The sequence below is a fragment of the [Actinomadura] parvosata subsp. kistnae genome (assembly GCF_900323885.1).
Classification (GTDB): Bacteria; Actinomycetota; Actinomycetes; order Streptosporangiales; family Streptosporangiaceae; genus Nonomuraea; species Nonomuraea composti.
Window position 1 is genome coordinate 1 of the sequence record NZ_OOHJ01000005.1, and the last position, 114108, is coordinate 114108.

The 114108-nt window shown below is 72.6% G+C and carries 102 protein-coding genes and 4 pseudogenes (1 of these 106 only partly in view); 65 read left to right on the forward strand and 41 right to left on the reverse strand.

Annotation, left to right across the window (positions count from 1 at the left end):
• Positions 1 to 1412, forward strand: a 1412-nt coding sequence (locus KIS93_RS01360; RefSeq protein ID WP_186403523.1) for a SulP family inorganic anion transporter, incomplete at its 5' end; no start/stop codon positions are given.
• A gap of 61 nt (positions 1413 to 1473) precedes the next feature.
• Here the strand turns inward: KIS93_RS01360 and KIS93_RS01365 are convergent.
• A complete protein-coding gene (locus tag KIS93_RS01365; RefSeq protein WP_080046595.1) occupies positions 1474 to 2445 on the reverse strand; it encodes a tyrosine-type recombinase/integrase in 972 nt (323 codons plus the stop codon).
• A gap of 162 nt (positions 2446 to 2607) precedes the next feature.
• Between KIS93_RS01365 and KIS93_RS01370 the strand changes: the two genes are divergently transcribed.
• The 4 genes from KIS93_RS01370 to KIS93_RS01385 are packed head-to-tail and all read left to right on the forward strand — an operon-like array spanning position 2608 to position 6138.
• A complete protein-coding gene (locus KIS93_RS01370) occupies positions 2608 to 3372 on the forward strand; it encodes an SDR family oxidoreductase (RefSeq protein ID WP_080037682.1) in 765 nt (254 codons plus the stop codon).
• Positions 3373 to 3423: 51 nt separating this feature from the next.
• Positions 3424 to 3651 carry a hypothetical protein gene (locus KIS93_RS01375; protein WP_080037683.1) on the forward strand — a complete coding sequence of 76 codons (228 nt, stop codon included), beginning with the start codon at positions 3424 to 3426 and terminating at the stop codon, positions 3649 to 3651.
• Positions 3652 to 3661: 10 nt separating this feature from the next.
• Positions 3662 to 5419: a ferritin-like domain-containing protein gene (locus tag KIS93_RS01380; protein WP_155126745.1), complete on the forward strand. Its 1758-nt coding sequence runs from the start codon at positions 3662 to 3664 to the stop codon at positions 5417 to 5419.
• Positions 5416 to 6138, forward strand: a complete 723-nt coding sequence (locus KIS93_RS01385; RefSeq protein WP_080037685.1) for an alpha/beta fold hydrolase — start codon at positions 5416 to 5418, stop codon at positions 6136 to 6138. The genes KIS93_RS01380 and KIS93_RS01385 overlap by 4 nt, the downstream gene beginning before the upstream one ends.
• A 608-nt stretch (positions 6139 to 6746) precedes the next feature.
• Here KIS93_RS01385 and KIS93_RS01390 read toward each other — a convergent pair.
• Together KIS93_RS01390 and KIS93_RS62910 are read right to left on the reverse strand one after the other, a co-directional pair.
• Positions 6747 to 7445 (reverse strand): sigma-70 family RNA polymerase sigma factor, encoded by a 699-nt coding sequence (locus KIS93_RS01390; RefSeq protein ID WP_230466063.1) that lies wholly within the window; start codon positions 7443 to 7445, stop codon positions 6747 to 6749.
• A gap of 554 nt (positions 7446 to 7999) precedes the next feature.
• Complete coding sequence (locus KIS93_RS62910) at positions 8000 to 8461, reverse strand: hypothetical protein (RefSeq protein ID WP_222107165.1); 462 nt, start codon at positions 8459 to 8461, stop codon at positions 8000 to 8002.
• On the opposite strand from KIS93_RS62910, the gene KIS93_RS62915 reads away from it, so the two are divergent.
• The 7 genes from KIS93_RS62915 to KIS93_RS01425 all read left to right on the forward strand — a co-directional run bounded on the left by KIS93_RS62915 (position 8429) and on the right by KIS93_RS01425 (position 13921).
• Positions 8429 to 8869, forward strand: a complete 441-nt coding sequence (locus tag KIS93_RS62915) for a helix-turn-helix domain-containing protein (protein ID WP_222107166.1) — start codon at positions 8429 to 8431, stop codon at positions 8867 to 8869. The two genes, KIS93_RS62910 and KIS93_RS62915, sit on opposite strands and share 33 nt — an antisense overlap.
• Positions 8866 to 9825: an alpha/beta hydrolase gene (locus KIS93_RS01400; protein ID WP_080037688.1), complete on the forward strand. Its 960-nt coding sequence runs from the start codon at positions 8866 to 8868 to the stop codon at positions 9823 to 9825. Before KIS93_RS62915 ends, KIS93_RS01400 begins: the two co-directional genes overlap by 4 nt.
• Positions 9826 to 9831: 6 nt before the next feature.
• The gene (locus tag KIS93_RS01405; RefSeq protein WP_080037689.1) at positions 9832 to 10599 is read left to right on the forward strand and encodes an alpha/beta fold hydrolase; all 768 of its coding nucleotides are present in this window, start codon (positions 9832 to 9834) and stop codon (positions 10597 to 10599) included.
• Positions 10600 to 10612: 13 nt separating this feature from the next.
• Positions 10613 to 10855 (forward strand): WhiB family transcriptional regulator, encoded by a 243-nt coding sequence (locus tag KIS93_RS01410; protein WP_080037690.1) that lies wholly within the window; start codon positions 10613 to 10615, stop codon positions 10853 to 10855.
• 33 nt (positions 10856 to 10888) lie between these two features.
• Complete coding sequence (locus KIS93_RS01415) at positions 10889 to 11953, forward strand: ferritin-like domain-containing protein (protein ID WP_155126749.1); 1065 nt, start codon at positions 10889 to 10891, stop codon at positions 11951 to 11953.
• Positions 11954 to 12014: 61 nt separating this feature from the next.
• Entirely contained in the window at positions 12015 to 13673 is a 1659-nt protein-coding gene (locus tag KIS93_RS01420; protein ID WP_186403524.1) for a sodium:solute symporter family protein, read from the forward strand.
• Positions 13674 to 13693: 20 nt separating this feature from the next.
• Entirely contained in the window at positions 13694 to 13921 is a 228-nt protein-coding gene (locus KIS93_RS01425; protein WP_080046597.1) for a hypothetical protein, read from the forward strand.
• Positions 13922 to 13991: 70 nt separating this feature from the next.
• Here KIS93_RS01425 and KIS93_RS01430 read toward each other — a convergent pair whose 3' ends face one another.
• Complete coding sequence (locus KIS93_RS01430; protein WP_080037693.1) at positions 13992 to 14432, reverse strand: cupin domain-containing protein; 441 nt, start codon at positions 14430 to 14432, stop codon at positions 13992 to 13994.
• 312 nt (positions 14433 to 14744) lie between these two features.
• On the opposite strand from KIS93_RS01430, the gene KIS93_RS01435 reads away from it, so the two are divergent.
• Positions 14745 to 15428, forward strand: coding sequence for a TetR/AcrR family transcriptional regulator (locus KIS93_RS01435; protein WP_080046598.1), 684 nt, complete (start codon positions 14745 to 14747; stop codon positions 15426 to 15428).
• Here KIS93_RS01435 and KIS93_RS01440 read toward each other — a convergent pair.
• Positions 15357 to 16907 (reverse strand): amino acid permease, encoded by a 1551-nt coding sequence (locus tag KIS93_RS01440; protein WP_080037694.1) that lies wholly within the window; start codon positions 16905 to 16907, stop codon positions 15357 to 15359. The two genes, KIS93_RS01435 and KIS93_RS01440, sit on opposite strands and share 72 nt — an antisense overlap.
• Before the next feature lie 235 nt (positions 16908 to 17142).
• Here KIS93_RS01440 and KIS93_RS01445 point away from each other — a divergent pair, with 235 nt between their 5' ends.
• The 9 genes from KIS93_RS01445 to KIS93_RS01480 all read left to right on the forward strand — a co-directional run bounded on the left by KIS93_RS01445 (position 17143) and on the right by KIS93_RS01480 (position 27697).
• On the forward strand, positions 17143 to 17985 hold the full coding sequence (locus KIS93_RS01445; RefSeq protein WP_080037695.1) for an urea amidolyase associated protein UAAP1: 843 nt from the start codon (positions 17143 to 17145) through the stop codon (positions 17983 to 17985).
• On the forward strand, positions 17985 to 18608 hold the full coding sequence (locus KIS93_RS01450; RefSeq protein WP_222107167.1) for an urea amidolyase associated protein UAAP2: 624 nt from the start codon (positions 17985 to 17987) through the stop codon (positions 18606 to 18608). Before KIS93_RS01445 ends, KIS93_RS01450 begins: the two co-directional genes overlap by 1 nt.
• A complete protein-coding gene (locus KIS93_RS62920; protein WP_222107168.1) occupies positions 18601 to 19677 on the forward strand; it encodes an ATP-binding protein in 1077 nt (358 codons plus the stop codon). The genes KIS93_RS01450 and KIS93_RS62920 overlap by 8 nt, the downstream gene beginning before the upstream one ends.
• Complete coding sequence (locus tag KIS93_RS01455) at positions 19671 to 22157, forward strand: 5-oxoprolinase/urea amidolyase family protein (RefSeq protein ID WP_222107169.1); 2487 nt, start codon at positions 19671 to 19673, stop codon at positions 22155 to 22157. Before KIS93_RS62920 ends, KIS93_RS01455 begins: the two co-directional genes overlap by 7 nt.
• A complete protein-coding gene (locus tag KIS93_RS01460; RefSeq protein ID WP_080037697.1) occupies positions 22154 to 24088 on the forward strand; it encodes an allophanate hydrolase in 1935 nt (644 codons plus the stop codon). The genes KIS93_RS01455 and KIS93_RS01460 overlap by 4 nt, the downstream gene beginning before the upstream one ends.
• A 3-nt stretch (positions 24089 to 24091) precedes the next feature.
• Entirely contained in the window at positions 24092 to 25279 is a 1188-nt protein-coding gene (locus KIS93_RS01465; RefSeq protein ID WP_080037698.1) for a molybdopterin molybdotransferase MoeA, read from the forward strand.
• A 99-nt stretch (positions 25280 to 25378) separates the two neighbouring features.
• Complete coding sequence (locus KIS93_RS01470; RefSeq protein WP_155126752.1) at positions 25379 to 25765, forward strand: hypothetical protein; 387 nt, start codon at positions 25379 to 25381, stop codon at positions 25763 to 25765.
• Positions 25766 to 25902: 137 nt separating this feature from the next.
• A complete protein-coding gene (locus tag KIS93_RS01475; RefSeq protein ID WP_080037700.1) occupies positions 25903 to 26301 on the forward strand; it encodes a VOC family protein in 399 nt (132 codons plus the stop codon).
• Between the two features lie 169 nt (positions 26302 to 26470).
• Complete coding sequence (locus KIS93_RS01480; protein WP_080037701.1) at positions 26471 to 27697, forward strand: SUKH-4 family immunity protein; 1227 nt, start codon at positions 26471 to 26473, stop codon at positions 27695 to 27697.
• A 191-nt stretch (positions 27698 to 27888) separates the two neighbouring features.
• Here the strand turns inward: KIS93_RS01480 and KIS93_RS01485 are convergent, their stop codons facing one another.
• The 5 genes from KIS93_RS01485 to KIS93_RS01500 all read right to left on the reverse strand — a co-directional run bounded on the left by KIS93_RS01485 (position 27889) and on the right by KIS93_RS01500 (position 32602).
• On the reverse strand, positions 27889 to 28974 hold the full coding sequence (locus tag KIS93_RS01485) for a carotenoid oxygenase family protein (protein ID WP_281261933.1): 1086 nt from the start codon (positions 28972 to 28974) through the stop codon (positions 27889 to 27891).
• On the reverse strand, positions 28971 to 29237 hold the full coding sequence (locus tag KIS93_RS67205; RefSeq protein ID WP_281261934.1) for a carotenoid oxygenase family protein: 267 nt from the start codon (positions 29235 to 29237) through the stop codon (positions 28971 to 28973). The genes KIS93_RS01485 and KIS93_RS67205 overlap by 4 nt, the downstream gene beginning before the upstream one ends.
• A 44-nt stretch (positions 29238 to 29281) precedes the next feature.
• Complete coding sequence (locus tag KIS93_RS01490; RefSeq protein ID WP_080037702.1) at positions 29282 to 31114, reverse strand: MFS transporter; 1833 nt, start codon at positions 31112 to 31114, stop codon at positions 29282 to 29284.
• A gap of 104 nt (positions 31115 to 31218) precedes the next feature.
• Positions 31219 to 31785 (reverse strand): TetR/AcrR family transcriptional regulator, encoded by a 567-nt coding sequence (locus tag KIS93_RS01495; RefSeq protein ID WP_080037703.1) that lies wholly within the window; start codon positions 31783 to 31785, stop codon positions 31219 to 31221.
• Positions 31786 to 31924: 139 nt separating this feature from the next.
• Entirely contained in the window at positions 31925 to 32602 is a 678-nt protein-coding gene (locus KIS93_RS01500; protein ID WP_080037704.1) for a winged helix-turn-helix transcriptional regulator, read from the reverse strand.
• A 172-nt stretch (positions 32603 to 32774) separates the two neighbouring features.
• On the opposite strand from KIS93_RS01500, the gene KIS93_RS01505 reads away from it, so the two are divergent.
• The 6 genes from KIS93_RS01505 (at position 32775) to KIS93_RS64390 (ending at position 39013) form a co-directional block, all read left to right on the forward strand.
• Positions 32775 to 34088: a purine-cytosine permease family protein gene (locus tag KIS93_RS01505; protein ID WP_168006878.1), complete on the forward strand. Its 1314-nt coding sequence runs from the start codon at positions 32775 to 32777 to the stop codon at positions 34086 to 34088.
• Between the two features lie 23 nt (positions 34089 to 34111).
• Complete coding sequence (locus KIS93_RS01510; protein WP_080037705.1) at positions 34112 to 35662, forward strand: hydantoinase/oxoprolinase N-terminal domain-containing protein; 1551 nt, start codon at positions 34112 to 34114, stop codon at positions 35660 to 35662.
• Positions 35663 to 35668: 6 nt separating this feature from the next.
• The gene (locus tag KIS93_RS01515; RefSeq protein WP_222107170.1) at positions 35669 to 36976 is read left to right on the forward strand and encodes a DUF917 domain-containing protein; all 1308 of its coding nucleotides are present in this window, start codon (positions 35669 to 35671) and stop codon (positions 36974 to 36976) included.
• Positions 36973 to 37554, forward strand: a complete 582-nt coding sequence (locus KIS93_RS68240; protein WP_329607697.1) for a DUF917 domain-containing protein — start codon at positions 36973 to 36975, stop codon at positions 37552 to 37554. Before KIS93_RS01515 ends, KIS93_RS68240 begins: the two co-directional genes overlap by 4 nt.
• Complete coding sequence (locus tag KIS93_RS68245; protein ID WP_329607763.1) at positions 37485 to 38066, forward strand: DUF917 domain-containing protein; 582 nt, start codon at positions 37485 to 37487, stop codon at positions 38064 to 38066. The genes KIS93_RS68240 and KIS93_RS68245 overlap by 70 nt, the downstream gene beginning before the upstream one ends.
• Positions 38067 to 38452: 386 nt before the next feature.
• Positions 38453 to 39013 carry an SDR family oxidoreductase gene (locus tag KIS93_RS64390; RefSeq protein WP_230466467.1) on the forward strand — a complete coding sequence of 187 codons (561 nt, stop codon included), beginning with the start codon at positions 38453 to 38455 and terminating at the stop codon, positions 39011 to 39013.
• A 606-nt stretch (positions 39014 to 39619) separates the two neighbouring features.
• On the opposite strand, the gene KIS93_RS01535 is transcribed toward KIS93_RS64390, so the two are convergent.
• The 3 genes from KIS93_RS01535 to KIS93_RS01545 all read right to left on the reverse strand — a co-directional run bounded on the left by KIS93_RS01535 (position 39620) and on the right by KIS93_RS01545 (position 44291).
• Positions 39620 to 40642, reverse strand: coding sequence for a LacI family DNA-binding transcriptional regulator (locus KIS93_RS01535; RefSeq protein ID WP_230466066.1), 1023 nt, complete (start codon positions 40640 to 40642; stop codon positions 39620 to 39622).
• 414 nt (positions 40643 to 41056) lie between these two features.
• A complete protein-coding gene (locus KIS93_RS01540) occupies positions 41057 to 41869 on the reverse strand; it encodes a hypothetical protein (RefSeq protein ID WP_080037708.1) in 813 nt (270 codons plus the stop codon).
• 1117 nt (positions 41870 to 42986) lie between these two features.
• On the reverse strand, positions 42987 to 44291 hold the full coding sequence (locus tag KIS93_RS01545) for an MFS transporter (protein WP_080037709.1): 1305 nt from the start codon (positions 44289 to 44291) through the stop codon (positions 42987 to 42989).
• Positions 44292 to 44381: 90 nt separating this feature from the next.
• Here KIS93_RS01545 and KIS93_RS01550 point away from each other — a divergent pair, with 90 nt between their 5' ends.
• Positions 44382 to 45071, forward strand: coding sequence for a GntR family transcriptional regulator (locus KIS93_RS01550; RefSeq protein WP_222107172.1), 690 nt, complete (start codon positions 44382 to 44384; stop codon positions 45069 to 45071).
• The gene (locus tag KIS93_RS01555; protein ID WP_080037711.1) at positions 45068 to 46156 is read left to right on the forward strand and encodes a mandelate racemase/muconate lactonizing enzyme family protein; all 1089 of its coding nucleotides are present in this window, start codon (positions 45068 to 45070) and stop codon (positions 46154 to 46156) included. The genes KIS93_RS01550 and KIS93_RS01555 overlap by 4 nt, the downstream gene beginning before the upstream one ends.
• 37 nt (positions 46157 to 46193) lie before the next feature.
• Here KIS93_RS01555 and KIS93_RS01560 read toward each other — a convergent pair whose 3' ends face one another.
• The 3 genes from KIS93_RS01560 to KIS93_RS01570 form a co-directional block, all read right to left on the reverse strand.
• Complete coding sequence (locus KIS93_RS01560) at positions 46194 to 47594, reverse strand: sensor histidine kinase (protein ID WP_186403525.1); 1401 nt, start codon at positions 47592 to 47594, stop codon at positions 46194 to 46196.
• 103 nt (positions 47595 to 47697) lie between these two features.
• Positions 47698 to 49059, reverse strand: a complete 1362-nt coding sequence (locus tag KIS93_RS64395) for a sensor histidine kinase (RefSeq protein ID WP_080037713.1) — start codon at positions 49057 to 49059, stop codon at positions 47698 to 47700.
• A gap of 72 nt (positions 49060 to 49131) precedes the next feature.
• Positions 49132 to 49302 (reverse strand): hypothetical protein, encoded by a 171-nt coding sequence (locus KIS93_RS01570; RefSeq protein ID WP_155126755.1) that lies wholly within the window; start codon positions 49300 to 49302, stop codon positions 49132 to 49134.
• A gap of 114 nt (positions 49303 to 49416) precedes the next feature.
• Between KIS93_RS01570 and KIS93_RS01575 the strand changes: the two genes are divergently transcribed.
• The 5 genes from KIS93_RS01575 to KIS93_RS01595 are packed head-to-tail and all read left to right on the forward strand — an operon-like array spanning position 49417 to position 54576.
• Positions 49417 to 50268 (forward strand): alpha/beta fold hydrolase, encoded by an 852-nt coding sequence (locus tag KIS93_RS01575; protein WP_230466067.1) that lies wholly within the window; start codon positions 49417 to 49419, stop codon positions 50266 to 50268.
• Complete coding sequence (locus tag KIS93_RS01580) at positions 50261 to 50839, forward strand: TetR/AcrR family transcriptional regulator (protein WP_080037715.1); 579 nt, start codon at positions 50261 to 50263, stop codon at positions 50837 to 50839. The genes KIS93_RS01575 and KIS93_RS01580 overlap by 8 nt, the downstream gene beginning before the upstream one ends.
• Complete coding sequence (locus KIS93_RS01585) at positions 50836 to 51816, forward strand: DUF1838 family protein (RefSeq protein WP_080037716.1); 981 nt, start codon at positions 50836 to 50838, stop codon at positions 51814 to 51816. Before KIS93_RS01580 ends, KIS93_RS01585 begins: the two co-directional genes overlap by 4 nt.
• A 52-nt stretch (positions 51817 to 51868) precedes the next feature.
• A complete protein-coding gene (locus tag KIS93_RS01590; protein ID WP_222107173.1) occupies positions 51869 to 52972 on the forward strand; it encodes a DUF917 domain-containing protein in 1104 nt (367 codons plus the stop codon).
• Positions 52969 to 54576, forward strand: coding sequence for a helix-turn-helix domain-containing protein (locus KIS93_RS01595; protein WP_186403526.1), 1608 nt, complete (start codon positions 52969 to 52971; stop codon positions 54574 to 54576). The genes KIS93_RS01590 and KIS93_RS01595 overlap by 4 nt, the downstream gene beginning before the upstream one ends.
• On the opposite strand, the gene KIS93_RS01600 is transcribed toward KIS93_RS01595, so the two are convergent.
• The 4 genes and pseudogenes from KIS93_RS01600 to KIS93_RS01610 form a co-directional block, all read right to left on the reverse strand.
• Entirely contained in the window at positions 54573 to 55745 is a 1173-nt protein-coding gene (locus KIS93_RS01600) for a LacI family DNA-binding transcriptional regulator (RefSeq protein ID WP_080037717.1), read from the reverse strand. The genes KIS93_RS01595 and KIS93_RS01600 overlap by 4 nt on opposite strands.
• A gap of 32 nt (positions 55746 to 55777) precedes the next feature.
• Complete coding sequence (locus tag KIS93_RS68725; RefSeq protein WP_420895843.1) at positions 55778 to 56152, reverse strand: PfkB family carbohydrate kinase; 375 nt, start codon at positions 56150 to 56152, stop codon at positions 55778 to 55780.
• A gap of 257 nt (positions 56153 to 56409) precedes the next feature.
• Positions 56410 to 56634, reverse strand: a pseudogene (locus KIS93_RS68730) (PfkB family carbohydrate kinase); the annotation flags it as partial.
• Positions 56635 to 56638: 4 nt separating this feature from the next.
• A complete protein-coding gene (locus KIS93_RS01610; RefSeq protein ID WP_080037719.1) occupies positions 56639 to 57640 on the reverse strand; it encodes an SIS domain-containing protein in 1002 nt (333 codons plus the stop codon).
• A gap of 259 nt (positions 57641 to 57899) precedes the next feature.
• Here KIS93_RS01610 and KIS93_RS01615 point away from each other — a divergent pair, with 259 nt between their 5' ends.
• Genes KIS93_RS01615 through KIS93_RS01630 form a run of 4 tightly spaced genes read left to right on the forward strand, consistent with a single transcriptional unit; the run spans position 57900 to position 61762 of the window.
• Positions 57900 to 59213: an ABC transporter substrate-binding protein gene (locus KIS93_RS01615; protein WP_080037720.1), complete on the forward strand. Its 1314-nt coding sequence runs from the start codon at positions 57900 to 57902 to the stop codon at positions 59211 to 59213.
• Between the two features lie 10 nt (positions 59214 to 59223).
• Positions 59224 to 60111: a carbohydrate ABC transporter permease gene (locus KIS93_RS01620; RefSeq protein WP_155126758.1), complete on the forward strand. Its 888-nt coding sequence runs from the start codon at positions 59224 to 59226 to the stop codon at positions 60109 to 60111.
• Entirely contained in the window at positions 60105 to 60941 is an 837-nt protein-coding gene (locus KIS93_RS01625) for a carbohydrate ABC transporter permease (protein WP_080037722.1), read from the forward strand. The genes KIS93_RS01620 and KIS93_RS01625 overlap by 7 nt, the downstream gene beginning before the upstream one ends.
• Positions 60938 to 61762 (forward strand): sugar phosphate isomerase/epimerase family protein, encoded by an 825-nt coding sequence (locus KIS93_RS01630; protein WP_080037723.1) that lies wholly within the window; start codon positions 60938 to 60940, stop codon positions 61760 to 61762. The genes KIS93_RS01625 and KIS93_RS01630 overlap by 4 nt, the downstream gene beginning before the upstream one ends.
• Here KIS93_RS01630 and KIS93_RS01635 read toward each other — a convergent pair whose 3' ends face one another.
• Entirely contained in the window at positions 61763 to 62941 is a 1179-nt protein-coding gene (locus KIS93_RS01635) for a cysteine desulfurase-like protein (RefSeq protein ID WP_080037724.1), read from the reverse strand. It abuts the gene before it with no gap.
• Between the two features lie 9 nt (positions 62942 to 62950).
• Here KIS93_RS01635 and KIS93_RS01640 point away from each other — a divergent pair, with 9 nt between their 5' ends.
• From KIS93_RS01640 to KIS93_RS01650, 3 genes and pseudogenes are all read left to right on the forward strand, one after another.
• Complete coding sequence (locus KIS93_RS01640) at positions 62951 to 64033, forward strand: winged helix DNA-binding domain-containing protein (protein ID WP_080037725.1); 1083 nt, start codon at positions 62951 to 62953, stop codon at positions 64031 to 64033.
• A 75-nt stretch (positions 64034 to 64108) separates the two neighbouring features.
• Complete coding sequence (locus tag KIS93_RS01645; protein ID WP_080046603.1) at positions 64109 to 65539, forward strand: WS/DGAT/MGAT family O-acyltransferase; 1431 nt, start codon at positions 64109 to 64111, stop codon at positions 65537 to 65539.
• A 301-nt stretch (positions 65540 to 65840) separates the two neighbouring features.
• A pseudogene (locus KIS93_RS01650) lies at positions 65841 to 66883 on the forward strand (winged helix DNA-binding domain-containing protein).
• 280 nt (positions 66884 to 67163) lie between these two features.
• Here the strand turns inward: KIS93_RS01650 and KIS93_RS64405 are convergent.
• Positions 67164 to 67925, reverse strand: coding sequence for a TetR/AcrR family transcriptional regulator (locus tag KIS93_RS64405; protein ID WP_080037728.1), 762 nt, complete (start codon positions 67923 to 67925; stop codon positions 67164 to 67166).
• Between the two features lie 143 nt (positions 67926 to 68068).
• Between KIS93_RS64405 and KIS93_RS01660 the strand changes: the two are divergent.
• The 3 genes and pseudogenes from KIS93_RS01660 to KIS93_RS01670 all read left to right on the forward strand — a co-directional run.
• A pseudogene (locus KIS93_RS01660) lies at positions 68069 to 69037 on the forward strand (RNA polymerase sigma factor); the annotation flags it as partial.
• Between the two features lie 76 nt (positions 69038 to 69113).
• Positions 69114 to 69254: a hypothetical protein gene (locus tag KIS93_RS01665; RefSeq protein WP_155126764.1), complete on the forward strand. Its 141-nt coding sequence runs from the start codon at positions 69114 to 69116 to the stop codon at positions 69252 to 69254.
• A gap of 142 nt (positions 69255 to 69396) precedes the next feature.
• The gene (locus KIS93_RS01670; protein WP_168006926.1) at positions 69397 to 70164 is read left to right on the forward strand and encodes a class I SAM-dependent methyltransferase; all 768 of its coding nucleotides are present in this window, start codon (positions 69397 to 69399) and stop codon (positions 70162 to 70164) included.
• Between the two features lie 129 nt (positions 70165 to 70293).
• Here the strand turns inward: KIS93_RS01670 and KIS93_RS01675 are convergent, their stop codons facing one another.
• Positions 70294 to 71037, reverse strand: coding sequence for an alpha/beta fold hydrolase (locus KIS93_RS01675; RefSeq protein ID WP_080037730.1), 744 nt, complete (start codon positions 71035 to 71037; stop codon positions 70294 to 70296).
• Positions 71038 to 71129: 92 nt separating this feature from the next.
• Here KIS93_RS01675 and KIS93_RS01680 point away from each other — a divergent pair, with 92 nt between their 5' ends.
• On the forward strand, positions 71130 to 71978 hold the full coding sequence (locus KIS93_RS01680) for a phosphotransferase (RefSeq protein WP_155126767.1): 849 nt from the start codon (positions 71130 to 71132) through the stop codon (positions 71976 to 71978).
• Positions 71979 to 72072: 94 nt separating this feature from the next.
• On the opposite strand, the gene KIS93_RS01685 is transcribed toward KIS93_RS01680, so the two are convergent.
• From KIS93_RS01685 to KIS93_RS01695, 3 genes are all read right to left on the reverse strand, one after another.
• Positions 72073 to 73299, reverse strand: a complete 1227-nt coding sequence (locus tag KIS93_RS01685) for an MFS transporter (protein WP_080037732.1) — start codon at positions 73297 to 73299, stop codon at positions 72073 to 72075.
• 117 nt (positions 73300 to 73416) lie between these two features.
• The gene (locus KIS93_RS01690; protein WP_080037733.1) at positions 73417 to 75429 is read right to left on the reverse strand and encodes a beta-galactosidase; all 2013 of its coding nucleotides are present in this window, start codon (positions 75427 to 75429) and stop codon (positions 73417 to 73419) included.
• Positions 75430 to 75452: 23 nt separating this feature from the next.
• Positions 75453 to 77771: a beta-xylosidase/alpha-l-arabinosidase gene (locus tag KIS93_RS01695; RefSeq protein WP_080037734.1), complete on the reverse strand. Its 2319-nt coding sequence runs from the start codon at positions 77769 to 77771 to the stop codon at positions 75453 to 75455.
• Between the two features lie 258 nt (positions 77772 to 78029).
• Between KIS93_RS01695 and KIS93_RS01700 the strand changes: the two genes are divergently transcribed.
• The gene (locus tag KIS93_RS01700; protein ID WP_246005154.1) at positions 78030 to 79277 is read left to right on the forward strand and encodes a LacI family DNA-binding transcriptional regulator; all 1248 of its coding nucleotides are present in this window, start codon (positions 78030 to 78032) and stop codon (positions 79275 to 79277) included.
• 676 nt (positions 79278 to 79953) lie between these two features.
• Here the strand turns inward: KIS93_RS01700 and KIS93_RS01705 are convergent.
• The 3 genes from KIS93_RS01705 to KIS93_RS01715 are packed head-to-tail and all read right to left on the reverse strand — an operon-like array spanning position 79954 to position 81825.
• Entirely contained in the window at positions 79954 to 80601 is a 648-nt protein-coding gene (locus KIS93_RS01705) for a response regulator (RefSeq protein WP_155126770.1), read from the reverse strand.
• A gap of 4 nt (positions 80602 to 80605) precedes the next feature.
• Complete coding sequence (locus KIS93_RS01710) at positions 80606 to 80761, reverse strand: hypothetical protein (RefSeq protein WP_186403527.1); 156 nt, start codon at positions 80759 to 80761, stop codon at positions 80606 to 80608.
• Positions 80758 to 81825 (reverse strand): sensor histidine kinase, encoded by a 1068-nt coding sequence (locus KIS93_RS01715; RefSeq protein WP_186403528.1) that lies wholly within the window; start codon positions 81823 to 81825, stop codon positions 80758 to 80760. The genes KIS93_RS01710 and KIS93_RS01715 overlap by 4 nt, the downstream gene beginning before the upstream one ends.
• Before the next feature lie 183 nt (positions 81826 to 82008).
• On the opposite strand from KIS93_RS01715, the gene KIS93_RS01720 reads away from it, so the two are divergent.
• The 4 genes from KIS93_RS01720 (at position 82009) to KIS93_RS01735 (ending at position 86621) form a co-directional block, all read left to right on the forward strand.
• A complete protein-coding gene (locus tag KIS93_RS01720) occupies positions 82009 to 82722 on the forward strand; it encodes an ABC transporter ATP-binding protein (RefSeq protein WP_155126776.1) in 714 nt (237 codons plus the stop codon).
• Between the two features lie 641 nt (positions 82723 to 83363).
• On the forward strand, positions 83364 to 84122 hold the full coding sequence (locus tag KIS93_RS01725) for a hypothetical protein (protein WP_080037737.1): 759 nt from the start codon (positions 83364 to 83366) through the stop codon (positions 84120 to 84122).
• A gap of 263 nt (positions 84123 to 84385) precedes the next feature.
• Positions 84386 to 84955: a hypothetical protein gene (locus tag KIS93_RS01730; RefSeq protein WP_080037738.1), complete on the forward strand. Its 570-nt coding sequence runs from the start codon at positions 84386 to 84388 to the stop codon at positions 84953 to 84955.
• 715 nt (positions 84956 to 85670) lie between these two features.
• On the forward strand, positions 85671 to 86621 hold the full coding sequence (locus tag KIS93_RS01735; protein ID WP_080037739.1) for a phosphotransferase: 951 nt from the start codon (positions 85671 to 85673) through the stop codon (positions 86619 to 86621).
• Positions 86622 to 86678: 57 nt separating this feature from the next.
• On the opposite strand, the gene KIS93_RS01740 is transcribed toward KIS93_RS01735, so the two are convergent.
• Both KIS93_RS01740 and KIS93_RS01745 read right to left on the reverse strand, forming a co-directional pair.
• Positions 86679 to 87326, reverse strand: a complete 648-nt coding sequence (locus tag KIS93_RS01740) for a nitroreductase family protein (RefSeq protein WP_080037740.1) — start codon at positions 87324 to 87326, stop codon at positions 86679 to 86681.
• Positions 87327 to 87505: 179 nt separating this feature from the next.
• Positions 87506 to 88840 (reverse strand): MFS transporter, encoded by a 1335-nt coding sequence (locus KIS93_RS01745; protein ID WP_155126780.1) that lies wholly within the window; start codon positions 88838 to 88840, stop codon positions 87506 to 87508.
• Positions 88841 to 88976: 136 nt separating this feature from the next.
• Between KIS93_RS01745 and KIS93_RS01750 the strand changes: the two genes are divergently transcribed.
• A complete protein-coding gene (locus KIS93_RS01750) occupies positions 88977 to 89453 on the forward strand; it encodes a MarR family winged helix-turn-helix transcriptional regulator (protein ID WP_080037742.1) in 477 nt (158 codons plus the stop codon).
• Here KIS93_RS01750 and KIS93_RS01755 read toward each other — a convergent pair whose 3' ends face one another.
• Positions 89454 to 90374, reverse strand: coding sequence for a helix-turn-helix transcriptional regulator (locus KIS93_RS01755; RefSeq protein WP_080037743.1), 921 nt, complete (start codon positions 90372 to 90374; stop codon positions 89454 to 89456).
• A 139-nt stretch (positions 90375 to 90513) separates the two neighbouring features.
• Between KIS93_RS01755 and KIS93_RS01760 the strand changes: the two genes are divergently transcribed.
• Positions 90514 to 91293, forward strand: coding sequence for an NAD(P)H-dependent oxidoreductase (locus KIS93_RS01760; RefSeq protein WP_080046606.1), 780 nt, complete (start codon positions 90514 to 90516; stop codon positions 91291 to 91293).
• A gap of 32 nt (positions 91294 to 91325) precedes the next feature.
• On the opposite strand, the gene KIS93_RS01765 is transcribed toward KIS93_RS01760, so the two are convergent.
• Both KIS93_RS01765 and KIS93_RS01770 read right to left on the reverse strand, forming a co-directional pair.
• The gene (locus tag KIS93_RS01765) at positions 91326 to 93638 is read right to left on the reverse strand and encodes a rhamnogalacturonan lyase (protein ID WP_080037744.1); all 2313 of its coding nucleotides are present in this window, start codon (positions 93636 to 93638) and stop codon (positions 91326 to 91328) included.
• A 177-nt stretch (positions 93639 to 93815) separates the two neighbouring features.
• Positions 93816 to 94577 (reverse strand): DeoR/GlpR family DNA-binding transcription regulator, encoded by a 762-nt coding sequence (locus tag KIS93_RS01770; RefSeq protein WP_080037745.1) that lies wholly within the window; start codon positions 94575 to 94577, stop codon positions 93816 to 93818.
• Between the two features lie 247 nt (positions 94578 to 94824).
• Between KIS93_RS01770 and KIS93_RS01775 the strand changes: the two genes are divergently transcribed.
• The 3 genes from KIS93_RS01775 (at position 94825) to KIS93_RS01785 (ending at position 98163) form a co-directional block, all read left to right on the forward strand.
• Positions 94825 to 96258, forward strand: coding sequence for an FGGY-family carbohydrate kinase (locus tag KIS93_RS01775; RefSeq protein ID WP_080037746.1), 1434 nt, complete (start codon positions 94825 to 94827; stop codon positions 96256 to 96258).
• Entirely contained in the window at positions 96255 to 97256 is a 1002-nt protein-coding gene (locus KIS93_RS01780; protein WP_222107175.1) for a hypothetical protein, read from the forward strand. The genes KIS93_RS01775 and KIS93_RS01780 overlap by 4 nt, the downstream gene beginning before the upstream one ends.
• A 217-nt stretch (positions 97257 to 97473) precedes the next feature.
• A complete protein-coding gene (locus tag KIS93_RS01785; protein ID WP_222107176.1) occupies positions 97474 to 98163 on the forward strand; it encodes an aspartate/glutamate racemase family protein in 690 nt (229 codons plus the stop codon).
• Between the two features lie 81 nt (positions 98164 to 98244).
• Here the strand turns inward: KIS93_RS01785 and KIS93_RS01790 are convergent, their stop codons facing one another.
• Complete coding sequence (locus KIS93_RS01790; protein ID WP_080037748.1) at positions 98245 to 98715, reverse strand: hypothetical protein; 471 nt, start codon at positions 98713 to 98715, stop codon at positions 98245 to 98247.
• A 77-nt stretch (positions 98716 to 98792) separates the two neighbouring features.
• On the reverse strand, positions 98793 to 98984 hold the full coding sequence (locus KIS93_RS01795; RefSeq protein ID WP_155126783.1) for a hypothetical protein: 192 nt from the start codon (positions 98982 to 98984) through the stop codon (positions 98793 to 98795).
• Positions 98985 to 99218: 234 nt separating this feature from the next.
• Here KIS93_RS01795 and KIS93_RS01800 point away from each other — a divergent pair, with 234 nt between their 5' ends.
• Positions 99219 to 101405: a tetratricopeptide repeat protein gene (locus tag KIS93_RS01800; RefSeq protein WP_080037750.1), complete on the forward strand. Its 2187-nt coding sequence runs from the start codon at positions 99219 to 99221 to the stop codon at positions 101403 to 101405.
• Positions 101406 to 101457: 52 nt separating this feature from the next.
• Here the strand turns inward: KIS93_RS01800 and KIS93_RS01805 are convergent, their stop codons facing one another.
• The 5 genes and pseudogenes from KIS93_RS01805 to KIS93_RS67210 form a co-directional block, all read right to left on the reverse strand.
• Positions 101458 to 101817: a hypothetical protein gene (locus KIS93_RS01805; RefSeq protein WP_080037751.1), complete on the reverse strand. Its 360-nt coding sequence runs from the start codon at positions 101815 to 101817 to the stop codon at positions 101458 to 101460.
• Positions 101814 to 102680 (reverse strand): DODA-type extradiol aromatic ring-opening family dioxygenase, encoded by an 867-nt coding sequence (locus KIS93_RS01810; protein WP_080046608.1) that lies wholly within the window; start codon positions 102678 to 102680, stop codon positions 101814 to 101816. The genes KIS93_RS01805 and KIS93_RS01810 overlap by 4 nt, the downstream gene beginning before the upstream one ends.
• A gap of 20 nt (positions 102681 to 102700) precedes the next feature.
• Positions 102701 to 103618, reverse strand: coding sequence for a citryl-CoA lyase (locus KIS93_RS01815; RefSeq protein WP_080037752.1), 918 nt, complete (start codon positions 103616 to 103618; stop codon positions 102701 to 102703).
• Positions 103611 to 104165, reverse strand: coding sequence for a CoA transferase (locus KIS93_RS64410; RefSeq protein WP_246005155.1), 555 nt, complete (start codon positions 104163 to 104165; stop codon positions 103611 to 103613). The genes KIS93_RS01815 and KIS93_RS64410 overlap by 8 nt, the downstream gene beginning before the upstream one ends.
• 94 nt (positions 104166 to 104259) lie before the next feature.
• Positions 104260 to 104867 (reverse strand): annotated as a pseudogene (locus KIS93_RS67210) (CaiB/BaiF CoA transferase family protein); the annotation flags it as partial.
• Positions 104868 to 104920: 53 nt separating this feature from the next.
• On the opposite strand from KIS93_RS67210, the gene KIS93_RS01825 reads away from it, so the two are divergent.
• From KIS93_RS01825 to KIS93_RS67215, 8 genes are all read left to right on the forward strand, one after another.
• On the forward strand, positions 104921 to 106366 hold the full coding sequence (locus KIS93_RS01825) for an amidohydrolase family protein (RefSeq protein ID WP_080037754.1): 1446 nt from the start codon (positions 104921 to 104923) through the stop codon (positions 106364 to 106366).
• Positions 106367 to 106415: 49 nt separating this feature from the next.
• On the forward strand, positions 106416 to 107219 hold the full coding sequence (locus tag KIS93_RS01830; protein ID WP_080037755.1) for an IclR family transcriptional regulator domain-containing protein: 804 nt from the start codon (positions 106416 to 106418) through the stop codon (positions 107217 to 107219).
• A 72-nt stretch (positions 107220 to 107291) separates the two neighbouring features.
• Positions 107292 to 109325: a M14 family zinc carboxypeptidase gene (locus tag KIS93_RS01835; protein ID WP_080037756.1), complete on the forward strand. Its 2034-nt coding sequence runs from the start codon at positions 107292 to 107294 to the stop codon at positions 109323 to 109325.
• Positions 109325 to 111880: a M14 family zinc carboxypeptidase gene (locus KIS93_RS01840; protein WP_080037757.1), complete on the forward strand. Its 2556-nt coding sequence runs from the start codon at positions 109325 to 109327 to the stop codon at positions 111878 to 111880. The genes KIS93_RS01835 and KIS93_RS01840 overlap by 1 nt, the downstream gene beginning before the upstream one ends.
• Before the next feature lie 58 nt (positions 111881 to 111938).
• Positions 111939 to 112457 (forward strand): GNAT family N-acetyltransferase, encoded by a 519-nt coding sequence (locus tag KIS93_RS01845; protein WP_080037758.1) that lies wholly within the window; start codon positions 111939 to 111941, stop codon positions 112455 to 112457.
• 311 nt (positions 112458 to 112768) lie between these two features.
• On the forward strand, positions 112769 to 113608 hold the full coding sequence (locus tag KIS93_RS01850) for a universal stress protein (RefSeq protein WP_080037760.1): 840 nt from the start codon (positions 112769 to 112771) through the stop codon (positions 113606 to 113608).
• Positions 113605 to 114087, forward strand: a complete 483-nt coding sequence (locus KIS93_RS01855) for a CBS domain-containing protein (RefSeq protein ID WP_080037761.1) — start codon at positions 113605 to 113607, stop codon at positions 114085 to 114087. The genes KIS93_RS01850 and KIS93_RS01855 overlap by 4 nt, the downstream gene beginning before the upstream one ends.
• Positions 114087 to 114108, forward strand: partial view of a flavodoxin family protein gene (locus tag KIS93_RS67215; RefSeq protein ID WP_080037762.1) — the start only. 497 nt of this gene lie beyond the right edge of the window; the window shows 22 of its 519 coding nt (coding positions 1-22); the start codon lies at positions 114087 to 114089; the stop codon falls past the right edge of the window. The genes KIS93_RS01855 and KIS93_RS67215 overlap by 1 nt, the downstream gene beginning before the upstream one ends.

The window sequence follows — 114108 nt, forward strand, 5'->3', positions numbered from 1 at the left end:
CCATCATGAGCAAGCACGGCGCCACCGGCGTCCTCACCGTCGGGCTGATGGCGGGCCTGCTGCTCGTCGCGATCGCCCTCGCGCGGGCCGGACGGTACATGTCGCTCGTCCCCGCACCCGTCGTCGCCGGATTCACCGTCGGCATGGCCGGCGTCATCGGCCTCCAGCAGGTCCCCCAAGCGCTCGGCGTGCCCGCCCGCGACAGCGACAAGGTCGCGGTCGTCGCCTGGCACGCCGTCATCGACTTCCTCGCCAGGCCGCACTGGTGGGCCATGTCGATCACCCTCCTCGTGGCGGCGGCGCTGCTCGTGGGCGCGAGCCTGCGGCCCAACGTGCCGTTCTCGCTGCTCGCCGTCGCCCTCGTCACCGTCGTCGCCGAGCTGGCCGAGCTGCCGCTGGCCAGGATCGGGCACCTTCCCCAGGGGCTGCCCGCGCCGTCGCTGTCCTTCCTCGACCTCCAGGCGGTGCCCTCCCTCATCGCCCCCGCCATCGCCGTCGCGGCGCTGGCGTCACTGGAGTCGCTGCTGTCGGCCGCCGTCGCCGACAACATGACCGGACGGCACCGGCACGACCCCGACAAAGAGCTGTTCGGCCAGGGCATCGCCAACCTCGTCACCCCGCTGTTCGGCGGCATGCCCGGCACCGGCGCCATCGTCAGGACCGCCGTCAACGTCCGCTCCGGGGCGACCTCCCGGCTCGCGGCGCTGTCCCACGCGCTGATCCTCGGCGCCATCGTCTACACCGCCGCCGGGCTCGTCTCCAAGATCCCGCTCGCCGCCCTCGCGGGAGTGCTGCTGGCGACCTCCGTACGCATGGTCGAGCGCGACTCCGTACGCGCCATGTGGCGCTCCACCAGGAGCGACGCGGCCGTGCTCGTCCTGACCGCCGTGGCCACGCTCACCCTCGACACCGTGGTGGCCGTCATCCTCGGCCTGGTCGTCGCCGGCGCGCTCGCGCTGCGGGCCATCGCCAGGAACGTGCGCTTCTACCAGGAGCCGCTGCGCCACGACCTGCAGCCGCACCACACCGAGGACGAGCACGCCCTGCTCGCCGAGCACATCGTCACCTACCGGCTCGACGGGCCGCTGTTCTTCGCCGCCGCCCACCGGTTCCTGCTGGAGCTGTCGGAGGTCACCGACGTGTCCGTGGTGGTGCTGCGCATGCGGCTGGTCACCACCATCGACGCCAGCGGCGCGATGGTGCTGGCCGACACCATCGAACGGCTCGAAAGGCGCGGGATCATGGTGTACGTGTCCGGCATCCGCGACGGGCACCACCAGCCTCTCGAAGCGCTCGGCGTGATCGCCCGGCTCAGCCAGGCCGGGCAGGTGTTCGCCACGACCGACGAGGCCATCGCGGCGGCCCGCGAGCGGCTGCACACCTCCGGCATCGTGCCCCGCCTGGCGGGCTGACCGGCCCCTGCGGCCCGCCCCTTTCCGCCGCACGTACCGGGAATGCGGTGGAAGGGGGCGGTCAGGCGAGGGGGCGGGCGGGAGGGAGGCGGAGGCGGTCGACCGCCTCGCGGCGGGTGCGCTCGGGGCGGCGGTCGTAGCGGGCCGTGGTGGCCGGTGAGGCGTGCCCCACCAGGGCCTGCGCCGTGGCCAGGTCCACCCCGGCGTCCAGCAGCTCGCCGATGAACGTCCGGCGGAAGTCGTGCGCCGTGCGCCGCGCCGCACCCGCCGCCCCGAACCGCCGGGTCAGGATGTCGGCGATGCCCTGCCCGGTCAGCCCCACCGGCCGCCCGTCGCGCGTCCGCAGCCGCCCCGCCTTGCTGATCGGGCTGAACAGCGCCCCCGGCACGTTCCCGCGCACCGCCAGCCACCGCTCCACCAGCCCGATCGCGTCGGTCGTCAGGTAGACCAGGCGCTCCTTGTCGCGCTTGCCGCGCACCCGCAGCGACCGCGACCCCGGATCGTAGTCGGCCAGCGTCAGCCCGCCGAGCTCGGCGCGGCGGCACCCGGTCGAGTACAGCACGGCGATCAGCGCCGCGTCGCGCACCCCGGCCGGCGAGTCGTCGCACGCCGACAGCGCCGCACCGACCACCTCGGGCGGCACGTGGTGCCCGGCGGGCAGGCGGCTCTGACGTACCGGGGCCAGGTCGGAGGCGCGGGCGAGGTCTTCGGCGCTGGTCTGCCCCAGCCGCCACGCCTCCTTCAGCACCCGCCGCAGCGCCACCAGGTGCTTGTTCACGTACGCCGCCGACCAGCCCTGGTCGGTGAGCATCGTCCTGATCCGCACGGTGTGCTCGTAACGCAGCAGATGCCACGGCTGCCCCGCGCCGGTCGCGCTCTCGTCGCCGGTCAGCAGCCGGGCCAGCCGGTCAAGGCAGCCGCGCATCGTGCGCCGCGACTCGGGGCTGGTCAGGGAGTCGAGATAGACGTGGTACGGGTCGCGCGCCGGCTCGACCGGCAGCGCCCCCGGCTCGGACACGGCAGGCAGGCTCACGCCGACGATATTGCCACGACCCGCCGGCAGCCCGACGTCACGGAGGAGCACACGGAAGAAATTTCGCCCAGGCTGTCACGAGCCGGAGGGGCTGTCCGGTCTCAGGTGGGAACCGGGCGCCGCAGGAGGCGGCCCGGCGGACAGCAGAGAGGAACCCTCCCCATGAAGATCGTGGTGATCGGCGGCACCGGCCTGATCGGGTCGAAGCTGGTGACGAAGCTGGGCGAGCACGGCCACGAGGCCGTCGCGGCGGCACCGAACACCGGCGTGAACACCCTCACCGGCGAGGGGCTGGCCGAGGTGCTGAAGGGCGCCCAGGTCGTGGTCGACGTGTCGAACTCGCCGTCGTTCGAGCGGGACGCGGTGATGACGTTCTTCCAGACCTCCACCGGGAACGTGCTGGCGGCCGAGAAGGAGGCGGGCGTGGGGCACCACGTCGCCGTGTCGATCGTGGGCACCGAGCGGATGCCGGACAACGGCTACTTCGCCGCCAAGATCGCTCAGGAGCGGCTCATCGAGGAGTCCGGGATCCCGTACTCGCTCGTGCACTCCACCCAGTTCTTCGAGTTCGCCCGCGGCATCGCCGACGAGGCCACCCGGGACGGCAAGGTGCACATCGCGCCCGTCCTGTTCCAGCCGATCGCGGGCGACGACGTGGCGCAGGCCGTCGGCCGCACCGCCGTGGGCGCGCCGCTGAACGGCAGGGTCGAAATCGCCGGGCCGCGCCAGTACCGGATGGACGAGTTCTTCCGCCAGGCGCTGGCCGCCTGGGGCGACCCGCGCGAGGTGGTCACCGACCCGCACGCCCGCTACTTCGGCAGCGAGCTGGGCGAGCGGTCCCTGGTGCCGCTGGACGACACGCGGGCCGTGCTGGGCTCGATCACGTACCGCGACTGGCTCGACCGCGCCGCCGCCGACGGCAAGTAGGCCCATGACCGGGCCGGCCGGACATTCGTACACGCCACGTTTGGAGGAAAGATGAGCACCGGCGAGGACGGGTTCCTGCACGAGCTCGAGATCGAGGTCGAGGCGGAGGTGACCCTGGTCGAGGCCAGCCGCCCCGAGGAGGCCGCCGAGCTGCCGGTCGGCGACTGGCTGTTCGACCCCACGGACGCCGAGCGCGAGGAGATCGGCCTGCGCGGCCTGCTCGACGCGGTCGAGGTGCTGGAGGACGGCTCGCGGCGGCCGGACGACCATGTCGCGTGAGGTGCCGCTGATGACCGGCTCCGGCGTGTCAGGAATACGGGGGGCGCGGATCGACACGATCGACAGCCTGCGGGAGCACCTGCAGTGGGCGATCGAGCTGGAGCACGCGACGCTGCCGCCGTACCTCTGCGCCCTCTACTCCCTGGACCCGCGGCGCAACCCGGAGGCCGCCGAGATCGTCGGCAGCGTGTTCGCCGAGGAGATGCTGCACCTGGCGCTGGCCGCGAACCTGCTCAACGCCGTCGGCGGCCGGCCCGTCCTGGACACGCCGCGGATGCTCCCGCCCCATCCCCGGCGGCTGCCCCACGGCGACCGCTCCCTGGAGCTGTCGCTGGTCCCGTTCGGCGCGGAGGCGCTGGAGATGTTCCTGCGCCTCGAACGCCCGGCACCGCCCGGCGCCGCGCCGGAGGGCGACGAGTACGAGACGATCGGGCAGTTCTACGCCGCGATCGAGGAGGGGCTGCGCCACCTGTGCGAGCGGCTCGGCGAGCGGGCGGTCTTCTCCGGCGACCCGGCCCGCCAGGTGCACGCCGGCCACTTCCTGCACACCGGCGGGCGGCTCGTCGCCGTCCACGACCTGAAGACCGCGCTGGCCGCGCTGGCGGAGATCGTCGAGCAGGGCGAGGGCAACTCCCACGGCGAGGTCTGGGACGGCGACAAGGACGTCTTCCACCCCGAACGGGACGAGGTCGCCCACTACTACCGCTTGCAGGAGCTCAAGCTCGGCCGCCGCTACCGGCGCGGCGACACGCCGCGGTCCGGCCCCACCGGCGAGCCCGTCCACGTGGATCCGGACGGCGTCCGCCCGATGCCGCGCAACCCGCGCCCGGCCGAGCCCGGCAGCGCCGCCCGCCAGGCGCAGGAGGAGTTCAACCACACCTACTGCGCCGTCCTGCACCTGCTGGAGCGGGCCTTCGACGGCAGCCCCCGGCTGGTCGCGGTCGCCACCGGCATGATGTACGCGCTCAAGGCCCAGGCCCTGGCCCTCATGGGGGAGGCCGGCCCGACGTTCGAGTACGTCACGCCCGAGGAGCGGCGGTGGAGCACCGGCGACGAGCGGCGCGTCGTCGTCCTGCGCGACGGCCCCTACCTCGTGTACGGCCGCGTCCCGCTCCGGCGCAAACGCAAGATCGTCTCCGCCGGGAACGACGCGCTGACCTGGAAGACCGGCGAACCCCTAGAAACCGAGGATACCTACGCGCTGTGCCGCTGCGGCCACTCCGGCTCCAAGCCGTTCTGCGACGGGACACACGCCGTCATCGGGTTCGACGGCACCGAGGCGCCGCCGATGCGGCCGTACGAGGAGCTGCAGCACGTCCACGACGGGGTCGGCATCTCCGCGCGGCGGGTGGGGGAGCTGTGCGTCCACGCCGCGTTCTGCATCGGCCGCACCAGGCCCATCGCCGCGATGCTCGCCGACACCGCCGACAGCGACGTGCGCGCCGCCGTCATGGGCCGCATCGACCACTGCCCGTCCGGCTCCTACAGCTACGCGCTCGAACGCGGCGGCGCGCCGATCGAGCCCGACCTGCCGCAGGCCGTCTCCGTCCTGGAGGAGGAGGACGGGCTGGCCGGCGCGCTCTGGGTCACCGGCGGCGTGCCCGTCATCCGGTCGGACGGGCGGCCGCTGGAGATCCGCAACCGGGTCACGCTCTGCCGCTGCGGCCACTCCGGCAACAAACCCCTCTGCGACGGCACCCACCGGGCCATCGGCTTCCGCGAGGAACCGGCCCCACCACCACCTACAGACAAGGAACCGACGTCATGAACGAGCAGCCCGTCGTCGTGCTGGTGCACGGCGCCTTCGCCGAATCCGCGTCCTGGAACCGGGTCATCAGACGCCTGCAGCACGGGCACGGGCTGCGGGCGGTCGCCGTGGCCAACCCGCTGCGCGGCGTGGACAGCGACGCCGCCTACGTACGGGACGCCATCGCCGGCCTCCGGCAACCGGTCGTCCTCGTCGGCCACTCCTACGGCGGCATGGTGATCACCCAGGCGGCCGCCGGGCTGCCCGCCGTGCGGGCGCTCGTCTACGTCGGCGCCTTCGCCCCCGAGCCCGGGGAGAGCGCCTTCCTGCTGTCGGCGAAGTTCGAGGGCAGCACGCTGGGCGACGCGCTGCTCGCCTATCCGGTGGCGTCCGGCGGGAACGAGTTCCGCATCGACCCCGCCAAGTTCCACCACCAGTTCTGCGCCGACGTGGACGCCGAGGAGGCCGCGCTCATGGCCACGACCCAGCGGCCGGTGACCGAGCAGGCGCTGCGGGACGGGCTCTCCGCCGAGGAGCCCGCCTGGCGGGGCATTCCGTCCTGGTTCGTGCACGGGGAGCGGGACCGCAACATCCCGGCCGAGGCGCTGCGCTTCATGGCGGCGCGGGCCGGGTCGCGCGGCACCCAGGAGGTGCCCGGGGCCTCCCACGCGGTCGCCGTCTCCGAACCCGACGCCGTCACCGCCACCATCATCGAGGCGGTCCGCAGCACCGACGGCTGATCCGGCCAGGACGCGGCCCGCAGCTTTCGTGCTGCGGGCCGCGTTTCGTCGTGCCTGCTTCGCGCGTGGCACGGGCGCGGCGGCCAAGCCGTCATGGGTGCTGCGTGGCGAGCCTGCGGCGAGGGCGCGCCGGAGCCCCGCGCCGGGGAGGGCGAGGCGGCGTGTGCCGACCGCCGGGCGCTGACGGGCCAGTGACTTGGCGGGAGGGAAGCGCTGGCGGGGCCGCCGGCCGGTGGACGGGCTTCCGGCGACGGCCGAGCCCGGCCCGGGCCGGCTGGGTGTGCGCCGGACCGCCCGAGCGCGTGATGGGCGGGCGCTGACGGCGCGAGCGGCCGGCGAAGGGCGGGGCTGACGGGCTGGCACGCGTGCACGTGGCGGTGGCTGACGGCTCGCGTGGCGACGTGCCGGTGGCGACGCGCGTCGCGGCACGTGGGTGGCGGAGCGCGCGGCGGCGCATGGGTGGTGGAGCGTGGGGGACGACGCTTGAGCGGCGGCGTGCGGGCGGCGCAGCGCGAGGGGCGGCGTGCGGGGGCGGTGCGTGGTGGCGCGCGGGTGGCGCGCGAGCGGTGGTGCCCGGCGCGCCGGTCGAGGTGGGGATGGGCCGGGGGTCAGTGGGTGGGGGTGGCCGAGGCGGGGGTGGGCCGGCGGGTGACGGAGGTGGCGAGCAGGGCTTCCAGGTCGGCGAGGTCGCCGGTCCGGGCCGCCGACAGGAACGCGCGCACGAGGCGCCGGTGCGTCAGCGCGTCCACCGGGTGGAGCCGCCCGCCCGACAGGTGGTGGCGGGCGCGGCGCAGGAGCTGGCGGGTGTGGTCCTCGCCCAGGCGGAGGATCTCGCCGATCTGCCGGTACGGGTAGTCGAAGGCGATGCGCAGCAGGTAGACGGCCCGCTCCGCCGGCGTGAGCCGCTCCAGCAACATCCGGATCGCCTCGTCGACCGCCTCGTGCCGCTCGGCCGCCGTCTCCGGGCCGGCGGCGTGGTCGGGCGTCTCGGGCAGCCAAGGGCCGGCGGAGGTCTCGCGGCGCTTGCGGGCGGACTGGGTCACGTTGATGGCCAGCCTCGTGGTCGTCAGCGCGAGGAACGCGGCCGGGCTGAGCACCACGGAGCGGTTCGCGCGGGCCCAGCGCAGCCACGTCTCCTGCACCACGTCCTCGGCCTCGCCCACGTCCTGAAGCACGCGCAACCCGATCGCGTAGAGCCGCGGCGCGGCGCTGACGAACGTCGCGGCGGCGCCGTCCCATCCGTTGATCGACCGGTCGTCGATCGGCTCCATGTGGCCTCTGCGCGACTCCAGCAGGTTGATGGTCACGATCTCAACTCCGTTCACAGCCGGCATCCGGCGGATGCCACTGGCTTCACGGTCGTTGCTCGGACCCCTCCGTCGCGCCCTGGGGAGGCCGTAGTCCATACCCTGGTCCGGGTACCCGGGTGCCCCCTAGGGCCCTGGGGTGAGTACCCGGGTGCCGGCCCGTGATCGCGTGGTGCCGGGCCCGTCGCAGGACGTCAGGGTGCCTGCCGATCGAGGACGGAGGCTCGGTGCCCATGGCGAACACAGGGCTCCGCGGGCGACGGGCGGAGTGCGAGACGCTGGATCGGCTTGTGGCGACCGTACAGGGCGGGCGCAGCTCGGTCCAGATTCTGCGCGCCCTTCCTCGATCGTCTCGGACGCCTGCCGCAGCCGCAGCGCGAGGCGCTCGCCACGGCGTTCGGCCTGAGCGAGGGGACACCGCCGGATCGGTTCCTGGTGGGGCTGGCGGTGCTCAGCCTGCTCGCGGACACGCGTGACGTGGCGTTGCGGGGCGAGGGCAAGGTGGCCAGCGCGACCCAGTGGGCGAGGGCCGTCCTGCACAACGGGCACGGCCGCTACGAGGAGGCGTACGAGGCGGCCGAGCGCGGCGCTGAGAACCCGCTGGAGCTGGGGCTGTCCACCTGGTCCACGATCGAGCTGGTCGAGGCCGCCGCCAGGAGCGGGCGGCCGGCCCGCGCCGCCGAGGCCGCCCGCAGGCTCGACGAGATGGCCAGGGCGAGCGGCACCGACTGGGCGCGCGGCACGTCGGCGAACGCGCGCCCCAGGTCAGCGAGGGGCCGGCGGCCGACGCCCTGTACCGGGAGGCGATCGAGCGGCTGGGCCGGGCCGGGGTCCGGACGGCGCTCGCCCGCGCCCGCCTGCTCTACGGTGAGTGGCTGCGCAGGGAGGGGCGCCGGGTCGACGCCCGCGAGCAGCTGGGCCTGGCGTACGAGCTGCTCGGCGCGATGGGCGCGGACGCGTTCGCCGAACGTGCGCGGCGGGAGTTGCAGGCCACCGGCGAGACGATCCGCAGGCATCCCGCCGAGGCGGGCCCCGCGCTCACGGCCCAGGAGGCGCAGATCGCCCGCCTGGCCGCCGAGGGCCTGACCAACCCGGAGATCGGCGCCCAGCTCTCCATCAGCCCGAACACCGTCGAATGGCACCTGCGCAAGGTCTTCACCAAGCTCGGCATCACGTCCCGCAAGCACCTGCGCACCACCCTCCCCGCCCGCCCCACCGCCCCGCCCGCGGACGTGCCGCGCGCCCCAGGAGGGACGCGGCGGCCGGGGAGGCGGCGGCCACCGCCTGACGGCGGCGTCCCGCTCGCGCCGCGCGACCACCTTTCCCCGCCCTCTGTCACGAACCGCGGGCGCCGTCCGGTCCAAGGGGGCGAGGGCCGGCCGGGAAGGCCGGCCGCCAGTGAGGGAAACGGAGACCGCCCATGAACGACCCCATCCTGGAGCCGGCGGCGCAGGCGTTCGCCGAGGCCGCGGCCCGGCCCCCGTTCGTGTACGAGCTGGGCCCGGCCGGCGCCCGCAAGCTGCTGGACGACGTACAGGCGGGCCCCGTGCCCATGCCGGACGTCGACGAGAAGTGGATCATCGTGCCGGCCGGGGCCGGCGACGTGCGGGTGCGCATCGTCAAGCCGCTGGGCGCGGCGGGCACGCTGCCGACGGTGCTGTACGTGCACGGCGGCGGCTGGGTGCTGGGCAACGCGGGCACCCACGACCGCCTCGTCCGCGAGCTGGCCGTGGGGACGGGCGCGGCGGTGGTGTTCGTCGAGTACGACCGCTCGCCGGAGGCGCGTTACCCGGTGGCGATCGAGCAGGCGTACGCGACCGCCCAGTGGATCGTCAAGGAAGGCGCGGCGGAGGGCCTGGACGCGTCCAGGCTGGCGGTGGCGGGCGACTCGGTCGGCGGGAACATGACCGCGGCCCTGACGATCATGGCGAAGCGGCGCGGCGACGTGCGTTTCGTGCACCAGTCGCTGTACTACCCGGTCACGGACGCGGGCCAGGACACCGGCAGCTACCGCGAGTTCGCGAACGGCCCGCACCTGACGGCGAGGGCGATGGCCTGGTTCTGGGACGCGTACATCGCCGACCCCGCCCAGCGCGCCGAGATCACCGCCTCCCCGCTGCGCGCGAGCCTGGAGGACCTGGCGGGCCTGCCGCCCGCGTTCGTCGTCGTGGACGAGAACGACGTGCTGCGCGACGAGGGCGAGGCGTACGCCCGCAAGCTGACGCAGGCCGGCGTCCCGACGACCAGCGTCCGCTACAACGGCACGCTGCACGACTTCATGATGCTCAACCCCGTGCGCGAGACCCGCGCCGCGCGGGCCGCGACCGCCCAGGCCGTCGAGGTGCTCAAGGCCGCGCTGCGCGGCGACGCGGGGAAGTGACGGCCGGTGCCCGCGATCCTCATTCACGGCGTTCCCGACACGCACCGCGTCTGGGCGGGCGTGCGCCGGCACCTGACGCGTACGGACGTGGAGGCGTGGGACCTGCCGGGTTTCGGCGCCCCGCGCCCGGCCGGTTTCGGCAGCACCAAGGAGGAGTACGCCGCCTGGCTGATCGACCGGCTGGAGCAGGTCGGCGAGCCGGTCGACCTGGTCGGCCACGACTGGGGCTGCATCCTGACCGCCCGGGTCGCGTCCCTGCGGCCCGACCTGGTACGCACCTGGGCGGGCGGGAACGGCCCGGTCAGCGCCCGCTACGCGTGGCACCCCCTGGCGCGGATCTGGCAGGACCAGGCCGAGGGTGACCGGTTCATGGCCGGCCTCGACCCGGACCGGTTCGCCGACGACGTGGCCGCCGGCTTCGAGGTGCCCGCCGACCTGGCCCGCGAGATGATGCGGCACGTCGACGAGCCGATGAAGGACAGCATTCTCCGGCTCTACCGATCGGCGCTGACGATGGGCGCCGAGTGGGAGCCGGAGCTGGCGAAGGTGAGCGCGCCCTGCCTCGTCATCTGGGGCTCGCGCGACCCGGCGTGCCCGGTGGAGTTCGCCGACGAGCTGGGCCGGGCCGTGCGGGCGGAGCGGGTGGTCAAGCTCGACTGCAACCACTGGCCGCCGCTGCAGCGGCCCGAGCAGGTGGCCGCCGCCCTTGAGGAGCACTGGCGGCGCCACCCGGCGCCGGAAGGCGGAGACCGTGGCCGCTCAGCCGGGTCGTGAGCCCCGTTCGCCCTTGCGCTGGACCGCCCGCGCCGCCTGCCAGGACGCGGATCCCGCGCTGTTCTTCCCCATCACCTGGGCCGACCATCCCGGCCACCGCGAGGAGCAGGCCCGGCGCATCTGTCGGGGCTGCCCCGTGCGGGCGATCTGCCTCGACTGGGCTCTGAGCACCGGCGAGCCGGACGGCATGTGGGGCGGCACCACCCCTGAGGAGCGGCGCCGCCTGCGCGGCCGCCGGGGCCTGGCCACGGCCTGACCCGTCCCTACCACTCCCATCGAAGAGGACCTGATGAACGACCTGGAACCGGGACGCGACAGCACGGCTCCCGGCCCGGCACCGATCGACACTCTCGACAGCCTGCGGGAGCACCTGCAGTGGGCGATCGAGCTGGAGCACGCGACGCTGCCGCCGTACCTGTGCGCCCTGTACTCGCTGGACGCGGAGCGCAACCCCGACGCCGTGGAGGTGGTCGGCAGCGTGTTCGCCGAGGAGATGCTGCACCTGGCGCTGGCGGCGAACCTGCTCAACGCCGTCGGCGGCCGGCCGCGCCTCGACACGCCCGGGATGTTGCCGCCCTACCCGCGGCGGCTGCCGCACAGCGCGCTGGAGCTGTCGCTGCTGCCGTTCGGGCCGCAGGCGCTGGAGATGTTCCTGCGGCTGGAGCAGCCGGCGCCGCCCGGTGCGCCGCCGGAGAGCGAGGGGTACGAGACGATCGGGCAGTTCTACGACGCCATCGAGCGAGGGCTGCGCCACCTGTGCGAGCGGCTGGGCGAGCGGGAGGTGTTCAGCGGCGACCCCGCCCGCCAGGTGAGCGGCACCCACTTCCGGCACACGGCGGGCATGCTGTTCGCGGTGGAGGACCTGGAGTCGGCGCTCGGGGCGCTGGAGGAGATCGTCGAGCAGGGCGAGGGCACCTCCAGGGGCCAGGTCTGGGACGGCGACCACGACGTCTTCCACCCCGACCGGGACGAGGTCGCCCACTACTTCCGCTTCGAGGAGCTGAAGCTCGGCCGCCGCTACCGGCGCGGCGACTCCCCGAAGTCCGGCCCCACCGGCGAGCCGATCGCGGTGAACCTGGCCGCCGTCCGCCCGATGCGGCCCGACCCGCGGCTGTCGGACCACGCGCCGGGCAGCGACGTGCGCACGGCGCAGGAGGAGTTCAACCGCACCTACCGCACGCTGCTGAACCAGCTGGAGCAGGCGTTCAACGGCGACCCGAAGCTGCTCGGCACCGCCGTCGGCACCATGTACGGCCTCAAGGGGCAGGCCGCCGCCCTGATGCTGCTGCCCGACGGCGGGGGCACCGTCGCCGGCCCGACCTTCGAGTACGTGCCGCTCGATTCGCGCCCGTAAGCGGCGTCGTCGCCCGGCCCGCCTCCGTGCGGCCGGAAGGACATCCCAGGAGGACCTTGTCGTGGACAACCCCTTGAGGATCGGCGCGGAACCCGTCGACTACGTGCTGATCCTCATCTACTTCGCCGTCGTCCTGCTCGTCGGGGTGGCCGCGCGCCGGCGGATCTCCAGCAGCCTCGACTTCCTGCTGTCGGGGCGCTCGCTGCCGGCCTGGATCACCGGGCTGGCGTTCATCTCGGCCAACCTCGGCGCCGTCGAGGTGATCGGCATGTCGGCCAACGGCGCCGAGTACGGCATGCCGACCATGCACTACTACTGGATCGGCGCCGTCCCCGCCATGCTGTTCCTCGGCGTCGTCATGATGCCGTTCTACTACGGCTCCAAGGTGCGCAGCGTGCCGGAGTTCATGCGCCGCCGCTTCGGCCCCGGCGCGCACCTGGTGAACGCGATCACCTTCGCGCTCGCCCAGGTGCTGATCGCGGGCATCAACCTGTTCCTGCTGGCCACCGTCGTCAACGGCCTGCTGGGCTGGCCGCTGTGGGTGGCGCTGATCCTGGCCGCCGCGATCGTGCTCAGCTACATCACGCTCGGCGGGCTGTCGGCGGCCATCTACAACGAGGTGCTGCAGTTCTTCGTCATCGTCGCCGCGCTGCTGCCGCTCACCCTCATCGGGCTCAACCGCGTCGGCGGCGTCGGCGGCCTGATCGACCACATCCAGGACAGCGAGGAGCTGCGCTCGTGGCCGGGCACCGCGCTGGCCGGGTTCGACAGCCCGGTCCTGTCGGTGGCCGGGATCGTGTTCGGGCTGGGCTTCGTGCTCTCCTTCGGCTACTGGACGACGAACTTCGTCGAGGTGCAGCGAGCCATGGCGACCAGCTCGACGACCGCCGCGCGCAACACGCCGATCATCGCCTCGTTCCCGAAGATGTTCATCCCGTTCGTCGTCGTGATCCCCGGCATGATCGCCGGGGTGCTGGTGCCCGAGGTGGCCCGGCTCAAGGCCGGCGACCCGGCCGCCGGGGTCACCTACAACGACGCCATCTTGCTGCTCATCCGCGACACGCTGCCCACCGGCCTGCTCGGCGTCGCCCTGACCGGGCTGCTGGCGGCGTTCATGGCGGGCATGGCCGCCAACATCTCCGCCTTCAACACCGTCTTCAGCTACGACCTGTGGCAGACGTACGTGAAGAAGGGCCGCTCCGACGGCTACTACCTGAAGGTCGGCCGGTGGGCCACGGTCGGCGCGACGCTGCTGGCGATCGGCACCGCGTTCATCGCCGCCGGCTACGGCAACCTGATGACCTATCTGCAGACGCTGTTCGGGTTCTTCAACGCGCCGCTGTTCGCCACGTTCATCCTCGGCATCCTCTGGAAACGCATGACCGCGACCGCCGGGTGGGCGGGGCTGGTGTCCGGGACGCTCGGCGCGATCGCCGTGTGGCTGGCCAACGAGCTCGGGGCCATCTCCCTGCCCGGCCAGGGCGCGGCGTTCGTGTCGGCCGGCGTGGCGTTCGTCGTGGACCTCGTGGTGAGCGTGCTGGTCAGCCTGGTCACCGCGCCGAAACCGGCGGCGGAACTGGGCGGGCTCGTCTTCTCCGGGACGCCCGCCAGGCTCCGCACGGACCCGGCCGCGACCCGGCTGCCGTGGTACCGGACGCCGGTCAAGCTCGCGGGCCTGTCCCTGCTGCTCGTCACCACCCTGAACGTGATCTTCCGATGACCACCCGCAAGGAGCCGGACATGACCACACCGCGCAAGGCGAGCGCGTTCGACATCCGCGTCGTCATCGCCGCCCTGATCGGCTGCTACGGCGCCGTACTGATCATCCTCGGGCTCGTCGCGGACACGGCGGCGGCCCGGGCCAAGACCGGCGACGTCAACGCCAACCTGTGGGCCGGCCTCGGCATGCTGGCCGTCGCCGCCGTCTTCGCGATCTCCGCCCGCCTGCGGCCGGTCCGCATCGAATGACGACGGCAAAAGCAGAGGTCACCGAGCAGGGGATGCTGCTCGGTGACCTCTGCTCAGCTCCGGGCCGCGGTCACGACCGCGGTGCGCGCCGGTCCTTGCGGGCCTCCAGCTCCTCCTGGCTCACCGGGATCAGCATCGGCTGCCCCGGCGCGCAGAACATCGTCACCACGAACGCCGACTCCTCATCGGACAGGTGGTTGCCGTCCTGGTAGTGGATCACGTCCCCGCCGGGCTCCCAGAACGCCTCGCCGGCCCGGACCACTCGCACGGGGTCGCCTTCGAGCTCGAAGTTGACGGCACCCTTGACCACGTACCCGTACGCGGGCCCGGAGTGCCGGTGCGGCGGCGCGCCGGGGCTGTTCGGCGGCAGCGTGACCAGGATCGTCATCGCCTCGGCCCCCTCCGGCGCGGGCGGCGCGCCCGGCACGGTGGCGACCACGTCGATCCTCGGCGGCGGGCCGCTCTTGTCGGGGTTGTCCAGGTGGTGGGCGTGAGCGTGATCGGTGCTCATCGGATGTCCTTCTCTATGGAGGGGCCGGTTCGATCCGGCCCTGTACAGCTCAGACCGGGCAGCGCCCCCGATGCGTGACAGGGCGCGGCGGGTTTCCTACCCGGCGGGACGCGGGCGCACGGGGAGCCGCTGGTGACCGTTGCTGATGAGAGTGGGAATCGTGGGCAGCTCTTCATCCGGCGCCGCGAGCGACAGCGGGTACGCCAGCCGCTCCTGTCGTCTCCCCCGACGGGCTCGGGAAGGAGACGACCGGGTGGCCCCGGCCGGGTGTGACAGGATCGGCCCTGCCCGGTGGTGTGCGAGGATCATGAGGTGAGTGCCGTTTCCCCCGTTCGCAAGGTAGGCAGGCCGCGCGCCGTGGCGCGCCCGCGCAGCGGGCTGAGCCCGCGTGAGGAGATCCTGGCCGCGGCGGCGGAGCTGTTCACCACCCACGGGTACGCCGCCACCACCACGAGGGCGCTGGCCGAGCGGGCCGGGATCCGGCAGGCGTCGCTCTACCACTACTTCGGCGGCAAGGAGGACCTGCTCGCCGAGCTGCTGGAGAGCACGGTGCGGCCCTCGCTGGAGGCGGTGGGCGCCCTGGCCGGCGCTACACCGGAGGAGCGGCTGTGGGAGTTGTGCCATCGTGACGCCAGGTTGTTGTGCTCGGGGCCGTACAACCTGGGGGCGCTCTACCTGCTGCCGGAGGTGCGCACGGAGCGGTTCGCCGGGTTCCGGGGGATGCGGGAGGAGCTGAAGGGCGTCTACGGGCGGCTGCTGGCCGAGACCCCGGCCGGGGCGGCGCTGGAGCCCGCCGACAGGGAGCTGCGCACGGATCTGCTGTTCGCGCTGATCGAGGGCGTGATCCTGATCCGCAGGGATACCCCGGGCGAGCTGGCCGCCGGCGTCATCGAGACGCTGGCGGCCGCCACCGCCGACGCGGCGCTACGCCTGGCCGGCGTTGGCGACCGGCAGGGGCTCGGCGGCAGCGGCGGCGACGCTGCCGGTCCGGCGTAGCCGGCGGTAGAGCAGGCCGAGGGCGACGACCGCCGCGAGGAAGAGCAGCGTGAACCACTGGAAGAACCAGTGGCCGGTGAGCGGCGCGTACACCTCGGCCCTGGGCCAGGCCAGGTTGACGGTCATGGCCAGGCCGTAGCAGAAGGCCAGCGCGTTCACCGGCAGGCCCCAGCGGCCCATGCTGAACAGCGGCGTCCCGTCCTCCGCGGTGCCGGCCGGCGCGCCGCCGCGCCAGGGGCCGCGCAGGCGCTGTGCCAGCAGCGGGCCCGTCACCATCGCGTACGCGAGGTAGAGCAGCACGATGCAGGTGGTGCCGATGGCCAGGAACGCCTCGGGCGAGGCGAAGTTGAGCAGCAGGATCGCGGCCGCGAGCAGGCCGGTGACCAGCGCGGGCCCGGTCGGCATGCCGGTGCGGGGGGAGACCCTGGACAGCGCGCCGGAGAAGGGGACGACGCCGTCGCGGGCCATGGAGAACAGCATGCGGGTGGCGGCGGTCTGGATCGCCATGGTGGCCACGGCGATGGCCACGGTCACGTCGGCCAGCAGCAGCTTGCCGACCCAGTCGCCGAGGCTGCTGGTCAGCACGTACGACAGGCCCTCGGTGGCCAGGCGCCCGTCGGTGAGGCTGGGGGCGGCGAGCAGGCCGGCGAAGATGATGAGGCCGCCGAGCAGCCCGGCCGCCGTGAGCGCGGTCAGGATGGTGCGGGGCGCGACCCGCCGCGGGTTGCGGGTCTCCTCGCTCAGCTCGCCCGCGCTGTCGAAGCCGATGAGCACGTACGCGGCGGTGAACGAGCCGACCAGCAGCGCCCCGATGGCCCCGCCCTGCCCGCCGGTGCTGAAGGTGACGCCGGGCGCGTTCTCGGCGTGGGTGAGCAGCAGGACGACGATGAGCACGGCCCCGATGATCTCCGTGGTGACGCCGATGCTGTTGACCCTGGCGAGGACGCGGTTGTCGATGACGTTCACGGCGGTGGTGAGCGCGAGCAGGATCAGGCCGAGGATGGCGGCGTTGGCCGCGCCGGTGGCGGTGGTCGGGGCGGGGTCGCCGCCGACGAGCTGGAAGCCGGACCAGATGGAGGGCAGCACCACCTGGAGGGCGAGCGCGGCGGCGGCGATGACGACGATCTGCCCGAGGATCATGATCCAGCCGGCGAACCAGCCGAACGCGGGCGTGCTGAGCCGGGTCGACCACTGGTAGATGGAGCCGGAGATGGGGTAGCGGGCGGCCAGCTCGGCGAAGCAGAGCGCGACCAGGAGCTGCCCGGCCAGCACGACCGGCCAGGTCCAGAAGAAGGCGGCGCCGCCGAAGGAGTATCCGATGGCGAAGAACTGGAAGACCGTGGTGAGCACGGAGATGAAGGAGAAGCCCGCGGCGAAGGAGGCGTACCTGCCCATGCTGCGGTGCAGCTCCTGGCGGTAGCCGAAGGTGCGCAGCGCGGCCTCGTCGGTGGGGGGCGGGGGAGTGGCGGTGACGTCCATCGGGGCTCCGGGCGGTCGAATTTCTGTCGGTTGACCGATATGTACGGGCCCGTGGTTTCCGCCTCGTGACGCCGGCGTTCATCTGCCGTAACGCAAAGCTCACCGCCCATCCTGCTCACGGCGGGGGTGTTGCCCGGGTGAGCCCCGCTTAACGCCGGATTTACCGCGGCGACCCATACGCGTTCGCTCCGCCGGAGACAGTTTCTGTCAAGCGACAGAAATTACGAGGAGCGTCGTGACCACACTCCAGAACGGGACCGCCACCACCGCCGGTGCGCGCGCCCACGCCCGCGCCCAGGAGGGCACCGCGGTCCACACCGCGCCGACCGTGCCCGCCGCGCGCTGGGAGAACCCGCCCGAAGGCGTCGCCGCCGCCGACCTCGTCTGGGCGGACCGCGTCCCCGCCGGCGGCTACGCCCACCGCGTGCTCGCGCCCGGCACCGCGATCCGCCTCACCGACCCCGAGGGCGACGCCTGCGCGTCGCTGCTGCTCTTCCACGCCGGCATGCCCTGGGAGCGGCTCAACGTCGCCGACACGGTCAAGGTGCAGTGGCAGGTGTACGCCGGAGCGTCGTACCTGCTGCTCAGCGACCAGGCCCGGGTCCTGGCCACCATCCTCCACGACGGCTCCGGCCGGCACGACACCCTCTACGGCACCTCCACCAGGGCCAGGAACGAGCGGCGCTACGGCGACGGCTCACCCCACGGCCCCAGCCCCGCCGGGCGGGAGCTGCTCGCCCTGGCCGGCGCCAAGAACGGCCTGGAACGGCGCGACCTGCCCCCGTCGATCTCCCTGTTCCAGGGCGTGCGGATCGACGCCGACGGACGTCCGGAATGGCAGGGCTCGGCCGGGCCGGGCGCGAGCGTGACCCTGCGGACCGAGCTGCCCGTCATCGTCCTGCTCGCCAACGCCGCCCACCCGCTCGACCCGCGCCCCGACTACACCGTCACCCCGCTGGAGATCCTCGCCTGGCGGGACCGCGTCACCACGCCCGACGACCCGCAATGGAGCGCCACGCCCGAAGGGCGGCGCGCCTACGAGAACACCGCCGACCACCGCAAGGGCAGGGGACTGTGATGACGCACGCGTTCGGGGCCGAGCTGCACCGGGAGACCGTCCCGCCGCGCGCCCCCTGGTCGTGGGTGCTCACGCGGGGGCAGGTGCTCGTCATCACCGACCTCGACGGCAACCAGGCCGTCGACTTCCTCGCCTACGACGCCCACCGCTCCTGGCGCGCCTACAGCGCCCAGGCGACCCTCCAGGAGCAGGAGACGATCTTCCTGACGACCGGGAGCGTCCTGCGGGACAACGAGTCCGAGCCGCTGCTCACCGTCGTCGCCGACGAGGTCGGCCGGCACGACACCCTCGGCGGCGCCTGCTCCCGCGAGTCCAACACGCTGCGTTACGGCCACCACACCTACGCCCAGCACGCCTGCGCCGACAACTTCCTCGCCGAGCTGGCCAAGTACGGCATGGGCAAGCGCGACCAGGTGTCGAACGTCAACTGGTTCATGAACGTGCCCGTGGATCCCGACGGGGCGCTCGGCATCGTGGACGGCATCTCGGCGCCCGGCCTGTCCCTGGCCCTGCGCGCGGAGAAGGACACTCTCGTCGTCGTCTCCAACTGCCCGCAGATCAACAACCCGTGCAACGGCTTCGACCCGAGCCGCGCCCACATGGTGGTGCACGCCGGTGCCTGAGCTCATCCGTACCGTATTGATCGCCAACCGCGGCGAGATCGCCTGCCGCATCATCCGCACCGCGCGCCAGCTCGGCCTGCGCACGGTCGCGGTGTTCTCGGAGATCGACCGGGCCGCCGCGCACGTCCGGCTCGCCGACGAGGCCGTCCTGCTCGGCCCCGCCGCGTCCTACCTCGACGCGGAGGCGGTCCTGCGCGCCGCCAAGGAGAGCGGCGCCGACGCCGTCCACCCCGGTTACGGCTTCCTCGCCGAGGACGCCGGCTTCGCCGAGCTGGTCGAGGGGGCGGGGCTGGCGTTCGCAGGCCCGGCGCCCGGGCACCTGCGGACGTTCGGCGACAAGCACACCGCCCGCGTGGTGGCCGTCGCGGCCGGAGTACCGGTCTTCCCCGGTACGGGCCTGCTCGCGGACGCCGACCACGCCGTCGCCGAGGTCGAGGCCATCGGCTACCCCGTCATGCTCAAGGCCACCGGAGGTGGCGGCGGCATCGGCATGACGGTGTGCCGCACCCCGCAGGAACTGCGCGCCGCCTACGACCGGGTGACCGGCCTCGCGCTGCGCAGCTTCGGCTCCGCCGGCGTCTTCGCCGAGCGGTACGTCGAGCGCGCCCGCCACGTCGAGGTGCAGCTCTTCGGCGACGGCAGGGGCGGCGTCGTCACCCTCGGCGACCGCGACTGCTCGCTGCAGCGGCGCAACCAGAAGGTCGTGGAGGAGGCGCCCGCCCCGGCCCTGCCCGCCCGCGTACGGGAACTGCTGCACCGCACCTCCCGCGACCTGGCCGCCGCGATCCGCTACCGCTCGGCCGGGACCGTCGAGTTCGTGTACGACGCCGAACGCGAGGAGTTCTCGTTCCTGGAGGTCAACGCCCGCCTCCAGGTGGAGCATCCGGTCACCGAGCAGGTCACCGGCACCGACCTGGTCGCGTGGATGCTGCGCCTGGCCGGCGGCGACGACTCCTTCCTCGCCCCCTACCTCGCCGCCGGCGAGGTGCCGGTGACCGGGCACGCCGTCGAGGCCCGCGTGTACGCCGAGGACCCGCCGCCGGCTTCCGCCCCAGCGCCGGCGTGCTGACCCGCGTGGAGCTGCCGTCAGGGGACGGCATCCGCGTCGACGGCTGGGCCGAGACCGGCACCGAGGTGTCTACCGCGTACGACCCGATGCTGGCCAAGGTGATCGCCACCGGCGGCACCCGGGAGGAGGCGCTGGACCGCCTCGGCGACGCCCTCGCCGCGACCCGCGCCGACGGGATCGAGGTCAACCTCGGCCTGCTGCGGGCCGCCATCCGGATCCCCGAGTTCAGGGCCGCCACGCACACCACCGGCACCCTCGCCGGCGTCGGCGACCCCGAGCCGCGCATCACTGTCGTGCGCTCCGGCATGATGACCACCGTCCAGGACGCCGACGGGCGCGTCGGCTACTGGCAGGTCGGCGTGCCGCCCAGCGGCGCCATGGACGACCGCTCGCTGCGCCTGGCCAACCTCGCCCTCGGCAACGACGAGAACGCGGCCGGCCTGGAATGCACCGCGACCGGCCCTTCCCTCCTGGTCAGCCACGACACGCTGGTCTGCGTCGCCGGCGCCCCGGCGGCCGTCACCGTGGACGGCGCGCCCGTGCCGATGTGGGCGCCCGTCCTCGTGCCGGCCGGGGCCACCCTGCACGTCGGCGACGCCACCGCCGGGCTGCGCACCTACGTCGCCTTCGCGGGCGGGCTGGACGTGCCCCACTACCTCGGCAGCGCGGCCACCTTCACCCTGGGACGCTTCGGCGGGCACGGCGGGCGCGCGCTGCGCCCCGGCGACGTCCTGCGCACCTTCCCCACCAGTACCGCCGCGGCCGGTCCCGTCCCCGAGGACCGGCGACCCCGATTCGGGCAGCACTGGGAGCTCGGCGTCACCGAAGGGCCGCATGCCGCGCCCGAGTTCTTCACCCGCGCCGACATCGAGCAGCTCTACGCCACCCGCTACGGCGTGCACTTCAACTCCGCCCGCACCGGCGTCCGCCTGATCGGCCCCAAACCCGCCTGGGCCAGGCGCGACGGCGGCGAGGCCGGGCTGCACCCGTCCAACATCCACGACACGCCCTACTCCGTCGGAGCGCTCGACTTCACCGGCGACACCCCGATCCTGCTCGGCCCGGACGGCCCCAGCCTCGGCGGCTTCGTCTGCCCCGTCACGGTGGTGTCGGGGGAGCGGTGGAAGCTGGGCCAGCTCCGGCCCGGCGACACGGTCTCGTTCGTCCCGGTCCGCGCCGGCTCCGCACCGCGCCGCTCGACCGTGCCGGCGACGGGCGGGGACGGTGACGACGGCGTGCTGCGGCGGCTCGACGGCGGCGACGGGCCCGCCGTGACGTACCGGCGGCAGGGCGACGACAACGTCCTCGTCGAGTACGGCGACCAGGTGCTCGACCTCGCCCTCCGCGCCCGCGTCCACGCGCTGCACACCGCGCTGGCCGGCCTCGCCGAGCCCGGCGTGCTCGACCTGACGCCCGGCATCCGCTCCCTCCAGGTGCACGTCGACCCCGGAGTGCTGCCGGTGCCCCGCCTGCTCGGCCTGCTCGCCGAGCTGGAGGCCACCCTGCCGCGCACCGCCGACCTGGTCGTCCCCAGCCGAACGGTGAGACTGCCGCTGAGCTGGGACGACCCCGCCACCAGAGAGGCCATCGAGCGGTACATGGCAGGGGTGCGCGACGACGCGCCCTGGTGCCCGTGGAACATCGAGTTCATCCGCCGTATCAACGGGCTCGGCAGCGTGGACGACGTCTACCGCACCGTGTTCGACGCCGAGTACCTGGTGCTCGGGCTGGGCGACGTCTACCTCGGCGCCCCCGTCGCCACGCCGCTCGACCCCCGGCACCGGCTCGTCACCACCAAGTACAACCCCGCCCGCACCTGGACGGCGGAGAACTCCGTCGGCATCGGCGGCGCCTACCTGTGCGTCTACGGCATGGAGGGCCCGGGCGGCTACCAGTTCGTGGGGCGCACCACGCAGGTGTGGCGCACCCACCCGGCGCCCGGCGAGGACCCGTGGCTGCTGCGCTTCTTCGACCGCATCCGCTGGTACCCGGTCACCCCGGAGGAGCTGCTCGACCTGCGGGCCGACCTCGCCGCCGGCCGGACGTCCATCGACGCCGCCGACGGGTCCTTCTCGCTGGCCGAGCACGAGCGCTTCCTCGCCGAGAACGCCGCGTCCATCGCCGCGTTCCGCGCCACGCAGGCGGCGGCGTTCGCGGCCGAGCGGCGGGCCTGGGAGGAGGCGGGCGAGTTCACCCGCGCCGAGCAGGCGGCGGCCGTCGAGCCCGCCCCGCCCGCCGAGGTCGCCGTGCCGGACGGCGGCGCGCGGCTGGACGCGCCGTTCGTGGCGAACGTGTGGAAGGTGGAGGTCGCGGTGGGCGACGTGGTCGAGGAGGGGCAGACGCTGGTGGCGCTGGAGGCCATGAAGATGGAGACGTACCTGACGGCGCCGGCCGCGGGCGTCGTGACCGACGTGCGCGCCACCCCTGGCACCCAGGTCGCCCCGGGGGACTGCCTGGTCGTCCTGGGACCGCGCGCATGACCGCCGGCGAGGCGGCGGGCGGGAGCGCCCGTGAGGTGGTGGGCGGGAGCGCCCGTGAGGTGGTGGGCGGGAGCGCCCGTGAGGTGGTGCGGGGGCGGCGGCCGGAGGTGTTCATCGCGCACCGGGACGAGGCCGCCGTGGCCGCCGACCTGGCGGTGGCGGCCGGGCCGCTGGCCGGGCTGCGGCTGGCCGTCAAGAACAACGTGGACGTGGCCGGGTTCGCGACGACCGCCGCCTGCCCCGCCTTCGCCTCCGGGCCGGCGGCGGCCGACGCGACGGCGGTGGCGCGGCTGCGGGCCGCCGGGGCGACGGTCGTCGGCGTGACGAACCTCGACCAGTTCGCCACCGGCCTGGTCGGGCAGCGCAGCCCGTACGGAGGGGTGCGCGACGCGCGCCGGCCGGCGTTCGTGTCGGGCGGTTCGAGCTCGGGCTCGGCGGTCGCGGTGGCGCTCGGTCTGGCCGACATCGCGATCGGCACCGACACGGCGGGCTCCGGGCGGGTGCCGGCCGCGTTCCAGGGCATCGTGGGCATCAAGCCGACGCTCGGCACCGTCTCCGTGGCCGGGGTCGTGCCGGCCTGCCGCTCGTACGACGCGGTCACGATCATGGCGCGGGACCTCGGCACCGCCGGCGCCGCCATGGCCGCGATGGCGGGCGGGCCGGGCACCCGGCCCTGGCCGGCCGACGCGCCCCTGGCCGCACCGCCGAAGGCCCGCGTCGCCGTCCCCGACGACCTGCCCGCCATGGCCCCCGGATGGGGCGCGGCGTTCGCGGACGCCGTCGAGCGCCTGCGAGCGGACGGCGCCGTGGTGGCGCCGATCCGGATCGAGCCGTTCCTGGCGGCGGCCCGGCTGCTCTACGACGGCGCGCTCGTCGCCGAGCGGCACGCCGCCGTCGGCGCGTTCGTGGACGCCCACCCGGACGAGGTCGACCCCACCGTGGGCGCGATCATCAGCCGGGCCGGGCGGGTCTCCGCCTCCGACCTCGTGCGCGACCTCGCCCGGCTGGAGCGGCTGCGGCAGGAGTGCATGGGGCTGCTCGACGGCTTCGACGCGCTGCTCGTGCCGACGGCGCCATGCCATCCCACGGTGGCGGAGGTCGCGGCCGAGCCGGTGGCGGTCAACTCGCGCGTCGGCACGTACACGAACTTCTGCAACCTGTTCGACCTGTGCGCGGTCGCGGTGCCGTCCGGGACGGTCGACGAGGGTCCGGAACGGGGGACCGCCCAGTTCGGCGTCACGGTGCTGGCCCGGCCGTTCCACGACGCGGTGGCCCTGGACCTGGCCCGCCGCGTCCTCGTCCACCCCGAACCGCCGGCGGAGTACGCGGGCGACACCCCATACTCGACCGCCCCGTACTTGACCGCCCCGTCGCAGGCCGTCCCGTCGGAGGCCGTCCCGTCGCAGGCCGCACCGCCACCGGGCGCGCCGGTTCCGCCCGCCTCGTCGCCGGACGTTCCTGTGCCGTGGCCGGCGGCGATCGCGGACGGCGGCGTGCGGGCCGTCGAGCTGTTCGTGGTCGGCGCCCACCTGGCCGGCCAGCCGCTGGAGCACGAGCTGCGGCGGCTCGGCGCCCGCTGGGAGCGGCCCGCGCGGACCTCCTCCGCCTACGCCCTGCGCGTCCTCGGCACCGTGCCCCCGAAGCCGGGCCTGGTCAGGGTCGGCCCCGGGGACGGCGCACCGATCGACGGCGAGGTCTGGCTGATCTCGGAAGGAGCGCTCGGCCGCTTCCTGGCGGGCCTGCCCGCCCCCATGACGCTGGGCCGGGTCGAGCTCTCGGACGGCCGCTGGGTGGTGGGCTTCGGCTGCACGCACGAGGCGGCCTCGGCCGGCGCGGACATCACGAAGCACGGCGGCTGGCGCGCCTGGCTGACGGCGTGCGCCGGCCCGACGGGTCGAGTTGCATGTGAGAGGCCACGAATGGGACCGTGAGGCGTGGTCACGGCAGCCGATCAAGAAACCCGTCGGGACGTCGCCTGGGCGGCGGCGCGGCAGCTCGCGCACGAGGCGGCCGAGCCGACCCCGCCCGTGCAGGTCCCGCTCGGCCGGGTGGCGGGCCTGGTGCTGGCGGACGACCTCGTCGCGGCGACCCCGCTGCCGGCCTTCGACACCTCCGCGATGGACGGTTACGCCGTGGCGGGGCCGGGGCCGTGGACGATCGCGGGCAGCGCCCGTCCCGGCCGGCCGTGGGCGGGGGAGCGGCTGGCGGACGGGCAGGCGGTGGAGATCTCGACCGGCGCGGTCGTCCCGCCCGGGACGCACGCGGTGCTGCCGGTCGAGTCGGCCACCACGGACGACGGCCACGTGACAGGCCCCGAGCTGCCGCCCGGCAAGCACATCCGGCGGACGGGCGAGGACGCGCCCGCCGGCACGCGGCTGGCGCCCGCGGGCACGCCGGTGGGGCCGGCGTTGCTCGGCCTGGCCGCCTCCTGCGGCTACGACGAGCTGCCGGTCCGCCGCAGACCCGCCGTCCGGGCCATCGTCACGGGGGACGAGCTGGCCCGGCACGGCCTGCCCGGCCCGGGCCGGGTGCGCGACGCGCTCGGCCCGCTGCTGCCGCCCCTGGTCGCCGACCTCGGCGGCGACCTGGCCGGCCTCGCCCACGTGCCCGACGAGCCCGACGCCGTGCTGGCCGAGGCGGTGACGGCCGCGTCGGACGCCGACGTCGTCGTGGTCACCGGATCGACGTCGGTGGGCGTCACCGACGGGCTGCGCCGCCTGCTCGCCGAGCGTGACGCCCGCTGGATCGTCGACTCGGTCGCCTCCCGCCCCGGGCATCCGGCGTTGCTCGCCCGCCCGCGCGGCGGCCCGTACGTCATCGGCCTGCCCGGCAACCCGTTCGCCGCGCTGACCGCCGCGCACACGCTGCTCGGCCCGCTCCTGGCGGGCCTGTCCGGGCGCCCGCTCGGGAGCCTGCCGCAGGCGCCGCTGCTCACCCCGATCCCGGTGCCGGCCGGCCGCACCCGCATCGTCCCGGTCGTCTGGGACGGCGCCGGCGTGCGGGCACTCGGCGGCGACCGCCCGGCCTTCCTCAACGGCGCGGCCCTCGGCGACGCCCTGGCCGCCGTCCCCCACGGCCACGAGCCCGGCGCCCCCGTACCGCTGATCCTCCTGCGGACGTGAGCGCCACGGGCCCGCCCGTGCAAGAGATCGGCAAGGCGCTCTCAAGCGCGCCTCCCTACGGTCCTCGCAGCAAAGTAGATCATGCAACGGGGAGAAAGCATGAGACTGTCATCGAAGACCGTGGGGGCGCTGGCGCTGGGGGGCGCGCTGGCGGCGAGCCTGCTGAGCGCACCGGCCGCGTCGGCCGCCGCGCTGCCCGGCTGCCCCGCCCCCAGGACGGCGAACGTCGACGACGGCACGGGCGTCATGCGGGGGTCCTTCAACCTCAAGACCGCCCCGTACGCCGCCTGCGGGAACGTCGCCAAGCTGCACAGGGGCCAGGTCCTCTACTTCCACTGCTGGACCAGGAACAGGTACGGCAAGCACTGGGTGTTCGCCCGCGTCAAGGGCACCGGCACGTACGGCTGGATGAGCCTGGACAACCTCACCTCGATCAAGAACAGCCGCCTCACCTTCTGCCCCGGTGAGGACCACCGCCGAGGCTGACGACCCGCGCGGCGCCGGCTCGTCTCCTCGGGGACGAGCCGGCCAAACTCATGGCGAATACTGGACCGATTCCGTCCACAATCGGTCGTAACGTGCGAGGCGCTAGAGGCATCACGCACTCGTACAGGAGAAACGTCATGGACTTCGTCTCGATCCGCGTCATCACCGATGACGTCGCCCGCCTCACCGGCTTCTACGAGCAGGCCACCGGCCTGCGAGCCCGCTGGGCCACCGAGGAGTTCGCCGAGATCAGGTCGGCCACCGCCACGCTGGCGATCGCCGGCACCCGCACCGTCCCGCTGTTCGCCCCGGGATCCTCCCGGCCCGCCGACAACCACAGCGTGATCCTCGAGTTCCTCGTCGAGGACGTGGACCGCGTGTACGAGAACCTGTCCGGCCAGGGCACAGGATTCGTCACCGAGCCCCGCACGATGCCGTGGGGCAACCGGTCGCTGCTGCTGCGCGACCCCGACGGCAACCTCGTCAACTTCTTCGCCCCCGTCACCCCGGAGGCCGCGGCCCGCCTCGCCCGCTGACACCCGGGCAGGTCGGTGCCCCGGCGCGTCCGGCATGGACGGGCACCGCGATGAGGCGCTCAGGGTCACGGACGCTCCGCTCGGCCGGCGCCGGCCCCTGATTCCGCAATCACCGCACCTTCGGCCTTCTTGATCACTATCCTGCGTGGTTCGTCACCACGGAGGGATCATGATGACCGAAGTCGTCACGTTGGACGTCGAGAAGGGCAAGGAGCTCGGGCTTCGCGAGGCCGACCTCGTGCTGCTCACCGAGACCGGGCTCCCCCGCTCCGCGGGCGGGCATTTCAGCACCGACATTCCCGACGGGCCGCTCGGGCTGTTCGCCGTCGTCCCGCTGGCCGAGGGCAACCACGGCTTGATCGTGGGCGGGCCGCATCAGGACGGCGACATGGTGTTCTTCCTTGACGTGGACAAGGGGGCCGTCGTCCTGGTCGATCTGGACGGCGGTGACGAGGGGCTGAAGTTCGAGGTCGTGAACACCTCGCTGGCCTCCTTCGCCGAGTTCGTCCAGCGGCTGGGCGCGTACGCGGACGCGCCGCCGGCGGAGCGTCCCGCCGACGACAAGGCCCGCCTGGCGGAGATCGCCGCGAGCCTGGAGAGGCTCGACCCTGAGGCGTTCCGGCACCCGCACTGCTGGTGGGCGATGGTGGTCGCGCGTCACCGGCGGGCGGCGGCCAGGCGGGAAAGGGAGCGGGCGCCGGCCGCGTCGCACGCCGAGGCGTTCGACCGGGCTCTGGACCGGCTGGAGGAGAAGGGCTGGCGGCACGTCACCGGCGAGGAGTTCGCGTCCGCGACCGGTGAGTGGGGGCTGCTGGCTCTGCCCCCCGACTTCACGGACGCGTTCGCGGCCGACGGCACCTTGCTCCGGGACGTCGACGTGCGCTGGAGGGGCGGCCTGGCATCGGAACTGCAGTCGGCCTTCGCCTGGGAAGGGCTCGTGCTCCGCGTGCCCGAGGAGGAGCCGGAGGACGATCCGGAGGACTTCGAAGCCGCGATGGACCGGCTCATGGCCGCCGCCCACGGCCCCACCGAGCCAGGCGAAGGCACCGTGACCTGCCTGGCCGCCGACGAGCCGTCCGACCTGTGCCGCATCCTGCGGGCCTTCGAACTTCTGGCCGCCAAGGGGTACGTGGCCGAGCCCGCGCTCTGGCCCACCACGTCGGGCTGCTGGGAGCGGGTGGCCGAACGCAGCCAGGACACGGAGGCGCTCAAGGCCGTCTTCTGGAACACCCAGAGCCACGACAGCGCCTTCGACGTCAGGGGCGACCTGGTCGACCAGCTCCACCTCGGCTGGGCGGGCGACCCTGAGGAGATCGGCGCGGCTCTGGCCGATGCCGGGCTGGCGGTGCAGGTGCCGCAGGACGAGGGCACGACCTTCATCCTCGACCCCGCCTGATACCTGCCCGAAAGGCTGTGGTGGTGCCGCTGCGCCAACGCCTGGAACTCCTGCCGGTCACCGACGACAGGCGTGACGACGTCCCGGTCGTCCTCGATGGCAGGGCAGTGAGTTGTCCTGGTCGATGGTGGCTGACCCAGTAACTGCCATGAGCGGGGCGGCCCCGGGTGAGGGCCGCCCCGCAGGATGGGCTACTGGTCGGTGGTGTCGGGGATCCAGGAGCCGTGGATGCCGCCGGTGACGCGGCGGGGCAGGTGGACGGTGGCGATCCGGTCGAGGCCGGCGGCGTCCAGGACCAGGAGCTGGGAGGCGTCCTGCTTGAGGTCGGAGACGACGGTGAGGAGGTAGCCGTCGTCCTCGTTCGCGGCGCCTTCGGCGGGGACGAAGACGGCCTCGCTGGGCAGGCGGGCGTCGCCGGCCTGGTGGACGCGGCGGGCGCCGGTGGCGCGGTCGTACTTGACGACGCCGTAGCCGCCGTAGCCGTCCTGGTCGGGGAAGGAGACGGCGTAGGTGTAGCGGTTCTCGGCGCCGACGTAGTCCTCGTTGAGGGTGGGGAACTCCACGGCGAGGTCGTCGATGGTCTGCTCGTCGACCCTGCCCTGGGCGAGGTCGACGACCCAGCGGCGGGTGTAGGAGCGGGTGTTGGGTTCGGTGCCGCGGCCGGGCGCGCCGACCCACCAGTTCCAGGACAACTGGAAGCCCTCGCGGTCGACGGTGGGGCCTTCCAGGACGATGCGGCCCTGGGCGTCCTCGTAGGCGTTGGCGGCGTGCAGCATGTTGCCGGGCTCGATGTCGAACCAGCGGATCCTGGCGGCGCCGTCGGCGGTGCGGGGCATGACGCCGATGCGGGAGGGCTGGGCGTCGCTCCAGCCGTACGGGATGCCGGAGTGCTCGGCCGGGTCGAAGGTGACCGAGCCTTCGATGAAGACCACGTGATGGCGGGTGATCGCGAAGTCGTGCTTGAGGGAGGCGGTGGCGCCGGGGATCTCGGCGCTGTGCACGATCTGGCCCTTGGCGTCGGCGATGTAGTACAGGAGGTAGGGCGGGAACGGCGAGGAGCCGAAGAAGTGCAGCTCGCCGGTGACCGGGTCGGTCTTGGGGTGGGCGGTCATCGCGCTGCGCAGCTTGCCGTCGAAGTCGTAGGCGCCGACGGTCTCCAGCTCGGCGTCCAGCTCGAACGGGAAGTTCGCCTCGCACAGGGCGAGCAGGCGTCCGGCGTGCTCGATGACGTGGGTGCCGGCGACGCTGGCGGTCAGGTCGGGGCCGTGCTCGGTCATGTAGGGGCGCCGTCGAGGGCGGGGGTGCGCACCCACCGGTTGCGGTACCACTCGGCCCGGCCGTCCCGCAGCCGGATGCCGTGGACCATGCCGCTGCCCTTGAACCAGTGCGTCGGGGTGACGCCCGGCTTGGGGTTGTGGCTGTTGCGGACCAGCCGGCCGTTCAGCTCGGGCGGCAGGTGGCCTTCGACGGTCAGCCCGGTCGCGGTGATCTCGTCGACGGCGGGGATGTAGTGGCCGGTCAGGTAGGGCTTGGTGGTCATGGCGTATTCCTCTTCCTCGCTGCGGTTCGGGTGTTGTGCGGTGGTCATCGGGCGGGCTGCTCGGCGCGGGTCTTCAGGGCCGCGAGCCAGGACTGGAGTGAGGCGTGCAGGGCCTGGCGGAGCTGCTCGGCGGCGGCCTCGACGGGCGCCCCGGCCCACGACTCCTCGGTGCGGACGGTGACGCGGCCGCCGTCGGCGGTGAACGTCCAGACGTGCACGCCGTCGATGCCGCCGGCCGGGCCGCCCCACACGATCCGCTCGCCGGGGACGACCTCGAAGACGGTGGAGGTGATGTCCAGGCCGTGGGTGGTCCACCGGAAGGAGCTGCCGGGCTCGACGGGGCCGGTGAGCGTGGCGGTGTCGATGGCGTCGTTCCAGCTCGGCCAGGCGTCGATGCCGGTGTGCAGCGCCCACACCCGCTCGATCGGGGCGTCGATGGTGGTGGACAGGCGGACGATCACGGGGGCGGTCTCGTCGATGGTGCGCATTTCGGGGTTCCTTTCGGTCGGACGGGTGAGACAGGCGGCCAGGACGGCCGTGGCGAGCAGGACGGCGGCCGAGGCGGTGAACGCCGCGCGGTAGCCGTCGGTGAGGGCCTGGAGGTGCGGCGAAGTGGAGCCCGCGGTGACCGATCCGGCCAGCGTGGCCAGGACGGCCAGGCCGATCGCGCCGCCGACCTGGCGGGTGGTGTTCACCAGCCCGCCGGCCGTTCCGGAGTCCTCCCTGGCGACCCCGTCCATGGACAGGTCGGTGAGCTGGATGAAGGCGACGCTGAGGCCGAGCCCGATGAGGACGCTCGGACCGAGCACGTCGGCGAGGTAGGAGCCTCCGGCGCTGATCCGCGCTAGCCACAGCGTCCCGGCGGCCTGCACGAGCAGGGCGGACAGCAGCGTACGGCGGGGCCCGAGCCGGGCGGTGAGCCGTGCGGACAACGCGGAGCCGGCCATGATGGCGCCGGCGAGCGGAAGCTGGCCCAGACCGGTGAGCAGCGGGCTCTCGCCGAGGACCTCCTGCTGGTAGAGCGGCAGGAAGAAGAACAGCGCGAGCCACACCGACCCGAACAGGGCCATCAGCAGGTTTCCGGCGGCCACCCGGCCGCCCCGCACCAGCCGCGGCGGCACCAGCGGATCGGGATGCCGGCGTTCCACCAGGACGAACACCGCGCCGAGCACGGCGGCGAGGGCGAAGGCGCCCAGGACGCGCCCATCGGTCCAGCCTTGGGCGCGGGCCGTGCTCAGCCCCCATACCAGGCCGGTCAGGGACAGCGTGATCGCCAGGGTGCCGAGCGGGTCGAACCGGCCGCCGCCGCGCGGCTGGGCGCGCGGGGTGCCGAGCGCGACGGCGAGCAGCACCGCGAAGGCGCCGGCGGTGACGGCGAGGAACAGCGCCCGCCAGCCCCACGCCTGGGCCAGCAGGCCGCCCAGGAGCACCCCGGCGGCGCCGCCGGCACCCGAGACCGCGCCCCACACCCCGAGCGCCCTGGCCCGGCCGGGGCCGGGCGGGAACAGGCCCATCACCACGGCCAGCGCGGCCGGGGCGATCGCCGCCGCGCCCACCCCCTGCACGGCGCGGGCCGTGATCAGCACCCCCGCCGAGGACGCCAGGCCCGACACGGCCGAGGCCGCTCCGAAGACCGCCAGCCCGCCCAGCAGGAGCCTGCGATGGCCCAGCAGGTCCGCGGCCCGCCCGCCGGCCAGCAGCAGGGCGCCGAACGCCAGCCCGTAGGCGTTGACGACCCACGTCGTGCCGCCGTCGGAAAGCCCGGCGCCGTCCCGGATCTGCGGGAGCGCCACGTTGACGATCGAGTTGCCGAGCACGACGAGGAACTGCGCCGCGGCCAAGGCCGCGAGCGCCGGGCCCGTGGCTGTCTTACGCATCTCCGACTCCAGAAGTGTGTGGTTGACCACTCAGTGTTGTGTGGCAAAGGAAGGCGGGGCTCGAGCCCCGCCGGCGCCGTCCCGGGCGGATCGCCCGGGAGGGCTCAGTAGTGCGTGATGCCCGCCGACAGAGTCCGCGTCCAGGGCGCCTGCACCTCGTCGGCGCCGATGGACACCAGCAGGTGGCACAGCATGCCCGTGGCGAAGAAGTCCTGGACCTGGGCCTCGCCGCCGCCGGAGGCGCCGCGCACGTACTCCACCAGCCGGGCGTAGCCCTGCCGGACCGCCTCGCGCACGGCCGGCTCGGACACCGCCGCCGCCTGGGCGTGCAACTGGATCAGCATCAGGTCGTTGTCGCTGATGAGCTGTGCGTAGGCGTCGCCCATCGCGTGCAGGACGGTCTCGGGCGAGCCGCCGCCGTGGGTGGCCACCGCCTGCTCCAGCGCGCCGCGCACCTTCACGAAGCAGTGCTCGACGACCGCCACGAACAGCGACTCCTTGCTCGGGAACAGCCGGTAGACGTAGGCCTGGGAGATGCCCGCCGCCTTGGCCACCTCCGTCGTGGTCGTGCCCCAGTAGCCGCGGGCCGCGAAGGCGCCGATGGCGGTGGCGAGCACCGTCTCCCGGCGCTCGTCGGCGGTGGACAGCTGTCGTGCTCGGCTCGTCGTCATGTGAGTAATAAACCACTCACACTTTCCGATGTCAAACGCCGAGCCCGCGCCGACGTCGGCCATCGCGCGCAGCACGTCGATCTCCGCTGCCCGGCATGGACGGCACCAGGACCAACGACGAGATCGCGGCCCGGCTGCCTCAGCCGGGCGCCACGCGGGAGCGCGGCGGTGGCAGTCGGAACAGGTCCTTCAGCCTGCGCAGCGCCTTCTCGTCGCCGCTGGTCGTCGCGGTGCCGCCGTCGATGGCCTCGGCCAGGGTGAGCCGCTGGCCGGTCAGGTCGAGGAACGCCTCCTCGCCGATCGTGACGACGGCGTCCGGACGCTGGGCGGGCCCGTGCAGGGTGTCGATGGTGCCGTCCTCGACCCGGGCGTGGAAGACCTCGTCGCCGACGCGGAACTCGTACGTCGCCCGGAGCCCGGCGGCGGCCTCCGGGGCGAAGCAGGCGCGCAGCCCGAGCACCGCCCAGCCGGGGTGGAACGTCTCGCCGTCGCGCCGCTCGCCCATCGCCCACTTCAGCCCCCACCGGGCCAGCTCCAGGACGGCGGGGCCGAGCTCTTCGCCGGCCTCGGTGAGGGCGTAGGCGGGGGTGCGGGCGGGCGGCGGGAGGGTGATCTTGTGGGCCAGCCCCTCGCGTTCGAGCTGCTTCAGGCGGGCGGCGAGCAGGCCGGTGCCGAGGCCGCGCAGGCTGGCCTGCAGATCCCCGAACCGTTTCGGCCCGGTCAGCAGCTCGCGGATCAGCAGCAGCGTCCAGCGCTCGCCGACGAGGTCGAGGGTGCGCGCGGTCGCGCAGTACTGGTTGTAGGTTCGCTGTTCCACTTCACCACTCTAAAGTGCGGGCTTCCTCTTCTTGAACGGACGCGAGCGAGGGTGTGCATGATGCACGGCCGAGCCGCCAAGGCTGTGTGATGTCACCACTGACTCCGGTCTGACCAGCGCATATGGTGGCCGCCAAGCACCCCGTCCCCGCTTGTAAGCGAAGGAGCCCGGCATGTCCTCTGCTGTCGGTGTCGACGATTACGCGCTCACCAGGGTCCCCCCGAGCGCCCGCTACTCCTGGTGGTCGGTCGCCGTCCAACGGTTCGGCCAGGTCTCCGCGCTCAGCCAGTTCCTGCTCGGCGCCACGCTCGGCTTCGGGATGGGGTTCTGGGAGGCGTTCCTCGCGCTCACCCTGGGTGCCGTCATCCTGGAGGTCGTGGCCGTCTTCGTCGGCGTCATCGGGGTGCGGGAGGGGCTGTCCACGTCCATGCTGGCCCGCTGGACGGGGTTCGGCCGGTCCGGGTCCGCGCTGATCGGGCTGGCGATCGGCATCAGCCTCGTCGGCTGGTTCGGCATCCAGTCGGCGGTCTCCGCGCAGGGGCTGGCCGCCCTGGTGGGCGTGCTGCCCGAGTGGGGCTGGTCGCTCGTGTTCGGGCTGGTGGTGACGGCGATCGTGCTGTGGGGCTTCGGCTCGATGGCCTGGACGGCGTACGTCACCGTGCCCGCGTTCCTCGTCCTGGTCGGCTGGTCGATCATCAGCGAGCTGTCGCGCCACGACGTGGGCGCGCTGATGGCGTCGGCGCCGCCGGGCCCGCAGCTCACGCTGCTGCAGGGGACGACGCTGGTCGCCGGCGGGTTCATCGTGGGCTCGATCATCACGCCCGACATGACCCGGTTCAACCGCAGCGTCGCGGACGTGGTCAAGCAGACGGTGCTCGGCGTCACCCTCGGCGAGTACGTCATCGGCCTGGCCGGCGTCCTGCTCGCGCACGCCGTCGGCACCAGCGAGATCACCACCATCGTCACCTCGTCGGTGGGCTGGGTCGGGATCCTCGTCATCGTCGCCGGCACCGTGAAGATCAACGACTGGAACCTGTACTCCTCCGGCCTCGGCCTGGTGAACTTCGTCGGCACCGTCTTCGGCAGGCGCGTGCACCGCGGCCTGGCCACCGCGCTCATCGGCCTGGTCGGCAGCGTGCTGGCCGCGGCCGGCATCCTCGACGCCTTCACCGAGTTCCTGACGCTGCTGGGCGTGGCGTTCCCGCCGATCGCCGGGATCATGGTCGCCGAGTACTTCGTGGTCCGGCGCTGGCGCGGCGACCTGGAGGCCGCCAGGGCGGGCGGGGGACTGCCCGAGCGGGCCCCGGCGTGGGTGCCGGCCACGCTGGTGATCTGGCTGGTCGCGGCGCTGGTCGGCAGGTTCGTCGAGGTCGGGCTGGGCAGCATCAACGCGCTGGTCGTGGCGTTCGTCCTGTACGTGGTGGCCGGGAAGCTGGGCCTGGTGCGGGGCGTGGGGGAGAGCCGTACCGAGCTGGTGCGGGCCTGAGAAGACAAGTGAGGGGATATTCCGTGCGTATCGGCATCGACGTGGGCGGCACCAACACCGACGCCGTCCTCCTGGACGGGCGGCAGGTGCTCGCCGCCGTCAAGACCAGCACCACCGCCGACGTCACCTCCGGCATCGTGGCCGCCATCGCGGGGCTGCAGGAGCAGCGGCCGTTCGACCCGGCGGACGTGCGGGCCGTGATGATCGGCACCACGCACTTCATCAACGCCCTGGTCGAGGCCCGCAGGCTGGCCCCGACGGCGGCGCTGCGGCTGAGCCTGCCCGCCGGGGCGTCGCTGCCGCCGATGGTCGACTGGCCGGGCCGGCTGATCGAGGCGGTGTCCGGGCGCGGCTACCTGGTGCACGGCGGCCACGAGTTCGACGGCCGGCACATCGCCGAGCTGGACGAGGCCGAGGTGCGCAAGGCCGCCGCCGACATGGGCCAGGCCGGGGTCCGCAGCGTCGCGATCACGTCGGTGTTCTCGCCGGTCAACGCCGAGTTCGAGGCGCGCGCCGCGGAGATCGTCGCCGCCGAGCTGCCGGACGTGGCCATCTCGCTGTCCTCCGAGATCGGCCGCATCGGGCTGCTGGAGCGGGAGAACGCCACCATCATCAACGCCGCGCTGCGCGAGCTGGCCGCCCACATCGTGGACGGCCTGGCCTCCTCCGTCTCCGGCGCCGGCATCACCGCGCCGCTCTACCTCAGCCAGAACGACGGCACCCTCATGGACGTCGACTTCGCCCGCCGCTACCCCGTGGCAACGTTCGCATCCGGGCCCACCAACTCCATGCGCGGCGCCGCCGTCCTGTCAGGGCTCGACACCTGCGCGGTCGTGGACGTCGGCGGCACCACCAGCGACGTCGGCGTGCTGCGGCACGGCTTCCCGCGCGAGGCCACCACCGACGTCACCGTGGCCGGCATCCGCACCAACTTCCGCATGCCGGACGTGCTGTCCATCGGCATCGGCGGCGGCAGCCGGGTCAGGGACGGCGCGGTCGGGCCCGACTCCGTCGGCTACGAGCTGACCAGCAAGGCGCTCGTGTTCGGCGGCGACACGCTGACCGCCACCGACATCGCCGTGGCCGCCGGCCGCGCCGAGATCGGCGACCCCTCCCTCGTCGCCCACCTCGACAAGAGCCTGGTCGAGGCGGCGTTGCGGCGCATCGCCGCCGACGTCGCCGACGTGGTCGAGCGCATGCGCACCTCCGCCGAGCCGCTGCCCGTCGTGGCCGTCGGCGGCGGCTCCGTGCTCCTGCCCGACGAGCTGGCCGGCGCCGGCGAGGTACGCCGTCCCGACCACTACGCCGTCGCCAACGCCATCGGTGCCGCCATCGCCCAGATCGGCGGCGAGGTGGACCGCGTGTACGCCGTGGAGCCCGGCCGCCGCGACGCCGTCGTGGACGCCGCCAAGCAGGAGGCCGTGGACCGGGCCGTCGCCGCCGGCGCGTCCCCCTCGACCGTGCAGATCGTGGACTTCGACGAGGTGCCGATCCCGTACCTGCCCGGCAACGCCACCCGCATCAGGGCCAAGGCCGTGGGCGAACTCCAGCTCACCGACGCGAAGGGACGCTGACACCACATGCGCGAGATCACCCTGGCGGACCTGGACGACATCGCGACCGGCGCCGCCATCCTCGGCACGGGCGGCGGCGGCGACCCGCACATCGGCCGCCTCCTGGCCGCCTCCGCCGTGCGCGAGTACGGCCCCGTCAAACTGTGCACGCTCGACGAGCTGCCCGGCGAGGCCGCCCTCGTCCAGGTCGCCATGATGGGCGCGCCCACCGTCATGGTGGAGAAACTGCCCTCCGTCGACCAGGTCTCCGCCGCCGCGGGCGCCCTCAGCGGCTACCTCGGCAGCGGCCTGACCCACATCGCCTGCTCCGAGGCGGGCGGCGTCAACTCCCTCATCCCGGTCGTCGCCGCCGCCCAGCTCGGGCTCCCCCTTGTGGACGCCGACGGCATGGGACGCGCCTTCCCCGAGATCCAGATGGTCCTGCCCACCCTGTACGGCGTGCGCGCCACCCCCATGGCCATCGCCGACGAGAAGGGCAACCGCGCCGTCCTCGACACCGTGGACAACCACTGGGCCGAACGCCTGGCCCGCTCCGCCACCATCGACATGGGCTGCTCCGCCATGATCAGCTCGTACGCGATGACCGGCGCCCAGGCCCGCGACTCGCTCGTGCCCGGCACCCTCAGCCTCTGCGCCGAGCTGGGCCGGCTCGTCCGCGAGGCCCGCGCCGCGCACACCGACCCCGTGGCCGCCGTCGTCGCCCGGCTCGGCGGCACCACCCTGTTCACCGGCAAGGTCACCGACGTCGAGCGGCGCACCGTCACCGGTTTCGCGCGCGGCACCGCCACCCTGTCCGGCCTCGACGGCGACGCCGGGAGCGAGCTGATCCTGCGCTTCCAGAACGAGTACCTGGTCGCCGAGGTGGACGGGCAGGTGCGGGCGACCGTACCGGACCTGATCTGCACCCTCGACCGCGAGAGCGGCGAGGCCGTCACCACCGAGGCGCTGCGGTTCGGGCAGCGCGTCACCGTCATCGCCGCGCCCGCCGACCCGCGCTGGCACACCCCCGAGGGCCTCGCCCTGGCCGGCCCCCGCTACTTCGGCTACGACCTCGACCCCGTGCGGGCCGAAGGCGGCTCCGGCCACGACCTCGCCCCTGGGCGGGCCACCCCCTTCTCCGGCGACGACCTCGACCCCGGGCAGGCCACCCCCTCCTCCGGCCACGACCTCGATCCCGGGCGGGCGGCCACCCCCTTCTCCGACGACGACCTCGACCCCGGGCGGGCCACCCCTTCCTCCGGCCACGACCTCGACCCCGGGCGGGCCACCCCTTCCTCCGGCCACGACCTCGACCCCGGGCGGGCCGCCCTATGAGCTGGGAGCTGACCGAGGACGACCTGCCCGACCTGGCGCGCGGCGCCGCCGTCCTCGGCACGGGCGGCGGCGGTGACCCGTACGTCGGGCACCTGCTCGTCCGCGAGGCGATCCGCGAGCACGGCCCCATCACCGTGCTCGACCCCGACGACCTCGACGACGACACGCTCGTCATCCCCACCGCCCAGATGGGCGCCCCGACCGTCGTGCACGAGAAGCTGCCGCGCGGCACCGAGCCCGTCGCCGCCCTGCGCGCGCTGGAGGCGCACCTGGGCCGGCGCGCCGACGCCACCATGCCGATCGAGTGCGGCGGCATCAACTCGATGATCCCGCTCGTCGTGGCCGCCACGACCGGCCTGCCCGTCGTCGACGCCGACGGCATGGGCCGCGCCTTCCCCGAGCTGCAGATGGAGACCTTCGCCGTGTACGGGGTGCCGGGCTCGCCATGGCCGTGGCCGGCGAACGCGGCGAGAGCGCCATCATCGACACCGGCGCCGACAACGCGCGCATGGAATGGCTGGCCCGCGGCGTCACGATCCGCCTCGGCGGTGTCGCCCACATCGCCGAGTACGCCATGACCGGCGCCCAGGTCAAACGCACCGCCGTACCCCGCACACTGACCCTGGCCCGCACCGTCGGCCGCACACTCCGCGAAGCCCGCTCCCGCGCCGCCGACCCCGTCGCGGCCCTGGCCGACGCGCTGCGCGACACCCTGTACGGGCACCTGCGCGTGCTGTTCCGCGGCAAGGTCACCGACGTCGAACGGCGCACCGAGGCCGGCTTCGCGCGCGGCAGGGCCGCGGCCGTGTCGTTCGACGGGCGGCACGAGCTGGAGCTCATGTTCCAGAACGAGCACCTGGTCGCCCTCGTGGACGGCGAGCCGCGCTGCATCGTCCCCGACCTGGTGTGCGTGCTGGAGTCCGAGCAGGCCGAGCCCATCACCACCGAGAGCCTCCGGTACGGCCAGCGGATCACCGTCGTCGGCATCTCCACCCCCGCCCTCATGCGCACCCCCGAGGCGCTCGCGGTGTTCGGGCCCGCCGCGTTCGGCCTCCCCTACCCGTTCAGGCCCGTCGAGGAGGTCGCGTGAACGGGCGGACAGCGGTCATCATCGGTGGCGGGGCGGGGATCGGGCTGGAGGTGGCGCGGCGGGTGGTCGCGGCAGGCGGCCGGGTGGTACTCGGCGGCCGCACCCCGTCCCGCCTCGAGGCCGCAGCCGCCACCCTCACCGGAACCAGCCCCTCACCCACGGCCTCCATGCCTGCTGCGTCTTCGGGCGTCGTGTCTTCGGGCGTCGTGTCTTCGGGCGTCGTGTCTTCGGGCGTCGTGTCTTCGGGCGTCGTGTCTTCGGGCGTCGTGTCTTCGGGCGTCGTGTCTTCGGGCGTCGTGTCTTCGGGCGTCGTGTCTTCGGGCGTCGTGTCTTCGGGCGTCGTGTCTTCGGGCGTCGTGTCTTCGGGCGTCGTGTCTTCGGGCGTCGTGTCCTGGCGGGTGGTGGACACCGCCGACCAGGAGTCGCTGTCCGCGTTCTTCGACGCGGTGGACCAGGTGGACCACCTCTTCACCCCGGCCGCCACCTACACCACGGGCCCGATGCGCGAGCTGAGCGACGAGGAGGCGCAGAGCCCGTTCACGTCGAAGTTCTGGGGCCAGTACCACGCGGTGCGGCTCGCCCTGCCCAAGCTCACCGCCGACGCCTCGATCGTCCTGATGGCAGGCGCCGCCTCGGTCCGCCCACCCGCCCCCGCACCCGCCTACGTCGCGTGCAACGCGGCGATCGAAGGGCTCGGCCGCGGGCTGGCGGTCGAGCTGGCGCCCGTACGGGTGAACGTCGTCTCCCCGGGCACCATCGACGGCAACCTGTGGCGGCAACGCTCCGACGAGGTACGCGAGTCCGCCTTCGCCCAATACTCCCGCGACGCGCTGCTCGCCCGGCCGGGCAGGGAGAGCGAGGTGGCGGACGCCGTCATGTTCCTGTTCACCAACACGTACATGACCGGCTCCACCCTCTACCCCGACGGAGGCTACGCACTGCGCTGACCCGCACTCAGGCATAACGGGCACCGGTCAGTCGCGCTCAGGCAGAACGGGCACCGGTCAGTCGCGCTTAGCCAGGACGGGCATCAGTCAGTCAAGGCCGCCGGCTCGTGCCGCCAGGCAAGGCTCGCGAAACATGGTTCTCCGGCAAGGTCGGCGAAACGTGCGTTCTCCGGCAAGAGCGGTGTAGCGCAACCCGGTCAGGGGCTCACAGGTCGTGGTAGATCGGGCACACAGGCACCGCTGCGTACGGTGCGCTGGTCGACCCCGGCCGGCATCACGTAGGCCAAGATCATCGACCTGGCCGGCCCAGGAGGAACTCCGACCAGCCCGGCACAAACCCGATCAGCCTGGTGTGCGGCCATCGCTCAGTCTGGCGTGGTCTTTGGTCAGCCTGGTGTGCGGCGACCGCTGAGTCTGGCGTGGTCTTTGGTCAGCCTGGTGTGCGGCGACCGCTGAGTCTGGCGTGGTCTTTGGTCAGCCTGGTGTGCGGCGACCGCTGAGTCTGGCGTGGTCTTTGGTCAGCCTGGTGTGCGGCGACCGCTGAGTCTGGCGTGGTCTTTGGTCAGCCTGGTGTGCGGCGACCGCTGAGTCTGGCGTGGCCTTTGGTCAGTTCGGCGCTGCTGCGGTGCTCGCGCGCCGCACCAGCGTCGGTACCACGTAGGGAACGTCCTCGACGTCCTGCCCGTCCAGCAGGCGCAGCAGCACCTCCACCGAGCGGCGGCCCACCTCGCCATGATCTGGCCTGACTGTGGTCAGTGGCGGGATCAGGTAGCCGGCCTCCGGGATGTCGTCGAACCCGACAACGCTCACATCCTCCGGCACCCGCACACCCAGCTCGTGGAAGGCGCGCAGCAGACCGAGCGCCATGTGGTCGTTGGCGGCGAACACCGCCGTCACACCCTGGCGCTCGCCGAGCTCGAGCCCGGCCTGGTAGCCGGACTCGGCGCTCCAGTCGCCGGCCACCACCTGGGGCGTGGGCCGGCCGGCCTGCTCCAGCGTGCTCCGCCACGCCTCGATGCGCGCCTGCGCGTCCATGCGCTCGCGCGGGCCCGAGACGTGCCAGACCGTCGAGTGCCCCAGGCGCAGCAGGTGCTCCACCGCCATCCGCACCCCCTCCGCCTGGTCGATGCGCACGGTCGGCACCGACTCGTCGGGGGCGGCCTCGACTGCGACGGCGGGCAGCCCGGCCGGCAGGTTGAACAGCGCGTTCGTGGCCGCCTGTTGCGACGGGAAGACGGTGATCACGCCCGCCACGGTGTGGCTCGTCAGATCACTCATCGCGTCGATGATGCTGCCCCGGTCGAATCCCTCGGGCGTGACGATGGTGACCCCGTAACCGGCGGCACGCGCTGCCCGTCCGATGCCCAGCAGCGTGGAGGCCGGCCCGAACAGCACCGAGTCGAAGCTGATCACCCCGATGGTGTGCGCCTGACGGCGGACCAGCCCGCGCGCCATGAGGTTGGGGCGGTAGTCGAGCTGCCGGATCGCCTCCAGCACCCGCCGCCGCGTCTCCTCGCGCACGTTGGGGCGTTCGTTCATCACCCGTGACACCGTCTGGGGAGACACTCCGGCCAGCCGCGCGACATCGCCGATCACCGCGGGGCGGCCCTCCCGGCGTGCACCCGCCACCTGACCCCCTTCACCTGTACCAACCGTGAGAACGATATCAGCCCGGCTCATCCTGCCGGGCCCGCCGCTCGGGTCGCCGCTTCGCCACGCTCGCGCATCCGCGCGCTGGACGCGGCCCTGGCCTGTACCGACACCGTCCTCTTCAGGCGACTTGCCTGGATTGCGGCGGTGCACGGGCGGCCAGGTTTGGCAACGTTAACAACTCGGCTGTCCGCCTGGCGACGCCAACGGTCCGGCTGTCCGCCTGACGACGTCAACGGCTCGGCTATCCGCCTGACGACGCGAACAGTCCCCGGCTATCCGCCTGACGACGTCGACGGTCCGGCTGTCCGCCTGACGACGCGAACAGTCCCCGGCTATCCGCCTGACGACGTCAACGGTCCGGCTACCCGGCTGGCGACGTCAACAGTGCGGTTACCCGATCGCTGACGCGTTCCTATCGGTGGAGGTGCTCAGCACGAGCGGCGTCCGGGCAGTGGGCAGCACCACCTGGCCGGTGACGAACTCGCTCCACAAGCCGAAGCCGAGCACGCTCCCCGGCCGAGCGCTGGTCTCGGCGAAGCCCACGAGGCGGCCCCGATGGTGGCGGGTGGCGCCGAAGCTGAGCTGGAAGCGAACGGTGCCGGCACGTTCCTGCGGCGGTACGGACGTCGGCGGCAGGATCTCGTCCAGCGCCCACCGGTAATCCCTCTGGTAGGGGACGGATACGCGTTCCAGAGTCTGCTCCAGGATCACGCCGGAGGCGGGCAGGACGACCAGCACTCCGGGCAGCGGGCCGATCCGGGTGTTGAAGGCGAGCACCTCCTGGGCCTCTCCGGTCGCGTACTCGCCGCGCCCGCCGCCGATACGCGAGCCCTCGGGGCACGCCTGCACCCCCTGCTGCTCGATGAGCGTACGGGAGCAGGTGGGAAACGCTTCCGGGTTGAAGCGCACCGAGCGGTCGAACAGGAACACGAACCGGCGGGCGCCAGCGGGTACCTGACCGGTCTCGGCGCGGCTGCGGCGGTCGAAGGCGATGGTCAGGCTCCGGCCGTCCGGCCCGCGCGTGGCCGTCACCGACAGCGAGTCGATGTTCCGGGTTCCTGCCACATCGGGCTCGTGGGGCCGCTGCGGGCCGCCGGGTGCGGGGTCGGGCGGCGTGGCGCTCGCCGCCGCCGCCGTGCCGGATGCGAGCAGGGACAGGGAGAGGGCGGTGGCGACCGCGGTGAGGGTGGTTCTTGCGTTCATGGACACTCCAGGGGCTTGAACGACGTGGTTCGCGCCCACCCAAGCAACGAACCCCGAAAGATCATGTAAAGGCCCAGGGCTCAAGGCCCAAGGCTGAGGGGGCGGAGGGCGCAGGGTCCGGGGCGCAGGGCGCGGGATGTAGGGACGCAAGGGTGCAAGGCGCGAGGTGAAGGGCACAAGGCCCGGGGCACTGGGCCGCAGGAGCAGGAGCAGGAGCAGGAGCAGGGCGCAGGGCGCAAGGTGCAGGGCGCGACGCCCGGGGCGCAGGGTGCAGGGTCCGGGGTGCAAGGTGCAGGGCGCAAGGCCCGGGGTCGCAAGGCGTATGGCGCAGGGCACACGGCCCGGCGCACAAGGCGCAGGGCTGCAGGCACATGGCCCGGGGCGCAGGGCGCAGGGCGCAGGGTCCGGGGCGCAGGATGCGGGTCGCGAGGCGCAGGGCACATGGCGCAGGGTGCGGGTCGCGAGGCGCAGGGTTGCGGGGCACGGGGTATAGGGCCCGGGGCCGCAAGGTGTATGGCAGGGCGCACGGCCCGGCGCGCAAGGCGCAGGGCTGCAGGCGCATGGCGCAGGGCGCAGGTTCCGGGGCACAGGGCACAGGCCGCGGCGTATAGGGCCCAGGGCCGCAAGGCGAATGGCGCAGGGCACACGGTCCGGCGCGCAAGGCGCAGGGCTGCAGGCGCATGGCCTGGCGCGCAAGGCGCAGGCTCCGGGGCGCAAGGCGCATCGCCCGGCGCGCAGGGTGCAGGGCACAGGGCGCAAGGCGCAGGGTGCGGGTCGCGAGGCGCAGGGTGCGGGGCGCGGGGTATGGGGCCCGGGGCCGCAAGGTGTATGGCAGGGCGCACGGCCCGGCGCACCAGGCACAGGGCTACAGGCGCATGGCGCAGGGTCCGGGGCGCAGGGTGCGAGGCGTGGTGGTCCTGGTCGGGGTGCTTGTGGGGGGTGTGGCGGTCCTGGTCAGGTCGGTTGTGGAGGCGTGGTGGGTCCTGGTCAGGTCGCCTGGGCGGCCGGCGGTCCTGGTCAGGTCGGTTGTGGAGGCGTGGTGGGTTTTGGTCAGGACGCCTGCGCGGCGCGGCGGCTCTGCTCAGGTTGCCTGGGCGGCGCGGCCGTCCCGTCCACGTCACCCGCGTGGTGCGGCCACCCCGATCGGTTCCACTCGCTTCAGGATCACCGCGTACGTGAACGCTCCCAGCAGCGCCACCCCCGAGATCACCATCAGCGGGACGGTGAACGACGACGTCCGATCCACGAGGACGCCGATCATGATGGGGCTGACGATGCCGGCGAAGTTCGAGGCGAAGTTCTGGATGCCGCCGATGGAGGCCACGTACCGGTCGGCGGGGGCGACGTCGGCGGGCAGGGACCAGATGTTGGCGGCGGCGAACGTCGAGCCCGCGTACGCGACCGACAGCAGTGCCAGCGCCATCCACGCCTCCGGCACCCACACGGCGACGCCGATCACGGTCGAGACGAGGAAGCCGCCGGAGATGAACAGTTTCCTGACCTTGGTCACGGAGTCGCCGGCCGTGATGCGCCGGTCGGCGAGCCAGCCGCCGAGCCATTCGCCGCCGATGGCGACCAGGCCGGGCAGGGCGCCGAACAGGCCGAGCTTCAGCAGGCTGAACTCGCGCTCCTCCACCAGGTACGTGGGGAAGAAGGTGAGGAAGAAGTAGACGACCATGTTGAGGCAGAAGAAGCCCAGCATCATGGCCCAGATCGTGCGGTAGCGGAACAGGTCCCGCCAGCGGATCTTGTCGGCCTCGCCGTGGTCGTCGCCCTCGAAGCGGGCCCCGCCCTCCCGCAGGTAGGCCAGTTCCTCCTCGCTGATGCGGGGGTGCTCCTGCGGGTCGCGGTAGGTGCGCCACCATCCGTACGCCCACAGCAGTCCCACGACGCCGATCACGGCGAACGTCCAGCGCCAGCCGAGCCAGGCGATGAGCCCGGTGACGACGGGCAGCGCGATGACGCCGCCGACCCGCGACCCGGAGTCCCAGATGCCGGTGGCGAGGGCGCGTTCGTGGCGGGGAAACCAGCGGCCCACGACCTTGGCGCTGGTGGTGGCGGCGGGGCTCTCGCCGACGCCGAGCAGCAGCCGTACGCCGAACAGGGTGAGGAAGCTGCTCGCCAGGGCGGTCAGTGAGGTGAACAGCGACCACCACACGGACGCGAACGTGAAGGTGCGGCGCGGCCCGTACCGGTCGACGAACCAGCCGGCGGCGAGCTGGAAGAAGTCGTAGGACCAGAAGAAGGCGGCGAGGATCATGCCCTCTTCGGTCTTGCTGAGCCGGAACGTCTCGCCCATGAACGGCAGGGCGACGCCGAGGCTGGCCCGGTCCAGGTAGTTGATGACGAGCCCGGCGAAGACGTAACTGATCATGTACCAGCGCAGCCGGCCGCGGACGGTGCTCCGGGAGGTTGTGGCCATCGCGATCCTCTGTAATATTTCCTATTGGATTTCGCACATGTTGCCTACGCTTCACCGCGTACGTCAAGAGTGGTCAGGAAGGACGCGACCGTGACAGGTGAGCAGCAAAGCCCACAAATAGGGCGCGCCCGCCGCAGTGTCCTCACCGAGGACGTCTACGAACGCGTCAAGGCCCTGATCATGAACGGCGACCTCGCACCCGGCGCCCGCGTGAACATCTACGCCGTCGCCCGACTCCTCGACGTCTCCCAGACGCCGGTGCGCGAGGTGCTGGCCGCCCTGGAGTCGGAGGGGCTGCTCACCAAGCAGGCGCTGCGCGGCTACTCGGTCGCCCCCGTGCTCACCCCGTCCCAGGTCGCCGACCTCTACCAGCTCCGGCTGCTGCTGGAGCCGTGGGCCGCGGGCCGCGCGGCCGAGGCGATCACGCCGGACGCCGCCGCCCGCGTGCGCGCCGAGCTGGACAGCGTGCCGCAGGCCCCCCAGGGCACCCGGTACGAGGACTACCACGGCATCGCCGCCCACGACGCCCGCTTCCACGACCTGGTCGCCGAGCTGTCCGGCAGCCCGGCGCTGCGCGAGTCGCTGCAGCGCACGCACTGCCACCTGCACCTGTTCCGCATCGAGTACGAGGGCCGGCGCAGCGGCGAGCCCACGCTGGCCGAGCACGCCCGCATCGCCGACGCCCTCACCGCGGGCCGCGCGCAGGAGGCCGAGCAGGCGATGCGCGACCACCTCACCGCCGCCCGCGACCGTTTCCTCCGGATTGGACCGACCACGTGACGAAGATCGTCAGCGCCGCCGCCTTCCTGGTGGACATCCCCGTCGAGACCGAGCGCACGGACGCCGTGCAGGCGTTCGTCAAGCAGGAGACCGTGTTCGTGGAGCTGCGCACGGACGACGGGCTCACCGGCACCGGCTACTCCTACACGATCGGCACCGGCGGCCGGGCCGTGCTGTCGATGCTGCGCGACCACCTGCTGCCCCTGCTCGACGGCCGTGACGCGCGCGAGGTGGAGGCGGTCTGGCGGGAGTTGTTCGCCGTCACGCGCGCCACGACGGTCGGCGCGATCACGTCCCTGGCGCTGGCCGCCGTCGACACCGCGCTGTGGGACTTGCGCTGCCTGCGCGCCGGCGAGCCGCTGTGGCGCCTGGCCGGCGGCTTCCGCCGCGCCGTGCCCGTGTACGACACCGAGGGCGGCTGGCTGCACCTGCCCACCGAGGACCTGGTGCGCGGCGCGCTGGCGGCCAGGGACGCGGGCCTGCGCGGGGTCAAGCTCAAGATCGGACGGCCGCGCGCCGAGGAGGACGCCGAACGGGTGGCCGCCGTCCGCGAGGCCGTCGGCCCCGGCATGGACATCATGGTGGACGCGAACCAGTCCATGACGTACGCGGAGGCCAGGCGGCGCGCGCACGCGCTGGAGCCGTACGCGGTGAGCTTCTTCGAGGAGCCGCTGCCGGCCGACGACGTGCAGGGGCACCGGGAGCTGGCCAGGTCCACCTCCATCCCGGTGGCGGTGGGGGAGTCGCTGTACTCGGTCGGGCAGTTCCGCGACTACCTGGCCCGCGGCGCGGCCTCGGTGGTGCAGGCGGACGTGGCCAGGGTGGGCGGCATCACGCCGTGGCTCAAGGTGGCCCACCTGGCGGAGGCGTTCAACGTGGCGCTGTGCCCGCATTTCCTGATGGAGCTGCACGTCAGCCTGGTCGCGGCGGTGCCGGCCGGCACGTACGTGGAGCACATCCCGCAGCTGCGCGCCGTCACCCTGACCGAGATGACCGTCGAGGACGGCCACGCCGTCGCCCCCGACGTGCCCGGCCTCGGCATCGCCTGGGACCGCGACGCGATGGACGATCTCCGCGTGGCCTAGCCGCCCCCGCCTGAAGCAACTGCCGCCCAAAAGGCCCTCAGCAGATCACGGCTTTCGCATCGGCCGCGAGCGGGAGCCGCAGGACGAACCGGGCGCCGCGCCCGTGGCTGTCCTCCAGGCGGAGCGAGCCCCCGTGCGCCTGCGCGATCTGCCGGGCGATCGCCAGCCCCAGCCCGGTCCCGCCGGCGTCCCGGTCGCGGGCGGTGTCGAGGCGGGCGAAGCGCTGGAAGACCAGCTCGCGCTTGTCCGCCTCGATCCCCGGCCCGTCGTCGATCACCTCCAGCCGGGCGACGCCGTTCGGGGAGCGCACGCTGTCCTGCTCGGCAGGGCTCTCCCGGCGCACGACGAGGGTGACGGTGGAGGCGGCGTGCCGTTCGGCGTTGTCGAGCAGGCTGGTGAGCAGGCGGGACAGCCCGGCCTGCTCGCCGTCGACCACGATGCCGGGCTGCAGTTCGTACGAGAAGCTCTTGCGCGTGCCGGCCCGGCCGCGGCACTGGGCGGTGACGAGCGCGGCCAGGTCGATCGGCTCGCAGGTCAGCGGGTGGTGCGCCTCCAGCCGGGCGATGGTCAGCAGGTCGCCGACGATGGCCTCGATCCGGTCGAGGCTGCCCAGCACCGCGGTGCCGAGCTTGGTCACGGTGGTGTCGTCGGGCGCGTACAGGGCGTCCTCCACCTCGGTGCGGATGGCCGCGATCGGGGTGCGCAGCTCGTGGGAGGCGTCGGAGGTGAAGTGGCGCTGCTGGCCCAGCGCGGCGTGCAGCCTGGCCAGGGTACGGTTCACGCTGACGGCCAGGTCGTAGATCTCGTCGCGGCCGGGCGGCAGGGGCACCCGGCGCTCGGGGCAGGTGTCGCTGACCGTGTCGAGCTCCGCGCGGATGGCCGTCACCGGCCTGAGCGCGGTGGTGACGATGCGGTGGCCGAGGATGGTGATCGCCACGGCCATGAGGGTCGCCGCGCCGAGCACGGTCGCGGCCAGCCACGGGGTGACGTAGGGCGGCACGGTCGGGCCCGAGCTGTAGACGATCCAGTCCTGCCCCTGCCGGTAGGCCGACTGCGCGACCACGATGTGGCAGTCTCCGCCGGGGAAGACCCCGCCGCACACGACCCCGGTGGACATGGCCCGGGGGATGGGGGTGAAGCCGGCCATCGGCGGCCGGCCCCGTAGCTGCGGGGTGGAGGCGACGACGACGCCGCTCGGGTTGACGACCTGCACGTTCCGGTCGGCGTGCTCGACCTGCGGCGGACGGATCCCGTCGTGCTCCAGCTCGTGCGCCACCCGGCCCCCGTCGGCGGCGATCTCGCTCGTACGGTCCTCCGTCGCGTAGCGATGGATGGCGAGCATCACCGCGGCGGCCAGCAGGGCGGACAGCAACGCCGCCATCACGCCGGCGAACATCGTGATGCGTCTGGTGATCGGCCAGTCGTGGCGGGCCCTCATGCGCCCAGTCGAGCACATTCACCGTAGCGGGAGGTGCACGCGGCGTTCTGGGGACGGCATGACCCAGGCCAATACCTCACCAAACCATTGGATCAGCCTCATTTCACCGCAAAACGCCCGCCGGTTCGGACAGGGGCAGGCGGACCACGAACCGCGCCCCGACCGGGCAGTCCTCGACGTCGAGCGACCCGCCGTGGGCCTCGCACGTCTCCCGGCTGATGGCCAGGCCGAGCCCGCTGCCGCCGGGATCGAGCCGCAGCCCCTCCGGCAGCCGGACGAACGGGTCGAAGATCCGTTCCCGATCCTCGGGGGCGATGCCCGTGCCGTCGTCCTGCACGACCACGACGGCCTGGTCGCCCACCTGCCCGACCGTGACCTCGACCCGGCCGTGGGCGTGGCGCCGCGCGTTCACCAGGAGGTTGGTCAGCACGCGGCCGAGCTGCACGGCCGAACCCCGCACCACCGGCCGCACGTCCGCGCGCAGCAGGATCGGCACCCTGTCGCCGGGCAGGCCCGCCACCTCCTCCTCGACCAGGTCGGCCAGGTCGAGGGGCTGGTACTCCGCGGGGCGGGCGTTCTTGACGCGGGTGTAGGCCAGCAGGTCGTCGATGATCGCCTCAAGGCGTTCCGTGCTGTGCAGCGCGCCCGCCAGGGCGGCGTGCGCGTCCACCTCGCCGGGGTACATCAGCGCCTCCTCCAGCTGCGTGCGCAGCGCGGTGACCGGCGAGCGCAGCTCGTGGGAGGCCAGCGCGGCGAAGCGGCGGTACGCGTTCACCGCCTTCTCCAGCCGGTCCAGATAGTCGTTGGAGGCATGGGCGAACTCGGCGATCTCGTCGTCGTGGGCGGGCACCGGCACCCGCATCGCGAGGTCCTTCACCGTGGCCTCGCGCATCGCCGAGCTGATCGCCCGCACCGGGCGCAGGGTCCGGCCCACCACGACGGCGGTGCCCCAGGCGCCGGCCAGGGAGGCCACCAGGGCCGCGGCGCCGAACCCGACCTCCAGGTAGCGCCTGCCCAGGGCGACGGGCTCCAGGGCGGCGGCGTAGATGTAGTGCGTCTCGCCCCGCAGCGGGGCGTCGGGCGCCTCGGCGTTCAGGCGCAGCGCCGTCACGAGGAAGCACCGGCCCTTGCTCCACGACGGGCAGACCGTGAAGTCGCGCATGCCGTCGCCAGGGGCGGGCCTGACCGTGCTCAGCGGCACATGCCTGACGATGGGCGCGTTGGCCGCCACCACCTGCCCGCGCGAGTTGATGAGCTGCAGGTACATGGCCTGCGCCGTCGGCCTGACCGGTCTGGGCGGCGGGACGTAGCCGGGCCGCATCCTGCTGACCCAGTCGACCACGGCCATGTGCAGGTGATCGGTGACGTCCACCCTGATCCGGTGGCGGATGCCGTAGACGGCCAGGGCGCCGACCGCCGTGAGGGCCGCCAGCAGCAGCGCTCCCACCGTGAGGGCGTAGCGCATGCGAATGGAGCAGGGGAACGGCCGGCGCCGGCTGCTCGGCACTTTCGCGACAGCGGTCGGGACGCGGGCCGGCTACGCGCGCCCGGACCCGTCCTCCGCGTCCGCGGTATGGGCGCGCTTCGGGGTGTCGGGCTCGGACGGCCGGGGCGCCTCGCTGACGATCCGGTTCGCGGCGCTCCTGTTCTTCAGGTGCTCGGTGTCGTCCTGCCATTGGATCTTGCGGCGTCGGGATGCGTCGGTCATGGCTGAAACCGTAGCGGCGTGATCTTCAACGCTCGGTAACGCGCGGCCCCGCCTTCGGTGTCGGGGCGGGCTAAGGCGTTGACACTCTTGGCTAAAGCCCTTAGCCTCATGGCTATGAACATGAACCGCGTGACCGAGTTCCTCGAAGTGGACGGCGGCCGGATCGCCTACGACGTGACCGGGCAGGGCCCGCTCATCGTGCTGGCCCCCGGCATGGGCAACAACAGGGCGGCCTTCCACCCGATGGCGGCCGAGCTGGCCGCGGCCGGATTCCGGGTCGCCACCACCGATTTGCGCGGTCATGGCGAGTCCAGCGACGAGTGGCCGTCCTACACGCGCGCCGACGTCGCCGGTGACCTGCTCGCCCTGGTCAAGCACCTGGGCGGGCCCGCCGCCATCGTGGGCCACTCCTTCACCGGCGGCTCCGCCACCATCGCGGCGGCCCAGGAGCCCGACCTGGTCACCGCCATCGTGGAGTTCGCCCCGTTCACCCGCGTCCAGAAGATGAACCTGGGCGGCATGTTCTCCAACGCCCGCTACCGCAAGGGCACGACCCTGCTCATGGGCGCCATCCTGCTGCGCAACGTCGGGCTGTGGAAGCGTTACCTCGACCACGCCTACCCGGGCGCCAAGCCCGCCGGCTACGCCGAGAGCGTCGCCGCGCTGGAGGCCGACCTGCGCAAGCCGGGGCGGATGGCGGTGGTCGGCCGGTTCGGCCTCGTCCCGGCCGCCGACGCCGAGGCCCGGCTCGCCGACGTCCGGTGCCCGGCCCTGATCGTCATGGGCGCGCTCGACCCCGACTGGGCCGACCCCCGCGCCGAGGGCGAGGCCATCGTGGCGGCCATGCAGCCCGGCATCGGCCGCCTCCACATGGTCGAAGGGGCCGGCCATTACCCGCACGCCCAGTTCCCGCACGAGATGGCCGAGGTCGTCCTGGACTTCCTGGGAGCCGGGCCGCGTGGGTAGGGGGGCACTGTCGCCGGACACGATCGTGGACCTGGCGCTGGGCCTCATCGACGAAGGCGGGCCCGCGGCGCTGACGCTGTCCGCGGTGGCCGGCGCCGCCGGCGTCGCACCGCCGTCGCTGTACAAGCACGTGCGCAACCTCGCCGAGCTGCGCGCGCTGGTCTCCGCCCGCGTCCTGACCGAGATCGCGGAGCAGGTCGGCGAGGCCGTGCTCGGCCGCTCCGGCGACGAGGCGGTCCGCGCGCTCATGACCGCGTGGCGCGCCTACGTACGCCGCCACCCCAACCGCTACGCCGTGCTCATCCACGCGCCCGAGCCGCAATCCGCCGAAGCCGGAGCCCGCCTGCTCACCATCGCCTCCGCCGCCCTGCGCGCCTACGGGATGAAGGACTCCGCGGCCATCCACGCGATCCGCTGCCTGCGCGCCGCCGTCCACGGCTTCGCCGTCCTGGAGGCCGAGGGCGGGTTCGGCCTGCCGGAGGACCTGAACGAGAGCTACGATCTGCTGATCCACATGGTGATCGCCGGGCTGCACGCCAGCGCCGCCCCCGGCACGAAAGGCCTGCCGTGATCAGAAGACGTCCCACGGGGCTGCTGGCCCCGATCGCCCTCCTCCTCGGCGCCGGCGCCCCGGGCGCGGCCGCGCACGACGGGACCCCGGCCCCCACGGACCCCGGCCCCGTCTACGCCACCGTCACCGACCCGAGCGCCAAGCTGTCCTTACAGACGTTCGGCCGCCCCGACGGCAAGGACATGGTGTTCCGCATCTCCGGTGCGGTGTACGCCAACGTCGAGGGCAACAGCCTCGACCCGGCGATCCGGCACGGCCAGAAGCTGTTCAACATCGAGGGGTACAACATCCGGCGGCTCCACCGCGTCCCCGGCACCAACCAGCTCTACCAGCTCTCCCGCGAGATCGTCTTCTACACCGACCCGGCCGACCCGCAGCGGATCGTGCGCGAGTGGAAGAACCCCGTCGACGGCAGGACGTACCCGGTCGTCCCCATCAACAACGACACCGTCACCTTCGGCCCCTTCACCATCACCCCCTCCTACGCCGGCCCGCCCACGCGACGGCTGCACGACGAGACGGTGTGGACCAGCGACATCCCCGTGCGCACGAACTTCGCCGGCACGCTCGGCGAGTCCTTCGGCCTGACCGGCGGCGTGTACGCGGCCCAGGAGATGTTCGACTTCTCCGTGGACCGGCGCGAGGTGGCCGCCCGCACCGGCCCGCGCGTCCCGGCCGGCGCCATGAAGACGAAGATCAGCTGGGCAAGGACCAGCCCGTGGGCGCCGTTCATGTGCCTGGCGGAGAGCGACGTGCGCGGCCAGCTCACCTACCACGCCCGTAGCTGGTCACTGGACTCCTACGCCCAGGTCGAGCCGTGGCTGCGCGCCGAGATCGACGCGAACCACCCGCTGTACCGGGCCGCCCCCACCGAGCCGGGGCCGAGCGAGAACTCCTGGACGTCCTTCTACAACAAGCAGCTCGGCAAGGGCATCACCACGTGGGCGGCCTGGTGCGCCGCCAACGGTCGCCCCTGACCGCGCCGACCTCGGCGCCGGTGCTTCTGACCTCGTACGGCAAGCTGAGGGCATGATGCCGCGCATCGACCTGCCGGACGTGGACGCGCTGGAGCGGGGCGTCGCCGTGCTCGGCTCGGGCGGCGGCGGCGACAGCCGCACCGCCGCCACGCTGCTGCGCCGCCGGCTGGCCGACGGCCTGGACGTCGCCGTGCGGCCGCTCACCTCCCTGCCGCCGGACGCGCGGGTCGTGCCCGTCGGCGTGGTCGGCGCCACCGCCGTCTTCGCCGAGAAGCTGCCCGGCGGCCACGAGGTCGCCGCCGCCGTCGAAGCCATCCAGCGCTGGACGGGCGAGCGCGCCGACGCGCTGGTCTCCATCGAGATCGGCGGGCTCAACGGCGTCCTGCCGCTGGTCGCCGCCTGCGACCTGGAGCTCGGCGCGGTGGACGCCGACCTGTCCGGACGCGGCCTGCCCCGCCTCGACCAGCTCTCCCTCGCCGCCGCCGGCCGCCCGCTCACCCCGGCCGCGCTCGCCGAGCCGAGCGGGCAGGTCATCGTCCAGGGCACCGGCGCGCCCGCCGACCTGGAGCGCACCGCCCGCACCTTCCTGCCCGCCGCCGGCGGCTGGGCCGCCCTCGCCCTCGCGCCCGTCCCCGCCCGCGAGCTGGCCGCCTCCTGCGTGACCGGCTCCGTGTCCGGCGCGGTACGGCTCGGCCGCCGCATCCTCGCCCTGGGCGAGTCGCCCGACCCCGAACGCCTGGCCGCCGCCACCGGAGGCCGGGTGCTGTCCGTGGGGCGCGTGGTCGAGGTCACCCGGCGGCCCGGCCCCGAGGTGCACGGGCGGCCGGGGTTCGCGCGCGGCAGCGTCACGCTGGCCGGGCACCGGTCGGGGGAGCTGCTGCGGGTCGAGATGGAGAACGAGTACCTGCTCGCCCTGCGCGACGGGCTGGTGGTGGCGTCCACGCCGGACGTGATCGCGGTGCTGGACCGGCGGACCGGGGTGCCGATCGCGGGCGACACGGTACGGGTGGGGATGGAGGTCATGGTGCTGCAGGTGGCGATCTCGCCGTTCTGGACCGATCCGCGCAGGATCGCCGTCCTCGCACCCCGCGCCTACGGGCTCGACTCCGACCCCGTCCTGCTGGAGCGGGGGGATCGTCCGGAGGTGCCCGGATGACCAGCGTGCGCAGGCTGCTGGCGCTGCCCGAGTGGAGCGGCCGGGTGCGGGTGCTCGCCGGGGCGGCCGGGCTCGACGCGCCGGTACGCGCCGTCCGGCCCATCGCCGACCCGGGAGCCGCCGAGGCCGTCGCCGCCGACGAGCTGATCATCGTCACCGCCCCGCCCCAGCCCGCCGACTGGCGCCTGGACGCGTTGCTGCGCCGGGTCGTGGACGCGGGCGGCGCCGGCATCCTCGTCCCCTGCGCCACCCGACCGGCCACCGCCCGGACGGCGGGTGGCGGGTCGCAGGCGGGCCCCGGGACGTCGGCGGGCGGCAGGGCGTCGGAGCCCGCGGAGGTGTCGCGGGCGACGCTGCTCCTGGCCGAACGCCTCGGGCTGCCGCTGCTCGGCGCCTTCAGCGGGGACCCGCTGGACCTCGTGGTCGCGGCGCGGTTGCTGCTCGCCGAGCCCGAGATCGACCGGGCCCGCCTCGTGCTGGCCGCGCACCGCGCCTTCGACAACCGCACCCACACCCCCGAGGACGTGGTGCGCAGGCTGGAGGACCTGCTCAGGGTGCCGGTGGCGCTGCTCGACGACCGGGGACAGCCGCTGGCGGGGGAGATCGCCGAGCCCGGGCAGGTGCGCGTGGACGAGTTCGTCCCGCAGCGGGTGGAGCTGGCCGACGGGGTGCTCCTGGCGCACCCGGCGCTGCTGCCGCACCCCGCGCGCCCGACGCTGTGGCTGGTGGCCGAGCTGCGCGGCACGGCGGCGGCCAGGGCCGAGATCGTGCCGCCCGCCCTGGCCGTGGCGGCCGCGGCGGTGCAGCGCTGGCTGCTGGCCCACCGCCTGGAGCTGGAGCGCGACGCCCGCGCCCGCACCGCGCTGCTGGGCGACCTGCTGCGCGTGGACGCCGAGCCGTCGGCCCAGCTCCGCCGGCGGGTGGCGGACGCGGGCTGGCAGCTCGGCGGCTGGCACGTCGGCCTGCGCATCGGCGCGGTCCCCACGCTCGACCTGGTGCCGTACACGGCGGAGATCTCCCGCGTGCTGCGCGCCGAGGGCGTCGAGGCCGTGGTGGTGGAGCACGGTGAGGGCTGGACGGGCTGGACGACGTTCGCCCAGGAGCCCACCCCGGCGCGGGTGCGGGCCCTGGCGGCCCGGCTGCGCGCCGCCCACCGCAAGCTGCGCGGCTCGATCGCCGACCACATGGGGGTGGGCCGCCCGCACCCGTGGCCGGAGGGACTGGCGGGCACGGTCGCGGAGGCCACGGACGCGGCCAGGCTCGCCGCGACCCGCCCCGAGGCGGGCTACTTCCTCCAGGTGGACCAGCTCGGGATGGCGCAGCTCCTGCTGGAGTGGACCAGGACGGACACCTTCGAGCCCGCCGCCCGCGCGTTGCTCGCGCCCCTGCGCGACCAGCCCGGCGACCTGATCCGCACGCTGTCGGCCTACCTGGACGCGGAGTCGTCGATCGCGGAGACCGCCGCCGTGCTGGGCGTGCACCGCAACACGGTGACGGCCCGCATCGACCGCGTGGAACGGCTCCTCGGCGTGGACCTCGGCCACCGGGACGAACGCCTGGCCCTCCACCTGGCCTGCCGCACCGTCACCCTCCCGGGACGCTAGGGCCGCACGGCGGCGTCACCGGCGCGCGGCGCCGCCGCGGAGGCGGGCGGTGCTGACGCGGAGGCGGGCGGTGCTGACGCTGACGTGCGCGGAGGCGCCACCGAGGCGCGCTCGATGAGCCGCGACCGCAACGTGTGCATCTCCCGGGCCGGTTCCGCCCCCGCCAGGATGTCGAGCAGCACTTCCGCCGCCTTGGCCCCCAGCTCGTGCACCGGCTGCGCGATCATCGTGAGCGGCGGCTCCATCACCGCCGCCCACGCGCTGTCGTCGAACCCGATCAGCGCCACGTCCTCCGGGTAGGACAGCCCGGCCCGGCGCAGCGCGCGCAGGGAGCCGGTCATGCCGTCGGTCTCGGAGCAGAACACGGCGGTGACCCGGTCGGGCAGCGCGAGCATGCGGCCGACCTCGGTGACGACCCGCTCCTCGGTCTTGGGCCCGACCATGACGAGCTGCGGGTCGAACGGGATGTGCGCGTCGTCGAGGGCGTCGAGGTAGCCGCGCAGCCGCTCGCCGTCCGTCCAGAGGTTGCGTGAGGCGGCCGTCAGCAGCTCGCGCCGGGTGGCGGGCGGCTCCGGCACGGGCGGCCCCCAGACGAAGCCGATGCGCCGGTGCCCGGCGGCGATGAGCACCTCGACGGCCTGACGGGCGGCGTCGCGGTTGTCGATGACGACGGAGTCGAGGTCGAGCGACGGGACGGCGCGGTCGACGAGCACGACCGGGATGCCCCGGTCGATGGCGGCCCGCAGGTGGGCGACCTGGTCGCGGCCGAGCGCGGCCGAGGCCACGATGACGCCGTCGACGCGCTTGTCGATGAGCACGTCGGTGGCCGCCACCTCCGCCTGGAGGTTCTCGTACGTGCTCAGCACGATCACGTCGAACCCCCGGGCCCGCGAGGTGTCGGAGACGCCCCGCAGGAGCCCGGCGAAGAACGGGTTGCCGATGTCGGCCACGATGACGCCGAGGGTGTGGCTCACCCCGGTGGACATGCTGCGCGCGAGCGCGTTGGCGCGGTAGCCGAGCTTCTCGGCCGCCGCGAGCACCCGCGCGCGCAGCTCGGGGCTGACGTATCCGTAGCCGCCGAGCGTGCGGGCCGCGGTGGCCCTGCCGACGCCGGCCTCCGCCGCCACTTCGGAGATCGTCGGCCCCGCCTGGCCGCGGTCAGTCGGCATGGATCCCGTCCCTCGTCACTGAATCATGCTAGCTACGCGCAGGCCCGGCCGTGCCCGAAGGCGCCTTCGACGAAGCACTGCGCGTGCGCCGCCTCGGCGCCCTGGTGCAGCGCCCGCTCGATGGCGTCCGGCGCCGGGGGCCGGCCGGTGGTCCAGCCGTCGCGCAGCAGCGAGACGGCGAACCCGGCGAGGAAGGCGTCGCCGCAGCCCATCGTGTCGACGATGGCCTCGGCGAGCCGGGCCGGGGCGGACACGGTGGCCTTCCCGTCGAAGGCGACGGCGCCGGCGACGCCGCGGGTGCCGAGCGCGAGCCCGGCCCCCGGCGTACGGCGTCGGCCAGCAGGTCGGCCGTGGCGTCGGCGTCGAGGTGGGAGCAGGACAGCAGCACCAGGTCGGCGTGCGGGCACACGCGGTCGAGGTAGGCCGGGTCCCGGTACTCCTCCTCGCTGGACAGGTCGAAGCTGACCAGCGGGCCGAGCCCGGCCAGCTTGGGCAGCTCCGGCTCGCTGCGCGAGTAGACGCTGGAGTGCACCAGGTCGAAGCCGCCGACGTAGCCGAGCAGGCCGTCGTCGAGCGTCAGAGGCTCGCGCACGGTGACGCCACCGCCGTTCCAGCCGAGGAAGACGCGCTCGCCGTCGTCCACCCGCAGCCGGGAGACGCCGCTCTCGCCGGCGCGGACGACGCAGCGCTCCACGGTCACGCCTTCGGCGGCGACCGCTTCACGCAGGAAGGCCCCGAGCTCGTCGTCGCCGAAGACGCCCAGGTAGGCGGATTCGACGCCGAGCCTGCGGGCGTAGACGGCGACGTTGACGCTGTTGCCGCCGGGGTACTCGATCCCCCGGTCGACGAACCGGTCGACGATGTTGTCGCCGAAGCCGAGCACTCTCATCGTTTCAGTAGTCCATGACCCGGTAGTAGCGGCGCAGGTCGAGGGAGTGGTCGCGGACCCGCTCCAGGTGCTTGCTGACCCGGCTCATGACGGTGTCGAGCACGAGCGGCGCGAGCAGGCCGCGGAACTCGGGGCTGATGCCGGTGAGCGGGTAGTCGCGGGTGTCGAAGACGGTGACGTCCTTGGAGACCCGCTTGGCGAAGGACTCGGCGCGGTCGGTCAGGGCGCGGGTCTCGTCCTCGCCCTGGAAGATGATCACGCTGGTGTTCTCCTCCAGCAGCTCCAGGGAGCCGTGGAAGAACTCGGCGCTGTGCACGCGGGTGGTGCGCAGCCACTGCATCTCCTCGAGGATGCACATGGAGTAGAGGTAGGTGAAGCCCCAGAGGTTGCCGCCGCCGATGAGGAAGTAGTAGTCGCTGTCCTTGTGGGCGTCGGCGAACGCGGCGGCGACGGGCTCGGCCTGCTTGGCCACCTCGACCAGGATCTCCGGGATCCCGGCCAGCTCATCGGCGAGCTTGGCGTAGCCGTCGAACTCGCCGCGCCGCTCCAGCAGCCGGCCCATGAACAGCAGGAGCTGGAAGTCGAACGGCCAGGTCTTGGGCTGGGAGATCAGCGCGGTGTCCACCTTCGTGGCCACGGGGGAGTCGGGGTGGCCGGTGAAGGAGACCGTGTACGCGCCCTTGGACTTGCAGTACTCGATGGCCCGCACGCTGTCGTCGGTGGTGCCCGAGACGGAGGTGAACAGCGCCACGGTGCGCTCGCCCAGCCGGGCGTCACCGGAGGCGATCAGCTCGGCGGCGATCACGGCGCGCACGTCGAGGGTCGAGGTGCGCCGGGCGAGGTGCTCGTACGGCCACATCTGCGCGTACGTGCCGCCGGCTCCGACCAGGAGCAGCGTGTCGAAACCCGCGTCCACGAGCCGGTCGACCAGCTCCTCGATCTGAGGGCGCAGGGCCACCGCGCTCGCGGTCTGGGCAAGAAATTCCGGCTCGTTGAATCCGAGCATGGTCGCGTCCTTTCGCAAGAATCCGGCGTCCACCTGATCGGGACCTGATACCGGTATCACGCGGAGGTCACGTTGGCACACGCTCGCTTGCGGCGTCAACATCCGATTTCGATCCGACTCATCTGAGCTGCGACTACACCGGCTCCAGCTAGGTCACGCGAGGTTAACGAATGAAAGATCTTGGTGAACGGGTCTGGTACCGGTATCAGGTGAGCTGTATGGTCGGCCAACACCACGCACCGGTGGAGAAAGGAAGCCCATGCGCCCTCGCGCCCTGCCGACGTTCGCGGCACTCCTCGGGACACTTACGCTGGCCGCCTGCTCCGGCGGCGGAACCACCCAGGCCCCCAAGGCCGACGCCGCCGCCAAGCCGGAGTTCTCCGGCACGCTGAGCATTCTCACCAAGTTCGCCGGCGACCCCACGGGCCCCTACTTCGAGAACCTCGCCGCCGCGTACACCAAGCAGCACCCGCAGGTGAAGTTCGAGCTCATCCAGGAGACCGACCAGAGCGTCAAGGACAAGCTCAAGACCCTCACCGCCTCCGACGCGCTGCCCGACATCTACTTCACCTGGACCGGCAACTGGGCCGACAACTACATCCGCGGCGGCCGGGCGGCCGACCTGACCGCGGTGATCGGCCCGAACACGCCCTGGGGCAAGACGTTCAGCCCCGGCTCGCTGGCCGCCTTCGCCCGCGACGGCAAGAACTACGGCATCCCGCTGTACGGCAACGGCAAGTTCATGGGCTACAGCAAGAGCGCCTTCGACAAGGCCGGCGTCGCCGTGCCCAAGACGTTCGAGGAGCTCATCGCCGCCTGCGGGCCGCTGCGCAAGGCCGGGTACGAGCCGATCGCGTTCGGCAACAAGGACGGCTGGCCCGCCCTGCACTACCTGCAGCAGCTCTTCGCCTACAACGTGCCCGACGCCACGCTGCAGGCCGACTTCGACCCGGCCACCGCCAAGCTGGACGACCCCGGCTACATCACCGCGCTCAACCAGTTCAAGACCCTGGTCGACCAGTGCACCGACACCAAGAGCGGCACCAACGGCGTGCTCTACAGCTCCGCCCAGGAGGCGTTCGCCAACGGCAAGGCCGCCATGTACTACCAGGAGATCCTGGAGTTCGACAACGCCACCTCGGCCAAGGTCAAGCCGGCCGACTTCGGCATCTTCCAGTTGCCCGTCCCGCAGAACGCGGCCGGCGACGGCTCGGTGCTGGAGGGCTCGCCCGAGGGCTACCTGATCAACGCCAAGTCGCCCAGGGTCGCGCTCGCGGTCGACTTCATGAAGTTCGTCACCAACCTGGACAACGCCAAGACGCTGTCGGCGCCGCCGTACGGGCAGCCCAGCACCGTCGTCGGCGCCGTCACGGAGAAGACCTCCAGCAAGGCCGTCTACGAGGGCGTGCAACTCGTCAACAAGGCGCCCAAGCTGGCGATCTGGCTCGACACCGTGACCGTCCCCGAGGTGGCCGACGCCTGGCTGGCCGGCGGTGAGGCGCTCATCAGCGGCGGCTCGACGGCGGACCAGGTGCTCGAAAGTGTCCGCCAAGCCTCGAACGCCGCCAAGTAGGAGCCCACGCGTGCGCGCCACCCTGCGAAGGACACTCGGGCTCGCGTGGGTCGTCCCCGCCCTCGTGCTCGTCGGAGTCTTCGTCTACCTCCCCCTCGTGCAGAACCTGCAGTTCAGCACGTTGAAGTGGGACATCTACAGCGGCAGCCAGGAGTACGTCGGCCTCGACAACTACACCAAGCTCGTCGACGACCCGGTGTTCTGGTCGTCGCTGGGCAACAACGCCCTGTACGCGGTGGTCTCCATCGTCTTCCAGGTGTTCGGCGCGCTCCTGCTCGCCGCGCTCATCGAAGGCGTGCGGAGCCAGCGGTGGCAGCGCGCGCTGCGGGCCATCTACTTCATCCCGTCGGCCATCTCGCTGACCGTCGCCGGCCTGCTGTTCTACTTCATCTACGAGCCGAACCTGGGCCCGCTCAACCACGCGCTCAGAGCCGTCGGGCTCGGCGAGCTCGCGCAGGCGTGGCTGGGCCAGGAGAGCACCGCCATGTCGTCGATCATCGCGATGAGCCAGTGGCAGGGCTTCGGCTACTCGACGCTGCTGTTCGCGGTGGCGATCCAGCGCATCCCGTCGGAGATCTACGGCGCCGCCGCCATCGACGGCGTCGGCGCCGTCGGCCGGTTCTTCCGCATCACGGTGCCGCTGGTGCGGGAGATGACGGGGCTCATGGCGATCGTCACGCTGTCCGGCGCGTTCCAGGTGTTCAACGAGGTCATGGTGATGACGGCGGGCGGCCCCAACAACTCGACGCAGGTGCTCGGCACCTGGCTGTACCGCAGCGGGTTCGTCCGCAACAACTTCGGCTACGCCGCCGCGATCGCGACCGTGCTGTTCGTGATCACGCTGGCCGTCGCGGTGGCGCAGCTGTGGGTCACCCGCAGGAGAAGGGTGGAATGGTGACGCGCCTGAGCTTCCTCGGAGTGATCGCCCGCGTCTTCATGTGGGCGTTCCTGCTGGCCCTGGCCGTGGTCGTGGTGTACCCGCTGCTGTGGATGACGCTCAACGGGTTCAAGACCAACGCCGAGTTGTTCGGCGACCCGTTCGCGCTGCCGCTCGACTGGAGCTTCGGCAACTACGTCAAGGCGTGGAACCGCGGCGTCAGCGACTACCTCACCACCAGCGTGCTCGTCACGCTCACCTCGACCGTGGCCACTGTCTTCATCAGCGCGTGGGCCGCGTACGGGCTGACCCGCGTGGACATCCCGCTGAACAAGACGCTCACGGCGGTCATCCTCGGCGGGCTCATGCTGGCCCCGACCGTGGCGCTGGTGCCGCTGGTGAAGCTGTTCCAGGCCATGGGGCTCTATAACACGTTCTGGGCGCTGCTGATCCTCTACACCGCCTTCCGCATCCCGTTCACCACGTTCCTCATCAGGGCGTACATGATCGACCTGCCCCGCGAGGTGGACGAGGCCGCCGAGATGGACGGGGCCGGCCGGTGGACGGCGTTCTGGCGGATCATCCTGCCGATGTGCAAGCCCATCCTCACCTCGACGGTGCTGCTGCACATCCTGTTCACCTGGAACGAGTACCTGTTCGCCATGATCTTCACCAGCGGCTCCGGCGTGCAGACCCTGCCCGTCGGGCTGACCAGCCTGATGAGCAAGCACGGCACCGAGTACCCGGTCGTGTTCGCCGGGATGGTGATCGCCGCGCTGCCGGTGGTGCTGCTGTTCTTCCTCGGCCAGCGCTACATCGTCAAGGGCCTCGCAGATGGGATCGGGAAATGATCGAGCCTGCCCGCTTCACCGGGTCGAACTTCGCCTACCAGCACCTTCCGTTCGACCGCTTCCTCGACGACATGGCCGATCTCGGCCGGGAGCGGCTGGAGCTGTGGGGCATCGCGCCGCACCTGTACGTCCCCGAGCTGAGCGACGCCGAGGCGCGCGCCATCCGCCGCCGCGCGGAGTCGCGCGGCCTGACCGTCGCCTGCCTCACGCCCGAGCAGGTGATGTACCCGGTCAACCTGGCCTCGCCCGACACGGCGCTGCGGGCGCGCAGCGTGGCGATGTTCCGGCGCGCCGCCGAGCTGTGCGCCGAGCTGGGTGCGGAGCTGCTGCTGCTCACGCCGGGACGCGGCTTCGAGGACGAGCCGGTGCCGGCCGCGTGGCGCCGCTCCACCGACGCCATTGCTGAGATCGCCGCGTACGCCGGGACGCTCGGCGTGACGTGCGTGCTGGAGGCGTTGCAACGCGTCGAGTCGAACCTGGTCAACGACGCCAGGACGCTGGCCACGATGATCGGCGAGATCGGCGCCCCGAACCTGGCCGCCGTCCTCGACACCGTCGCCATGGCGGTCGCGGGCGACAGCGTGGACGACTACTTCGACGCGCTCGGCGACCGCGTCCGGCACGTGCACCTCATCGACGGCCGGCCCGCCGGCCACCTGGCGTGGGGTGACGGCGAGCTGCCGCTGGCCGCCTACCTGGAGGCCCTGGACCGGCGCGGGTACGCGGGCCTCATGACGTTCGAGCTGTTCGGGGACGGCACCTACGCCATGGCGCCGAGGCCCGTCGTGGAGCGTTGCCTCGACGCCGTGCGCGGCTCCTGACTACCCCAGACGGGCCACCCCCTCCAGGAGGCGGTCCACGTCGGAGCGGTCGTTGTAGTGCACCAGGCCCGCGCGGACCGCGCCGCCCAAGTCGCGGATGCCGAGCACGCCCGTCAGCTCCCAGGCGTAGTTGTGGCCGTTCCACACGTTCACGCCCTGCCTGGCCAGGTGCTCGGCGACCTGGCGCGGGGTGTGGCCGGCCACGTTGAAGTACGCGGTCGCGGTGCGCCTGGCGGGCTTGCCGTACAAGGTGACGTGCGGCATCGTCTCCAGCCCCTCGACCAGCGCCGCGAACAGCCCCAGCTCGTGCTCCTCGGCGGCGGCCATCGAGGCCAGCAGGCGCTCGCGGCGGCTGCCCTGGCCCGGCACCATCGCGGCGAGATGGTCCACGGCGGCGGTCACCCCGTCGAGGTCGGCGAACGGCAGCGTGCCCGTCTCGAACCGCTCCGGCACCGTGTCGGGCGAGGAGGCCAGCTTGTCCGGCCTGATCGTCTCCAGCAGCGCCGGGTCCGCGACGACCGCGCCGACGTGCGGGCCCGACCACTTGTACGCGCTCGTGGCGTAGAAGTCGGCGCCCAGCGCGCGCATGTCCACGGGGCCGTGCGGGGTGGCGTGCACGCCGTCCACGTACACCAGCGCGCCGGCCCGGTGCGCCAGCTCCGCGATCGCGGCCACGTCGGGGCGGGTGCCGAGGATGTTGCTGGCCGCCGTGACCGCCACGACCCTCGTCCGCTCGTTGATCAGGCCGGCGTACTGCTCGACCGGCAGCTCGCCGGTGACCGGGTCCACCTCGGCCCAGCGCACGGTGGCGCCGGTCTGCGTCCACGGGCGCACGTTGGCGTCGTGGTCGAGCCGCGAGAGCACCACCTCGTCGCCCGGCCCGGCCAGCGCCCTGGACAGGCGGTAGGTGAGCGTCGTCATGTTCGGGCCGAGGATCACCCCGCCGGGCTGGCCGCCGACCAGGTCGGCCACGGCGGCGCGGCAGGCGGCCACGATGGCGTCGGAGCGGTGGCTGGCCGGGAAGGCGCCGCCGGCGTTGCCGATCCCCGTCCTATAGGCGGTGGCGATGGCGTCGATCACGGGGCGGGGGGTCTGCGTGCCGGCGGCGCCGTCGAGATAGGCGTAGCCGTCGGCGAGGGCAGGGTACGTGGCGCGTACCTCTTTGATGGGGAAGGGCATGATATGTAGATGCTCAGCCTGCGCGACCTCAACCGTGCCACCCTGGCCCGCCAGCACCTGCTCTCCCGCCACGACGGGGACGCGGCCGACGTGGTGCACCGGCTCGTCGGGCTCCAGGCACAGGAGCCGCGGCCGCCGTACCTCGGGGTGTGGACGCGGCTGGAGGGGTTCCGGCGTGCGGACCTGCACGCGGCGCTGCACGCGCGCACGCTGGTCCGGGCCACCATGTGGCGGGCCACCCTTCACCTGATGACGGCCGCCGACTTCGCCGCGTTCCGGCCGGTGGTGGCGCCGGTGCTGGCCGCCGCCGCCCGCCGCTTCCCCGAGGTCGACTTCGACGCGGTCGCGGCCGCCGCCCACCGGCTGCTCGCGGCGGGGCCTCTGACGTTCAACGAGCTGCGGCCGAAGCTGCTGGAGGAGTTTCCCGGAGCTTACGACCGGGCCCTCGGGTACGCCGTGCGCATGCTCACCCCGCTCGTCGTCGAGCCGACACAGGACCGGTGGAGCTACCCCCGCGAGCCCGCCTTCGGCCTGCCCGGCCTCCCCATGGAGGCGGCGCCCGCCTCCCCTGACGCGTCCGCCCCCGCCTCTGGAGGCGTGCCCGCGCTGGTCGAGCGCTACCTGGCCGCGTTCGGCCCCGCCACCCCCGCCGACGTGCAGACCTGGTCGGGGCTGCGCGGGCTACGCAAGATCATGACCGGCATGGACCTGGAGCGGGTGACCGACTTCGCCGGGCGCGAGCTCTTCGACCTGCCCGGCGCGCCCCGGCCGGGCGGTGACGTGCCCGCCCCCGTCCGGTTCCTGCCCGACTTCGACACGCTGATCCTCGGCCACGACGACCGCACCCGCGTCCTGGCCGACGAGCACAAGAGCCTCGTCGCCACCAAGAACCTGCGCGTCAGGGCCGTCTACCTGGTCGACGGCTTCGCGGCCGGCACCTGGCAGATCAAGCGATCGGGCAAGAAGGCCACGCTGCTCGTCACCCCGTTCGGCAAGACCGACCTGGACGATCTGGAGGAGGAGGGCCTGCGCCTGCTCGCCTTCGCCGAGCCGGACGCCACCTCCTCGGCTCTCGAGCTCGTGGACCCATGAACTCCTTGGCTCTTGAGCTTCCTGGCTCTTGATGCGGCGGGCCGAGTCTGATTGGTTCGGGGCGGAGGTGTGACGATGCCACAGCTTTCCGCCCTGGACGCGCAGTTCCTCCACTTCGAGACCGCCACGAACATCGCCAACATCGCCGGCCTGGCCGTGCTCGAAGGCGACCTGAACCGGGCCGACCTGCAAGAACTGCTCGAACGCAAGCTCCCGTACGTGCCCGCGCTGCGGCGCCGGCTGGCCCCCGTGCCGCTGGGGCTGGACCACCCGTACTGGCAGCAGGAGGACGATCTCGACCTCGACTACCACGTACGCGAGATCGGCCTGCCGCCGCCCGGCGACGACCGGCAGCTCGCCGACCAGATCTCCCGCCTGCACGCGCGGCGGCTCGACCGGGGCCGGCCGCTGTGGGAGATCTACCTGATCCACGGCCTGTCCGGCGGGCGCATGGGCCTCTACACGAAGATCCATCACGCGGCCGTGGACGGCATCGGCGGCGCCGACGTCCTGGCCGCGCTGCTCGACCTCACGCCCGAGCCCGCACCGCCGCCCGCCGGCCCGCCCGACCGGGACGAACCGCCGCCCGGCCCCCTGACCATGGTGGCGCGCGGGCTGGCCAGGCTCGCGGGCAACCCCGCCGCCGCCGTACGCTTCGCCGCCCGCGCCGTCCCGCACCTCGACGAGATCCCCGTCGTGTCCTGGCTGCCCGGCACCGCACTCGTGTCCGACCTGGCCCGCCGCCTGGGCGGCACCGGCCGCGTACCCGACCTGCCCGCACTGCCCGCCCCCAGGACGCCGTTCAGCGGCCCCCTGTCCGGGCACCGGCGCTTCGCGTTCGTCTCGCTGCCGCTGGAGGAGATCAAGCAGGTCCGCAAGGCGTTCGGGGTCACCGTCAACGACGTGGTCATGGCCGTGTGCGCGGGCGGGCTGCGCGCCTGGCTCGCCGCGCACGGCGGCGTGCCACGCCAGCCGCTCGTGGCGGGCGTGCCGTTCTCGCTGCGCGCGGCCGGCGACGAGGGGCCGGGCAACCAGGTGGCGCTCATGACCGCGCCGCTGGCCGTCCACGTCCCCGACCCCGTCGCCCGGCTGCACCACGTACGGCACGCCATGCACCGCATCAAGGACCGGTTCTCGCTCGCGCCCGCGCGGTGGCTGCGCGAGTTCAGCGAGTCCATGCCGGCCGCCCTCATGGGGCTGGCCTCCCGCTCCGCGTTCGCCCTGGTCGGCCAGGCCGCCCCGCCGATCAACGTGATCATCTCGAACGTGCCAGGGCCGCAGTTCCCCCTGTACGTGTGCGGCGCCCGGCTGCTCAGCCACTACCCCGTCTCCGTCATCACCGAGGTCAGCGGCGGCGTCAACATCACGGCCTTCTCCTATGACGGCTCGCTCGACATCGGCATCGTCACCGATCGCGGGATGGTGCCGGACGCGTGGGAACTGGCTGACCACCTGCGCGCCGCCCTCGAAGAGCTCCGCAACGCGGAAGGAACCTTGCCGCAATAGTTTCTACGCTGCCTTCATGACGCTGAACCGCGAGCCCGCCACCCGGGAGCCCTTGAGTCGCCAGCCCTTGAGTCGCGAGCTTGCCACTCGCGAGCCCTTGAGCCGCGAGCCTTTGGGCCGCGCGCCTGCCGCCCGGGAGCCGTTGAACCGCGAGCCCTTGAGCCGCGAGCCCGCCACTCCCGAGACTGCGACCCGCGAGACTGGGACCCGCAGGCTCTCACCTCGGGGGCTCTCATCTCGCGTGCTTCCGCCACGTGTGCTTTCGGCCCGGGAGCTGAACCGTACAACCCTGCAGCGGCAAATGTTGCTCAACCGGGCCGAGCTGTCCGCCGCCGAGGCCGTGGAACGCCTGGTGGCCGTGCAGGGGCAGGAGATCGACGCGCCGTACATCGGCCTGTGGACCCGCCTGGCCTCCTTCACCCAGGACGACCTCGCCTCCCTCCTGTACGACCGGCGCGTGGTGCGCGGCTCCCTCCTGCGCGGCACCCAGCACCTGACGCTCGCCGACGACTACGTCTGGATCCGGCCGTTGATGCAGGTGATCCTGTCCCGCACCCGGCAGGCGGCGTTCGGGCGGCTGATGCGCGAGGTGGACCTCGACGAGCTGGCGACGCTGGCGCGCGGCCACCTGGCCGGACGCACGCTCACCCGCCCGCAACTCCGCGACCTGCTCCTGGAGCGCTGGCCGGAGGTCGACCCGACGGCGCTGGGCTTCTCCGCGCAGGCGCTGGTGCCGATCGTGCACACGCCCCCGAACGGCATCTGGGGCAAGGGCGGGCCGACACCGTTCACGCTCGCGGAGGAGTGGCTCGGCCGCCCGCTGGACCCGGCGCCGCCGGTGGAGCGGCTGGTGGCGCGCTACCTGGCCGCGTTCGGGCCGGCGAGCGTGATGGACGTACAGATGTGGTCGGGGCTGACGCGACTGCGCGAGGTGATGGAAGCGATGCCCGGCCTCCGCCGCTACCACGACATTTCCGGACGCCTCCTCTTCGACCTCGCGGACGCCCCCTCGCCCCCGAGGACGTCCCGGCCCCCGTCCGCTTCCTGCCGTGGTTCGACAACCTCATCGTCGCCTTCGCCGACCGCACCCGCATGATGACCGCCGACCAGCGCAAAGCCGTGTGCGTCGGCGCCGTCATCTACCCCACCTTCCTCGTCGACGGAACTGTCGGTGGCATGTGGGACCTTAAGAACGGCGTCCTGACGGTCGAGCCCTTCCATCCGCTGCCCGACGAGGTGATGGGAGAGCTGGCCGCCGAGGGGGCACGCTTGATGGCGTTCGCCGGGGTGGAGGAAGGGGAGATCGCATGGTCACCACCCAGGAGCCCCACAACGGCCTCGTAAGGGGCCGCGGGGCCCTCACCCTGTGCCTGGCCCGCTGGCGCGCCCTGCTCCGGCGGGCCCGCTTGCCCCGTCTGCCCGCTTTCCCCACCCGGTCCCAGCACACTGCCGCGCCTCCGCGCGCCTCGGGGCCTCCGCACCGCTGGGCTTCCTTGCGCGAGTGGACCTTGGCGCGCCCCTCGGCCTTCGCACCTCACTGGACCTTCGCACCTCACATTCCCGCGCGACCACGCCGGTTGGGCTCCTTCTGCTCGCCTGCGGTGGGCACGGCCTGGTCGCGCGGTCAACGGACGGCGAATCCGCCGATGGCCGGCTCCAGCAGGTCGAAGACCCGGCGGGCGATTTCGCCGAGCGCGGCGGCGATACCGTCCTCGTCCAGCCCGGCACTCCCGCCCGCCTTGTGCGCTTCCGCGTCTGCCCTGTCCGGCACCCCTCCCGCGCCCGCTTTGTCCGTCCCGGCTCCCGCACCCGCGTCGTCCGCCCTGGATCCCTCGCCGGCCTTGTCCGGCACGGACCCCAGCATGCGGGCCTGCAGTTCGCGGAAGAGCAGCCGATCGGCGGCCGCGATCTGCGCCGCCACGGCCCGCGCCGTCACCGGATCCCCAGGCTGCTCCTGCACGAGCCGCCGGGCCAGCGTCTCCTCGCGCTGGTCGTGCAGGTCGCGCAGCCGGGCCACCAGGGTGGGGCTGTCGGCGATCATGCGGGCGAAGTCGCGCCCGGTGAAGCCGATGACCGGGTCGCGTCGTTCCAGCGCCGCCAGGTACGCCCGCCGCACCGCCCCGAGCGCCGACTCCCCGGCAGGGCGATGCGCGACGATCTCGGCCAGGCCCGCCGCGAACTCCTCGTGGTGGTCGAGTGCCAGGTCCTCTTTACGCGGGAAGTAGTTGGTCACGGTCATCTTGGCGACGCGGGCGGCGGCGGCGATGTCGGCGATCGTCGTCCCGTCGAAGCCACGTTCCAGGAACAGTTGGGTAGCGTGGTCAGAGATGGCCTGCCGGGTCTCTCGCTTCTTCTGTTCCCTCAACCCCAAGGTGTCGGTGCTCATGGCCGTAGTCTTCCATAAATTCTTAGGTTCGACCTTATTTTAGGTTGACCCTTCCTTGAAGGGGACCTAAAGTTAGGTGCGACCTAAGTTTAGGCCGCCGTCCATCATCCAACGCGAGCGAGGAGAGAGTTTTGACCCAAGCAGCAGAGGTTCTCGAGCTGGACGACACCACCGCCGACGCCGGGGCCGACGGCGGCACCGTCGTCGGCGCCGACTCGGTCAAGGCCTACCTGAAGGAGATCGGCCGCGTCCCCCTGCTCACCGCCGAGCAGGAGATCGACCTGGCCAAGCGCATCGAGGCGGGGCTGTTCGCCAGGGAGCGGCTCGACACCGAACACAACCTGCCCGACGACCTGCGCGCCGACCTGGAATGGATCGCCGACGACGGCACCCGCGCCAAGCGACGCATGCTGGAGGCCAACCTGCGCCTGGTGGTCTCCATCGCCAAGCGCTACACCGGCCGCGGCATGCTCTTCCTGGACCTCATCCAGGAAGGCAACCTGGGTCTCATCAGGACGATCGAGAAGTTCGACTACCAGCTCGGCTACAAGTTCTCCACGTACGCCACCTGGTGGATCAAGCAGGCCATCACCCGCGCCATGGCCGACCAGGCCCGCACGATCCGCATCCCCGTCCACATGGTGGAGCTGATCAACAAGGTCGCACGCGTCCAGCGGCGGCTCCAGAGCGACCTCGGTCGCGAGCCCACCCCCGAAGAGATCGCCAAGGAGAGCGAGCTCGAGGTCGACCGTGTCATCGAGGTCCAGGGCTACGGCCGCGAGCCGATCTCCCTGCACACACCGCTGGGGGAGGAGGGCGACAGCGAGTTCGGCGACCTCATCGAGGACACCGAAGCGGTCTCCCCGGCCGACGCCGTCTCCTTCACGCTGCTCCAGCAGCAGCTCCGCTCCCTGCTCGACCAGCTCTCGGAGCGCGAGGCGGGCGTGATCAGCATGCGGTACGGCCTCACGGACGGCAAGCCGATGACCCTCGACGAGATCGGCCGGGTGTACGGGGTGACACGCGAACGCATCCGCCAGATCGAGGCCAAGACCATGTCCAAACTCCGCCACCCGTCCCGCTCCCTGGCCCTGCGTGACTACCTGAGCTAGAACGCCCCCCGCCCGGAGGTTTTCGCTCAACGGCTCGAACGTTCCGCGCCCGACGGTCCCGCTCGAAATGCCCTGGTTGAGGGCACGTACGACGGTCGCGTCCGGAATGCCCGCGCCCGAACAGTCACGCACGATGCTCGCCTGCTCGCGTTCGGCGGGCCGCCCCTGCACGTCCCCGCTGCGCACCGTCCTCAGGACGGTCGTGCTGGACGCCTGACGAGGGCGGATGGCAGGGCGGATGGCCCTTCTCCTTACCCGGGGGAGAAGGGGCGGGGTGAGAGAAAGGCTGCGCAAACGGGAAATCAAGAGTGGCGTGACAGTCCTATGGCCGCCCGCCCACCTGACCTAGATTCCCAAAGGTGAAACGTTCCCGATCGAGCCTCGTCCACCAACTGACGTACGCCGTCAAGAACCCGCACAAGATCATCCCCCACCTGCGGCGGCTGGCCCGTGACACCTGGTTCAGGCTGCGCACCCGGGACCACATCGGCTACTACCGGGCCGTCATGAGGTCCGACACCGCCCGCGACCCCGAGGGCGCCGTCGGCTCGCACAACCATCGGCGGTGGCTCGCGGTGGGCCGCATGCAGTTCGACTACCTGGTCGAGCACGGCCTGAAGCCCGAGTGCCGGATGCTGGAGATCGGCTGCGGCAACCTGCGGGCCGGTCACCTGTTCATCGGCTACCTGCACACCGGCAACTACTACGGCATCGACATCTCGCCCGACATCCTCATGGCCGCCCAGGACACGATCGTCCGGCACGGCCTGGCGGACAAGCTGCCGCACCTCACGCCCGTACGCGACCTGCGCCTCGCCTTCCTGCCCGACGACCACTTCGACGTCGTGCACGCGCACAGCGTCTTCTCGCACTCGCCGCTGGAGGTGATCGAGGAGTGCTTCGCCCACGTGGGCAGGGTGATGAGGCCCGGGGCGTGGTTCGACTTCACCTTCGACCGCACCGAGGGCCGCGAGCACCAGGTGCTGCGGGAGGACTTCTACTACCGCACCGAAACCCTCGTCGCGCTGGCCGGGAGGTACGGCTTCGACGCCACGTTCATGGAGGACTGGGAACGACTGCCGCACAAGCAGTCGAAGCTCCGCCTCACCAAGCGCCCGCCCGCATAGCCCGGCCCCGATATCGGGCGCCCAACTGCCCCGCGCCCCAAGCGCACCTGCCCCGCGCCCAAGCGCACCTGCCCCGCGCCCAAGCGCACCCCAAGCGCTCAGCCCGCCCCCGCGTCCCGAACGCTCGGGTTACTTGTCCGCGCCCCTCCAGAATTCCTCCAGTTTCGCCGCGGCCATCACCGGATCCTGGAGCAGCCACCAGTGGCCGAGCCTCGGCAGGTCGGCCACCGTCGCGCCCGCCCGCTCGGCGCTCCTGCGCGCCACGTCCGCCGGCAGGTACGGATCCTCGGACGGCAGCAGCACCAGCCCCGGCACGGGAATGTCGGTGAAGGCCGGCGCCCATTCCTCCGCCACCCGCACCGCCGACCGGTACAGCGCCAGGATGCTCTCGCCCATCACCGCGTCGATCCCGCCCGCGATGGACGCCGCGTGCTCGCGCGGCACGCCGAACCCCTCGAACGCCTCCACCCGCGCCTCCACCGGCGTCGCCGCGAGCTGCTCGAAGAACTGCTCGCCCGCTCCAGGCGTCTGCCACAACCGGGCGAGGTCGTGCCACTGGAAGTCCGGATGGCCCAGGCCGGGGGCGTCGGTGACCCACGAGCGGACGAGCTCGGGCTGCAGGCTGACCAGCCGCACCACCAGGCCGCCGCCCCAGTCGTGACCGACCAGGTCGATCTCCTCGCCGCCCATCGACTCCAGCTCGCCGGCGAGCCAGGCGACGTACTCCTCCTTCGTCGACCCGAACCCGTCCGGACGCGGGCCGCCGAAGCCGGGCAGCCGCAACGCGCGCACGTCCTGCCGCCCCAGGGCCGCGCGCAGCGGATCCCAGACGGACGGCGTCTCCGGGACACCGTGCACCAGCACCACAGTCATGATCTGCTCCTCCCGTGAAGGGCCCCCGCCTGTGACGGTACGCCCCGATATTGAGCTGCGGGTGACTCGGGTGGCCCATAACGTGGGCGCCCGTGAGAGACGCACGGTCCGGCGTCCTGCCGGAGGAGGTGTTGGCGGCGATCCTTGGGCGGCCCGGAGGGATGGTCGTCGAGGGCCGCGCGGAGCCGATTCGCGGTAGCAGCGGTGCCGCGACCTGCGCGCTCACCCGCCTCACCGGCCTGGCCAGGTGCGCGGGGGAGGAGGTGCCGTTCAGGGTCGTGCGTAAGGAGCTGCGACCGGTCCGCACCGGCCGTCATGCCCCGTTCGCGGGCGATCCCCGCCACTGGGCGTACTGGCGGCGCGAGCCGCTGGCGTATGCGAGCGGCCTGCTGCCCGCCGGCCCCGGGCTGGCCGCGCCCCGCTGTTACGGGGTCGTGGGCGACGTGCTGTATCTGGAGGACGTCCCGGGCGGGCCCGAGAACCCGCAGGTGGCGGCGGCCAGGCTGGGGGAGTGGCAGGCGGCGACGCCGGTGCCGGAGGTGCCGTGGCTGGGTGGGCATCAGCTTGCCCAGCGGGTGCGTGCCACCACGTGGACGCCCGTGGCCGCCGATCCCCGGATCGAGCGGCTGTGGCGTCGCCGGGACGAGTTGCTCGCCCTGCTGGCCCGACTGCCGGTGGTCCTGTCGCACGGCGACTTCTCCGCCGGGAACATCATCGCCGCGCCCGGCCTGACCAGCGGGACCGACGCGCCCACCGCGCCCACCGTGCCCGGCACGACCGTGCTGCTCGACTGGGCGACGCTGAGTGCCGGCCCGGTGGGGGCCGATCTGGCCGCGCTGGCGCTCAGCACGTTCACCGACCCCCTCGACGCCTACCTGGCGGGAGCGGAGCGGTTGCGAGGGCGGACGTCGAGCTGGGGTACCGCGCGACCCTGGCGCTGACGGGTGCGGGCCGGGTGCGGTGGATGGCGTCCCGGGGCATGCGGGTGCCCGACGGGTACGAGGACTTCGTGGTGTCCCGGATGCCGTGAAGGGCTCAGTCGTCGTGGGCGATGAGCATGAGCTGCCGCCACAGCACCACCACGAACACGGCGGAGCCGGCGAAGGCGAACCAGAAGGGCGCGGCGACGCCGAACCGGGTGGCCAGCATCCCGCCGATCAGCGAGCCGACCACGAGCCCGGCGTACACGCAGATGGTGTTGACGCTGCCCACCCGGCCCTGCAGCTCGCGCGGGACCGCGCGCTGCCGGACGGTGACGGAGGTGGTGCCCCAGATGAACGCGTGCGCTCCGAAGACGAGGAAGATGCCGCCGGCCACCCACGGCGTGTGCGTCAGGGCCAGGCCGAGGTGGGTGAGCGTCTCGATGATGAGCCCGATCCGCATCAGCGCGCCGAGGCTCAGCCTGCGGGTGATGGTCCCGTACAGGGCGGTGCCGATGAGGCCGCCGATGCCTTCGATGGTGGCCATGAGGCCGTAGCCGATGGCGCCGAGGCCGAGCTGGTCCTGGGTGTAGAGGACGAGCACGGACCAGGCGGCGCCGAACGTGAAGTTGAAGATGAGGATCGTGAGCGCCAGCGTACGGACCGCCGCGTGCCGCAGTGTCCAGCGGAACCCGGCGATCAGCTCGCGTACGGTGTCGGGCTTGGGGTCGCCGGCCTGGCGGCCGTGGGGCGGCAGCGTGATCCGGGAGACCAGGACGACGCCCGCCGCCACCAGCAGCAGCTGGCTCGCGAACGGCCACACCATGCCGAGGCCGAACAGCGCCGCGCCGATGGGCGGCCCGGCGAGCTGGTTGAGCGTGATGAATCCGGTGCCGAGGCGGGCGTTGGCGAGGGAGAGGTCGTCCCGTTCGACCATCATGGGGGTCAGCGTGGCGGTCGCGTTGTCGGCGAACACCTCGGCGACGGACCGCAGCGTCAGCGCCGCCAGCGCGGTCGCCACGGTGAGCGTGCCGGTCGCCATGAGCGCGACGAGCGCGGCCAGCACGAGGGCGCGCGCGACGTTGGCGGTGAGAACGATGGTGCGCCGGTTGTGCCGGTCGGACAGCACGCCCGCGTACAGGCTGAACAGCAGGGGCGGCGCCCAGCCCACGAGGGCGGCCAGCGAGATCATCAGGGGGTCGCGGGTCAGGGTCGCGATCAGCAGGGGGCCGGCGGCGGCCGCGAGCCCGTCCCCCAGGTTCGTGAGCCAGCTCGACGCCAGCAGCCATCGGAATCCGGTCCCCAGCCGGGCCGGTAGGACCCGTTCCACCACGCTAGTCACGAGCGCAAGACCATAGGGTCCTGGGAAGGATATGGCAACGCGTTTTCCCCCTTTGCGGGTGTCCCGAGCGTGCGTGAAGGCGGGGGGCGCTTGCGGGCGCCCCCGCCCCTGGGCCGATCAGGCGCGCGCGACCTGGACGACCGCCGCCCCGAGAGGCGCCAGCCGCACCTCGCCGGCCACCGCCGCGCCGGTGAGCAGGTCCGTCCCCTCCCCTCCCAGGGGGACGGACGCGCCCGCCTCGGCGCTGTGGTTGAGCAGGAACACGTACTCGTGGGCGTCGTCACCCCGCACGGTGCACTCCACGTGCGCCGGCACCCCTTCGAAGCGTGACCGGACGCCCGCCTCCGCGACGACCTGGGCCACCGTGGCGTCGAAGGACTCCTGGTCGAGCAGCGTCGCGAAGTAGACGACGCGCCCGTCGCCGTACTGGTTCTCGACGACGGCGGCCCGCCCCTCCAGCAGCCCGTCCGCGTACGTGGCCAGGGCCTTGCCCGTCTCCAGGTGCAGGTCGTCGCGCCACCAGGTCGCCGTGGCGCGCCGCCCGTCGGCGAACGTCACCGCGAACTCCTCGTGCGGCCGCGCCGGCCAGTACTCGTCGATCTTGGCGCCGATGAGCTCGCGGAACGCCCCGGGGTAACCGTCCGGCCGGACCCGGTTGTCGGCGTCCACGACGCCGGAGAAGAACGACATGATGACGGTCCCGCCGTTCCTGGCGAACTCGTGGATCCGCGCCACCGCCGCGTCGTCGATCAGGTACGCGTTCGGCACGATCAGCACCTTGTACCCGTCGAGCGGCGAGTGGTGGCCGACCACGTCCACGGCGTGGTGACGCTCCCACAGCGGCGTGTAGTGCCGCATCACGGTGTCGGTGTAGCTGAAGTCGGAGCGCGGCAGGCCGAAGACCTCCTCCAGCCCCCACCAGCCGTCCCAGTCGAACACGATCGCGATCTCCGAGCGCGAGGTGGTGCCCGCGACGGGCGCGAGCCGCCTGACCTCCCGTCCCAGGTCGGTGATCTCCCTGAACGTGCGCGAGTCGGGCCCGGAGTGCGGCAGCATCGCGGAGTGGAAGCGCTCCTGCCCGCCGCGGCTGGCCCGCCACTGGAAGAACATCACCGAGTCGGCCGCCCGCGACAGCGCCTGCAGCGAGCCGAGCCGCATCCGCCCCGGCTCCTTGACCACGTTGAGCGCCCACTGGCTGACGGCGCTGCTCGACTGCTCCATCAGCATCCACGGCTGCCCGCCCTTGAGCGAGCGGAACAGGTCGTAGTTGAAGGCCGCCGACACGTGCGAGTCGGGGTCGGCGGGGTTGGGGTAGATGTCGAGCGCGGCGGCGTCCTCCTCCGGCGCCCACTTCCAGTAGTCGGCGTGACGGAAGAACCGCATGAAGTTGGTCATCACGGGCACGTCATCGCGGAAGGAGCGCACGATGTCCCGTTCGGCGAGGTAGCACTCCAGCAGCGCGTCCGAGGTGAAGCGCTTGAAGTCGAGCCGGCGGGTGGGGTTCATCCAGGTGCGGGGGATGTGCGGGACGTCGATCTGCTCCCAGTCGGTGTAGATCTGGCCCCAGAAGCGGGTGGTCCACGCCTCGTTCAGCCGGTCGAGGGTGCCGTACCTGCGCTGGAGCCAGGTGCGGAACGCCGCCGCGGCCGCCGGGCCGTACGACGTGGGCCCGTACTCGTTGCTGATGTGCCACATGGCCAGCGCCGGGTGGAAGGAGTAGCGCTCGGCCAGCTTGGTGGTGATCCTGGCGGCGTACTCGCGGTAGATCGGCGACGACGGGTCGTAGTGCAGGCGGTTGCCGAAGCCGAACGGGTGCCCGTCCTCCCTGATCGGGAACACCTCGGGGTGCAGGTGGGTGAGCCAGACGGGCGGCGCGGCCGTGGGGGTGGCGAGGTTGACGCTGATGCCGTTCTCGTGGAGGAGATCCATGATCTCGTCCATCCAGCCGAACTCGTACGTGCCGGGCTCCGGCTCCAGCGACGCCCACGCGAACACGCCGAGGCTGACGGTGTTGACGCCGGCCTCGCGCATCAGCCGGACGTCCTCCCGCCACACCTCGCGGTCCCACTGCTCGGGGTTGTAGTCGCCGCCGAACGCGAGCCCGCCCACCCGCCGGCGGAAATTCTCCATACGTGACATGCCACTGCTTCCCATCAGTCGTGCGCTTCGATCGAGACGTCCGTCAGGCGGCGCTCGGAGCCGGTGAACGCGTACACCTGGCCGGTCAGCACGACCGTCCGCTCGTCCACCACGTCCGCGGCCGAGCGGCGCACGGACACGCCGACCTCGCCGGGCTCGACCACGCGCCGCCCGTCCCGGCCGGTGAACGACAGCAGCCGGGCCGGCACGTCGAACACGACCCGCGCGCTCTGCCCCGGCGCCAGCTCCACGCGGGCGTAGCCGACGAGCTGGGCGAGCGGGCGGGTGACGGAGGCGATCCGGTCGGAGGCGTACACCTGCACGACCTCCGCGCCGGCCCGGTCGCCGGCGTTGCGCACCACCACGGAGCAGCGGATCGGCTGCCCCGCCTCGACCTCGCCGGTGACGGTGAGGTCGGCGTACTCGAAGCGGGTGTAGCTCAGGCCGTGCCCGAAGGCCAGCACGGGCGCGGGGTCGATGTTGCTGACCGAGCCGGCCGCGCCGAGCTTCGGGTGCAGGTAGCTGTACGGCTGGCCGGCGGTGGCGCGCGGCATGCTCATCGGCAGCCGGCCCGACGGGTTGACCGCGCCGCTGAGCACGCGGGCGATCGCGCCCGCGCCCTCCTCCCCGGGGAAGTACGCCTGCACGACCGCGGCGGCGCCCTCGATGATCTCCGGTACGGCGTACGCGCGGCCGGTCATCAGCACCACCACGGTCGGCGTGCCGGTGGCGAGCACCGTCTCGGCCAGCTCCCGCTGCGCGCCCGGCAGGTCGAGGCTCTCGGCGTCGCAGCCCTCGCCGGAGGTGCCCCGGCCGAACAGCCCCGACCGGTCGCCCAGCACCACGATCGCGACGTCGGACTCGGCGGCCAGCTGGGCGGCGGCGGGGATGCCGGCGCGGTCGCCGTCGTCCACGCCGGTGCCCTTTTCCACGGTGATGTGCGCGCCGGGCAGCTCCGCGCGCAGCGCCTCCAGCAGCGTGGGCGCCGCGATACCGGGCTCGACGCCGGCGAAGTGCGGCAGCACGTGCTGGACGAAGGAGTAGCAGCCGAACAGCGCGGCCACCTCGTCGGCGTTCGGCCCGACGACCGCGACCTTCTTGCCGTCCGCCTGGAGGGGCAGCACGCCGTCGTTGGTGAGCAGGATGACCGACTCCTCGGCCAGCCGCCGCGCCAGGTCGCGGGCGGCGGGGTCGTCGAGGTCCACGCCGCCCTCCGGGGCGGGCGGCTCGGGGTCGTAGTCGTCGTCGAGCAGCCCGAGCTGCGCCTTCTGCCGGAGGACGCGGCGCAGCGCCCGGTCGATCAGCGCCTCGTCGATGCGGCCTGCGGCGACCGCCTCCTTCAGCGGCTCCAGGTAGGCCACGCCGGTGGGCAGCTCGACGTCGATGCCCGCGGTCAGCGCCTGGACGGCGGCGTCACCGGCGTCCCGCGCGACGGCGTGCAGGGTGTGCAGGAAGGCGACGGCGAAGTAGTCGGCGACGACCGTGCCCTCGAAACCCCACTGCTCGCGCAGGACGCCGGTGAGGTAGTGCTCGTCGGCGGCGATCGGGACGCCGTCGATCTCGGCGTAGGAGTTCATCACCGAGCCGGCGCCCGCGTCGCGCACCGCCACCTCGAACGGGAACAGCAGCGTGTCGGCCACCTCGCGGGCGCCCGCGTGAACGGGGGCGAGGTTGCGGCCGGCGCGCGAGTTGGAGTAGCCGACGAAGTGCTTCAGCGTGGCGATCACGCCCGTGGACTGCACGCCGCGCACGTACGCGGCGCCGATCGTGGCGACCTCGTACGGGTCCTCCGAGATGCACTCCTCGACCCGGCCCCACCGCTGGTCGCGGATCACGTCCAGCACCGGGGCCAGGCCCTGGTGCACGCCGAGCGAGCGCATGCTCTCGCCGATCCGGCGGCCCATCTCCTCGACCAGCGCCGGGTCGAACGACGCACCCCACGCCGGCGGCACCGGGTACGTCGTGGCCCGCCAGGCCGCCAGGCCCGTCAGGCACTCCTCGTGCGCGAGCGCGGGGATGCCCAGCCGCGTGTTCTCCCGCAGCCAGCGCTGCCGCGCGGCCAGCGACGTGCGCGCCCACTCCGGATCGACGGGACGCGTGCCGAAGTGCCGGGTGATCTGGCCGACGCCGTCCTTGGCGAACGACTCGAACTCGACGTCCTCGCCCTGCATCGAGTCCTGCAGCGGCGCGACCACGCCCTCCTCGCGATTGACGTTCAGCCACACGCCGACGAGCTGCGCGAGCTTCTCGTCGAGCGACATCTCCGCCAGCAGCTCCTCGACCCGCCGCGACCGGCGTTCGTCGCGTTCCGGCTGCTCAACACGTGCAGGCATACACCCTCGTTCAATGGCTCGTTCAATGGTTCTGAAGCTCGGAAAGTTTCTGTTACGCTTTCCGAAAGATTACGGTGACAATTGCCGATCAGTTACGGTAGGGTCCTGCTTGTAACCCTGTCAACAACACGTTTCACATCCCGGGCGCCCGCCGATTTTGCCTGGTGAGAACGTCGTGTAGTTTCGGGCGGTTTTCCGAAAATTTCCTAAAAACGCCGGTGCCGCCGGAGGGCGGCACCGCCGCACATGGGAGGTCCTGTGCCTCGAGCCACGCTGGCCGACGTCGCGGCGGCCGCCGGAGTATCGGTGCCGACGGTGTCCAAGGTACTGAGCGGCAAGAAACACGTCTCCGCCGCCACCCGCGACAAAGTCCTCGAAGCGGTCAGGACCTCCGGCTACGAAGCCCCCCGCCCCGCCACCACGCCCCGCGTCGGCGTCGTCGACCTGCTCATCGACGGGCTCGGCTCCCCCTGGGCGCAGGTGCTCATCGCCGGCGCCGAGAAGGCCGCCGCCCGGTGGGGCTTCTCCCTCGTCGTCACCTCCTCCGCCCGCCCCGACTTCGACCTGCGGCGCTGGATCGGCATGGTGCGCAAGCGCAACACCGACGGCATCGTCCTCGTCCTCTCCCGCGCCGACCAGCGCGAGATCGCCGCCCTCGAAGAGCTGCTGCACGTGCCGCTCGTCCTGCTCGACCCCGTCGGCCAGCGCGACCCCCGCCTGTCCACCGTCGGCGCCACCAACTGGCTCGGCGGCGTCATGGCCACCACCCACCTGCTCGAGCTCGGCCACACCCGGATCGCCTTCATCGGCGGCCCCCTCGACACCCAGTGCACCCTCGACCGCTACGAGGGCTACCTGGCGGCGCACCGCACGTTCGGCATCGACCCCGACCCCGAGCTGACCCGATACGGCGACTTCCTCGTCGGCAGCGGCCGCTCCTACGGCGCCGAACTCCTCGACCGCGACAACCCGCCCACCGCCGTCTTCGCCGGCAACGACCTCCAGGCCGCCGGCGTCTACCAGGCCGCCACCGAACGCGGCCTGCGCGTCCCCGACGACCTGTCCGTCGTCGGCTTCGACGACTCCCTCCTCTGCGAAACCCTCTCCCCACCGCTCACCACCGTCCGCCAGCCCCTCGACGACATGGCCAACGAGGCGGTGCGGCTCGTGTACGAAGAGCTCACCCATCCGCGCGGGCCCGCCGGCACCCGGATCGAGCTGGCCACCACCCTCATCATCCGCCGCAGCACCGCCCCCACGGCCAGAAACCGGCCCGCCGACAGGCCGTCGGCCGCTCAGCCCGCTGACCTGCCTGTGCCGCGCCAAGGGCGCCGCCTTCCTCCCTCCCTCCCTCCCGTCGGAGGCTCGCATCGCCCCGGCATGCCCGCGAGACCTTCCATCGAGGGCCCGCATCACATCTCTCGGCGGGCGCCCTCACGGCAGGCCGCTGTTGCGCACCACGTTCATTGCGCGGGGGCGGCCCCGAGGCCACATCACGCGCCCTGAGGGCCTTGGCGGAGAGCGCGTGATGCAGCCTCGGGGTGGTGGGCGTCCTCAGAGCAGGCCCGCGTCGAGCGCCACGTCCATTTCGTGGCGAGCGGGGGGTGGTGGGACGGTCTCGGGCCAGGCTGGCGTCGCTCACCACCTTCCTTGCGCGGAGGGTGGTGGGACGGCCTTGGGGCAGGCGCGCGTCGAGTAGCACGTCCATTTCGTGGTGAGCGGGGGGTGGTGGGACGGTCTCGGGCCAGGCTGGCGTCGCTCACCACCTTCCTTGCGCGGAGGGTGGTGGGACGGCCTTGGGGCAGGCGCGCGTCGAGCGCCACGTCCATTTCGTGGTGAGCGGGGGGTGGTGGGACGGTCTCGGGCCAGGCTGGCGTCGTCCACCGCCTTCCTTGCGCGGAGGGTGGTGGGACGGCCTCAGGACAGGCCGGCGTCGCCCACCACCTTCCATACGCGGAGGGTGGCCCCCGGGACGTGGGGAGGGTGGTGAGCGTCCTCAGAGCACGCTCGCATCGCGCACCACATTCGTTGCGCGGAGGGTGGCTCCCGGGGCGTGCGGAGGGTGGTGGGCGCCCCTCAGAGCAGGCCCGCGTCGCGCACCACCCCCCATTTCGTGGAGAGCAGCCCCCGAGGCCGCGTCACGCGCCTTCGGGGCCATGCGGAGCGTGGTTGCGGGGCGGCTTCAGAGCAGGCCCGCGTCGCGTACCTTCATGGCCACGTGGACCCGGTTGTCGGTGCCCAGCTTGGCGAAGATGCGCGTGATGTTGGCCTTCACCGTGGCCACGCTCACCGACAGGTCCTGGGCGATCTCGGCGTTCGTGCTGCCCCTGGCCACCTCGATCGCGACCTCGCGCTCGCGTTCGGTCAGCCCGGCCAGCTCGCGCGCCGCTTCCGGCCGGCGCGGCTCGTAACGGCCGGTGGCCGCCGCGATGACCTGCTGGGCGACGGACGGCGACAGCACCGGCTCGCCGCGCGCCACCGCCCGCACCGCCTCGATCATCTTCGGCGGCGGCGTGTCCTTCAGCAGGAAGCCGTGCGCGCCGAGCTGCAGGGCGCGCAGCACCATGTCGTCGGCGTCGAACGTGGTCAGCACCAGGATCCGGGGCGCGTCAGGACGGCGGAGCAGCAGCTCCGTGGTGGCCAGGCCGTCCTGCTCGGGCATCCGGATGTCCATGAGCACGACATCGGGGCGCAGCTCGCGGATCACCGCCATGGCCTGCTTGCCGTCGCCGGCCTCGCCCGCCAGCTCCAGGTCGGGCTCGCCGCCCAGGATGAGGCGCAGCCCCGTGCGCACCATCGGGTCGTCGTCGACGATCACCACTCTGATCACGGGGTCAAGCCTCCCACGGCAGCGACGCCTCCAGGACGAAGCGCCCGTCGCGTACGTCGTGGGCGATCGTGCCGCCCGCCATCCGGATGCGTTCGGCCAGCCCGATCAGCCCCAGCCGCCCGCCGGGCCCCGGAACGGGAGTGGGCGCGGGGTTGCTCACCCGGATCCGCAGCCCGCCCCCGGCCGCCCGCCGAGCTCGGCCCGCACGGGGCTTCCGGGCGCGTGCTTGCGGGCGTTCGTGAGTGCCTCCTGCACGATCCGGTACGCGTGCCGCCCCGTCTGCGCCGGCAGTAACTCCCTGCGATCCACCGAGTCGTCCACCTCGACCCGCTGACCGGCGGCCCGCACCTCCTCGAACAGGGCGTCCAGGTGGTCCAGCGTCGGCTGCGGCGCCTGCGGGGCCCCTCCCTCGCGCCGCAGCGTGCCGAGCACGGCGCGCAGCTCGTTCAGCGACTGGTGCGCGTTCTCCTGGATGGCCAGCGCGGCCTCGCGCGCCTCCTCACCGGTGAGGTCCTTGCGGTAGGCCAGGCCGCCCGCCAGCATCGACAGCAGGGAGATGCGGTGCGCCAGCACGTCGTGCATCTCCTGCGCGATCTTGAGCCGCTCCTCCAGCTTCGCCTGCTCGACCCGCTGCGCCTGCGCCGCCTCCGCCGCCGCCCGCTGCGCGTCGGCCAGCTCCCTGCGCCCCCGCAGGTAGAGGCCGAAGACGGTCAGTGCCGTCAGGATGACGCCGCCGACCACGGCGTACAGGGCCGTCAACAGCCACGGACCCCCCACCCACAGGCTGGAGGCCACCATGGCCAGCCAGAACACCACCGCGACCGGCACCACCTTCCGCCAGCGGTGGTGCGAGGCCAGCGAGGCGAACGCGACGATCGCCGGCCCGTTGAGACACCAGAAGACGGCCGTCGGCGCCGCCGTGACCAACGCCACCTGCCACGGCCACCGCCGCCGCCACCGCAGCAGGACCAGGCCGCCCACGCCGGCCGCCATGTCGAGCAGTCTCCTGGTCAGGTCGTGCCCCATGGCCTCTCCGGTGCGCGCGGAGAGGGTGACCATCATGAGGACGGCGATCAGGAGCGGGGTGGCGGCGAACAAATAGAGCAGGACGGTGCCGAACCGGTCGGGCGACTCGGGGGAGGGGTGACGCACCATTGGCCCGTCCGCCGAGGGCGGCCCGGGGGCTTCGGCGGGGGAGTGGGGCTTGTCGCGGAGGTCGTGCACGGTGTCCAGGGTAGAGCTGGCTTGGCCTGGGCTTTAGCCCCCCAGGTCCATAATCGGGCCGACTCCGGGCTACGTCCGTACAGACCCTGGTCGACCCTCGGCAGCGCCGGATCCAGCCCTCAGAACGCGAACTCTCGACCCAGGCTTGATGAGCCCGGACGGCGTTTCCGATGAACTTGGCCCGTGATCGAATTCCACCGCGTCACCAAGACGTACAACGGGGCGAAGGCGCTGGACGACGTCTCCTTCACGGTCCCGCCCGGCATCATCACCGGGTTCCTCGGGCCCAACGGCGCAGGAAAGTCGACGGCCATGCGCATCCTGACCGGCCTGTGCCGTCCCACCTCGGGCTCCGCGACCGTCCTCGGGCGACCGTACACGAACCTGGAGCGACCCGGCCTCGAGGTCGGCGCCCTGCTCGACGCCGGCGCCCAGCATCCCGGCCGCAGCGGGCGGGAGGTGCTGACCCTGGGCGCCATGATGCTCGGGCTGCCGAGGTCGCGGGTGGACGAGGTGCTGGATCTGGTCGGACTGACCGGCAAGGAGAGCCGGCGGGCCGTCGGCGGCTACTCGCTGGGCATGCGGCAGCGGCTCGGCATCGGCCACGCCCTCCTGGGGCACCCGAAGGTGCTCATCCTCGACGAGCCCGCCAACGGCCTCGACCCGCAGGGCATCCAGTGGATGCGCGAGCTCCTGCGCGACCTGGCCCGGTCGGGGTGCGCGGTGCTGCTCAGCTCGCACCTGCTGCACGAGGTGGAGCAGGTGGCCGACCAGATCGTGATGATCGGCGCCGGCCGGGTCCTCGCCCAGGGCACCCTCGCCGAGCTCGGCCGGGGCCGCAGCCTCGAACAGACCTTCCTGGAGCTCACCGCTCAAACGGACCGGAGCCCGGCATGAACATGCACCCGCGGCCTGAGGCTGACGTGCCTGAGGGCGGCATGAATGGTACTGGCGAGTACACGATTCGCGGCGTCCGCCGGAGGTCGGCATGAGTAGCACTGGCCATGCATTCTTCGCACCGTCTCAGGGTGGTCGGAGTAGGGCTGATGTACGGGACATTCGCGCCGTCCCGGGGTGGTCGGCATGAGTAGAGGGCTGGCCTGCGAGACGTTCGCGCCGTCCCGGGGTGGTCGGCATGAGTAGAGGGCTGGCCTGCGAGACGTTCGCGCCGTCCCGGGGTGGTCGGCATGAGTAGGGCTGACTTGCGAGACGTTCACGCCGTCCCGAAGGGGTCGGCATGAGTAGAGGACTGGTCTGCGAGACGTTCACGCCGTTCCAGGGCGGCGGCATGAGTAGGGCTGACGTACCGGATGTTCACGCCGTCCCAGGGTGGTCGGCATGAACAGCACAGACATACGCAGCTGTCACACCGGCCCAAGGAGTCGGCATGAGAAGCACAGACACGCGCCACGTCCACACCACCCCAAGGAGCTCAGCGTGAGAAGCACAGACAGGCGCACCATTCATACCGCCCTGAGGAAATCCGGCATGAGAAGCACTGATGTCCGTAGCGTTCACATCACCTCACGGAGGCCGGCATGACGACCGACGTGCGCACGAGCGCGCACCGCATCCCCTTCAGCACTCTGCTGCGGGTCGAGACCCGGAAGCTGTTCGACACCCGCACGGGCGTGATCATGACAGGTGTCCTGGTGGCCGGGGCGGTCGCGCTGGTGGTCGGCCGGGCGCTGTTCGCGGGGCCGGTGAGCCTGTCCACGTTGGCCAACACGGCGGGGATCGCGTTCGGGGTGTTGCTGCCCGTGCTCGGCATCCTCACCGTCACCGGCGAGTGGAGTCATCGCACCGCGCTCACCACGTTCACGCTGGAGCCGCGGCGGGGGCGGGTGATGGCGGCGAAATGCGTCCCTGTGCTGGGTGCGGCCGTGGTGGCGTGCCTGCTGGGGTTGCTGGTGGCGGTGCCGATGACGGCTGTCTCCGCCGCCGTACGGGGTGGGGAGGCGGCCTGGGGGGTGGAGCCGGGGCCGCTGCTGGGGTGGATCGCGACGACCGTGCTCTCGACCGCGCAGGGGCTGGCGATGGGGCTGTTACTGCTGAACGCGCCCGCGGCAATAGTGATCTACCTGGTCACTCCCATGGTGTGGGGTTTCGTGACGGGGCTTGGTTCGACGGGCGAGGTGCTGGCCGAATGGTTCGATCTGAACACCGCCACCAACGCCCTGATGGACGCAAGCGCGGGCGGCGGGGACCTGGCGCGGCTGGCGTCGGCGGTGCTGGTGTGGGTCGTCATCCCCGCAGGCGTAGGGGTTCTGCGCGTGCTGCGGAAAGAGGTGCGGTGAGCGCTTTACCTATCGAGGTAGATCATTGCCCGGTTTATGGGGATTCGTTTGCCTTTGTCCGGTTTGGGGGGTAACTTAGAGAGCGTTACCGGCGAGTGACCTGCGCCTTACCACCGGATCGGAAGGCCGGGCCTCCCGGGTCTCGAATCCACACCACGGATTCTCCCTTGCGCTCCACGTAGCGACCGTACGGCGTGCTGCCCGGCTACGTCCGTCAAGCGAGCGCAACGTTCCCGTCCCCTAACAAAGGACCTGAATCAAGTATGTCTGCTCGCCTGCGTGCCATTGCCATGTTCGCCGCGTCCGCTGCTACGGCGCTGACGATTGGCTCGACCGCGGCGCACGCCGACTCCGGCAGCACCGACCAGCAGGGCCTGCTGAAGGGCTCGACCACCGCGTCCTACTTCTGGGACGACTCCTCGGGCCGCGCCGGCGACACCGGCCTGCCCGCTGCCGGCAAGCCCATGCAGAAGGGCCTGGTGGCCAGCCCCAGCTGGCCTCTCATGACCGAGGGCTACGTCATCTACAAGGGCAAGAAGCTGCCGTTCTTCGTGGGCGACCGCGGGCCCGGCGACCCCTCCAACCGTGGTGTCATGCTCGACCTCGACGCCAAGACCTTCGCCGAGCTGACCGGCGGCAAGTTCAACCCCGACACCCTGGGTGTGGACGGTGTCGCCGGCGAGGGCCACATCAAGATCGAGTACGTCGTGACCAAGTGGGGTGGCGGCGTCGGCAAGAAGAGCTACCCGGTGGCCTTCTCCACCGGTGCTTGGGCCGAGAAGGACGACAGCGGCATGACCAAGCAGGTGTCCGTCAAGAACGCCGGCCACTGATCTCCGCCAAGAGGGCGCTCCCTGTACGGGGGGCGCCCTTTTCGCGTTCTACGGGGCTGTCCGTCCGTGGGGCGGGTCGTTCTTGGGTGTCTGTGCGTGCGGCGGGTCGTTCTTGGGGTGTTCGTCTGCGGGGCGGGTCGTTCTTGGGTGTCTGTGCGTGCGGCGGGCTGTTCTTGGGGTGTTCGTCTGCGGGGCGGGTCGTTCTTGGGTGTCTGTGCGTGCGGCGGGCTGTTCTTGGGGTGTTCGTCCGTGGGGCGGGCCGTCCTTGGGGGTTTCGGTCCGTGGGGCGGGCCGTCCTTGGGGGTTTCGGTCCGTGCGACTGGTCCACCCTGGGGCTGGCTGTTTACATACTGGGCGTCGGCGGGACTGGGCGCGATCGTTCATGAGGCTGGTCGTCTTGTGGCGGGTTGTTCGCAGGCTGGGCGTGGGTGGGGCTGTTTGCGGTCCTCCGGGAGGCCGCTCGTTCTGGGGCTGTTGTTCGCGTACTGGTCGTCCTGGGGCTGGTGGTCCTGCGACTGGGCGTCCGTGAGCCCTGGGCGTCCGTGAGCCCTGGGCGTCTGCGAGCCCTGGGCGTCTACGGGTTGGGCACCGCGCATCAGGCGCGCGGGCCGCCAGGCGTGCGGACCGCCAGGTGCACGTCGCCGATGGCACGGCGCGGCGCGTGCGGTGGGCTTGGGCGGCGTCGTAGGGCTGTGGGGCGTGGAAGGATCGGGGGATGAGTGGATCTCTGGGACCTCAGCAGCTCGCCCGCCGTACCTCCGCTGCCCTGGACGCCGCCGTAGGAGCGGGGCGTGAGTTGGGGCTTGAGGTGGCCGAGGCGACGGTGTTGCATGACTTTTTCTCCGTTGTGGTGCACCTGGCGCCGGCGCCGGTTGTGGTGCGGGTGCCGACCGTTCTGGCGCATGGGCTGGATCTTGATGGGCTGGCGCGGCGGCAGCGGGCTGAGTTGGATGTGGTGCGGTGGTTGGCGGGGCGGGGGACTCCGGTGATTCCGCCCAGCCCGCTGGTGCCAGTGGAGCCGGTGCGGCGGGATGGGTTCTCGATGACGTTTTGGCAGTTCGTCGAGGAGGACCGGAGCAAGGAGCCTGACTACGAGGCGAACGCGGAAAGTGTGGCTGCCCTGCATGCTGCTATGCGCGGCTATCCGGGTGAGTTGGGGTTTTTGTCGGCGGCTGAGCCGTCCTTTGTCAGTGAGAGTTTTGCTCTGCTCGACGGGCGTCCTGATCTTGTCGACGCCGCTGATTTGGAGCGGGCGCGGCGGGAGTGGGAGGTTCTGGAGCCTCTTGTGCGGTCGCGGGCGGCGTTCGAGGACAGGTTCCCTGGGGTCGAGCTTCAGCCTGTGCACGGTGACTCGCCGCCTGCGAACATCTTCCACGGCGTTGACGGGAACCTGTACTCGGACTTCGAGCTGGTCACATTGGGGCCCGTCGAGTGGGATCTGGCCGCGCTCGGGCCCGCCTGCGAGGCTGCTTACGATCGCGGGGCGCGGCGTCACGGCCTGAGGCCGCTGAACCAGGAGGTCATGGCCTTTGTGAACGCCGTGGGCATGCTGCGGGTCGTCGCCGTCCTCTCGTTCGTGCCGCAGCTGCCTGCGCTGCTGGAGTACGTGAAGCCGGCCATCGAGCAGTGGCGGGCGACGCCCTTCGCGGGTGGCCTGAGCCGGTGAAGGCTTGGTCTTCCGGTACCTGTGATCTCGGTGTTCCGGCTGCCGGCGCGCGGTCGTTCACCAGCGTTGCCAGTGCAGCACCTCCTCGCGGGGGATGCGGGGAGCGGGCTTGAAGTCGGTGCCGAGGGTGAAGGCCAGGGGGATGAACGCCGCCAGCATGACCTCCTCGTACGGCACCCCGAGGATCCCGGCCAGTTCACGTTCGAGCGGAGCCTGGGCGCTGGTCCACACCGTGCCCAGGCCGCGCGCCCGGGCGGCCAGCATGAAGCTCCAGACCGCCGGCAGGATCGAGCCCCAGGTGCCCGCCTGGTCGGTGACGGGGGCGTGGTCGGTGCGGCCCTCTACGCCGGGGATGACGAAGGCGGGCACCCGGTGGATGTTGGCGGCCAGGTAGCGCAGGCCGTCAAAGACGCGGCCGGTGGAGGCGGCGTGGTAGTTCATGCGCCACAGGTCGCGTTCGGTGAGCGTCTGGCCGGCGGCCAGGGGGAGGGCGCGCAGGTAGAGGTCGGCGACGGCGCGCCGCTGCTCGGGCTCGGTGACGACGATGAAGTGCCAGCGCTGCCGGTTGCGGCCGGTGGGGGCCTGGACGGCCAGGTCCACGCACTGCTCGATCAGCTCGCGGGGCACCGGCCGGGTGAAGTCCAGGCGCTTGCGTACGGCGCGAGTGGTGCTCAGCAGCTCGTCCGGGGTGAGGTTCAAGGTCACGACGGTGTCCCTCCGGTCAGGGTGCGGATGGTGACGGGGTAGGGCAGCAAGGGTGTGGATGGTGACGGGGATCGCGCGGCAAGGGTGCGGATGGCTGATGGGAGGCGCGGCAAGGGTGCGGATGGCTGATGGGAGGGGCGGCAAAGGTGCGGATGGGTGATGGGGTAGGGCCATGGTCGTCAGGGGATGGGGGCGGGGTGGCGGGGGCGTAGGCCGTACAAGGCGATGAGGGCGCCGACGAGCGAGAAGGCGCCCGCCGTCAGGAACGCGATCGGGTACCCGCCCAAGCTGGTGACCGCGGCCAGGGTGGCGACGCCGATTCCGGCGCCGATCTGGACGGCGGAGGTGACCAGCCCGGAGGCCAGGCCCTGCTGCTCGTCCGGCAGCCCGGCGACGGCGGCGATGTTGAGGCTGGGGAACGACAGGCCGTTGCCGATGCCGTGCACGACCAGCGCGGGCAGCAGCACCGTCAGGTAGTCGCCGGCCTCCCCGGCGCGCAGGAACAGCAGGATGCCCGCGCCCTGGACGAGCAATCCGGCGGCGGCGACGCGGCCGAGGCCCCAGCGGGTGATCAGCCGGCCGGCGAGGTTGGCGGTGATGACGATGGCCGCGCCCATCGGGACGATCCCGAGCCCCGTCTCCAGCGGGCCGTAGCCGAGCCGGCCCTGGAGGTAGAGCACGGCGACGAACTGCCAGCCGATCGTGGCGCACGCCCAGGTCAGGGCCGCGAGGTTGGCGGCGGCGACCGTACCGGATCGGAAGATCTCCAGGGGGACGAGCGGAGCGGGGCGCCGGCGTTCGATGGCCACGAACGCGCCGAGCAGCAGCACGGCCGCGGCGCCGGCCGGCCAGTTCCGCTCCGTCAGGGCGAACACCAGCAGCAGCACCCCGCCGGTGACCGAGACGGCGCCGGCGGCGTCGAAACCTTCCCGCGCGCCGGCGGGACGCGCGCCGGACGGCAGGACGAGCGGCGCCAGGACGAGGACCAGCACGGCGACCGGGACCGGCAGGAAGAACACGAGCCGCCAGCTGATCTCGGTCAGCAGGCCCGAGGCGATGAGCCCGGCGGTGTAGCCGGTGGCGCCGGCCAGCGAGTAGACGCCCAGCGCCCGGTTGCGTTGCGGTCCCTCGGCGAACGTGGTGGTGATGAGCGACAGCGCGGCGGGCGCGGTGAGCGCGGCGGCGATTCCCTTGATCACGCGGGTGGCGACCAGCGGCCATCCCTCCGACAGCAGCCCGCCGGCCAGGCCGGCCGCCGCGAAGACCGCCAGGGACAGCAGGAAGGTGCGGCGCCGGCCGAACAGGTCGGCGATCCGGCCGCCGAGCAGCAGGAACCCGCCGTAGGCGACGGCGTAGCCGGACATCAGCCACTGCAGGGTGCTGTCCGGCAGCGCCAGGTCCCGGCCGATGGCGGGCAGGGCCACGCCCATCAGCGACAGGTCCATCGAGTCGAGGAACACCGCTGCGCACAGCAGCACCAGGGCCGTTCGCTTGCGGCCATCGGTTCGGGGCACGACCACTCTCCATCTGAGGACAAACAGTTTGGTTGCAGACGATTGAGGACCGTACGCTCGAAAATCATCTGCTGTCAAACGATTGGAGGAGAGATGATTGGTTGGGTAGGGTGGAGGCGGAGCGAAGAGGAGACCGATGGCAACCGCGACCAAGACCGCCGACCGCGCACGACCCACCTACTTCCCGCGCCTCGCGGCCGAGCGGCTGGACATCGCGCTGTGCCGGGCCTCGTCCGCCGTGGCCCGCGCCGCGGACGCGCACGCCGGCACGGAAGGGCTCGGGGTCGGGCAGCACCTCGTGCTCCAGATGCTCGACGCCGTCGGCCCCTGCTCCCAGCAGGTGCTCAGCGAGGAGCTGCGCATCGACCGCAGCGTCATGGTCAGCGTGTGCGACGATCTCGAACGGGAGGGTTTCGTCCGCAGGGAGCGCAACCCCCGCGACCGCCGCTCCTACGCCGTCACCATCACCGACGCGGGCCGGCGGCGGCTGGACCGGGCGCAGGCGTCGATCCCGGCCTTCCTCGACGACACCTTCCACGCCCTCACCGCCGAGGAACGCGCCCAGCTCGGCACGCTCCTCGGCAAAGTGCTGGGCATCCCGGCCGCCGGCTGATCAGCGCCGGGCGTCCGCCCGCTCCACGTGCGCGTCGCCGCCGGCACGACTGGCACCCCGCCCCGCGTGCGGGTCGCCGCCGGCACCACTGGCACCCTGCCCCGCATGTGCGTCGCTGCCGGCGTCCAGGCCGGCCAGGAGCCGCAGGCCGTCGGCGGAGGGGCTGCCGGGGGCGGCCGAGAGCACCAGCAGCTCCAGGCCCGACTCGTCCGGCAGTGCGAAGTTCTCCTGGTGCAGCTCCAGCTCCCCGACCAGAGGATGCCGGTACGCCTTGCGCCCGTGCGTCCGCGCCCGCACGTCGGCCCGCGCCCACAGGCGGCGGAACCGCTCGCTGCCCATCGCCAGCTCCCCGATCAACGCGGCCAGCCGCGGATCGTCGGGATATTTGCCGGCCGCGAGGCGCAGGTGCCCGACCACGTCACGGGTGCACTGCTCCCAGTCGGCGTACAGGCCGCGGCCGGCCTCCTCCAGGAAGATGTGCCGGGCCGTGTTCAGGCCCCGCATGGGGCGGCCGTACAGCAGCTCGGCCAGGCGGTTGCCGGCGGCGACGTCGAGGCGGTGGTCGACGATCATCGCGGGCGCGTCGACGATCAGGCCGAGGACGCGGGCCAGCTCGGGGCGCAGCCGCCCGGTGGGCGACTTCACCTTCCTGCGCCGCTGCCGGGCCAGCCGGTAGAGGTGCTCGCGTTCGGTGTCGTCGAGCCTGAGGACCCGCGCGAGCGCGTCGAGCACCTGCTCCGACGGCTGCGTGGCGCGGCCCTGCTCCAGACGTACGTAATAGTCGACGCTCACCCCGGACAGGTGCGCGACCTCCTCGCGGCGCAGGCCCTGCACGCGGCGGCGGCTGTCGGCCGGGATGCCCGCGTCGGCGGGGTCGACCCGGGAACGGCGGGTGCGCAGGAAGCCGGCGAGATCGTCCATGAGTCCAGTATGCGCGCTGACCTGGGATGCGAGGGTGGTCCTGCCATTACCAGGAAGTCCGTTCCGACGGAAGTGGCGTCCCTGAACGGCGGCCGTCCGGGCGTGCAGGATCGAAGCCGACCGGATGAAGGAGTTCACCATGAAGACGCTGATCGTCTATGCCCACCCGGAGCCGAAGTCGCTCAACGGCTCGCTCAAGGACCTGGCGGTGTCCACGCTGACGAAGGCGGGGCACGAGGTGCGGGTCAGCGACCTGTACGCGATGCGCTGGAAGGCCACCGTGGACGCCGCCGACTACGGCCCGTCCGCGTCGAGCCCGCTGAGGGTCCCCAAGGACTCGGGCCGGGCCTTCGAGACCGGCACCCTCACCCCGGACGTCCGTGCCGAGCAGGAGAAACTGCTGTGGGCCGACACGATCATCTTCCAGTTCCCGCTGTGGTGGTACACGATGCCGGCGATCCTCAAGGGCTGGGTCGACCGGGTCTTCACCTACCGCTTCGCGTACGGCGTCGGCGAGCACAGCGCCGTCAAGTACGGCGAGCGCTTCGGCGAGGGCACCCTCGCGGGCAGGCGCGCGCTGCTGTCGGTGACCGTCGGCGGCCCCGAGTCGCACTACGCCGAGCGCGGCATCAACGGCCCCATCGACGACCTGCTGTTCCCGATCCAGCACGGCATCCTGTACTACCCGGGGATCGAGGTGCTGCCGCCGTTCGTCCTGTACGGCACGGACCGGACCACCGGCGACGACTGGCCGGACATCGCCAAGGCGTGGGAGCAGCGGCTGCTGACCTTGGAGACGACCGAGCCGATCCCGTTCCGGCGGCAGAACTTCGGCGACTACGAGATCCCGTCCCTGAACCTGAAGGAGGGGCTGGAGCCCGCGGGCCGCTCCGGTTTCCGGCTGCACGTGCGCGCCTAGCCTGGGGGAAGGCCGGGGCCTTCCCCCAGGGATCACTTCAGGCGCGGCAGCGGCACCTTCGACCAGTCGATGTCCGAGCCGAAGGAGAAGCTCGGGTAGGCGGGCTGGTTGTAGCCGGTCTGCTGGCGGGCCACCTCGACGCGGTACTGCGGGTCGTGCATGAGCGTGTACAGCTTCCTGTTCGTCAGCTCCGTGCTGACGTACATACGGATCGCCGAGCTGTCGGCGGTACGCACCAGCAGCTCCTCCCGCCAGTCGCCGAGCACGTCGGCCACCAGGCCCGGGTTGCCCTTGGTCCAGTTGTTGGTCAGGGTGCCCTCGGCGGTCAGCAGCGTGCCGCGCCTGTAGTCGTCGATGGTCGGCGTCTGCAGGACGGTGGTGGCGGTGCCGTTGACGAGCTGGGTGGTCATGTCGGCGGCCCAGCGGATGCTCATGTTCGTGCCGGGCGCGTTGCGGCCGAGGTACTCGCCGCGCGCCGACCACAGCCCCGCCTGTACGGTCTGGTCCGGCGGCATCGACGACCACGACTCCAGCCCGCGGACGGCCGGGTCGATGTCGCCGACCATGCCGCGGCCGGTGTCCACGCCGCTGTAGCCGCCGTGGATGACCTGGCCGGTGGCCGCGTCGCGCAGCGCCCAGCCGTACGGGGCGGAGCGGCCGCCCTCGTGCACCGTCCAGATCTCCAGGCCGGGCCGGTCGGGGTCGAAGTCGCCTACGTGGAGGGCGTCGCCGTGGCCGAGGCGGAGGTTCTGACCCGGGAATGCGCTTTCCGGAGGGGCCTGCGCAAAGGACGAATAGAGGAGACGGCCGTCGTCGTCGATGGTGGCGGCGCCGTACACGACCTCCTGCCGGCCGTCGCCGTCCACGTCGGCGACGCTCATCGAGTGGAAGCCCTGCGTGGTGAGCGTGGCGTAGGCCGGGTTGGTGCCGTCCACACCGTGCGGGCCCGAGTTGAACGGGTTGGGCATCGGCGCATGGCCGCTGTCGACGTACCAGCGCTCCTTGAGCCGCTTGCCGTTCCAGTCGTAGGCGACCAGCGTGGTGCGGGTGTAGTAGCCGCGCGCGAAGATCGCCGACGGGCGCTTGCCGTCGAGGTAGGCCACGGACGACAGGAACCGGTCGACCCGGTTGCCCGGCTCGATCCTCGCCATCGCGTAGTCGCCCCACAGCAGGCCGTCGTCGCCGCGGCCCGGCTTGTAGTGGACGGTCTGCAGCTCCTTGCCGGTCGCGCCCTCGAACACCGACAGGTACTCGGGGCCGCTCAGCACGAACCCGTTGAACTCCCGCAGCCGGTTGTTGCCGCTGCGGCTCGGCGCGTAGACGTCGACGAAGTAGTTCGCCAGCTCGGTGGCATCGGCCTGTGAGAGCGGGTAGGTGTATTTCCGCTCGATGCCGAACGCCTCTTCGAGCGTGGCCGGCCAGCGACCGGCGACGACCTCCGGGTGCTCGTGCCATTTCGCGAACAACGCAACAACATGGTCGAAATAGTCTGCCGCGCTCTTCCGATAATCGTCCGTATTCGCGTATCCGGCCTTCAGGTCCTCGCGCGGCATCGTGACGTACCGCTCCGACAGCACCCGGCCGTCCGGCCCGTAGCGGATGACCTTCGTGCCGGGGGCGGTCTTGAGCATCATCTCCGAACGGCCGTCGCCGTCGAAGTCGTAGACGAGGAACTGCGTGTAGTGGGCGCCCGAGCGGATGTTCACGCCCAGGTCGAGCCGCCAGCGCAGGGTGCCGTCCAGCTCGTACGTGTCCAGGTAGGTGTTGCCGGTGTAGCCGCGCTGCGAGACGTCCTTGGAGTTGGACGGGTCCCACTTGACCACGTACTCGTACTGGCCGTCGCCGTCCACGTCGCCCACGCTGAGGTCGTTGGCCGCGTACGTGTAGGCCTCGCCCATGGGGGTGACGCCGTCGGCCGGTTTCTTCAGCGGGAGATTATAAAACGTTTTAAGCCAAGGCGTGGCCGGAGCGCTGCGGCGGTCCTCTCGGCCCTTGACGATCGGGGCGACCCGGTACTCGGAGGTGGCCGTGCCGGCGGGGTCGCGGTAGTTGGTGCTGTCGGTCACCGTGGCGATCGGGCGGCCGTCGCGGTAGACGCGGAAGTTCGCGCCCGTCATGCCCGCAGTGCTGTGGCCGGTCACCTCGTCGCCCAGGAGGCGCCAGCTCAGGAAGACGCCTTCGCTGGTGGAGGCCGCCACCAGGCCGCGGTCCAGATGCTCCAGTTGTACACCGGCGCGGTGGGCGCCCGTGGCGGTGGCGGAGGCGGGGAGGGAGGTCAGTGGCAGGCAGAGCAGGGCGGCCAGCCCTGAGGCCAGCGTGCGGCGGATGCTGCTGGGGGGACTCATCGTGAGGAGCTCCGCTTGATTAAATCGATATAATTTTAGGTCGGAGAGTATTGGGTGCTTGTCAGGTATGTCAAGGCCCGAAGTTTCGGAATGGCCCATTGAATGGGTAATGGGAAAAGGCTTTTATCAGGCGGGCTGTACCGGGATGCCGTCGGTGGCCGGGTGCTCGGCCGGGCTTTACGGGGCGAGCTGTACCGGGACGCCGGTGAAGCCTGCCGGGACGCCGTCGGTCACCAGGCGCTCCGCCGCGTCCCAGCCGCACACCCGGATGGGGGCGCTCAGGGCGAACTTCCGGGCGTCGCCCACGACGATCGTCCTGCGGGCGATGGCGATGAGGCGCCGCTTCGTCTCGGCCTCGTACGGCGTCGCCCCGTACACGCCCGAACCGTCGAGCGCCGTCGCGGCCAGGAACAACGTCCGCACACTCAGGTGCTCCAGCGCCGCCAGCGTCTCGGGGCCGCCGAAGGAGCGGGTGTCGCGGCCGTACTGACCGCCGATGCCGATGAGCGTGATGTCCGGACGGGGCGCCAGCACGGCGATGGCGGGCAGCGAGTGAGTGATCACCGTCAGGCCGGCGTCGGCGGGGAGCAGCTTGGCGATCTCCAGCGTCGTGGTGCCCGAATCGAGCGCCACGGCCGTACCGGGCTCCACGTGTGCGGCGGCCGCAATTGCGATCACGCGCTTGGCGTCCGCGGCCTGGGTGGAGCGGTCGGTGAACGGCGGAGCGGTCGCGTCCGCCGCCGTGGCGCCGCCACGCACGGCCCTGATCAGGCCGTCCTCGGCCAGTCTGCGTAGGTCGCGGCGGACCGTGTTGGACGAGACGCCCAGATGGGTCACCAGGTCGGCGGCGGAGACGTATCCGTCCAGCTCGACGCGGCGCAGGATCGCCTCACGGCGGTGCGGGGCCGAGGTGTAGCGGAGGGTGCCTTCGCTGCTCATGTGAGCATTATGGCGCAAAGGTTGGCAGTTTTCCGCCAACTTCTGGACTTATAGTGACAACATGACGTCGCAACCGTTGACCGCTGGGAGGTGGCGACGTGACGCCGCAATGGTGGGGATCGGCAGGTGCCGCCATGATGCCGCGACCGCTGACGGCCGGGAGAGCGCGCGTCATGACGTCGCAAGCGCTGACCGCTGGCTCGTGGCGGCGTGACGTCGCAAGCGCTCACGGGTGGGAAGTGACGGCATGACGCCGCAAGTGCTCACCGCCGGGATCGACGTGGGTACCACTCACGTCAAGGTGGGCTGCTTCGACGAGCGGGGCCGCTGCGTGGCCGCCGTGCGGCGGGCCACGCCTCGCGACTTGCCCGCCCTCGTCGCCGCAGTCACGCAGGGGCTGGAGGAGTGCACCGAACGGGCTGGACGGGCGCCCCAGGCGATCGGCATCGCGGGCATGGCCGAGACCGGCGTGCCGCTCGACGCCGCCGGGCAGCCGCTCACCCCGCTGCTGTGGTGGAACGACCCTCGGGGCGCGGCCGAGCTGGCCGAGCTGGGCCTGGATCCCAAGATGCTGTACGCCCGGACCGGGCGGTGGCCGGACGCCAAGGCTCCGCTGGCCAAGTGGTTGTCGCTGCGACGCCACGCGCCCCAGGTGCTGCGGGCGATGCGGTGGTGGGCGAGCGTGCCGGACGCGGTGGCGTACGCGCTGACGGGCCAACTCCGCACCCACGCCACGCTCGCGGCCCGCACCCTGGGCTACTCCGTCGAACACGCGGACTACGACGCGGAACTGCTCGCCCTCGCCGGGCTGAGCCGCGAGCGGATGCCCGCCGTGCACGCGGCGGTCGAGCCGGTCGGCGGGGTCGTGGCGCGAGTACGGGGCGTGCCGCCCGGCACGCCGGTGGTGGTCGCCGGACATGATCACGCGGTGGGGGCGTGGGCGGCGGGCGTGCGACGACCGGGGGACGTGGCCGACTCCCTCGGGACGGCCGAGGCCATACTGGCACCCTCGGCCGAGCGGCCCGATCCTGGCGCGGGACTGGCGCTGGGGGTGACGGCCGATCCGTCGCTGGACGGGGCCCGTACGGTGCTGGTGGGCGGGCTCGCGACAAGCGGCGCGGTGGTGGACTGGCTACTCGGCCTGCTCGCTCCCGTCGCAGCGGAGGCGAGTGGGTACGCGGCGCTGCCTCGGCTGCTCGCGGACGTACGGCTGCCGACCGGGATCGTGGTCGAGCCGTACCTGCGCGGCCGGGCGGCCCCCGCGCCCGACCGGGAGCGGCGGATGACGTGGGCCGGGATCGGCGCCGAGCATGGCGTCGGTGACCTGCTGGCCGCCGCCGTCGAAGGGACGTGCCTGCACACCCGCTGGATCCTCGACGAGCTCACCGCCCTCACCGGCACCGCTCCCGAACGCGTGGCCGTCTTCGGTGGCCAGGTCAGGATCCCCCTCTGGATGCGGGTCAAAGCGGCCGTGTCGCCCGTGCCCGTCGAAGTGATCAGGGCCGATGACGCCGTGTGCGCCGGGGCCGCGCTCGTCGCCGGGCAGGTGGGCGGGTCGCTGGACGACGTTCCCGTGCTGCCCAGGGAGCACCTGCCGCCCGATCCCGAGCTGCAGGCCGCCTACCTGCCTCTCTACGACCAGTTCCGCACCCGATCGTCGCAACGACAGGAGCACGCATGACCGACCGACAGGGCATGAGGCAGACCGCCCAGCAGGCCACGGGGCAGACCGTCCAACCGGGCACGCCGCAGGCCACGCGGCTGGATGCCGGGCAGACCGCCCAACAGGGCACGAGGCAGGCCATTCCGGTGCCGACGCTCGACCTGCTGGCTCGTCCCTCTGGTGGGTTCGCCATGGTGGCGATGGATCAGCGGGAGAGTCTCAGGCAGATGTTCGCGGCGGCGATCGGGGAGCGGGTGGGGGATGAGCGGCTGACGTCGTTCAAGCTGACCGTGGCCAGGGAGGTGGGGCCGTACGCGTCCGGGTTCCTCATCGATCAGGACTACGGGTTCGGGCAGGTGGCGGCCGAAGGCATGCTGCCCGGCGGGCTGATCGTCGCCGTGGACAGCCTTCAGCAGGAGCCGGACGGGCCGGTGGAGGACACCGAGATCGACGAGCGGGTGGATCTGGTCGCCGCCCGCGAGGCCGGGGCCGTGGCCGCCAAGCTGCTGGTCATCTGGCGCGACGACGAGCGGCGGGAGCGGCGGCTGGAGATCGCCGCCGAGTTCGTGTGGCGGTGCGCGGACGCGGGGCTGCTGTCCGTCCTCGAAGGCGTCGCCCGACCGGCCGCCGGTACCACCGGCTTCGATGGGCCCGCCGCCATCCGGGAGGCGGCCAGAGAACTGGCCGGGCTGCGGCCGAGCCTCTACAAGGCGCAGGTCCCGCTCGGTGGGGCGGCGCCCGAGGAGCGGCTGGTCGAGGAGTGCGCGCGGCTCGGCGAAGTGATCCCCGTGCCGTGGGTGGTGCTCTCGCAGGGGGTGGAGCGCGACGACTTCCCCACCGCCGTACGGGCCGCGTGCCGGGCCGGGGCGTCGGGCATGCTGGCCGGGCGGGCCATCTGGAGCGACGTGGTCGGCTCGGACGACCTCGCCGCCGAGCTACGCGCCCGGTCCGTCCCGCGCCTGCAAGGGCTGGCGGCCATCGTGGACGAGCACGCCCGCCCCTGGACCGCCCGATGAGCCGGCCTGTGACGGAGGGCCGTTCGCTGCGCCGGCCTGCGACGGGCCGGAGCGAAGGTCGTTCGAAGAGTCGGCCTGCGTGGAAGAAGTCCCGATGCGCCAGCCCGCGACGGGAGGTTGGCCCGTGTGCCGGCCTGCGACGGGAGGTTGTCCCGTGCACCAGCCCGGGACGGGAGACTGTCCCGTGCACCAGCCTGCGACGGAAGGAGAACGTGTGATGAGCCGTCGTTCTGAGGCGAGTGCGGGGCGGTCGGTGGCCGACGCTGGGGCGGTCATTGCGATGCTGCATACCGTGCCCGCGCTCGCCGCACCCCTCGCTGAGCTGGCCGCCGAGGTGCGCCCGGGTGCTCGGATCCTGCACTTCGTGGATGAGAGCCTGCTCCAGGACACCATTGCCGCCGGTGGTCCGCCGCCGCACGTGCTGCGGCGGGTGGTGGCGTACGCGGGCTACGCCGAGGAGTCCGGTGCGGGCACGTTGCTGGTGACCTGCTCGTCGATCGGCGAGGCGGCCGAGCGGGCGCGGCCGTTCACGAGGCTGCCGATCCTGCGCATCGACGAGCCGATGGCCGAGCAGGCTGTACGGGGCGGTGCCCGGATCGGTGTGCTGGCCACGCTCGCCACCACCCTCGGCCCCACCACCCGGGCGGTCGAGCGGGCGGCTGCGCGCAGCGGGGTGGAGCGGGAGGTCGTTCCGCGGTTGTGCGACGGGGCTTTCGAGGCGTTGCGGGCCGGGGACGGGGCCCGGCACGACGCGCTGGTGCTCGACGGGTTCAGGCAGCTGGCGGGGAAGGTGGACGTGGTGGTGCTGGCCCAGGCGTCGATGGCGCGGATCGTGGGGGAGGCGGGCGGCGGCGTGCCGGTGTTGTCGTCGCCGCGCTCAGGCATCGCCCAGCTCGCCGGCCTCTGATCAGCCGTCCGGATGGCCAGGCCCTCTTCGGCCGCTCAGCCGGCCGGGCGCTGATGAGCCGCTCCGCTCGCCTGGCTCTGGTCACGGCATCACCTCGGCGTCCTCCGCGCGCGTCACCACCAGGTACGACCGCGACATCTCCACCGTCAGGACGATGGCGACGATCCCGAGCAGCCCGTGGTACCACCGCCACCCCACCCCGATCCCCACGAACCCGTCCAGGGCCATGATCCCGCCCCCGCCCAGCACGGCCAGCGTCATCACGGCCAGCACCACCAGCATCAGCGCCCTGGGCACGCGGCGGCGTCCCGCCGTCGTGACGGTGGCGAGGGCGATGACCGCGCCCAGCAGGCCGGACGCGCACGCGAGCCACTGCCCGAGCGCCGGGTCGAGGAAGTAGCCCGCGGCCTCGGCGGCCGGGACGGGCGGGCCGCCGGGGAAGCCGAGCCGGGCTTGGAGGGCGAACGCGGCCTTGCCGGCGGCGTACCCGAGCAGCAGGAGCGCCATCACGCACGCCGGCCAGCGCCGCGGACGGTCGGAGGAGATCAGCATGGCCCCGACCGTAGGACGGGCGGGCCGGGCGGCACTCCCGTGCGCGAGGGAGACGCCTCCCCCCTGCGGGGGAGCGGTCAGTCGGCGGACCGCAGGAGCATGGCCTCCACCTCGGGGCCGGCGTCGGCGGTGCAGACGTAGGTGGAGCTGCCGTTCGCCGGATCGACGTAGTACAGGGTGGCGCGCTCGCCACACTTCGCGCACCGGGTGGCAGGCCCGCCGCCGAGCTCGGCCAGGCCGACCTTGATCTCCGGGATGAGAAAAGCCATGCGGGCAGCGTAGGTCAGCACGGCCGGGACTTCTGTGATGACGTCGTTCTTGCCGCATTCTTGCCGCCTAAATGGATCGATATGGAGGCGAAGGACGCAGCCTCCCGACCAGGTGTGCGGCGAGGACGGCCACGATCGGGCGGACAGCTTGTATCCGGATACAGGCCGGCAGCCGCTCGATAGCAAGCTGTTCGTCCCGGGGATCGGCAGCGCATCCTTCCTTATGGTGGAGGCATGCCCTGGGAAGCCATCGGAGCGCTCGCCAGTCTGGCGGCACTCCCACTGGCGCTCGTGCCGATCCTGGCGCGTCGGCGCCGCGGCAAGGCTCGTCACGTCGCCGCCGTAACCCTCACGGAGCTGGAGCGGGACGAGCCGGATGCGTCCTTCCCGACCGCGCAGGCTCCGGTCGGCAGGCTCCCCATCCGCGTGCTCGGCCGGGAGGGCGTGCTGGACGAGTTGCGAGATGCGGTGCGTACTCGAGATCCACACGTTCATGTGCTGGCCGGGCTGGGCGGCTCGGGGAAGACGACGATCGCCCTGTGCCTGGTCGCAGAGCTGGCGGATGCCGGGCATCAGGTGTGGTGGGTGGATGCGAGCGATCACACACGGCTCACCGTCCTGCTGCTGCGGGCCGCGCAGGACGACCTCGGTGTACCCGACGGAGTGGTCAGGGAAGCGCTCGCGGGCAGACGCAACGCTTGCGACGTGTTCTGGAAGGCGTTGGAACGGAAGGAGCCGCTCGCCCGGCCGCTCCTGGTCTTCGACAACGCCGACGACCCTCACGCGGTGTTCACCGACGGACGAGTGGCCGACGGCAACGGCTGGGTACGCGCCACACGTGCCTGCATGATCCTCATCACTTCGCGAGACCGTGACCCCGCCACATGGGGACCGCTGAGCCGGATCCACGAGATCGGACATCTCGCGCAGAATGCCGCCTCCGACGTCCTGCGCGATCTCGCGCCGAAGGCCGGCGACCCGGAACGCGCCGACGACCTCGCCCGCGACCTGCACCACCTCCCGCTGGCCCTGCATCTCGCGGGCAGCTACATAGGCTCCTCGCACGCCCGCTACGACACCTTCACCTCCTACCGGCAGGCGCTCGCATCCGATCCGCTCGGCACGTTGAGCCAAAGCTCCGACGCCCGCCGTCAACGGTCCGACCGTGAGCTCGTGTCCAGAACCTGGCACTTGTCTCTGGAGACCCTGGAGCGGCAGGGCGTCAAGGCGGCGACGACGCTGGTCCGCGTTCTGGCCCAGTTCGCCGCCCATCCGGTGCCCGAGATCGTGACAAGGCCGGAGCAGTTGGCGGGGCTGCTGCCCCGGTGCACGGTCGACGACGCCATCTGCGCACGAGCGGCGCTGGGGCGCGTCAGCGTCATCGACGTCGTGGAGGAGGACGGGGTACGCGGCGTGCGGCTGCATCCCCTGGTGGCCGAGACCGTCAGAGCTTCGACGCCGCACGCCGCCCATGCGTGGAGCAAGGCCGTCGGACTGCTCCACGCGGCGTCCCAGGAGCTCGACTCCGAGCGGCCCGACCAGTGGCCGATCTGGGCGCTGGTCGACCGGCACCTGCGCGCCCTGCTGGAGAGCACGAACCGGCCATCCCGCCGGGACCTGCGCCACCTGGCCGTGACAGCCACGGCGGTCACCCGCATGCTCAAGCTGAGCGGCTCCTTCCTCGCCGCGCACCAACTCGCCGGACAAGCCCTGGCGGCCACGACGCGCCTGCCGCGCAACGATGCCTCGTTGCTGGGCCTGCAGCACAGCCACGCGACCATCCTGCACCGGCTGGGCGAACACGAACCGGCCGAGCGGCTCTACCGAATGGTCTCCGCCGCCCAGCGGCGCACCCTCGGTGCCGAGCACAAGGCGACGTTGTGGACATTGCGCAACCTCGCATCGCTCTTGGCGGAGCGCGGCACGTACAGCGAGGCTGAGCGCCTGTACCGGCAGGTTCTCCAGGCCCAGCAGCTCCTCCTGGGCGCTGACGACCCTGACACCCTGTGGACCCAGCACAGCCTCGCCGTTCTGAAGGGTGCTCAGGGGGAGTACGCCGGCGCACGCGAGCTTCTCGAACACGTGCTGGACGTCCGGGGGCGCGCGCTACCCCCCGATCACCCTGACACCCTGTGGACCCGGCACAGCCTGGCCGTGACGCTGGCCGGCCAGGGCGATCACGCACGGGCGGAGGAGATGTGCGAGCAGGTGCTGGACGCACAGCGGCGGCTGCTCGGCGTGGATCATCCTGCCACGCTGAGAACCCGGCACACCCTGGCCATGCTGCTGTGCCGGCGGGGTGCTGTGGAGCGCGGCAGGAGTGAACTGCGGACGACAGTGGACGGCAGGCTCCGTGCCCTGGGCCGCTCACATCCGGAGACCGTACGCAGTCAGCGTGACCTGGATGAGCTGACTGGATGACGGACGCGCGAGCCGGCCGCGTCGCCTGCGGACGCGCACGTTTCCAGGGGCATCAGGTGGCGATGTCCGGGTACGGCAGGCGTACGTGGGCCAGCCGCCGCGCGTACTCCGTCTGGAAGCCGAGCGGCGGATGGTCGCGCTCGAACATCGCGATGAACAGCGTCAGCGTCAGGAACGGGTGCGCGCCCAGCTCGAACAGCCGCGGGTAGTCGTGCGTGGCCAGCGCCTCGCGTTCGGTGTCGTCGAAGGACAGCCACGTGGACGACTCGCCGGCGTGGCAGCCCAGGATGCGGTTGGCGTAGGTGGACTCCCACCACTCGACGGTGGCGCGCGGTTCGGCGCGGTAGCGTTCCACGAGGTCGGGGTCGCGGTCGACGGTGAACAGGAACTTGTTCAGCAGGTACTTGCTCATGAGCCGCCGCCTCCGTCGGGGTACCAGGTGAAGTACGCCTCCATGGTGTGGAACAGGTCGTAGGTGTCGACGTAGTCGGCCTTTCGGCCGTCGCCGGCGACGCCCATCATGAGCATGAAGTCCATGAAGCCGTGGGTGGCGTTGCCGGGCAGGTGGAGGCTGTCGAGGGTGACCTCGGCCAGGCAGCCCTCGATGTCGCCGGTGGAGATCCACTCGACGGCCTTGCGGTCGAACTCGGGGTCGGGGCCGTGCGGGCCGAACTGGCGCGGCCCGCCGAGCTCGAGCGACAGGTGCCCGGTGCCGATGATCGCGACCCGCTGCCGCGACGGCCACGACTCCACCAGCTCCCTGATGGTCCGCCCGAGCTGCACGAACCGTTTCGGCTGGGGCAGGGGAGGGGCGAAGATGTTGGTGTAGACGGGCACGATCGGCAGGTCGTTCTGCGGGCGCAGGGTGATGATCGGGCAGGTGATCGAGTGGTCGATCCGCAGCTCGTTGGAGAAGGCCAGGTCGAAGCCGGCGTCCAGGCCCTCGCGCAGGAGGTGCGCCGACAGGTCCTCCTGCCCCTGGCACACCATGCGGGGCAGGCCGAACTCGCGTTCCTCGTTGTAGAAGTTCGCGTCGTAGAAGGGGGCCTTGCCGATCAGGAACTGCGGCATGTTGTCCAGCCAGAGCTGGTGGAAGTGGTCGGAGCCGACCATGACCAGCACGTCCGGCCTGGCTCTGGTCAGCGTCTCCCGGAACGCCATCACCTTGCGTACCCACTCGTCGGCGAACGGCGGGCGCTCCGCGCCGGTCGCGGTGCTGGCGCGGTAGTAGAAGGGGTGGTGCGTGGACGCGATGACGGCGACGACCTCAGCCATGCGGACCTCCATCGACGTGCTCAGCCATGCGGGCCTCCATCGGGGTACGGCTCGGGCGGGACGGACCGGTTGTTCAGGTCCACGGACAGGAAGATCTCGTTGGCCACCGGCCGGCGCAGCTCCTCGGCGAGCTGGCCGATCAGCCCGGCGGTCCTGGCGAGGAGCGCGAAGCCGCGCAGCAGCTCCAGCGGCAGCCCCAGGTCGGCCAGCGCGGCCCCGCACGCGCCGGCGCCGTTGAGCGGCAGCGTCCGGCCGAGCACCTGGGGGTGCACCCGGCCGATGGCGGCGAACAGCGACAGGTGCGGCCCGAACAGCGCCTCCTCCGCCGCGATCTCGAACAGCCTGGGCGTGCGCGGGTCGCCGTCCTTGTGCACGTGGTGGCCGAGGCCGGGGATGAGCCGGCCCGACTCGCGCCGGCCCCGCACGGTCTCCAGGGCGATCGCGTCCCAGGCGGTGTCGTCGCAGGGCAGCGGGTCGAGGCCGGCGACGACCGCGTTGAGGAAGCGGCCGCAGTCCTCGGTGACGCCGAGGAAGCGCGAGCCGCCGCCGAGCAGCCCGGCCGCCAGCGCCCCCTGGACGGAGTCGGGCGCCGACAGGTACGTCAGCCGGGTGACGATCGCGGTCGGCGTGAACCCGTGATCGGCCAGCGCCGCCAGCACCGCCTCGAACACCCGCACCTCGCCGGGCGCCGGGCGGCGCTGCGTGGCCAGCCAGAACGCCAGCTCGCCGAACCCGACCTCGCCCATGACGTCGGCGGCCAGGTCGTGCCCGAGCAGCGTGATCTCCTTGCGGGTGGAGGCACCGAGCGCGGTGGGATATTCGGGACGCGCCCCGGCAGTGGCGTCCCCGACCCCTCGCACGTCCGCGGCGGGGTCCCCGCCCGCCCGCACGCCCGCCGCGTCTCCAGGCGGCCGGGCGTCCTCGGCCCGCTCAGGCATCGGCGCCGCCCTCCAGCCACTTGCGCAGCTCAGCCCCGTGCTCGTCCAGTTCGGGCGGCGGGAGCGCGTACCCGGCGGGTGTCTCGGAGAAGCGGATCGGGTGCCGCGTGGTCGGTACCGCCCGCTCGCCCTCGCCCACCACCACGACGGGCTCCAGCCCGAACCGCTCGGCCACCGCGAACCCGCCGTCGATCGTGTTGATCGGCCCGCTCGGTATCCCGGCCTCCACCAGCAGCGCGAACCACTCGTCGGCGGGCCGGGTGACGAGCCGTTCGACGAGCAGGGGCCGCAGCTCGTCGCGGCGGGCGGTGCGGTCGGCGTTGCGGGCGAAGCGCGGGTCGTCGGCGACCTCGGGGATGCCGAGCACCTCGCACAGCTTCCTGAACTGGCCGTCGTTGGCGGCGGCCACGATGAGGTCGTGGTCGGCGGTGGGCAGTGGCTCGTACGGGAACACGCTCGGGTGCGCGTTGCCCATCCGGAAGGGCACGACGCCGCCCGCCACGTAGGCGGAGCTCTGGTTGACCAGCCCGGTCAGCGCGGAGGACATGAGGTTGACCTCGACGTGCTGCCCCTGCCCGGTGGCGTCGCGGTGCCGCAGGGGCGGCCAGGACGCCGATGACGGCGTGGTTGCCCGCCATCACGTCGAACACGGAGATGCCGGCCCGGTACGGCGGCCCGTCCGGCTCCCCGGTGAGGCTCATGAGCCCGGACATGGCCTGCACCATGAGGTCGTAGCCGGGCACCCGCGCTCCGGCCCCCGACCCGAACCCGCTGATGGAGGCGTACACGACGCCGGGGTTGCGGGCGGAGACGGCCGGGTGGTCGAGCCCGTACTTGGCCAGGCCGCCGGCCGGAAGTTCTCCACCAGCACGTCCGCCCGCCGGGCCAGCTCCCTGGCGAGCCGCGCGTCGCCGTCGTCGCGCAGGTCCAGCGCGATCGAGCGCTTGCCGCGGTTGACCCCGAGGTAGTACGTGGAGGTGTCGCCGCGCGCGGGCGGCGTCCAGGTGCGGGTGTCGTCGCCCTGCGGCCCCTCCACCTTGATGACGTCGGCCCCCAGGTCGGCCAGCAGCATCGTGGCGTAGGGCCCGGCCAGGATCCTGGAGAAGTCGGCCACCAGCACGCCGGACAACGGCCCGTCAGTCATGCAGCTCCCACCTCGCGTCCGCGTAACGGACGAATGTCCGTAGACGTGATCACAGCATGCGTGGAGCCGGGCGTCAACCTTCTTGACAGGCGATCGCCCGCTCATCACAGTGACGGTGACCGTACAGCGGACAGTTGTTCGCAAGCGAGGAGCGTGCCATGAACGACTTCGAGGCGGGACGTCCCCTGGTGCTGCGCGGCGGCACCGTGCTCCCCATGGACGGGCCACCGGACGCCCGCCGCGTGCTGCCCGGCACGGACGTCCTCATCGCCGGCGACACGATCGCCGCCGTCGGCCCCGGCCTGGAGGTCCCGGAGGGCACGGCCGAGATCGACGCGTCCGGCGGCATCGTCCTGCCCGGCATGATCGACACGCACCGGCACATGTGGCAGACCGCGCTGCGCGGCTACGGTGCCGACTGGACGCTCACCCAGTACTTCGTCTGGTTCTACCTGGAGTACGGCAAGCTGTTCCGGCCCGAGGACGTGCACGCGGGCAACACGCTGGCCGCGATCGAGGCCCTCGACGCCGGCGTCACCACCGTCGTCGACTGGTCGCACGGCCTGCGCACCCCCGACCACGCCGACGCCGCCGCCGACGCGCTGCGGTCGGTGCCCGGCCGGTACGTGCTCGCGTACGGCAACATCCAGCAGCCGCCCGCCGCGTGGGCGACGGCGCCGGAGCTGCGCGACTTCGTGCGCAGGAGGATCACCGGCGACGGCCTGCTCGGCTTCCAGCTCGCCTTCGACGTGCTCGGCGACCCGTCCTTCCCGGAGCGGCCCGCGTTCGAGGTGGCCCGCGACCTCGGCGTGGCCGTCACCACGCACGCCGGCGTGTGGGGCGCGACCGGCGACGACGGCATCAGGCTCATGCACGAGCACGGCTTCATGACCCCGGGCACCATCTACGTGCACGCCGCCTCGCTGTCGGCCGACTCCTACCACCGCATCGCGGCCACCGGCGGCTCCGTGTCGGTCTCGACGGAGAGCGAGCAGAGCGCCGGCCAGGGCTACCCGCCCACCTGGGCCCTGCGCGCCCACGGCATCCCGGTCTCCCTGTCCATGGACACCAGCGTCTGGTGGAGCGGCGACCTGTTCTCCGCGATGCGCGCCACGCTGGGCGCCGACCGGTCCCGCGAGCACCTGGAGGCGCACGCCAGGAGCGAGACGGTCACGCACGCCGCGCTGCGCGCCGACCAGGTCGTGGACTGGGCCACCCGGGGCGGCGCCGCCGCGCTCGGCCGCGACGACCTCGGCGTCCTCGCGCCGGGCCGCAAGGCCGATCTGGTGCTCATCAAGAACGATGGTTCGCCCGTGTCGTTCCCGCTGCTCAACCCGTTCGGGCACGTCGTGTTCCAGGCGCAGCGCGGCGACGTGCACACCGTGCTCGTCAACGGGCGGGTGGTCAAGCACGAGCACCGCCTCGTCGGCATCGACCTGGCCGCCGCGCGGGCAGAGGTGGAGCGCACGATCGACTACCTGAAGGGCGAGATGGGGAAGGAGGCGTGGGAGAAGGGCATGAACCCGGACATTCCCACGACGAAGGTGCTCGACAACCCGTACACGTACACGGACTACCGCAGCGACTCCACTCACCGTCTGTAGGAGCCCCTAAAGTCGGATCAGGCAGATCCAGGAACGAGCGGGGACGTACATGGCACGTGGTGAGACCGGACCTGACTTCATCGAGGCCCTGGCCCGCGGCCTCGACGTCATCAGGGCCTTCCAGCCGGGCCGCCCGGTCATGTCGCTGACGGAGGTCGCGACGGCCGCCGGCTTGGCCCGCCCGACGGCCCGCCGCATCCTGCTCACCCTCCAGGAGTTGGGTTATGCCAGGCCGGAGCCGGGCGGTTTCGCGCTGACGCCGCGCGTGCTGGAGCTGGGCGTGTCGTACGTGCGCTCGATGAGCCTGTGGGAGGTGGCCCGCCCGCACCTGGAGGAGCTGGTCGCACGGACGCGCGAGTCGTCCTCGATCGCCCAGCTCGACGGCTCCGACATCGTGTACGTGGCCAGGGTCTCCGTGCCGAAGATCGTGGCCCTGTCGGTGCAGATCGGCACCCGGTTCCCGGCGCTGCCGACGTCCCTGGGCAAGGTGCTGCTGGCGGCGCTGCCGCCGGCCGAGGTGGAGCGGGTGCTGGCCGAGCCGAGCCGCTCCGGCATCGAGCCGCGCTGGCGGCCGGACGCCAAGGAGCGCGAGGCGGCGCTGCGCGCGGTGCGGGCCAAGGGCTGGGCGGTGACGGACCAGCAGCTCGCCCTGGGCATCAGGTCGGTGGCGGCGCCGCTGCGCGACGGGCTCGGCAACGTCATCGCGGCGGTGAACGTCAACGCGCACGCCGCCGAGACCTCCGTCGAGAAGCTGACGGAGGAGCACCTGCCGCTGCTGCTGAAGACCGCGGGCGCGATCAGCGCCGACTGGGCGGCGTACGAGGCGGTGCCGCACGTCACCACCGCCGGGTAGCCTCCTGGGTCTTGCCGGTTGGTGATTGTCGGCTTTCAATGAGCCCCAGAAGGGATCTTCCTGGAGGGGCACATGCATGGCTTACGGGCGTCCGCGGTCGTTCTGCTGATCGTCGGCTCGACATTCCTGGCACCTGCGCCATCGGCTCCGGCGGTCGCCGCCGGGCCGGCCGATCCCGAGCCGGTCTCCCTGGTCACGCTGTCCGTGCCGGACGCGGCGGCCATGGAGCGGCTCGTGGCGTCGGGCGCCGATCTCACCGAACGCGTACGCCCGCAGCCTGACGGCAGCGTCCGGATCGACGCGGTCCTGACGCCCAGCCAGCTCGCCGCCCTGCCGGAGGGCGTGAGCCGGGCGTCCGGAAGCCCGGCGCCGGCGGCCCCCAAGGCCACCGCCACGCAGCAGGACCAGGTGGTCGTCGAGCGGGCGGTCTGGTTCAGGTCCCGCGACGGGTACTTCCTGTCCGTCGAGGCCAGCAGCAGCGCCGCCGAGGCCGCCACGCTCACCGTCACCTGGCAGGGCAGGCGCGGCACGAGCGGGCAGGCCGAGATGGTCGCGTACGTGGACGCGGGCGCCTACCTGGGGCACCAGTTCAGCACGCCCGTCCCGGCCGACGACCGGCCGCTGCGCATCACCGTCACCTCCACCGGCGGCGGCACGGCGCAGGCCCGGGTCAGGGAATGGCCCGACGGCGCGCGGCCCGACCAGAACGGCCGCGGCTACCAGAAGGACTTCGTCACCCAGTACATGCCGCCCGCGCAGCTCAACGAGCGCATCAAGGCGCTGCACCGCCAGTTCCCCAGGCTCACGGACCTGATCGCGCTGCCGTACCGGACCAACGGCTACCGCAGGCACGCGCAGGCGCTGATCGGCACGCCGCCCGGCGCGGCCGTCGTCGTCACCTCGAACGCGTACGGCTCCGAGGGCGGCAACGACCTGTCCGTCGAGCTGGCCGCGCCCGGCGCGCCCGACCGGCCGCTGCGGGTCACCGTCAGCGGCAAGCTGATCACCGTCAGCCTGGCCACCGACGCCTCCGGCACGCCGGTCAGCACCGCCGCCCAGGTCGTCGCGGCCGTCAACGCCGTGCCCGGCATCCCCGTCAAGGCGTCCCTGTACCGCACCGACCCGGGCGCGGGCGTCATGGCGGCCGCGCCGCCCGTCCAGCTCGACGACTTCCTCAACGCGCCCGCCGACGTGCCCCGCGCGCCCGCGCAGGTGCTCGCGCTGCGCATCGGCGAGCGGCGCGACGGCTCGCGCACCGGCGTGCTCGCCTACGCGCAGGAGCACGCACGCGAGTGGGTGACGCCGCTGGTCACGATCGAGGCGGCCGAGCGGCTGCTGCGCAACTACGCGCACGACCGGGCCACCCGCCGGCTGCTGGAGCGCACCGACATCTTCATCGTGCCGACCGTCAACCCCGACGGCGCGAACTACAGCTTCTACGACTTCAACTCCCAGCGGAAGAACATGACGAACCACTGCCCGGCGCAGCAGTCCGACCCGGCGCTGCGCAACACCTGGGGCGTGGACGTCAACCGCAACTACGCGGTCGGCTCGCTGTCCGACGGCTACTTCGGCGCCTCGGCCAACTGCCAGAGCGGCACGTACGCGGGGCCGGGCGAGCACTCCGAGCCGGAGAGCCGCAACGTCATCTGGCTGGCCCAGAAGTACCGCAACATCCGCTTCGCCATGAACGTGCACAGCTACGGCGGCTTCTTCATGTGGCCTCCCGGCGCGTACAAGCTGGACGGCCGCGTCACCCTGCCCCGGCCCACGCCGCAGGACGAGGCGTACTTCCTGCGCTCGGCCCGCACGATCGAGCAGGCCATCGCCGGTGAGCGCGGCACGGTCATCTGGCCGCAGCAGACCGGGCCCGTCACGGACGTGCTGTACTCGGCGGCGGGCAACTCCGCCGACGAGCTCTGGTACGACCACGGCATCTACGGCTGGGACTTCGAGGTCGGCGCCGACCTGTGGGACCCGGCGACCCGCACGTGGGAGGGCGTGGGCTTCCAGCCGCCGTTCGAGGAGGGGCACGCGGAGGCGATGGAGTTCGCCACCGGGCTCATCTCGCTCATCGGCATCGCCGCCGACTACAAGGAGCGGTGATGCGCCGCTCCCTGACCGCGGCCGTCGCGGCCGCGCTCCTCGCCGTCCCCGCCCCCGCCGCGCTGGCCGGCCCGGATCCGTCGCCCCCGGCCGTCCGGGACTTCGGCAACGGCCCCGAGCGGAACGACGTCGCCGCGGGCGTCCCGGAGCAGGCCGCCCGCGCCGCCGCCGCGCCCGAGGCGCAGCCGTACGGGCACTCCCGCGACCGGGGCTACCCCCGCCGGACGCGGCTCCCGCTGCCGCCGGAGAACCCGGCCGACGCCTCGATCAAGCTCGGCCTGGTGCCCTACCACGGCATCGCGCCCCGGCTGAACGAGCTTCAGCAGCGCAGCGACCGGGTCAGCGTGGAGATCATCGGCCGCTCGTACCAGGGCCGCGACCTCTACCTCGTCACCGTCACCGAGCCGGAGAGCCCAGCCCGCGCCCGCGAGCAGGCCCGCATCCGCGAGCGCATCGAGAACGACCCGGCCGTCGCCGCCCGCGACCGCGGCCTGGCCGCACGGTACAAGGCGCCGATCTTCATCAACGCCAACATCCACGGCAACGAGTGGGAGGGCACCGACGCCGCGCTGCGCACGATCGAGCAGCTCGCCACCAGCACCGACCCGGCGGTCGCCGGGCTGCTCGCCCGCACCCGCCTGTACTTCAACGTCACCGCCAACCCCGACGGCCGCGTCAACGGCGTGCGCCAGAACGGCGCCGGCTTCGACCTGAACCGCGACTTCGTCACCGCCTCCCAGCCCGAGGCGCGCGCGATGCGCCAAGCGATCATCGACACGCAGCCGGTCACCCTGCTCGACCTGCACGGCTACGTCAACGGCACGCTCATCGAGCCGACCACCCCGCCGCACGGCGCGAACTACGAGTACGACCTGTTCATCACCAACACCTACGCCAACGGCCTGCGCATGGAGGCCGCGGTCAACGGCCTCGGCTACACGCCGGACAAGGACGGCGTCGAGCCCGTGCAGATCCCGTTCCGCGACTCCGACGAGGGCTGGGACGACTGGCCGCCGATCTTCACCCCGCAGTACGCGCCGTTCCACGGCACGGTCGCCGCGCACACCGTGGAGATCCCGCTGGAGGTCAACGAGCCGGCCTACAGCGAGGAGCCCGTCGAGGAGCTGCGCCGCCGCGCGGCCGTCAACACCGACGTGGCCGCCGCCGCGGTGCGCGCCGCCTACGGCTTCGTGCTGGACCGGCACGACCGGCTGATCGCCGACCAGATCGAGATGTTCCGGCGCGGCGCGGCCGGCGAGCCCGCGAGGACCGTGCCGCTCGGCATCGTGCCGGGGTTCGGGCCCGAGGACGTCTACACCACCACGTTCCCGCGCGCGTACGTGATCCCGGCCGGGGCGGGGCAGCGCTCGGCCACGGCCGCCGCCCGGCTGGTGGACCACCTGATCGCCAACGACGTGCGGGTGGAGCGGGCGCGCTCCGCGTTCCGCGCGGGCGGCCGGACGTACCCGGCCGGCTCGTACGTCGTGGACCTGCGCCAGCCGAAACGCGGCCTGGCCAACGTCATGCTGGAGCCGGGCGCCGACATCTCGCCCAGGGTGTCCGCCATGTACGACATCTCCGGCTGGAGCCACGCCCTGCTGTGGGGCGCCACCGTCGAGCCGGTCCAGTCGCTGCGCGCGCACACGGAGCCGGTGCGGGCCGCCGCGCCGACCGGCTCGGTGCCACGCACGCCCGGCCCGCTCGCACTGCGCGTCGACGACGCCAAGGAGGTCAGGGCGCTCAACGACCTGCTCGCCCAGGGCGTCGCGGTGACGTGGGACGGCGGCCGGGCGATCGTCCCGGCCCAGGCCCGGCAGGCCGCCAGGACCGTCGCCGACCGCTACGGCGTCGCCTTCACCCCGGCGGGCACGGCCACCGGCACCCCGCTCGGCCAGGTGCGGGTGGCCGCCGCCGCGTCCGCGGACGAGCTGTTCACCCTGCGTGAGCTGGGCTTCCCCGTCACGCCCGTCTCGACCGCGGTGCTGAACGCGGGCTTCGACTGGAGCGCCACCGACGTCCTGTACGTCTCCAGCGGGCTCAACCACGCCGCGCTGAACCCGGCGGCCAGGGCGGCGCTCGACGCGTTCCTCGCCGGCGGCGGCGTCGTCACGCGCGGCAGGACGGGCGCCGCGTTCAACACCGCCGCCGGCCTGCTGACCGCCACCACGGTCGCCGGCAACCCCGACGGCAACGGCGTGGTCCGCGTCGTGTCGGGCGGGGCCACCGGCGGCGGCTCGCCCGCCCACTCGTTCGTGTACTCGCCGCTCTGGTTCACCGGCCTGGGGCCCGAGGTGACGGTCGAGCAGGCGTACGCGGCGGACGGCCCGCTGGTCGCCGGCCACTGGCGGCCCAGGGCCGACGGCTCCGGCGGCGGCCAGGACGCGGCCAGAGGCCAGGCGGCCGTGATCAGCGGCCGGGACGAGCGGGGCGCCACCGTGGTGCTTTTCGGCACCGAGCCGATGTTCCGCAACCATCCCAAGGGCCTGTTCGCGCAGGTGGCCAGGGCGTTGTACTGGTCGTCGTCGATCACGGGGGCCGCCGTGACCACCCCATGATCACATCTGCTATGTTGTGCCTTCCGGTCGGGTTCGCTCCCGGCCGGAAGCTTCATGTATGACCTCCATACCTGTGACCGTGCGGCCGATGACCGCCGCCGACCACCCCGTCGCCGAGCGCCTGTGGCTGATGTTCCGCCACGACATGGCCGACTTCCAGGGCGGCCTGCCCAGCCCCGACGGCACCTACCACAGCGACCGGCTGCGCGCCGCGCTCAAGGGCGACGACTGGATCGCCTACCTGTTCACCAGCGGCGACTCGCCGGTCGGCTTCGCGTTCGTACGCGCGCTGTCCGGCCCCGAGCGCGTGCTGAACAGCTTCTTCATCGTCCGCGGCGCCCGCCGGTCCGGGATCGGCCTGACCGTCGTGCGCGAGGTGATCGCCCGTCACCCCGGCCGCTGGCGGATCGCCTTCCAGGACGCGAACACGGCCGGCGTCGCGTTCTGGCGGCGGGTCGCCACGGAGCTGGCCGGCGACGCGTGGACGGAGGAACGACTGCCCGTCCCGCACCGGCCCGACGCCCCGCCCGACGTGTGGATCTCCTTCACCTCCGCGGCCTCGGCGCCGCCCCGCTGACCACGGCCATGACGACCGCCACGCACGGCTCGTCGCAGGACGAGCCGTCCGTACCGGGCGTCCACCACGCGATCCAGCCCGGCGGGCGGTGCGCCTGCGGCAGCGCGGGCCAGTGCCGGACCGACCGCGCCGCGTGCCTGCTCCGAACCCGGCCCACAGCGTCACCGTCACCAAGACCGCCTCCACCCCCCCACACCCTGACCGTCGGGGACCAACGGCCCTGCCGCGCGGGACCTCCTGCCTGGGCACGGCGCGGCAGAAAGGGCGAAGCTGGAGGTGAGGGGGTCGGGCCCGGCGGAAGGAGCGGCGTGATGATCGGTCACATCGTCGTCGGCGTGGACGGATCCGCACCGGCGACCGCGGCCGTGGAGTGGGCGGCGGCCGACGCCCAGCGGCGCGGGCTGTCCCTGCGCGTCGTGCACGTGTGCCGGCGGCGCCCGGAAGGGGCGAGCCCGCCGGAGTGCGCCGCGCTGCTGGAGGCCGCCGTCGGCCGGGCGCGGCGGCTCACCCGCGACGTCAAGGTGACCGGCGAGCGGCTGGACGGCCACGTCGTCGAGCGCCTGCGCGCCGAGTCGGAGCGGGCCGACAGCCTGGTGCTGGGCGGCCGGGGGCGGGGCGGGTTCGCCGGCATGGTGCTCGGCTCCGCCGGCCTCGCCCTGGCCGGGCACGCCGCCGGCCCCGTCGTCATCGTGCGCGCGCCCTCGCCGCTGCGCCACGACAGGGTCGTGGCCGGGTACGACGGGTCGGACCACTCCGCGGCCGCGATGGCGTACGCCGTGGAGCAGGCCAGGGCCCGAGGCGCGCAACTGCACATCCTGTACGCGTGGCAGGTGCCGCTCGCCTCCCCGTATGCCGTCGGCTACGGCACCGTCATCGAGGACGCCAGGCGCGAGGAGTTCCACCGGGCGGCCGGGCAGGCCGCGTCCTGGCGCGAGCGCAACCCCGACCTCGTCATCACCGACGAGCAGGTGTGCGACCACCCCGTCTCCGCGCTCGCCAAGGCGAGCCGGACGGCGGACCTGGTCGTCGTGGGCTCGCGAGGGCTCGGCGGCCTCGCCTCGGCGGTGCTCGGCTCGGTCGGACACGGCGTGCTGCATCACGTGACCTGCCCGGTCGCGGTGGTGCGGCAGCGGATCGAGGAGGAGTCATGAACGTGCAGACGCTGACCGCGGGGCAGGTCATGAGCCGCGTCCTGGTGGTCGTCAAGCCCGAGGAGTCGCCGCTGATGGCGTGGGAGCTGATGCGCAGGGCCGGGGTGCACCACCTGCCGGTCGTGGACGGCCGGAACGTGCTGGGCATCCTGACCCGCGAACGGCTCGCCGCCACCTGGTCGGGCGGGCCGCAGGAGCAGTCCGGCCGACCCGTCCGCGCGTTGCTCGGCCCAGGGCCGGTGCCCAGGGTGCGGCGGGACACGCTGCTGAGCAGGGTCGCGGCCCGCATGCTCGACGCCGGCTGCGACGCCGTCCCCGTGGTGTCGGGCGAGGGCCTGGTCGGGCTGGTCACGGCCAGGGACGTGCTGGCGGCCGTCGCCGGCCGCACAGAGTCCGCCGAGGAGCCGAGCGAGGTGATGACCGGGATGTTCCACCTCGAACCCGTCCTGCCCCACGACAACCGACAGGAGACGACGTGATGGACGCGCTGGTCGTGTACG

Bases quoted from the DNA above. Each gene is read 5' to 3' on its own strand.
- KIS93_RS01370 (WP_080037682.1), top strand. From the start codon at position 2,608: ATGAAGATCGTGGTGATCGGCGGCACCGGCCTGATCGGGTCGAAGCTG.
- KIS93_RS01375 (WP_080037683.1), top strand. From the start codon at position 3,424: ATGAGCACCGGCGAGGACGGGTTCCTGCACGAGCTCGAGATCGAGGTC.
- KIS93_RS01380 (WP_155126745.1), top strand. From the start codon at position 3,662: ATGACCGGCTCCGGCGTGTCAGGAATACGGGGGGCGCGGATCGACACG.
- KIS93_RS01385 (WP_080037685.1), top strand. From the start codon at position 5,416: ATGAACGAGCAGCCCGTCGTCGTGCTGGTGCACGGCGCCTTCGCCGAA.
- KIS93_RS62910 (WP_222107165.1), bottom strand. From the start codon at position 8,461: ATGCCTGCGGATCGTCTCGCCGGTGGCCTGCAACTCCCGCCGCGCACG.
- KIS93_RS01400 (WP_080037688.1), top strand. From the start codon at position 8,866: ATGAACGACCCCATCCTGGAGCCGGCGGCGCAGGCGTTCGCCGAGGCC.
- KIS93_RS01415 (WP_155126749.1), top strand. From the start codon at position 10,889: ATGAACGACCTGGAACCGGGACGCGACAGCACGGCTCCCGGCCCGGCA.
- KIS93_RS01425 (WP_080046597.1), top strand. From the start codon at position 13,694: ATGACCACACCGCGCAAGGCGAGCGCGTTCGACATCCGCGTCGTCATC.
- KIS93_RS01430 (WP_080037693.1), bottom strand. From the start codon at position 14,432: ATGAGCACCGATCACGCTCACGCCCACCACCTGGACAACCCCGACAAG.
- KIS93_RS01440 (WP_080037694.1), bottom strand. From the start codon at position 16,907: ATGGACGTCACCGCCACTCCCCCGCCCCCCACCGACGAGGCCGCGCTG.
- KIS93_RS01450 (WP_222107167.1), top strand. From the start codon at position 17,985: ATGACGCACGCGTTCGGGGCCGAGCTGCACCGGGAGACCGTCCCGCCG.
- KIS93_RS01460 (WP_080037697.1), top strand. From the start codon at position 22,154: ATGACCGCCGGCGAGGCGGCGGGCGGGAGCGCCCGTGAGGTGGTGGGC.
- KIS93_RS01470 (WP_155126752.1), top strand. From the start codon at position 25,379: ATGAGACTGTCATCGAAGACCGTGGGGGCGCTGGCGCTGGGGGGCGCG.
- KIS93_RS01475 (WP_080037700.1), top strand. From the start codon at position 25,903: ATGGACTTCGTCTCGATCCGCGTCATCACCGATGACGTCGCCCGCCTC.
- KIS93_RS01480 (WP_080037701.1), top strand. From the start codon at position 26,471: ATGATGACCGAAGTCGTCACGTTGGACGTCGAGAAGGGCAAGGAGCTC.
- KIS93_RS01485 (WP_281261933.1), bottom strand. From the start codon at position 28,974: ATGACCGAGCACGGCCCCGACCTGACCGCCAGCGTCGCCGGCACCCAC.
- KIS93_RS67205 (WP_281261934.1), bottom strand. From the start codon at position 29,237: ATGACCACCAAGCCCTACCTGACCGGCCACTACATCCCCGCCGTCGAC.
- KIS93_RS01490 (WP_080037702.1), bottom strand. From the start codon at position 31,114: ATGCGTAAGACAGCCACGGGCCCGGCGCTCGCGGCCTTGGCCGCGGCG.
- KIS93_RS01495 (WP_080037703.1), bottom strand. From the start codon at position 31,785: ATGACGACGAGCCGAGCACGACAGCTGTCCACCGCCGACGAGCGCCGG.
- KIS93_RS01505 (WP_168006878.1), top strand. From the start codon at position 32,775: ATGTCCTCTGCTGTCGGTGTCGACGATTACGCGCTCACCAGGGTCCCC.
- KIS93_RS01515 (WP_222107170.1), top strand. From the start codon at position 35,669: ATGCGCGAGATCACCCTGGCGGACCTGGACGACATCGCGACCGGCGCC.
- KIS93_RS68240 (WP_329607697.1), top strand. From the start codon at position 36,973: ATGAGCTGGGAGCTGACCGAGGACGACCTGCCCGACCTGGCGCGCGGC.
- KIS93_RS68245 (WP_329607763.1), top strand. From the start codon at position 37,485: ATGGAATGGCTGGCCCGCGGCGTCACGATCCGCCTCGGCGGTGTCGCC.
- KIS93_RS01540 (WP_080037708.1), bottom strand. From the start codon at position 41,869: ATGAACGCAAGAACCACCCTCACCGCGGTCGCCACCGCCCTCTCCCTG.
- KIS93_RS01545 (WP_080037709.1), bottom strand. From the start codon at position 44,291: ATGGCCACAACCTCCCGGAGCACCGTCCGCGGCCGGCTGCGCTGGTAC.
- KIS93_RS01560 (WP_186403525.1), bottom strand. From the start codon at position 47,594: ATGAGGGCCCGCCACGACTGGCCGATCACCAGACGCATCACGATGTTC.
- KIS93_RS64395 (WP_080037713.1), bottom strand. From the start codon at position 49,059: ATGCGCTACGCCCTCACGGTGGGAGCGCTGCTGCTGGCGGCCCTCACG.
- KIS93_RS01570 (WP_155126755.1), bottom strand. From the start codon at position 49,302: ATGACCGACGCATCCCGACGCCGCAAGATCCAATGGCAGGACGACACC.
- KIS93_RS01575 (WP_230466067.1), top strand. From the start codon at position 49,417: ATGAACATGAACCGCGTGACCGAGTTCCTCGAAGTGGACGGCGGCCGG.
- KIS93_RS01590 (WP_222107173.1), top strand. From the start codon at position 51,869: ATGATGCCGCGCATCGACCTGCCGGACGTGGACGCGCTGGAGCGGGGC.
- KIS93_RS01595 (WP_186403526.1), top strand. From the start codon at position 52,969: ATGACCAGCGTGCGCAGGCTGCTGGCGCTGCCCGAGTGGAGCGGCCGG.
- KIS93_RS01600 (WP_080037717.1), bottom strand. From the start codon at position 55,745: ATGCCGACTGACCGCGGCCAGGCGGGGCCGACGATCTCCGAAGTGGCG.
- KIS93_RS01610 (WP_080037719.1), bottom strand. From the start codon at position 57,640: ATGCTCGGATTCAACGAGCCGGAATTTCTTGCCCAGACCGCGAGCGCG.
- KIS93_RS01615 (WP_080037720.1), top strand. From the start codon at position 57,900: ATGCGCCCTCGCGCCCTGCCGACGTTCGCGGCACTCCTCGGGACACTT.
- KIS93_RS01625 (WP_080037722.1), top strand. From the start codon at position 60,105: ATGGTGACGCGCCTGAGCTTCCTCGGAGTGATCGCCCGCGTCTTCATG.
- KIS93_RS01630 (WP_080037723.1), top strand. From the start codon at position 60,938: ATGATCGAGCCTGCCCGCTTCACCGGGTCGAACTTCGCCTACCAGCAC.
- KIS93_RS01635 (WP_080037724.1), bottom strand. From the start codon at position 62,941: ATGCCCTTCCCCATCAAAGAGGTACGCGCCACGTACCCTGCCCTCGCC.
- KIS93_RS01640 (WP_080037725.1), top strand. From the start codon at position 62,951: ATGCTCAGCCTGCGCGACCTCAACCGTGCCACCCTGGCCCGCCAGCAC.
- KIS93_RS01645 (WP_080046603.1), top strand. From the start codon at position 64,109: ATGCCACAGCTTTCCGCCCTGGACGCGCAGTTCCTCCACTTCGAGACC.
- KIS93_RS64405 (WP_080037728.1), bottom strand. From the start codon at position 67,925: ATGAGCACCGACACCTTGGGGTTGAGGGAACAGAAGAAGCGAGAGACC.
- KIS93_RS01675 (WP_080037730.1), bottom strand. From the start codon at position 71,037: ATGACTGTGGTGCTGGTGCACGGTGTCCCGGAGACGCCGTCCGTCTGG.
- KIS93_RS01690 (WP_080037733.1), bottom strand. From the start codon at position 75,429: ATGGAGAATTTCCGCCGGCGGGTGGGCGGGCTCGCGTTCGGCGGCGAC.
- KIS93_RS01695 (WP_080037734.1), bottom strand. From the start codon at position 77,771: ATGCCTGCACGTGTTGAGCAGCCGGAACGCGACGAACGCCGGTCGCGG.
- KIS93_RS01725 (WP_080037737.1), top strand. From the start codon at position 83,364: ATGACGACCGACGTGCGCACGAGCGCGCACCGCATCCCCTTCAGCACT.
- KIS93_RS01730 (WP_080037738.1), top strand. From the start codon at position 84,386: ATGTCTGCTCGCCTGCGTGCCATTGCCATGTTCGCCGCGTCCGCTGCT.
- KIS93_RS01735 (WP_080037739.1), top strand. From the start codon at position 85,671: ATGAGTGGATCTCTGGGACCTCAGCAGCTCGCCCGCCGTACCTCCGCT.
- KIS93_RS01750 (WP_080037742.1), top strand. From the start codon at position 88,977: ATGGCAACCGCGACCAAGACCGCCGACCGCGCACGACCCACCTACTTC.
- KIS93_RS01755 (WP_080037743.1), bottom strand. From the start codon at position 90,374: ATGGACGATCTCGCCGGCTTCCTGCGCACCCGCCGTTCCCGGGTCGAC.
- KIS93_RS01760 (WP_080046606.1), top strand. From the start codon at position 90,514: ATGAAGACGCTGATCGTCTATGCCCACCCGGAGCCGAAGTCGCTCAAC.
- KIS93_RS01765 (WP_080037744.1), bottom strand. From the start codon at position 93,638: ATGAGTCCCCCCAGCAGCATCCGCCGCACGCTGGCCTCAGGGCTGGCC.
- KIS93_RS01770 (WP_080037745.1), bottom strand. From the start codon at position 94,577: ATGAGCAGCGAAGGCACCCTCCGCTACACCTCGGCCCCGCACCGCCGT.
- KIS93_RS01775 (WP_080037746.1), top strand. From the start codon at position 94,825: ATGACGCCGCAAGTGCTCACCGCCGGGATCGACGTGGGTACCACTCAC.
- KIS93_RS01780 (WP_222107175.1), top strand. From the start codon at position 96,255: ATGACCGACCGACAGGGCATGAGGCAGACCGCCCAGCAGGCCACGGGG.
- KIS93_RS01785 (WP_222107176.1), top strand. From the start codon at position 97,474: ATGAGCCGTCGTTCTGAGGCGAGTGCGGGGCGGTCGGTGGCCGACGCT.
- KIS93_RS01790 (WP_080037748.1), bottom strand. From the start codon at position 98,715: ATGCTGATCTCCTCCGACCGTCCGCGGCGCTGGCCGGCGTGCGTGATG.
- KIS93_RS01795 (WP_155126783.1), bottom strand. From the start codon at position 98,984: ATGGCTTTTCTCATCCCGGAGATCAAGGTCGGCCTGGCCGAGCTCGGC.
- KIS93_RS01800 (WP_080037750.1), top strand. From the start codon at position 99,219: ATGCCCTGGGAAGCCATCGGAGCGCTCGCCAGTCTGGCGGCACTCCCA.
- KIS93_RS01805 (WP_080037751.1), bottom strand. From the start codon at position 101,817: ATGAGCAAGTACCTGCTGAACAAGTTCCTGTTCACCGTCGACCGCGAC.
- KIS93_RS01810 (WP_080046608.1), bottom strand. From the start codon at position 102,680: ATGGCTGAGGTCGTCGCCGTCATCGCGTCCACGCACCACCCCTTCTAC.
- KIS93_RS01815 (WP_080037752.1), bottom strand. From the start codon at position 103,618: ATGCCTGAGCGGGCCGAGGACGCCCGGCCGCCTGGAGACGCGGCGGGC.
- KIS93_RS64410 (WP_246005155.1), bottom strand. From the start codon at position 104,165: ATGTCCTCCGCGCTGACCGGGCTGGTCAACCAGAGCTCCGCCTACGTG.
- KIS93_RS01825 (WP_080037754.1), top strand. From the start codon at position 104,921: ATGAACGACTTCGAGGCGGGACGTCCCCTGGTGCTGCGCGGCGGCACC.
- KIS93_RS01830 (WP_080037755.1), top strand. From the start codon at position 106,416: ATGGCACGTGGTGAGACCGGACCTGACTTCATCGAGGCCCTGGCCCGC.
- KIS93_RS01835 (WP_080037756.1), top strand. From the start codon at position 107,292: ATGCATGGCTTACGGGCGTCCGCGGTCGTTCTGCTGATCGTCGGCTCG.
- KIS93_RS01840 (WP_080037757.1), top strand. From the start codon at position 109,325: ATGCGCCGCTCCCTGACCGCGGCCGTCGCGGCCGCGCTCCTCGCCGTC.
- KIS93_RS01845 (WP_080037758.1), top strand. From the start codon at position 111,939: ATGACCTCCATACCTGTGACCGTGCGGCCGATGACCGCCGCCGACCAC.
- KIS93_RS01850 (WP_080037760.1), top strand. From the start codon at position 112,769: ATGATCGGTCACATCGTCGTCGGCGTGGACGGATCCGCACCGGCGACC.
- KIS93_RS01855 (WP_080037761.1), top strand. From the start codon at position 113,605: ATGAACGTGCAGACGCTGACCGCGGGGCAGGTCATGAGCCGCGTCCTG.